We start from the raw sequence: 112,749 nt of genomic DNA on the forward strand, positions 1-112,749 counted from the left end.
CCGGCGTGATGCTCGCCTTCACCGACTCGCGGAACGGCCACTGGCTGCGGCTGACCGACGGGCGGTTGATCCCGAAGGAACAGAACGTCGTGGCCCGGCGGCGGATTCGGTTCCCGCAGCGGATCAGCGTGCCGGAGAGCTACTGACCGGCCTGGCCGACGGTGGCTGATCCTGACGGACCAGAACGCCGTGGCCAGGCCGGATTCGCGCTAACGAGCTCGGGAACTGCTGACCAGCTTGGCCAGCTGCCGCAGGCGGACGTCCGGCAGGTACGCCCGGCTCAGGGCCAGGCCGATGCGCGGCAGGTCTGCCTCGTCGCGGAAAGCCAAGTACAGCGGGACGTGCCGCGGCTGGAACTTCGCCTTGAACGCGTGCAGGGAACGGAATCCGTAGTACGGCTCCATCACGCGGCCCAGCGACTCCAGGACCCGGTCCACCGAACGCGCCGGCGTGCCGGAGTCACTGCGGGCCAGCGGGGCGCCCGACAGCGACACGAACCGGGCGCCCTCCTCGCGGAACGCCAGGCACGCCGACGCGATCAGGAACTCCATCACCGGGCGGAAACCGTGTGCGCTGCGGCGCATGACGTCCAGCGTCCAGCCGCCGACCTTGCCCGCCCCCGTGTACACCGGCAGCCACGACGTCACGCCGTGGACCGTGCCCTCCGCGTCGACCGCCAGGCCGACCCGGGTGGCCGGGTCCATCGCCTCGTCGACGCCGCCGAGGGTGAAGCCCATCTCCGGCATGGCCTTGCCGGACATCCACTCCTCCGACAGCGCCCGGACCTGCGCGAGGATCGGCTCGGGCTGGTCGGCCAGGCGCACGAGCCGGAACTCGATGTCCTGCTTGGCCGCCTTGTTCAGCGCCGACCGGACGTCCTGCCACGCCTTGCCGCGGAACTCGAGGCCTTCGAGGTCGAGCACGTTGTCCTCGGCGACCTGGACGTGCTGCCAGCCCAGCTCGCGCGTCGCCGCGACGGTGGCTTCCGTCGCCGAGAACACGCACGGCACCAGGCCGGAGTTCTCGCACATCGCGGCGAACTCGGTGACCGTGGCCGCTTCCGTGCCGTCCGGGGCGATCGGGTCGCCGAGGGCGACCGCGACGCCCGCGTGCCGGCGGTAGGCGAGGTACGAGCGGCCGTCCTCACGGACGAAGTAGGTGTTGCGCGGCCAGGTCGTCATCCACGACAGCGTGCTGCCGCCGTGGCGGCCGAGCAGGGTGCGGGCCAGGGCCGGCCCCGGGCCCTGCGCGTGGCGCCGCAGCCGGCGGCGCGACGGCACGCGGAAGGCGTGCCGGGCGGCGATCAGCACGCCCAGCTCGACCGTCCACAAGAGATTGTCCACGAAGAACAGCGGCAGGCCGGCGACGTCGTAGTCGCCGCCGAAGATGTCGGCCACGCCCAGCGCCGTCGCGACGGCCAGGCCCTGCAGCGTCACGAACGCCGAGAGCGCGACGGCCCAGCGCCACGCGACGCGGCCGCCCTTGCGCAGCCCGTTGATCATCGGCACCACCAGCAGGACCAGGATGCCGAGCTCCGGCGCCGTCAGGGAAACGCCGTCGTCGGAACCGAACGGGCCGTCGCCGGGCACCAGGAACATGACGATCTCGGCGATGGTGAGCAGCAGCAGGCCGGCCACGGCCAGCACCCGCCACTCCCGCAGGTTCGGCGCCGCCTGCCCGGCCGCCCGCCGCGCGCCCACCAGGCGCTTGCCGAGCGGAAGGGCCAGCAGCAGCGCGAAGAAGTGCACGAGGTCGGCCAGCGTGCCGACGTAGACGATCGCGACCCCGGCATACACGCACAACCCGGCCCGCAGGCGCAGCGCCCACGGCGGCCGCAGCGTTGCGCTGGCGACCGCCACCGCGGCGAGCGCGCCGCCGGAGAACCCGACGTCGAGGCTGCCTGCGACCCGCTCGGCCCACAGCCAGCCGGAGTTGCGGCACAGCGCGAGGAACTGGGTCGCGACGAGCACCGAGACGAACTGGCCGCCGATGGTCACGGCCATCGCGCGCCGCGTTCCCAGCTTCCACTCGGCGAAGCCGGCGAAGAGCGCGAAGCTGCCGACCATCGGGACGTAATACCAAGGGATGACGGCGAAGAACGGCCCGGTGAACATGGTCCACCACCGGCCCGCCTCCAGCGATGGCAGCCCGTAGGCGACGAACGGGTAGGCCGCGCGGTCTTCGGCCGCGTTCCACAGCGCCCCGGTCGCGACGGCCAGCGCCAGCATGGCGAGTGTGACACTGCTGGTGAACGGCAGCCGCCGTGCGAGCACGGCAACCGTGCCTCGGATGCGTCCCCCTCCGGCGGGCCTGCCCGCCGCCACTGCTTGAGTCATGGGAACGAGTCTGGCGAGTTCCGGGCGCGCTGGACATCAGGCAAGGGGTCGAGATTTCCCCTAGGGGTATCCTTCTTTCGGCTGAGGGTTCACCCCTCCCAAGGACGACTTTCCGGCGAATTCCAGACGACGTTCAGCGGCAGACCGCTTGGCGGACCGCGTCCGTGTCGGCCAGGTCAGGCAGCACTGTGTGCGCGCCCGCCGCCTTCAGTTCCTCGGCGGAGAAGTGCCCGGTGGCCACGGCGACGGAGACCGCGCCGTTGTCCACCGCGGCCTTGACGTCATTAGGGGTGTCGCCGATGACGACCACCGCGTCGGCGCCGAACTCGGTGCCGTGCTTGGCCGCCGCCAGGCCGACCGCGTGCGGGACCAGGTCCGGGCGGTGCACCGACAGCGTGCCGTAGCCGCCGATCTCCAGGTCGAGGTGCTCGTCCAGGCCGAACGGGACGAGCTTGTGCCGCGAGATCTCCGGCAGGTTGCCGGTGACGAGCGTCTGGACGACGTCGCCGCCCTCGGCGAACGCGGCCAGCGCCTCGGCCGCGCCCGGCAGTGCGCGAGCCGTCTCCGCGAAGGTGTGCCGGTGGCGTTCCGACTCCGCCACCAGTGCCTTGAACAGCGCCTGGACCGTCTCCTCCGCGGCCTCGAAGCCGTTCGCGGTGAGCAGGTCGGTTGTCGTCGCGCGTTCCGTGCGGCCCCCGAAGACCGGGTGCACGCGCAGGGGCGCGCCGGTCGCGGCGGTGAACGCCGTCCCGTACCAGGCCGCGCCCAGTTCGGAGAAGTCCACGAGCGTGTGGTCGATGTCCCAGAGCACCAGCCGCTTCCTCGTCACGGGTCCGAGGCTACCGTGGCCATTATTCAACGCGCGTTGACTTTTCGGTGGCGTGGTCGTACCTTGAGCCGTAATTCAACAAGTGACGAATAAGTGGAGGCAGTGATGACCCGTCCCGCAGGGGCCCTCGCCCTGGTCGCCGCCCTGGCCGGCGCCCTGGTGGCGGTGGTGCTCGGATTCCTCACCTTCGGCGCGCAGGCCACCGTTGCGCCGGACGGCGTCCCGGTCGCCGTCGCCGCGCCGCCGGAGATCGCGCAGCGCATCGCCGCCCACGGCGGCGGCCAGCTCGCCTGGACCGTGGCGACCCCGGCCGAAGCGCGGCAGCTGCTGGAAGACAAGAAGGTCTACGGCGTGCTCGAGCTCGCGCCGGGACCGGCCGCGACGGTGGTGACGTCGGGGGCGGTCAACCCGGCGGGCACCCAGGTCGCGCAGCAGGCGCTGACCGGCGCGGCGACCGCACTGGCCGGCCCGCCGAAGCAGGAGGTCCTGCACCCGGCGGGGCTCGCGGGCCGCGTCGCCCCGCTGGCCGCGAGTGCGCTAGCCTGGATCGGCGCGCTCGTCGCGAGCCTTGCCCTGACCCAGCTCGCGAAGCGGACGCACCGCACGATCGGCGCCGGCGCCCGGTTCCTGCAGGTCGTCGGCGCCGGCGTGCTGATCACGGCGGTCGTGGCCGGGTTCTTCGCGCTGTGGGACTCGTCGCTGCCGCTGACCGCGGACGTCCTCGGCTTCGTCTTCCTCGCCGCGACGGCGTTCGCGGCACTGCAGGCCGGGCTGCTGCGCCTGCTGGGCCTGCGTGCGATGGCCGTTCTCGCGCCGCTGTACCTGGTCGCGCCCGCGGTGGCCGGGCAGGTGCCGGAGCTGCTGAACCCGGCCTACCGCGCGCTGCTGTGGTCGTGGACGCCGTTCCGGTTCTCGACCGAAGGCCTGCGCAGCCTGCTGCAGGGCGTGCCCGGCGCACCCGACGTGACGACCGCGCTGTGGGTGCTCGGCGCGCTGCTGGCCGCCGGTCTGCTGGTGACGCTGTGGCCGGCCCGGTCAGCCCGCCAGGAGGCTGAAGCGCACCTTGCGGACGGGGTTGTCGAGGTTGGTGTCCACTAGGCAGATCGACTGCCAGGTGCCCAGCGCGAGGACGCCGCCGAGCACCGGGACCGTCGCGTAGGGCGGCACCAGCGCCGGGAGCACGTGGTCACGGCCGTGACCCGGGCTCCCGTGCCGGTGCCGCCAGCGGCCGTCGCGGGGGAGCAGCTCGTCGAGCGCGGTCAGCAGGTCCTCGTCGCTGCCGGCGCCGGTCTCCAGGATGGCCAGCCCGGCCGTGGCGTGCGGGACCCAGACATGCAGCAGCCCGTCGGTGGCGTCGGCGTCGCGCAGGAAGGCTTCGGCTTCGTGGGTGAGGTCGTGGACGACGGCTTCGGAGCCGGTGCGGACCTCGATCTCGGTGGAGTACATGGCGCCCAGCCTAGGGAGCCACCGGCTCCTTCGCGGGTTCGCCGGTGGTGGTGAACGCGAACGCGGTCAGCGCCGCGAGGAGCACCGCGCCGGCGAGGTAGGGGACCACGGGGGCGATCTCGTACAGACCGGTCCCCAGCAGCGGCCCGGCCATGAACGCCAGCGCGCTGCTCGACCCCATGAGCCCGGCGACGGCGCTTTGTTCCTCGCGGGTGGCGAGCAGCGTCGGCGCGGACATGAACCCCGGCGTCGCGAACCCCATGCCCGCGCCGAGCACGCCCACCCCGGCGCCGAGCAGGACGCCGTCGGCACCGGCGGCCACCACGAGCATCCCGCCGGTCATGACGACCGCGCCCACCCGGACCAGCCGCATCGGCGGCCAGTTCAGCCGCGGCACGGCGGCCACCTGGACGAGGATGATCATTCCGGCGCCGGCCAGCATGACCAGGCTGGTGACGCGGCCGGTGTCCTGGCCGCTCAGGTGCAGCCGGTCCTGCACCAGGAAGCCGATGGTCATCAGGACGATCGCCAGCGCGAGGTACAGGCCGAAGCCGAGGGTCAGGAACGGCCACAGGCGCCTGTCGAACGGGCTGACCTTCACCGTCGCCGTCCGGATCTCGCGCTTCGGCGGCTTCGGCAGCGCGAACGTGATCACGACCGCGATCCCGGCGAGGACCACCGGGGCCGCGTAGACCGGGACGAGCAGGTTCCCGGTGAGGCTCAGCAGCCCGCCGAGCGCGGGGCCGGCGGCGAGCGCGAGGCCCTGCGCCGCGCCGAACACCGCCATGCCCCGCACCCGCTCGGCCGGGCCGTCGGTGACGTCGGCGATGTAGGACTGGGCGGTCACCGGGGTCGCCGCCCAGGCGAGGCCGAACAGCACGCCGCGGGTGAGCAGCACCGCTGTGAACAGCACCGGCACGGCGAGTGCCTGCGCCAGGCCGAGCTGGGCGACGAAGGCGAACGCGAGCAGGCTCGCCGTGGCGCCGAACAGCGAGACCAGCAGCACCGGCCGGTGCCCCCAGCGCGCGGTCCGGCGCCCCCAGAACGGGCTCGCCAGCACGACACCCGCACCACCGACGGCCCAGACGGAACCCAGCGCGAACTCGCTGAAGCCGAACTCGCGGGCCAGCGGCGGCAGGATCGGGTTGAGCAGCTGCTGACCCGCCATCAGGCCGAACACGGCCAGGCAGACCAGAAGGACCGGTCGTTTCACAACGCACCCCCCAGGTGACTTTTCGAACGTGTTCCGAAAGTAGCACCGGGTGGCTGCGGCTGTCGACCGGGCATGATGAGGGCGTGTCACGCATCGGGCGGCCGCCCTCGACGTCCCGCGAGCAGATCCTCGAAGCCGCGCGGGCGATCCTCGACCGGGACGGCCATGAAAAGCTGACAATCCGCCGGCTCGCCGCGGAGCTGGGCGTCGGCGCGACGACGCTGTACCACCACGTGCGCGACAAGGACGACCTGCTGATCCAGCTGCTCGAGCACCACGCCGAGCGGCTGCCGCGGCCCGCGCTGCCGGACGATCCGCGGGAGCGCATCCTCGCCGCGGCGACCCTGATGCACGACGCGCTCGCCGGCCGGCCCGAGATCGCGGAGGTGCTCACGGCCGACGACTTCCTCGGCGAGTCGGCGCTGTGGATGGTCGACGCGATCGTCGGGGGCGCGCTGGGCTGCGGGTGCGCGCCCGAGCGGGCCGTCGAGCTGTACCGGCACGTCTGGTACTACACGATCGGCGAAATCCTGGTCCGGGCGCGGGCCGGGCGGCGGGCGGCCCAGGACCGGCCCCGCTACCGCGACCAGGTGTTCGCCGGGCTCGACGCGGCCCGCTTCCCGAACCTCGCCGCCGTCGGCGACCGCTGGCCGGAACTGAGCGCGCGCGACACCTACCGGGCGGGGCTGCGCGCCTTCGTCGACGGGTTGCTGGCTCAGGAATCCAGGTAACGCAGCACCGCGAGCACCCGGCGGTTGTCCCCGTCGGACGGTGACAGGCCGAGCTTGCCGAAGATCGACGTCACGTACTTCTCCACCGAGCCGGGGGAGAGGAACAGCTTCGTCGCGATCGCGGAGTTCGACCGGCCTTCCGCCATCAGGCCGAGCACCTCGCGTTCGCGTGGGGTGAGGCCGCCGAGCGCGTCTGTCCGGCGCGTCGCCGAGAACAGCTGGCTGACGACCTCGGGGTCGAGGACCGTCTCGCCGTCGGAAACCCGGCGCAGCGCGTCGAGGAAGTCCGAAACCTCGGCGACGCGGTCTTTGAGCAGGTACCCGACGCCGCCCGCGCGGTCGGCCAGGAGCTGGGCCGCGTACTTGGTCTCGACGTACTGGGAGAACAGCAGGATCGCGCAGCCCGGGAGCTCGCGGCGCAGCGCGATCGCCGCCCGCAGGCCCTCGTCGGTGTGCGTCGGCGGCATCCGGATGTCCACAATGGACACGTCGGGGGTGTGGTCTTCGACGGCGGCGCGCAGGGCGTCGGCGTCCTTCACCGCGGCGACGACGTCGTGGCCGCGGAAGGTCAGCAGCTCGGCGAGCCCCTGGCGCAGGATGGTGGAGTCCTCCGCGATGACGATCCGCATGCCGCGACCTTAGCGGGGCAGCGGCACCCGCGCGGACACTTCGGTCGGACCGCCCGGCGGGCTGGTGACGGTCAGCTCGCCGTCGACCGTCCGCAGCCGCTCGGCGACGCCGGCCAGCCCGCCGCCCGGCACGATCCGGGCGCCGCCGGGGCCGTTGTCGCGCACCCGCAGCCGCAGGACGTCCTGGGTCTCGGTGACTTCGACCAGCGTCGTCCCGCCGTGCTTGGCGGCGTTCGTGAGCAGCTCGGCGGCGCTGAAGTAGACGATGGTCTCCAGCGACGGCGGCGGGCGGCGCGGCAGGTGGACCATGACATGGGCGTCGATCCCGGACGTCGCGACCAGCGTGGCGAGTGCGACGTCGAGGCCCGCGTCCAGCGCGGCCGGGTGGATGCCGCGGGCGAGGTCGCGCAGCTCGGTCAGCGCCTGCTTGGCGTTGGTGTGCGCCGCGGTGACGAGGTCCTTGACCTGCGGGAGGTCGACGTCGGCCAGCTCGTCCTTGGCCAGGCCGAGCTTCATCGCCAGCGCGACGAGCTGGGCCTGCGCGCCGTCGTGGAGGTCGCGTTCGATGCGCCGCAGCCGCAGGGCGGCGTCCTCGACCGCCGTCGCGCGGCTCGCCTCCAGGTCGCGGACGCGTTCGGACAGCTCGCGTTCGCCGAGCAACCCGACGACGAGCAGCCTGTCGAGCGCGACGAAGGCGTGCGTCACCCACGGCAGCGCGAGCAGCACCAGCAGCCCGGACGCCGACCAGGCGAGCGCGCCTGCCCAGGTGTCGGCGCGGATGTCGAAGGCGGGCAGCTGCCGTTCACCGAGCGGGTACCACAGGAAGGAGTAAGGGGTGGCGGCGAAGCTGAAGACGGTCGCGGCGAAGACGGTGAAGAGCCCGGCGAGGGTCAGCGGCAGCCGCAGCAGCAGGTAGCCGACGGCGCGCCAGCCCGCGGGATCGCCGACGCGGGCTTTCACCCAGCTCCACAGCCCAGGTTTGAGCTCGGGACGGCGCGGGGCGGGGACGCTGACGCCGAGCAGCGCTCTCGCGAGCTTGCGGTGGGCGGTGCCGAGGCCGCGGACGTAGAAGATCGCGCCGGCGAGGACGAGGAAGCCGAGCAGGACGGGGGTGAGCCAGAGGCCGAGCGCGAGGAGGACGAGGAACGTGAGGAGCGAGAAGACGGTGAGCGGGGCGGCGAGCCACAGCCAGAGGTATTCGGCCCGGAAGTCCCGCGAGGCGAGCGGGCCGAAGACCCGGCGCAGCGGGTGGGGTGGGTCGATGCTGGTCACGGAACCCAGTGTCGTCCGGGGCGGGGGCGTTGCCCATGGGGTTTTCCCCCAGCTTCGTTACGGAACTCCGCAGGGTGCCGCCGCGGGGGCGCCCCCCCCGTTTTCCACACTACCGGCAGGCACCGACAATTCCGGTGCCTGCCGGTGGTGTGCGGCGCCGGTTTCCCCGCACCCGGCGGGGAAACCGGCTCAGGGCGTGTCCGGGTCGTCCTCCCGGGCCCGCTGCGCCGCCTCCCGCATCTCGATGACGTCGGTGAGCCAGTCGCCCGTCTCCCGGGCGATGTCGCGGATCGCGCCCGTGATGATGCTCGCTATGTTGCCGACGTGCGTCGCCGCTGATTCGGTGATCACCTGCAGGGTGTCCTTCTCTCGTTCGAACTGGCCCACCATGTCACCCTCACGCTGCTCGGAGCTGCCGGTCGGGTTCCACGGTAGCCGGGGACCGCGGGGTGGGCAGGGCCAGCTTCACGATCTTCTTCGCCACCGACCAGAGCTGCCTGCGCAGCGGTCCCGTGTGGTACGGCAGCCCGTACTTCTCGCAGATCTCGCGCACCTCGCCGGCGATCTGCGGGTACCGGCGCGCCGGGATGTCCGGGAACAGGTGGTGCTCGATCTGGTGGGACAGGTTGCCGCTCAGGATGTGGAAGAGCGGGCCGCCCGTGATGTTCGCCGAACCCAGGATCTGGCGCAGGTACCACTGGCCGCGCGATTCCGACGCGGTTTCCTCTTCGGTGAAACTTTCGACGTCCGCCGGGAAGTGGCCGCAGAAGATGATCGCGAACGCCCACAGGTTGCGGGTCAGGTTCGCCGTCGCGTTGCCGACGAACGTCAGCGGGGCCAGCGGGCCGGTCAGGAGCGGGAACAGGACGTAGTCCTTGCCGATCTGCCGCGACGCCTTCCGCACGATCTTCCGCAGGATCGGCACGTTGTCGGCCCAGGACCGCGAGCCCTTGACGACGTTTTCGACCTCGAGGTCGTGCAGCATCACGCCCCACTGGAAGAAGATCGCCAGCAGCGTCGCGTACACCGGGTTGCCGAGGTAGTACGGGTGCCACTTCTGGGCGGTGTCCATCCGCAGGATCCCGTAGCCGACGTCGCGGTCCTTGTCGACGATGTTCGTGTACGTGTGGTGGATGTAGTTGTGCGAGTGCCGCCAGTTCTCCGCCGGCGCCACCGTGTCCCACTCGAACCGCTGCGAGCTCAGCGCCGGGTCGCGCGTCCAGTCGTACTGGCCGTGCATGACGTTGTGGCCGATCTCCATGTTGTCGAGGATCTTGGCCAGCGACAGCGCGCCGACGCCGGCCAGCCACGCCGGCGGGAAGAACCCGGCGAACAGCAGTGCCCGCCCGGCGACCTCCAGGCCGCGCTGCGTCCGGATGATCCGGTGGATGTAGTCGACGTCCTCCTGGCCCAGGTCGTCGACGATCCGCTGCCGCAGCGCGTCGAGCTCGCGGCCGAACTCCTCGACCTGTTCCGGGGTCAGGCGGTCCTGCAGACCGGTCATGACAGTTCTCCCTAAGCGTCGATCTCGACGTCCCCGACCGGGACGGAGATGCAGAGCTGGATTTCTTCGTCTTCTTCGCCGGAAACCTCGCCGGTGCGCGCGTTGCGGACGCGCCCGGCGGTCTTCAGCTGGGTGCAGGAGAAGCAGATGCCCATCCGGCAGCCGTGTTCCGGGGCCAGCCCGGCTTCCTCCGCCTGCTCCAGCAACGGCTTCCCCGAGTTGGCGCACTCGCGGCCGCTGCGGCGGAACCGCACCCGGCCTTCCGCGTCCGCCGTGTCGAAGGTCAACGCCGGCGGCGTGAACTCTTCGGTGTGCACACGTTCACCCAACTCCGCGCGCACGGCGTCCATGAGCGGCTTCGGGCCGCAGACGAACGTCTCCGCGTCGCGGAACCGCGGCTCGACGTGCTCGGCCGAGAAGAACCCGGTCAGGTCGCCGCCCTTCGAGTGGGTGTAGGCCTGCACGACCCGCAGCCCGGGGTGCCGGGCGGCGAGCTCGGCCAGTTCGGTGCGGTACAGCGCGTCGGCCGGGCCGTTCGAGTAGTGCAGGAACACGATCTCGCCGGGGTGGCCCTCGTCGACCAGGGTGCGCGCCATCGCGAGCACCGGCGTGACACCGCTGCCGCCGCTGATCAGCAGCACGCGGTCCGGCCGGGTGGCGGGCAGCGTGAACCCGCCGTCCGGAGTGGACAGATTGACGACCGAGCCGACGCCGATCGAACGGTTCAGGTGCCCGGAGACCAGGCCCTGCTCCTTGACGGTGAACTCCAGTTCGCCGTCGTACTGCGAACCGCACGGCGAATAGCAGCGCGTGCGGCGGACGCCGTCGATCTCCACCTGCAGCCGGACGTACTGGCCGGCGGTGAAACCCGGCCACGCGCGGCTCGGCCGCACGGTGAGGGTGACGCTGTCCGGCGTCTGCTTGCGCACCGCCGTGACCAGCCCGCGGATCTCGCGGCGGACCAGCATCGGGTCGACGAGCTCCAGGTACCGGTCCATCCCGTGCGGCGTCAGCAGCGCCTCGGCCAGCGAGGCGAGGCCGCGCACCCGCCGGGGGATGAGCGCCGTCATCGGGTCCTCCTCGATTACAGTGAACGACTGTACACTCAACAGTGCACTGCAGGAGTGGACGCCCTGTCAACGCGAGACCCCGAGGATGTGACGTGAGCAACGCGGTGGACAGCCGTACGCTGGACCCTGTGTCCGAACCCCTGACGCCGGTGAGCCGCCAAGAACGCAAAATGCGCACCCGCCAGGCGCTGCTGGACACCGCACTGGAGCTGCTGGCCGACCGCCCGTTCGCCACGCTTTCCCTGCGCGAGGTCGCGAAAGGCGCCGGCCTCGTCCCGACGGCCTTCTACCGGCACTTCGCCTCGATGGAGGACCTCGGCGTCGCGCTCGTCGAGGAGGCGACGCGCACGCTGCGCGGGATGATCCGCTCCGCCCGCACGGATCCGGCCACCTACCAGGGGATGATCAGCGCGTCGGTGACGACGCTGCACCGGTTCGTCCGGGCGAACGAGGACCATTTCCGGTTCCTGACCCGCGAGCGGTACGCCGGCGGATCGCTCGCCCAGGCGATCGCCGCCGAACTGCGGCTGTTCTCCGGCGACCTCGCGATCGACCTCGCCCGGTTCCCGACGCTGCGCGAGTGGAGCACCGAAGACCTGCACATGCTGGCCGACTTGATCGTTTCCGCAATGCTGACGACCATTGTCGAACTGCTGGAAGCCCGCCCGGGTGACGACGCGAAAATCACCGGAACGGCGGAAAAACGGCTGCGTCTGGTCCTGCTCGGCGTCCCGCACTGGAAATCGAGCTGAACGGTTCCGCCCGGCACCCCTATTTCCCGGCACACCCGGCGAGACTTGCGACTCACGTCACTGGGGACTGTCGGTCCGACGTGGTACAACCCTCGGATCGTGCCTCGCCGATGAGGAGGTCGTGTGACGGACAGCGAACAGAGTCAGCAGCTCACCGTGGGTGTGGTGGCCGAATCACGCCCCGGGGAGCGGCGGGTGGCCATGGTGCCCAAGCTCGTCGGGCGGCTCGCGCAGCGCGGGCTGCGCGTGGTCGTCGAGCCGGGCGCCGGATCCGGTGCGCACCTGAGTGACGACGCGTACACCCAAGCCGGCGCCGAACTCGGCGACGCGTGGGGCGCCCCGATCGTCGTGAAGGTCAACCCGCCGTCGCCGGAGGAAGTCGCGAAACTGAGCCGGGGCGCCGTGCTCGTCGGTTTCCTCGATCCGCGCGGCAACCCGGAAGGGCTCGCGAAGCTCGAAGAAGCGGGGTTGCGCGCCTTCGCGATGGAGGCGGTCCCGCGCATTTCCCGGGCGCAGGCGATGGACGCGCTGTCGTCACAGGCCAGCATCGGCGGCTACCGCGCGGTGCTGCTCGCGGCGCAGAAGCTCCCGCGGTTCTTCCCGATGCTCACCACCGCGGCCGGCACCGTCCCGCCGGCCAAGGTGCTCGTGCTCGGCGCCGGCGTCGCCGGCCTGCAGGCGCTCGCCACGGCGAAGCGGCTCGGCGCCCAGACCACCGGCTACGACGTGCGGCCCGAGGTCGGCGAGCAGGTCAAGTCGCTGGGCGCGCAGTTCCTCGACCTCGGCATCGAGGCGGTCGGCGAAGGCGGGTACGCCCGCGAGCTGACGGTCGAAGAGCGCGAGGAACAGCAGCGGCGGCTCACCGAAGCCATCACGAAGTTCGACGTCGTGATCACCACCGCGCTCGTCCCGGGCCGCAAGGCGCCGACGCTGGTCACCGCGGACGCCGTCAAGGGCATGCCCGCCGGGTCGGTCGTCGTCGACCTCGCCGGCGAGACCGGCGGCAACTGCGAGCTGACCAAGCCGGGGGAGGACGTCGTCGAGCACGACGTCACGATCTCGTCCCCGCTCAACCTGCCCGCCGAAATGCCCTCGCACGCCAGCGAGCTCTACGCCCGCAACGTCACCGAGCTCTTGGAGCTGCTGGTGACGAAGGAGGGCGAGCTGAAGCTGGACTTCGAGGACGAGATCGTCGCCGGTGCCTGCGTGGCCGGGCGCGAAGGGAGCGCGTCGTGAGTCCTCTGGTGCAGAACCTGGCGGTGCTGGTGCTGGCCGGGTTCGTCGGCTTCGCCGTCATCTCGAAGGTGCCCAACACCCTGCACACGCCGCTGATGTCGGGCACCAACGCCATCCACGGCATCGTGCTGCTGGGCGGCCTGGTCGTGCTCGGCCTCGGCGTCGACGGCGTGTTCAACAAGATCCTGCTGGTGATCGCGATCGCCTTCGGCACGATCAACGTCGTCGGCGGCTTCCTCGTCACCGATCGGATGCTGTCGATGTTCAAGGCCAAGAAGCCGGTGCCCGGTGAGGAGGACGAGAAGTGACGGACTTCATCGCGATCCTCTACATCATCGCGTTCGCCCTCTTCATCTACGGCCTGATGGGCCTCACCGGCCCGCGCACCGCCGTCCGCGGCAACTGGATCGCCGCGGTCGGCATGGGCATCGCCGTCGTCGCGACCCTGCTCACCCCCGGGATGGGCAACTGGGTGCTCATCGCCCTCGGCGTCGGGATCGGCGTGGTCGTCGGCGTGCCGTCGGCGCGCAAGGTCAAGATGACCGCGATGCCGCAGATGGTGGCCCTGTTCAACGGCGTCGGCGGTGGCGCGGTCGCGCTGATCGCGTGGGTCGAGTTCAACTCCACCGACGGCTACGCGCACGAACCGGCGTACATCGCGATCGCGTCGCTGTTCGCGGCGATCATCGGATCGATCTCCTTCTGGGGCTCGAACGTCGCCTTCGGCAAGCTGCAGGAGCTGATCAGCGGGCGCCCGATCACGCTGGGCAAGCTCCAGCAGCCGGTCAACGCGCTGCTCCTGCTGATCGCGGTGGCCTGCGCGGTGGCGATCATCGCCGGCGGCGACTCGTGGCTGCTGATCGTCGGGCTGCTCGTCGCGTCCGGCATCCTCGGCCTCACCGTCGTGCTGCCGATCGGCGGCGCGGACATGCCGGTGGTCATCTCGCTGCTCAACGCCTTCACCGGCCTCTCGGCCGCGGCGATGGGCCTGGCGCTGGACAACACGGCGCTGATCGTGGCCGGCATGATCGTCGGCGCGTCCGGTTCGATCCTGACCAACCTGATGGCCAAGGCGATGAACCGGTCCATCCCGGCGATCGTCGCGGGCGGCTTCGGCGGCGGTCCGGCGGTCGCGGCCGGCGACGGGACGAAGGAAGCCCGGCCGGTGCGGTCGACGAGCGCGGCCGACACCGCGATCCAGATGGCGTACGCGAGCAAGGTCGTGGTCGTGCCGGGGTACGGCATGGCCGTGGCGCAGGCCCAGCACACCGTCCGCGAGATGGCGAAGCTGCTGGAGAAGAAGGGCATCACGGTCGCCTACGCGATCCACCCGGTGGCCGGCCGGATGCCGGGGCACATGAACGTGCTGCTCGCCGAGGCCGACGTGCCGTACGAGCAGCTCAAGGAGATGGACGAGATCAACTCCGAGTTCGCCCAGACCGACGTCGCGCTGGTGATCGGCGCGAACGACGTCACGAACCCGGCCGCGCAGACCGACCCGAGCTCGCCGATCTACGGGATGCCGATCCTCAAGGTCAACGAGAGCCGGTCCGTGATCGTCTTGAAACGCGGGATGAGCTCCGGGTTCGCCGGCATCGACAACGACCTGTTCTACGATCCGAAGACCAGCATGCTCTTCGGGGACGCCAAGTCGTCGGTGGGCGAGATCGTGGAGGAACTCAAGGCGCTATGACGACCGGGTCGGATGTTCGTGCGGCGTTCACGGATCCGGCCGAGAATCTCGCGTTCGACGAAGCGCTCCTCCGGGTTGCGCCCGAGTCACCGGTGCTGTGGCTCTGGCGCAACCCGGTCTGCGTCGTGGTCGGGCGCGGGCAGCGGATCGCGCGCGAAGTGCGTGTCGCGGAATGCGAGCGCGACGGCGTCCCGGTGCTGCGGCGGGCCAGCGGCGGCGGCACGGTGTTCCACGACCCCGGCAACCTGAACGTCACCCTGGTCCTGCCCGGCCCGGCCGACCGGCCACTGGAAGCACTCGGCCAGGTGATGAGCGCCGCCGTCGACCAGCTCGGGCTGGTGCCGCGGATCGGCGACCGCGGGCTGTTCGTCGGTGAGGCGAAGCTGTGCGGGTTCGCCGTGTTCCGCACGAAGACCGGCCTGCTCGCGCACTCGACGCTGCTGGTCGAGACGTCGGCCGGGCTCGTCGGCCGCTACCTGACCGGCGCGCCGCCGGACCCGCGGCCGCTCGACTCGCACCGCAGCCCGGTGGCGTCGCTGGCCGAGCACGGCCTGCGGCCCGGGTTCCCGGCGGTCGAGGCGGCCGTGCGCGCGGCGGCGTCACAGCTGCTCGGGACGTTCGTGCCCCGCCCGCCGTCGGCGGCCGAGCTGGCGCGGCAGCGGGCGTTGCTGCACACCCGCTACCACTACCCGTCCTGGCACGCCGACGGCGCCCAGCGCGCGGCCTGAGCCGTCTACTGTGGACTTACTCGGCCGCCGAGAACGTGACGGTCGGCACCTTGCGGGCGGCCGCGCGGGTGATGGGCTTCGGCTCCGCGGCCTTCTTGGTGCGCGCGGGCTCGGCCTTCGCGCGGGCCGGCTTGACCGGGGTGGTGGCCTGCACCTTCACCGGGGCAGTCTTCGCTGGGGCGGGCTTCGCGGGCGTGGCCGTTCTGGCGGCCTGCTTCGGCGGGGTCTTCTCGGCGCCGGGGACGATCCGCGGCCGGTTCTTGCGGCCGCCGGTGCGGCGACCGGCGTCGGCGTACCGCTGCAGGAACCCGCGCAACGCCTCGGCGTTGGCGGAGGAGAGGTCGATGTCGTAGTCGATGCCGTCCAGGCCGAAGCCGACGGTCTCCGCCGCGGGCTCGCCGGTCAGATCATCCAGCACCTGCACAGCCGTGTTCCTGGCCACGACAAACCTCCCGTGCTCGAACGTGTGGGTTCGCGCGCACCGGGTCCGACGGCACCCGGTGCCGCCGAAAACTTGCAGCTTCCTGACGGAGGATAGCCGCTGGCTTGCGTGATCCCGCGTAGTGGTGTGACCTGAAGCCATGTCTGGACAGACTTTTGACGTAGTGGTGATCGGCGCGGGTCCGGTCGGGGAGGTGGCCGCCGAACGGGCGGCCCGCGGAGGCCTGAAGGTCGCCCTCGTCGAGCACGAACGCTTCGGCGGCGAGTGCTCCTACTGGGCCTGCATCCCGAGCAAGGCCTTGCTGCGGCCGGGAAATCTCCTCGCCGCCGCCAAGCGGGTGCCCGGCGTGCCGGTCGGCGACCGGGTCGACCCGGCGGCGGTGTTCGCGCGCCGTGACTGGTTCACCGGCAAGGGTGACGACTCGGGACAGGTCGACTGGGCCCGCGGCGCGGGCATCGAGCCGATCCGCGGGCACGGGGAGATCACCGGTGAGCGGGAGGTGACCGTCGGCGGCGACCGCGTGCTGACCGCCCGGCACGCGGTGATCGTCTGCACCGGCAGCGTCCCGAGCACGCCGCCGATCCCCGGGCTCGACACGATCCGGCCGTGGGGCTCGCGGGAAGCGACGTCGGCGTCGTCGGTGCCCGGGCGCCTCGGCGTCCTCGGCGGCGGCGTGGTCGGCGTCGAGATGGCGCAGGCGTTCGCGTCGCTCGGCTCGGAGGTCCACCTGGTGATCAGCGGCCCGCGTCCGCTGCCGCGCAACGCGTCGTTCGCGGGCGACCTCGTGCTGGCGGGCTTGCGCGAAGCCGGCGTCCAGGTGCACACGGATTCGGGTGTTTCCGCGGTCGCCGCCGGCGACTCGGGGACGACGTTGACGCTGAAGGACGGCTCGACGCTGGTCGTCGACGAGTTCCTGGTGGCGACCGGCCGCCGTCCCGCGACCGCCGGGCTCGAGCGCTTCGGCATCGAGCCCGGGCAGCCGCTGGAGACCGACGACACCGGCCGCGTGTCCGCAGTGGACGGTGGCTGGCTGTTCGCGGCCGGCGACGTCACCGGCCGGGCGCCGCTCACCCACCAGGGCAAGTACGGCGCCCGCGCGGCGGGCGACACGGTGGCGGCGCTGGCCGCGGGGACTTTCTCGGAGGCTTCGCCGTGGAGCCGTTTCACCGCGACGGCCGACCACCACGCGGTGCCGCAGGTGGTGTTCACCGACCCGGAGGTGGCGGCGGTCGGCTTGGCGGACGCGCGGCCGGGCTCGGCGGACCGCGTCGTCGACATCGACATCGCGGTGGCGGGTTCGTCGCTGCACGCGGACGGCTACACGGGCAAGGCCCGGATGGTCGTCGACACGGAACGGAACGTGCTCCTGGGCGTGACGTTCGTCGGCCAGGACGTCTCGGAGCTGCTGCATTCGGCGACGATCGCGATCGTGGGTGAGGTGCCGCTGGACCGGCTGTGGCACGCGGTGCCGTCGTTCCCGACGATCAGCGAGGTGTGGCTGCGGCTGCTGGAGGCGTACGGGCTCTGAGGGTCACTGGGCGGGCAGGTCGAGGGCGGCCTTGGCGGCCCTGACCAGGCCGGGATCGTCCGGAGTGGACGGTCCCGGCGCCCAGACGGCCTGCACGAGCCGCACGGAGGAGCCGTCGAGCTTGCTGGCGTAGGCGGCGTTTTCGAAGCGCGGGGCGGTGGCGCCCCACTGGCCGGTCTCGGCGGCGAGGTCGAGGATCCCGCCCCCACCGGGCGTGTCGGCAACGGCCTTGAAGGCGGCGGCCTGGCCGGCATCGGGGAAGTCGACGATCCCGACGGTGACGGCACCGGCCCGGCCGTCGACGGTGGCGGCGTAGCTGGCGCGCTTCACGCCGGAGCAGCTGGTCTGCTGCAGGCTGGTCTGGGCATCCCCGAAGGCGTGCGAAGCACACCGCTGATCAGCGGCGGCGGCGCGAAGGGCGAACTGAAGGCTGCGCACAGGGGCAGTGGAGGGCGGCGTTTTCGAGACGCTGACCGGCGGCGGAGCCGGGGCGGCGGCGGTGCCGTCACCGGTGGTGGCGACGGCAATGGCGGCCACGACGAGGGCGACGAGCGCGCAGATGGCGCCGAGCGGAAGCCAGCGAAGGGTGCGAGACCCGGTGGCGGTGGCGGGTTCGGGGCGCGGGGAGTTCGCCGAGGGCAGGGGGAGTTGCGGGGGGCGTGGCTCGGGGTTTTCGGCTGCGGTGGGGTGGGGGGTGGGTTTGCGGGGGTGCGGGCTCGGTGAGCCGGCTTGGGTGGGGCGTGGCGGTGCGGCGGGTTGCGGAGCGGCCGGCTCGGCTTCGGTGGGGCGTGGCGGTGCGCTGGGTTGCGGAGCGGCCGGCTCGGCTTCGGTGGGGCGTGGCGGTGCGCTGGGTTGCGGAGCGGCCGGCTCGGCTTCGGTGGGGCGCGCTGGCTTGGGTGCGCCGGGTTGCGGTGCTGTGGGGTTGGGTGCCGGCGCGGCCTCGGCGGGGAGGTCGGGCGCGCCAGAGCCGGGGCCGGCTTGCTCGGCTGTGCCGGAGCGGGGTGCCGGGTGCTCGGGGGCTTGCTCGGCCTCGGTCGAGGGAGCGGCAGCCTCGGCCGGGTTGCTGCCGGGCGAGGGAAGGCGGTGGTTTTCGGCGCGCTCGGTCTCGGCGGCGGGGGAATCAGCGGGTTCCGGGAGCTCAGTGCCAGGGAACACCGGCCGCGCTGGGGAGTCGGCGGGGCGCTCCGGTTCCGGGTCGGCAGGCGACGAGAGCACCTCGGCGGGTGGGGAAGCGGTCGCCGAAAGCTCCGGCTCCACCGCGGGTTCCGGCGCTGCGGGTTCCGGCGCTGCGGGCGTCGGCTTGGCTTCGGCCGGAGTCTCGGTCCGCCAATCGGCCGGGCCGGAAACCGCCTTGGTCGGAACCGCAGCCGCGGCCGGATCTACAGCCGGAGCCGGAGCCGCAGCCGCGGCCGAATCTGCAGCCGCAGCCGCAGCCGCGGCCGGATCCGCAGCCGGATCTGCAGCCGCAGCCGGAGCCGCAGCCGGAACCGCAGCTGCCGCACCTCTCACCTCGGCACTTCCTGTGCCGCCCGTCTCCGCGCCATCGTCCCAAAGGGACTCCGGTGGCGTGTCGTCCGTCAAGCGGCTGAAGCCCTCGCCCAGCAGCACCTCGTCCGAGAACTCCGGGGCCGATGGTGCCAACCCGCGGATCAACGCCCGGACCTGGTCCACCGAGCGCGCTCGGTGGGCCGTGGCCAAGGACACCGTTGCCGCCAGCATCGTCGTCGGAGTCGGGTGGAGGACCCTCACCGGGCCTGCCAGGTCCGCTGCCGGCTGGTCCACCGTCTCCACGTACGGGCCCACCGCGATGATCGTTCCCACCGGCGCCGTGCCCGGGACCAGGGTGGCGATTCGCCTTTCGCAGGCCTGGGAAACGTCCAGTGCCTCCGTGGCCGGGTTGACCGAATCGTCGTCCGCGACCAGGGGCCAGCCGTCCGCCTTCCAGGGGCCGCCCAGGGGGGCCTCGAGCCGCAACGCCGGGTCCGGGAGGTCCACGCCGATCACGATGATCACTCCGTGGGGGAGGAGGACCACCGCCTCGATCGGGCGGTCCGCCACCCCGCCGACGCCCACCAGGGCTATCCCGCCGATCACGGTGCTGCCGCGGCCCAGGGACGCCAGTGCCGCCCGGATGTCGTCCGCCACCCGGGACTGCTGCCGCTCCAGGCGCACCAGTCGCACCGCTGTCCTCCCTGCTCGCCGTTCCGGGTCAACACGCTAGCGCGCGCGGCGCAATGATCCGCGCGACACGGGCGCGCCGCGGCCGCTTGCCCTCCGAAAGTGTGCGTCGGGTGACTTGTGGTGTTCATGTGGCCAAACGGCACGGTTGGGGTGCAGAATGTGCTACAACGCATCGGAGGCGGCATTCGGGAGCCGCGCTGAGGCCGCGCTGCAGCTCGGAGTAGGGCGTAGGGGAAGACGTCCCTCGTCGAGCAAGCGGAGGTAGCAGTGAGCACCCGTGGCAGCACCCGAGGTGTGGTGTACGTCCACTCGTCGCCGTCTGCGGTGTGTCCGCACGTCGAGTGGGCCATTTCGGGCACCCTGGGTGCCCGCGTTGACCTGAAGTGGACGGCGCAGCCGGCCAGTCCGGGTCAGCTTCGCGCCGAGTGCGGCTGGCGCGCGCCCGCGGGCACCGGCGCCAAACTGGCGGCCGCGCTCAAGGCGTGGCCGATGCTCCGGTTCGAAGTCACCGAAGAGCCCAGCGCGGGCGTCGACGGCGAACGGTTCTGCTTCGCGCCCGGCCTCGGCCTGTGGCACGGCCGGACCAGCGCCAACGGCGACATCGTGGTGGGCGAGGACCAGCTGCGCGCGCTCGTCACCATGACCCGCGGCGGCGAATCCCTCGCGCACAAGCTGGACGAGCTCCTGGCCGCGAGCTGGGACGAGGCGCTCGAGCCGTTCCGCCACGCCGGCGACGGCGCGCCGGTGACCTGGCTGCACCAGGTCGGCTGAGCCCCGGGACGGGGGCCGGTACGCTTTCCGCGTGACCACCCCCGCCCCCAGCTCTCGCCAGCGCTGGCTGGTGCCCGTCGTGGTCGTGGTGTTGTCCGTGACCGTCGGCGGTGGCCTGCTCGCGCGCGAAATCTACCGGCGGCCCGACCAGCCCGTCGACGACGCCTCCGTCGCGGTGCCGTCGCCGTCGCCGTCGAGCAGCGGCGAGCCCGGTGCGGCCGACGACGTCCGGATGACCGACGACGCCCGAGCCCACCCGCAGGCCGACGCCGTGCGCAAGGTGCTGAAGAAGTACTTCGCGGCCATCAACAGCAAGCAGTACCAGCAGTGGACGGACGTGGTCACCGACGACCGGGCCGCGGGCCAGCCACAGGCCGACTGGCTGAAGGGCGTTCGCACCACAAAGGACAGCGACGCCCTCGTCTACCGGATCGAGCGTTCGCCCGCGTCCTCGCTGCGGGTCCTGGTCGGGTTCACCAGCAGGCAGGCCGTGGAGAACGCCCCGCTGTTCTTCCGCGAGCCGTGCATCAAGTGGCGGCTCGTCATGCCGATGGTGATCGAGGACAAGACCCTGAAGATCGCCGCCGTCGACGGCGGGCCACCGCCCGAGCACGAGAAGTGCTGAACGACGAGAAAGGGGCCCGGCCGAAGCCGGGCCCCTTCTTCGTGTCCGAGCGGGCTCAGGCCGCCGGGGTGAACAGCAGCGCGGTGTTGTGGCCGCCGAACCCGAACGAGTTGCTGATCGCCGCGGTCAGCTCGACCTTGCGCGGCTCGCCCGCGACGACGTCCAGCTGCACCCGCGGGTCGAGGTCGGTCAGGTTCCGGGTGGCCGGCACCAGGCCGTGGTAGAGCGCCAGGATCGTGATGATCCCCTCGACCGCGCCGGCGCCGCCGACGAGGTGGCCGAGCGAGCCCTTCGGCGCCGTCACGACCACGTGCTCGCCGATCGCGTTGCGGATCGCCGCCGCCTCGCCGATGTCACCGACCACAGTGGACGTCGCGTGCGCGTTCACGTGCCCGACGTCGGCCGGGGTCACGCCGGCCATCTTCATCGCCGCGCGCATCGCGGCGATCTGGCCGACGCCCTCGGGGTGGTTGCCCGTGATGTGGTAGGCGTCCGAGGTGATGCCGTGCCCGGCGAGCGTCGCGTAGACGCGCGCCCCGCGGGCCTTCGCCAGGTCCGCGCGCTCCAGGATGACCACGCCGGCGCCCTCGCCGAGGACGAAGCCGTCGCGGCTGGCGTCGAACGGCCGCGACGCGCTCGCCGGGTCGTCGTTGCGCGTGGAGACCGTGCGGGCCTGGGCGAACCCGGCCAGCGTGATCGGGTGGATGCACGCTTCGGCGCCCCCCGCGATCACGACGTCGGCGCGCCCGGAGCGGATCATCTCCACCCCGCTGGCGATGCCCTCGGCACCCGAGGCACAGGCCGAGGCCGGGGAGTGCACCCCGGCCCGCGCCTTGAGGTCGATGCCCACGTGCGCGGCCGGGCCGTTCGGCATCAGCATCGGCACGGTCAGCGGCGACACCTTGCGGAGACCCTGCTGGTGCAACAGGTCGTTCTGGGTGAGCAGGGTGACCGGGCCGCCGATACCGGTGCCGATCGACACGCCGAGGCGGTCGGGGTCGACGTCGGTGTGCTCGTCGGTCGGCTCGCTGTACCCGGCGTCGGCCCACGCCTGCCGGGCGGCGATCAGCGCGACCTGCTCGCAGCGGTCCATCCGGCGGGCCTGGACCCGGGGCAGGACATCGGTCGGCTCGACGGCCAGCTGACCGCCGATCTTGACCGGCAGCTGCAGCTCCTCGACCCAGTCGGCCTCGATCGCGCGAACCCCGCTCGCCCCGGCCAGCAGACCGTCCCAGGTGGACGTGACGTCCCCGCCGAGCGGTGTGGTGGCGCCGAGACCGGTGATCACGACGTCGATGTTGCTCATGGGAGTCTCCTCAAGGAGGGAAGAGGACTTACTTCGAGTTGGCGGACACGTAGTTCACCGCGTCGCCCACGGTCTTGAGGTTGGCGAGCTCGTCGTCCGGGATCTTGACGCCGAACTTGTCCTCGGCCTGCACGGCGATCTCGACCATCGACAGCGAGTCGATGTCCAGGTCGTCCACGAACGACTTCTCGGCGGTGACGTCGTCCTGAGCCACACCAGCGACCTCTTCGACGATCTCGGCGAGGCCGGCGAGGATCTCAGCGTTGTCAGCCATGGGGTAGTTCCCTTCTCGGTCTATCTGGGGGTCTGTTTGTCCCTCGGGCGAGTGCCCGCGGGGAGCGTAACGGTGATCAGGGGCAGACGAACGCCTGCCCGGCGTAGGACAGGCCCGCGCCGAACCCGACCGCCAGCACCAGGTCGCCGGGCTTCGCCGTCCCGGCCTTGCGCATGTGGTCCAGCGCGAGGGGGATGGACGCCGACGAGGTGTTGCCGGAGTACTTGATGTCGTCGGCGACGACCATGTCGTCACGGGCGCCGTTGGCCCGCAGCTTCTTCGCGATCGCCTCGACGATGCGCAGGTTCGCCTGGTGCGGGATCAGCACGTCCACATCGGACGGCTTGAGCCCGGCGACCTCGAGCGCCTGCATCGCGATCGGCGCGATCTTCGTGGTCGCCCACCGGAAGACCGACTGGCCCTCCTGGTAGATGTACTTCTCCTCGCGCATGTAGATCAGGTCGACCAGGTCGCCCGCGCTGCCCCAGGACACCGGGCCGATCTGCGGCTCGTCGGACGCGCCGACGACCGCGGCGCCGGCGCCGTCGGCGAAGATGATCGCGTTGGCCCGGTCGACCGGGTCGACCGAGTCGGTGAGCTTCTCCGCGCCGATGACCAGCACCTTCTTGGCCGAGCCCGCCCGGATCAGGTCCGAGGCGACACCCAGGCCGTAGCAGAAGCCGGCGCACGCGGCGTTGAGGTCGAAGGCGCCGGGGCTGGGGATGCCGATCCGGGCCGCCACCTGCGCGGCGGCGTTCGGGATGAGCGTCGGCATCGTGCAGTTCGGCAGGATGACGGTGTCCACTTCGGACGGCTCGACCCCGGCGTCTTCGAGGGCGGCCTTGCCGGCGGCGACGGCGAAGTCGGTGAGCAGCTCGTCCTTCTCGGCGAACCGCCGCTCGACGATCCCGACGCGCGACTGGATCCACTCGTCGGTGGTGTCCATGATCTTCGAGAGGTCGTCGTTGGTGACGATCTTCTCCGGCTGCGCGCTGCCGATGCCCAGTACGCGGCTGCCGCGGGAGCCGGGGTTGAGGCTCAGGGCGGGTCGGTCGGTCACGAGGCGTCCTCCTGGCGCAGGGCCGCCAGCTCGGCCGGCGTCTTCAGCGCGGTGGTAGTGGTGACGACGCCCTTGAGCTGCCGCTTGACCAGGCCGGTCAGGGTGCCCGCGGGCGCGAGTTCGATCGTGCGGGTGACGCCGAGGCCGACCAGGCCGTCCATCGTCAGGTCCCAGCGGACCGGCCGGGTGACCTGGGAGACCAGCCGCGCCAGGTACTCGGCCCCGCTGGTGACGACGGTGCCGTCCGCATTGGACAGCAGCGGGCGGGTGGGGTCGGCCGGGGTCAGGTCGGCGGCGTGGGCGCGCATCGCCTCCTCGGCGGGCGCCATGTAGTGCGTGTGGAACGCGCCGGCGACCTTGAGGGCGCGGATCTTCGTGCCTTCGAGGGGTTCGGCGACGATCTTCGCGATCGTGTCGGCGGCACCGGAGGCGACGATCTGCCCGGCGCCGTTGCGGTTCGCCGCGGTCAGGCCCTGCCCTTCGAGCCACGCGACGACCTGCTCGGGGTCGCCGAGCATGACCGCGGCCATCGACGTCGGTTCCAGCGCGCACGCCTTCGCCATCTCGGCGCCGCGGACGGCGGCGAGCGCGACGGCGTCTTCGGGCTTGAGCACCCCGGCGATCGCGGCGGCCGCGAGCTCGCCGACGGAGTGGCCGGCGACCGGCGCGTCCGCGGGCACCGGCGCGGTGGCCTGGAGGTGCTCGAAGGTGAGCAGCGACAGCGCGACGATCAGCGGCTGCGCGATCGCGGTGTCCTGGATCTCGTCGGCGTCCGCCTCGGTACCGAGGAAGAGCAGGTCGAGCCCCGCGCGGTCGGACCACTGCGCGACGCGCTCGCGCGCGCCGTCGAGGTCGAGCCAGGGCGTGAACATGCCGGGGGCCTGGGACCCCTGGCCGGGAGCGAGGACTGCTGCTGTCACCCTTCAAGACAACACGGGAGAGGGTGTTTCCCGGGATGCCGACGTTCACAGTGTCTGTGCGGCGTCTTTGTCGGAACCCTCCAAAGAAGCGTGGGAGAAGCTCGCGCGTAACCCGGATGCCTTGTCGGGTTCAATCACCTTTCGCTGTTAAGTCCATCACGTGACGCCCGTCTCGGGAAGGGGTCACCAGAGGCCGCGAGCGCGAGCCAGGCGGCCCACGGTCAGGGCGATCCGCAGCACCAGGGCGTCGCGCGGGTCGGTGGCCTGGCAGCCGGTGAGGTCGGCCGCCTTCCGGAGGCGGTAGCGGACCGTGTTCGGGTGGACGAACAGCGTCTTCGCGCACGTCTCCAGCACGCCGCCGCTCTCCAGGTACGCCTCGACCGTGCGCTGCAGGGTCGGGCCGGCCTCCTCCAGCGGGCGGGCGATCGTGTCCACCAGCAGGCGCTCGGCCTCCGCGTCGCCCGACAGCGCGCGCTCGGGCAGCAGGTCGCCCGAGCGCACCGGGCGGGGCGCGCCCGGCCAGCCGACCACCGCGCGCAGGCCCGACAACGCCTCCGTCGCGCTGTGGTGGGCTTCGGCCAGTGTCGGCACCGTCGGGCCGGCGACCACCGGGCCCTCGGCGAACGCCACCGACATGCGGGTCAGGGCCTCCCGCTCCTTCACCCCGCCCTCGGTGGGCCCGCCGACCACGACGACCAGCCGGGAACCCTGCACCGACAGCAGCACCGGGCGGCCGACGCGGGCCGCGCGGCTGCGGACCTCGAACACCACCGTCGGCGGGTCCTCCGACGGCGGGTTGCCGACCAGCACCGTGGCGGCCGCGGAGGGGTCCCAGCCCAGCGCCGTGGCCCGCGAGAGCACCGACTCCTCGGCGTCGCCGCGGACGATGCCGTCGACGACCAGTGCCTCCAGCCGGGCGTCCCAGGCGCCGCGCGCCTCCGCCGCGGCGGCGTACGAATTCGCCGCCGCGAAGGCGATTTCGCGCCCGTATCGGAGGATTCCCTCGATCAGGGCGGCCCGTTCCGCTTCGTTCGCCGCGAACTCGGGCAGCTGCTCCTCGAAGACCTCGATGGCCAGCCGCACCATGCCGACCGCCTGGCGCAGGCTGATCCACCGCGACAGCTCGGCCGGCGCGTCGCGGAACGCCTCGGTCGTGAGCTTCAGCGCCTCCTTGGAATCCCGCAGCCAGTCGACGAAGCCGGCCGCGCCGGCCTGGGTGATCAGCAGGACGCTCGCGCGCTGGTCGGCGGGCAGCCGGGCGAACCAGGGCAGCCGCCGCTCCATCACCGCGATGCTCGCGCTCGCCAGGCTGCCGGACGCGTGCTCGAGCCGCCGGAGCGTCTTCGCGGACAGTCCGTGGTGCTTCGGCACCCGGCGCGGGGCGGTGGTTCCATCCATGGCGCCCGCGATCCTACGTGCCCGCAACTTTGGTAGCCCCGCGCGGCAACGCGCGAGGGTAGGCGGAGCGTGTACGCACTGCCTAGGATCGGGCCACACGAGAACGGGGGAACCGGAATGACCGGTTTAGAGATCGACGGGATCTCCAAACGCTACGGCGACGTGGTCGCCCTTCGGGAAATGACGTTCGACGTCCGGCCGGGGGAACTGTTCGGTTTCGTCGGCAGCAACGGCGCCGGCAAGACCACGACCATGCGGATCGCGCTCGGCGTGCTGTCCGCCGACGCCGGCGAAGTCCGCTACGACGGCGCGCCGGTGACGCACGAAACCCGCCGCCACATCGGCTACATGCCCGAAGAACGCGGCCTCTACCCGAAGATGAAGGTGGCCGAGCAGCTGACGTACCTCGCCCGGCTGCACGGGATGTCGACGGCGGACGCGCGGTCGTCGACCGGCAAGTGGACCGAACGGCTGGGCGTCGCCGGCCGCCGCGACGACGAGGTCCAGAAGCTCAGCCTCGGCAACCAGCAGCGCGTCCAGCTGGCCGCCGCGCTGGTGCACGAGCCGCGGATCCTGGTGCTCGACGAGCCGTTCTCCGGCCTCGACCCGGTCGCGGTCGACGTGATGAGCCAGGTGCTCAAGGAGAAGGCCGCCGAGGGCGTGCCGGTCGTGTTCTCCAGCCACCAGCTCGATCTGGTCGAACGGCTCTGCGACCGCGTCGGGATCGTCCGGAGTGGACAGATGGTGGCCGTCGGCACGGTCGGCGAGCTGCGCGTCGGCGGCACGACGCGGCTGCGGGTCGACGTCCCCGAGGCCGCCGACGGGTGGGCCGACGGCCTGCCCGGGGTCAAGGTGCTCGGCCGGACGGGCGCGGTGACCGAGCTCGAACTGGGCGAGGACGCCGACGACCAGGCCGTGCTCAAGGCGGCGCTGGCCACCGGGCCGGTCCGCGAGTTCGCCCGCGAGCAGCCGTCGCTGACCGAGCTGTTCCGTTCCGTCGTCACCACCGAGGAGGTGTCCGCATGAGTTTCCTAAGTCAACCCTTCCACTGTGTTGATCTTGGTGGTGGTGTGGTGGATGGCAGGGTCGTAGCAGGTTCTGTCGCGCCAGCAGGCCCAGATGACGCGCAGCCAGGCGCGGGCCAGGATCCGCACCGCGTGGGGGTGGCGTTTGCCTCGGGAACGCGCGTTGTTGTAGATCGTGGCGGCCCAGTTGCTGTCGTGCCGGCTGTTGTCGGCGAAGGTCATCAGGGCTTGCCGGGCTCGGCGGTTGACCGCGTGCCGGAAGTTGACCTGGCGGTGTTTCCCGGATTCCTTGGTGACCGGTGCCGCACCGGTCTCGGCGGCCAGTTGCGCGCAGCCGTTGGCGCGTTCGAGCATGGGGCCGATCTCACCGATGACTTGACCGAGGTTGACGGAGCCGATCCGGGGCAGTCCGGCGATCAGTTCGGCCCAGGGATGCGTCTTGACTGCCTCGGCGATGGCGGCATCCAGTTCGCGGATGGTGACACGCAGGGACCGCACCAGCTGCACTTGGACACCGACCAGCCGGGTGATCACAGTCCGGCCCAGCCGGGAGGCCGCCGCGGGGGCGGTGCGCAGCCGCTCGATCAGCGCACTGCCGGGTCGTTTGCCGGAGTAGCCGTGGCGTTTGCAGAACGCTTCCAGCCGGCCGGCGGTCAAGCGGGCCGCGTCCGCGGGCGTGGGGTAGCGGTCCAGGAAGGCCAGGGCGATGTCACTGTCCAGGCTTGCGAACACGGCTTTCCCGCCGGGCCAGTGCTCATCCAGCAGCGCAGCGAGCTGGTTGACCGCCGCGACGCGCGCTTCGACGTGGTCGGCGCGTTGCCGGGTCAGCGCTTGCAGCTCCAGTGTCTCGGGCAGCGTGGGTGTCAAGGTCCGCAGCTGGTGGCCGTCGGTGCGCAGGTAGTCCGCGAGTTTGAACGAGTCGCCGGGGTCGCTTTTGGCCCGGGCTGCGCCCCAGCGGGGCCGGACGGCGTTGAAGGCGTTGGGGTGTATGGGAATCACGGGGTGCCCAGCAGCCAGCAGCCGGTCCACGACCAGTCCCCGGGTGGTCTCGATCGCTACCGGCAGCCCGGCCGGATCGCCGTGGCGGCGCAGCCTGGCCAGGGTGCCGGCAATTCCGGTTTCGGCGTGGGCCAGCGCCCATCGGTCGGTCCTCGTCCCGGCCTGGTCGATCACGGTCACATCGTGCGAGCCGCTGGCCCAGTCCCATCCCGCGAACACGCGCGCGGTGCTCCTTCTCTGACGGTGAAGGACCCGCTCGGTGGTGAGGACGCTGTCCGGAAGCTCATTAATCGGCCCTCGGCCAGGTCGGGGCATGTTCCTAAGGCCGGTAAAGCGGCCTCGGCCCGGCGGGGCTGGCAGTACTCATGCTGGCCGTCAAGCGGCACGCACGCTAGGCCATGCACCCACCGGGACCGAGTGGTCACAACCCTATCGGTTCGGGCTGCAGAAGGGATGGTGGCCTAATGAGCACCCCGGACGTCCGGATGAGCCCGGCGGCGGCGGTCGGCCTGGTCGCCTCCCGCGAGATCAGCACCCGCGTCAAGTCGAAGGCCTACCGGATCAGCACCGCGGTCACGCTGTTGCTGATCGTGGCCGGCATCCTGGTGATCAAGCTGGTCACCGGCAGTGGCGGCGCCGACTCGACCGTCGGCTACACCCCGGCGACCGCCGGGTTGTCGGCGCCGCTGAAGTCGGGTGGCCAGGCGATCGGCGTGACCATCGACGCCACCGCGGTCGCCGACGAGGCCGCTGGGCGCGCCAAGCTGGCCGACGGCTCGCTCGACGCGCTGCTCACCGGCGACGGCAAGAGCGTGCACGTCCAGGTGAAGAAGGACCTCGACGGCAAGCTGAAGGACGTCCTGCAGGTGCTGGCCCAGCAGGTGGCGGTGACCCAGCAGGTCGCCGCGCTGGGCGGTGACCCCGCCCGGTTCGAGGCCGCGGTCGCCTCGGCGAAGTTCGTCGAGGACCCGCCCCTGGAGCAGCCGTACGACTACAACGGCCAGCAGCTCGTGCTGGGCATCATCGCCGGCATCCTCATCTACATGTCCTTGCTGATGAACGGCCAGATCGTCGCGCAGGGCGTCGTCGAGGAGAAGACCTCGCGGGTGGTCGAGCTGCTGCTGTCGACGATCAAGCCGTGGCAGCTGATGGCGGGCAAGGTGCTCGGCATCGGGGCGGTCGGGCTGATCCAGATGGTCGTGATCGGCGTCGGCGGGCTGGTGGCCGGGCTGGCCATGGACGTGCTGACGATCTCCGTCTCGGCCGCCGTGGGCACGGTCGTCTGGCTGATCGTCTGGTACCTGCTCGGGTTCTTGATGTACTCGATCGTGTTCGCCGCGCTCGGGGCGCTGGTCTCGCGGCAGGAAGACGTCGGCGGCGTGACGACGCCGGCGCTGATGTTCGTGATCGCCGGGTACGTGATCGGCATTTCCGTGCTGCCGTCGGATCCGGGCAACACGTTCGTCGAAGTGCTTTCGGTGATTCCGGTGTTCTCGCCGACGCTGATGCCGATGCGGCTGGCGATGGGCGGAGTGCCCGTTTGGGAAGCCGTGGTGTCGGTGGGGCTGGTGGTGCTGTTGATTCCGGGGCTGATCTGGTTCGCCGCGCGGATCTACCGGAACGCCGTGATGCGCACCGGCGCGAAAGTGAAACTCCGCGACGCCCTGCGCGCGGCCTGACGCTGATCCGGCAGTGCTTGTCTGCCGAAATTGCTCGAGGCCGCCCGGCGCTTGCGGTTTACGCTGCGCCGGACGGCCTCGTCTCCCCGGTCCCCACCGGTAGAACCAGTATGGCCACGGGTGATCTTCGCGCGCCAGTCGTCTCACTCGATCGTGGGGCGCACGAGTTGCCGCCCCTGGGTACTTGATCGACGATCCGGTGCAAAATCCGTGGAGGGAGTCGGTATGGGCGAGCAACTGAAGGACGGGCTCGGGCAGGCGTGGGCCATGGTGGCCACGTTCGTCCCGAAACTCGTGGGATTCCTGATCATCCTGCTGATCGGCTGGCTGATCGCGAAAGCCGTCTCGAAAGGGCTGGCGCTCGTGCTCGGGAAAGCCGGTTTCGGGAAACTGGTCGAACGGACCGGGCTGAGCGGAAAGGTCGGCCAGCAGAAGATCGACGCGACCGGGATCCTCGTCAAATTGGTCTACTACTTCATTCTGCTCATCGCGCTGCAGCTGGCGTTCGGCGTGTTCGGGCCGACCAACCCGGTGAGCCAGCTGCTCAACGACATCATCGCGTTCCTGCCGCGGATCGTGGTGGCGCTGGTGCTCGTCGTGGTGGCCGCGGCGATCGCGAAGGTGGTGCGGGACGTCGTCGCGTCGGCGTTGTCCGGCCGCGGGGCGGCGCGCCCGCTGTCGATGGCGGCCTACTGGCTGATCATGGCGTTCGGCATCATCGCGGCGCTCGGCCAGGTGAACATCGCGACGGCGATCACCGGCCCGGTGCTGATCGCGGTGCTGGCGACGATCGGCGGCGTGATCGTCGTCGGCTTCGGCGGTGGCCTGATCAAGCCGGCCCAGGACCGCTGGCGCGGCTGGCTGGCGAACATGGAGCACCAGCTGGAGACGCCGGCCCAGCGCACGGGCGAGATGGGCACCGGCCCGGCGGCCCCGCGCGCGATGGCCGGCGCGGACAGCACCCCGACGCCGCCGGTCGGCACCCCGCGCCCGCAGGCCTGACCGGTGCGCCGGACGTCATGAAAGAGTCGTTCATGACGTCCGGCGCACTGAAAGAGTCGTTCCTGGCATCGGGCCCGGCGGTCGGGGAAGCCGCCGGGCCCGCGCCGTTACGCTCACCGCGTGGGGGTCGTCGCGGCGCTGTGGCGCTATCCGGTGAAGTCGATGGCCGGCGAGCGGCTGGCCTCGGCCGAAGTCGGCGAGCGCGGCTTCGACGGCGACCGCCTGTACGCCGTCCGGGATCCCGACGGCAAGTTCGGCAGCGGCAAGAACACCCGCCGCTTCCGGCGGATGCCCGGCCTGAACACCTTCGCCGCGCGCTACGACGGTGACGTCCCGGTGGTGACCCTGCCGGACGGCCGCACGGCCCGGGGCGACGCCGACATCGCGGCTGCGCTCGGCCGCCCCGGCGTCGCACTGACGAAGGAGGCCGACGTCCCGCACCACGACGAGGCCGCCGTCCACCTGGTGACGACGTCGTCGCTGGCCTGGCTGGCCGAACGGGCACCCGGCGCCGAGATCGACGCGCGGCGGCTGCGGCCCAACATCCTGCTCGACACCGGCCCGGCGCCGGAGCTCACCGAAGACGCCTGGGTGGGGGAGCGCGTCCGGATCGGCGCGGTCGAGCTGGAGGTCCTGCGCAAGGCCGTCCGCTGCGTGATGGTCGACCTGCCCTGGGACGGCCTGCCCGCCGCGCCGGGTCTGCTGAAGAAGATCACCGGCATGACCCTCGGCGTGCACGCGCGGGTCGTCCGCGGCGGTGTGCTCCACCTCGGTGACGTCCGAACCGTGGGATGTTCCGCCCCTCACACTCCCTAGGGAATGCGTCCGACGGCGAGCATGTTGGAGCGGGAGGACGAAAGGGGCGTGACGTGGACTTCCTGCTGCACCACGGGATCACCGTGCTCGGCCAGTGGATTTCGATCGCGGAGCTCGCCGGGCAGGTGTTCGCGCTCGCGGTCGTGTTCCTCGCGCAGCGTCGCACCCTGTGGACGTGGCCCGTGCAGGTCGGGGCCACCGTGCTGCTGTTCGCCGTCTACGTCTCCGCGCACCTCGGCGGGCTCGCCGCGCGGCAGGTCGCCATCCTCGCCATCTCCGTCTACGGCTGGTGGGCCTGGACGCGCCGCCAGGACCCGGTGTTCGGCGTCGTCGTCCGCAAGGGCAGGCTCGCCGAACGGCTGGCCATGATCGGCGCCTTCGTCGTCGGCACCACGGTGATGGCGCTGGTCCTCGACGCGCTGAACGCGTCCTGGGCGCCCTGGCCGGACGCCGCCATCTTCGTCGGCACCCTCGTCGCCTTCGGGGCGCAGGGGCTCGGGCTGGTCGAGTTCTGGCTGGTCTGGCTGGCCGTCGACGCGATCGGCGTCCCGCTGCAGATCTCGTCCGGGCTCTACTTCTCCGCCGCGATCTACATCGTGTTCGCCGGGCTCGTCGTGCACGGCTGGTGGAGCTGGAACCGCTCGGCCCAGCGGGTCGCCGCCCGGCCCGGGGTCACGGCAGCATCCAGCTGAGCGCCGCGGTGCTCTGACCCCACACGATCAGGCACATCACCAGCAGCAGCCCGATGCTCCACGGCAGGACCTTCCGCAGCAGCTTCCCCTCCTCGCCGGGCAGGTTCGCCGCCACGCAGGCGATGGTGAGGTTCTGCGGCGAGACCATCTTGCCGAGGACGCCGCCGGAGCTGTTCGCCGCGGCCAGCAGGTCCGCGGGCAGGCCGGTCTGGTGCGCCGCCGTCACCTGCAGGGCGCCGAACAGCGCGTTGGCCGAGGTGTCGGACCCCGAGACGGCGACGCCGAACCAGCCCAGCACCGGGGAGAGGAACGCCAGCCCGGCGCCCGCGGCGGCGATGAACGTGCCGATCGTGGTCGTCTGGCCGGACAGGTTCATCACGTACGCCAGCGCGAGCACGCCGGTGACGGTGAGGATCGCGAACCGCAGCTCCTTGACCGTCGCCAGCCACTCGCTCGCGGCGCCGCTCGCCTTCACCGCCAGGATCGCCGCGGTGATGACGCCGGCCAGCAGCACCAGCGTGCCGCCGGTGTTGAGGAACGGCAGCGAGAACGTGTTGCCGGAGACCGGTTTCCCGTTCGGCGCGGCGACGTTCAGGCCGGGCCAGTGGAACTTCCAGGTCGCCTTGTCCAGCAGCCGCTTGACCGGCGGCAGCACGGCGATCGAGAAGATCACGATGATGAGCAGGTACGGCAGGTACGCCTTGACGACGTCGTTGCGAGAGTCCTCCGGCGGCGCTTCGGCCGTCGCCGTCCCGCCGGTGCCGATCCGGACGGCTTCGGGCACCGGGCGGCGGGTGTGGGGGAGCGCCACGAGCGCGGCCGCGCCGGCCAGCGCGGCGCCGATGTCGGCCAGCTGCGGTGAGACGTAGTTCGAGGCGAGGAACTGCACGAGCCCGAACGCGACACCGCAGACGAGCGCGGGCAGCCAGGTGTCGCGCAGGCCGCGCTTGCCGTCGACGATGATCACCAGCAGCAGCGGCACGACGAGCGCGAGCAACGGCGTCTGGCGCCCGACGATCGAGGAGACCTCCTGCAGCGGCAGGCCGGTCACCTGGGCCAGCGTGACGACCGGGGTGCCCATGGCGCCGAACGCAACCGGCGCGGTGTTGGCGACCAGCGCGACGACGGCCGCCTTGACCGGGTGGAACCCGACGGCCACCAGCATCACGGCACTGATCGCGACCGGCGCGCCGAACCCGGCCAGCGCCTCCATGAGCGCGCCGAAGCAGAACGCGATGATCAGGGCCTGGATGCGCGGGTCGTCGGAGATCCGGCCGAACGAGCGGCGCAGGACGTCGAAGTGCCCGGTCCGCACGGTGAGCCGGTAGATCCACAGCGCGTTGACGACGATCCACATGATCGGCCACAGCCCGAACGCGGCGCCCTGCAGCGCCCCGGAGACGGCCTGCACGACCGGCATCCCGTAGGCGGCGATCCCGACGACGAGCGCGACGAGCAGCCCGAGGAGGGCGGCGTGGTGCGCCCGCATCCGGACGACGCCCAGCAGGACGAGGACGGTGGCGAGCGGCAGCACCGCGACGAGCGCGGACAGCCCCAGCGAGCCCAGCGGAGTCAGATCCTGGACGAACACGGGCGACCTCCGTTTTCCACGATGCGAAAACGGCCTTTCGGCGGGTGCCCGAGATCTTCGTCACAAACCAGGCGGTCCGTCAAGAACTTGAGACCAGTTGGCCCAATGTGTCAGGACTTGACCGGCCGGGACAGCACGGCGAGCGCGGTCTCGGCGATCGCGCGGATCCCGGTCGGCTCCACGCCGCCCTTGCCCAGCGCTTCGAGGCCGCGCAGGACCGCGAGCACGAGCGGCGATGGCCGGTACGTGGTCGCCGAGCCGCCGGTGGGCCGTGTCGTCGGGGCCGTCGAGCTGATGCCGCACGCCGTCGGTCGACTCGGTGCAGTAGTGGTCGTAAACGCGCAGGTAGAGCGCGTGTTTGTCGCCGAAGGCGCCGTAGCGGCTGCCCTTGCCGAGGTCGGTCGCGGCGGCGATGTCGTCGACCTTCGTGCCGGCGTAACCGTGCTCCCAGAAGTGGTCCCTGGCCGCGCGCAGGACCGCTTTCTCACCGGCATCGGGCTCGCCATCGCGAAGCGGTTCGCGGCCGAAGGCGCGCACGTGTTCATCACCGGCCGCCGCAAGGAGGTCCTCGACGACGCCGTCGCCGAGATCGGCGGCAGCGTGACGGCGGTCCGGGCGGACTCGGCGAACCTGGCCGACCTCGACGAGCTCTACCGCGCGGTGGCCGAGCGCGGCCGCGGGCTGGACGTCGTCGTGGCCAACTCTGGCGGCGGGAGCTTCGCGCCGTTCGGCGAGATCACCGAGGAGCAGTTCGACACCACGTTCGCCACGAACGTCAAGGCCGCTCTTCGGTCCACCGGCTGCCGGTAGGCCGTGCGAGGTTCGACTGTGCCCCAGCCGGCAGGCTCGCCGGCGCCTGGTTGTGCACAACCAGGCCGGGGTGTGGACAAGCGGGCCGCCGGCGCGCCCGATCCCCGATTTCTGTCAGGCCGCCTCGATACGCTGGAAGCGGGGGCAGCCCCCAGGGAGGGCGGGCCGCGCCGGGGGCCCGGTGGACGAGGACGGGCAGCAGGACCTGGTCGACGGCCTGGTGGCACAGGTCCCGCTGGGCCGCCTCGGCGACCCTCGGAAATCGCCGCCGCGGCGCTGTTCCCGGCCACCGGCGAGTCGAGCTTCGTCAACGGCGTCGAGTTCTTCGTCGACGGCGGCCAGGCGCAGGTCTAACGCAGGGTCGCGTGAGAGGGCTTCAGGTCGGCGAGGGTGCGGACGCCCAGCAGCTGCATCGTGCGGACCATCTCGGTGCGCAGGATGTCGACGCAGCGCTGGACGCCGCGCTCGCCGCCGGCCATCAGGCCGTACAGGAACGCGCGGCCGATCAGCACGGCGTCGGCGCCGCGGGCGATCGCCGCCACGATGTCGCCGCCGGACAGGATGCCGGTGTCGATCCAGACCTCCGCGCCGCCCTGGATCTCGTCGAGCACCGCCGGGAGCAGCTCCAAGGGTGTCGGGGCGCGGTCGAGCTGGCGGCCGCCGTGGTTGGACAGCAGCACCGCGTCGGCGCCGTGCTTGACGACGTCGCGCGCGTCCTCGACGTTCTGCACGCCCTTGACCACGAGCTTGCCGGGCCAGGTGCGGCGGACCCAGTCGAGGTCGTCGTAGTTCAGCGTCGGGTCGAACAGCTTGTTGAGCAGCTCGGCGACGGTGCCGTCGAAGTGGTTGAGCGACGCGAACGTCAGCGGCTCGGTGGTGAGCAGGTTGAACCACCACGCGGGGTGCAGCGCGCCGTCGAGGAACGTCTTGAGGGTCAGCGCCGGCGGGATGGTCAGGCCGTTGCGGACGTCGCGCAGCCGCGCGCCGCCGACCGGGGTGTCCACGGTCAGCATCAGCGTGTCGTAGCCCGCCGCCCACGCGCGATTCATCAGATCTTCGCCGGCGCCGTGGTCGCGCCAGACGTACAGCTGGAACCACTTGCGCGCGTCCGGCGCCGCCGCGGCGAGGTCCTCGATCGACGTCGTCGCCATCGTGGACAGGCCCATCGGGATGCCGTTGCGCTGGGCGACGCGGCCGACGGCGGCCTCGCCCTCGTGGTTCATCATCCGGGTGAAACCGGTGGGGGCGAAGGCGAACGGCAGTGCCGACGTCTTGCCGAGGATCTCGCGCGAGGTGTCCACATCGGACACTCCGCGTAGCACGTTCGGGTGGAATTCGATGCGGCGGTAGGCCTGCCGGGCGCGGCGGAGGCTGTCTTCGAGCTCGGCCGCGCCGTCGGTGTAGTCGAACGCCGCCCGCGGGGTGCGCTTGCGCGCGATCATCCGCAGGTCGGCGATGGTGTGGGCGTTCGCCAGCCGCCGGTCCGTCGGGTTCAGCACGATCGGCTTCGGCCGCAGGATCTGCTGCAGCTCGCTCGGCTTCGGCAACCGGCGCTTCGTCACGTCACCACTCCCTACATGCACGGGACCCGGCAGACATCGGATGTCTGCCGGGTCCCGAACCTAGCACCAGGTCACGCGTTCCCGGAATCCGACGTCTGCGGCCCGGCGGCCGCGATGTCGTCGAGCCGGTACTTCGTGGCCGCTTCGAGCACCTTCGCCTGGTCGACCTCGCCGCGCTTGGCGAGGATCGACAGCGCCCCGACCGTGATCGACTCGGCGTCGACCAGGAACTTCCGCCGCGCCGCCGGCCGGGTGTCGGAGAAGCCGAAGCCGTCCGTGCCCAGCGTCAGCATGTCGGTCGGGACGTACGGGCGGATCAGGTCCGGCACCGCGCGCATCCAGTCCGACACCGCCACGACCGGCCCGTTGGCGCCCTTGAGCGCCTCGGTGACGTACGGCACGCGCGGCTCGCTGCCCGGGTAGAGCAGGTTGTCGTGGTCGATCTCGACGGCTTCGCGCCGCAGCTCCGTCCACGACGTGGCCGACCACACCGCGGCCCGCACGCCCCACTCCTCGGCCAGCTTCTGCTGCGCCTTGAGCGCGTCCGGCATCGTGACGCCCGAGACCAGGATCTGCACCTCGGGCCCTTCGCCCTCGGGGGCGTCGGCGTACTTGTACAGACCCTTCAGCAGGCCGTCGACGTCGAGGTTCTCCGGCTCGGCGGGCTGCTGGTACGGCTCGTTGTAGATCGTCATGTAGTAGAAGACGTTCTCGCCGTTGCCGTCCGGGCCGGTCTCGCCGTACATCCGGCGCAGGCCGTCCTTGATGATGTGCGCGATCTCGAACGACCACGCCGGGTCGTAGGCGACCGCGGCCGGGTTGGTCGCCGCCAGCAGCAGCGAGTGCCCGTCCGCGTGCTGCAGGCCCTCACCCGTCAGGGTGGTCCGGCCGGCGGTGGCGCCGAGGACGAACCCGCGGGCCATCTGGTCGGCGGCGGCGTACAGGCCGTCACCGGTCCGCTGGAACCCGAACATCGAGTAGAAGATGTAGATCGGGATCATCGGCTCGCCGTGCGTCGCGTACGACGTGCCGACGGCGGTGAACGACGCCGTCGAGCCGGCCTCGTTGATGCCCTCGTGCAGCAGCTGGCCCTTCTCGGACTCCTTGTAGGCCAGCATCAGGCTCGCGTCGACCGACGTGTACGTCTGGCCGTGCGGGTTGTAGATCTTCGCCGTCGGGAACATCGAGTCGAGGCCGAAGGTGCGGGCCTCGTCCGGGATGATCGGGACGACGCGCTTGCCGATCTCGGAGTCCTTCGCCAGCTCGCGGACCAGCCGGACGAACGCCATCGTGGTGGCGACCTCCTGCTTGCCGGAGCCCTTCCGGATGCCCTCGTAGACCTTGTCGCCGGGCAGGACCAGCGCCTTGGCGGCCTTCGGACGGCGTTCCGGCAGGAAGCCGCCCAGCGCCTTGCGGCGGCCGATCATGTACTCGATCTCGGGCGAGTTCGCGCCCGGGTGGTAGTACGGCGGCAGCTTCGGGTCGCGCTCGAGCTCTTCGTCGCTGATCGGGATCCGCTGCGAGTCGCGGAACAGCTTCAGGTCGTCGAGGGTGAGCTTCTTCATCTGGTGCGTGGCGTTGCGGCCCTCGAACGCCGGGCCCAGGCCGTAGCCCTTGATCGTGTGGGCCAGGATCACCGTCGGCTGGCCGTGGTGCTCCAGCGCCGCCTTGTACGCCGCGTACACCTTGCGGTAGTCGTGGCCGCCGCGCTTGAGGTTCCAGATGTCGGCGTCGGAGAGGTCCTTGACCAGGTCCTTCGTCCGCGGGTCGCGGCCGAAGAAGTGCTCGCGGACGAAGGCGCCGTCGTTGGCCTTGTACGTCTGGTAGTCACCGTCCGGGGTGACGTTCATCAGGTTGACCAGCGCGCCGTCGCGGTCGGCGTGCAGCAGCGAGTCCCACTCGCGGCCCCAGATCACCTTGATGACGTTCCAGCCGGCGCCGCGGAAGTACGACTCCAGCTCCTGGATGATCTTGCCGTTGCCGCGCACCGGGCCGTCGAGCCGCTGCAGGTTGCAGTTGATCACGAAGGTCAGGTTGTCGAGGCCCTCGCCGGCGGCCACGTGGATGAGGCCCCGCGACTCGGCCTCGTCCATCTCGCCGTCGCCGAGGAACGCCCAGACGTGCTGGTCGTCGGTGTTCTTGATGCCGCGGTCGCGCAGGTAGCGGTTGAACCGGGCCTGGTAGATGGCGTTCATCGGGCCGAGGCCCATCGACACCGTCGGGTTCTCCCAGAACTCCGGCATCAGCCGCGGGTGCGGGTACGACGGCAGGCCGCCGCCCTCACCCGCGTGGCTGAACTCCTGGCGGAAACCGTCGAGCTGCGACTCGGACAGGCGTCCCTCGAGGAACGCGCGGGCGTAGATGCCGGGGGAGGCGTGGCCCTGGATGTAGATCTGGTCGCCGCCGCCGGAGTGGTCCTTGCCGCGGAAGAAGTGGTTGAAGCCCACCTCGTAGAGCGCGGCCGAGGAGGCGTAGGTCGAGATGTGGCCGCCGACGCCCACGCCGGGACGCTGCGCGCGGTGCACCATGATCGCCGCGTTCCAGCGGATCCAGGCGCGGTAGCGGCGCTCGATGTCCTCGTCGCCGGGGAACCACGGCTCGTTCTCGGTGGGGATGGTGTTGACGTAGTCCGTCGAGGTCAGGGCCGGGACGCCGACGTTCCGCTCCCGGGCCCGCTCGAGGATGCGCAGCATCAGGTACCGGGCTCGCTGCTGCCCGCCCCTTGCCAGGGCCTCGTCGAAGGAGTCCAGCCACTCGGCGGTCTCCTCCGGGTCGATGTCGGGCAGGTGCGCCGCCAGTCCGTCACGGATGACGCGTACGCGTGCCGGGGTCTCCTTGCCGGAGGCGCCGTCGTTCTGCGGGGCCAAGGGGTCTCCTTGCGAAAGGTTGTAGCCGGTGGTGCTCGTACGCGGGGGTGTACGACTCTCCATCGTCGTCTTCCGTCCCGGCTTCCGCACCGCTACTTGGCGGTAACATAGGCCGACCCGGTCGAGTCACTCCCAGCGCGCGGTGTATCGCGCGCGCGTTTTCTTCCTCCCCACCCTAGGGGACGACCCCCGGCGGGGTGGCAGACCGGGGGTCCGAGGCACCCGAAACGCCGTCGCGGAGGGCCGGTCGCGGGCCGTATCCTGCGACACGAGTTGTCACAGATCCGGTGTGGACGGTTGCGCGCGGAGCCTCACCAGTGTTCGCTATCGGCAACCGGGTAGCCGAGTGTGGCGAAGCCGTACCCTCCACGGGTGCTGCGAAGCCACGCTCCGTCGTAGTTGGAGGAGTGAAAGCAGTGGTCGCCGCGGGAGACGCTGATCAGAGCAGCGTCGCCGAGAGGCTCGGCATCAAGCCCGAGATGGTGGTCCAGGAGATCGGCTGGGACGAGGACGTCGACGACGACGTCCGCGCGGCGATCGAGGAGCAGATCGGCGGGGACATCCTCGACGAGGACGCCGACGAGGTCATCGACGTGGTGCTGCTCTGGTGGCGCGAGGACGACGGCGACCTGGGCGACGTGCTCATCGACGCCAGGGGCCCCCTGGAGGAGACGGGCGTGATCTGGGTGCTCACCCCCAAGACGGGACAGCCCGGGCACGTCGAGCCGAGCGAAATCGCCGAAGCGGTACCCGCCGTCGGCCTGGCCCAGACCGCCAACATCAGTGTCGGCCCGAACTGGATCGGCACCCGCCTGGTGTCGCCGAAGTCGAAGTCGAAGCAGCGCTGAGCCGGTCCCGCCGGACGGACACGATAGGGTTGTCCTCGTAGGCACGTGTCCGTTCGGGAGAGGAAACGCTGGTATGACCGTCGAGGTCGGTTCTGAGGCCCCTGACTTCACGCTCAACGACTACAACAAGCAGCCGGTCCAGCTGTCGTCGTTCCGGGGTGACAAGCCGGTACTGCTGGTCTTCTACCCCTTCGCGTTCAGCGGCATCTGCACGGGCGAGCTGTGCCAGCTCCGCGACGAGTTCGCGGACTACGACAACAGGGGCGTCCAGGTCCTGGGCGTCTCGGTCGACACGCCGTTCTCGCTCAAGGCGTGGGCCGAGAAGGAGGGCTACCAGTTCCCGCTGCTGTCCGACTTCTGGCCGCACGGCGAGGTGGCCCGCGCGTACGGCGTCTTCAATGAGGACGCCGGCCTGGCGGTCCGCGGCACGTTCCTGATCGACACCGACGGTGTGGTCCGGTTCGCCGAGGTCAACGCGCCGGGCGAGGCTCGCGACCAGCAGGGCTGGAAGAAGGCCGTGGCCGAACTGACGGCCTGAGTTTTCCGGCGGCGGCTCGTTTCCGGGCTGCCGCCGACCGGGCGCATAGCTCAGCGGAAGAGCACTCGGCTTACACCCGAGCGGTCGCAGGTTCGAACCCTGCTGCGCCCACCGAAGCAGGTGAAAGCTCCCCATTGTTGGCGAGTTGCGCGGTTTGCCCCTTCTTCGTGTGATACACACCTTCGGTGTCTGTGAACTTGAAGCGTGCTGTGAAGAACCTGGTCGCCGGGGCGGGAGTCGCCGCCGTGCTGACCCTCTCGCTGGGCGGCGTGGCGGGCGCGAAGGAGGCCGGCGACTACTACGGCCCGTTCGCCACCGAAGGGGAGTGCGAAAGCGCCAGGGTGCTGTTCAACTACGCCGACCCCTGCTACTGGTCGCTCCAGGGCGGCGGCACTTGGTGGTTCTACGGCGGTTTCTAGACACCGCCGGATTCACGGAGGCCTCCGCGCAAAATCGCTGGCCGCTCCGACGTCGTGTCGTTAGCCTCCGCCGGGTGATCTACGAAGATCCGCGCGCCTACCTGCTCGGGCTCGAGGGCATGGCGTTGCTGCGGGCGTTCACCGGACAGTTCGGCCGGGACTTCGGGGAAGCCCGGATCGCGGAGATCCGCCGGCTGCTCGCCGACGAGACGTTGGCGAATGCGGCTGTCGAAGTCGACCAGGTCGACACGGTCGACGGCTATCGGTTGTGGTCGGCGACCTACGACCAGCCCAACTCCGCCTTCGACCTCGACGAGCCCGTGGTCACGGGCATTGTGGACGCGCTGCCCGTGGGCGTTGCCCTCGATGCCGCGTGCGGGACAGGTCGCTACGCCGAGTTGCTCGCCGAGCGCGGCCATCGGGTCATCGGGGTGGACGGCTCGCCCGAGATGCTCGCCCGGGCGCGCACCCGGGTGCCGCCGGGCCAGTTCCTGCTGGGCGACCTGCACCGGCTTCCGGTCGCCGACGCCGGGGTCGATCTGGTCGTGTGCGGCCTGGCGCTGACCCACGTCCCGGCGCTCGAGCCGGTGCTGGCCGAGTTCGCCAGGGTGCTGCGTCCCGGCGGGCACCTGGTGATCGCCGACATGCACCCCGAACGGGTGGCCCAGGGCGCGATCCCGCCCGTGCGCGGCGCTGACGGCCGGCCCGGACGGCTGACGAGCTACTGCCACCCGCTCGGGCACTACCTGCGTGCCGCGCTTGCGGCAGGACTGCAGGTGCGGCGCTGCGAGGAACCGCCCGTCCCGGTCACCGAACGGCCCGACCGGACCGGCGCGTTGGCGCCGTGGGACCTGTGGCCGTGGGCTCTGGCCGACCTGGTGCCCGAAGCGGCACGAGCCGTCAGCGAGGGTGCGCCCGCGCTGGTCATCTGGCACTTCCAACGGCAGTGACCACAGGCGCCTCGGAGCGGCGCATCGTCGTCACCAGCAGGGCCAGGCCCGCGAACAGTACGGCCGCGATGACGCCCGTCACGTTCAGCGCCGTCGTGAACGCCGCCTTTGCCTGCTCGGCCAGCTCCGGGCGGGTGACGTCGACGGCCAGGGTCGTGCCCGCCGGGAAGGCGCCGTGGTACACCGCTGCCGCCGTCAGGCCGATCAGGGCCATGCCCAGCGAGCCGCCCAGGTAGTTGCCCGTGTCCGCCATCGAGGCCGCCGAGCCCGCGCGCTCCGGCGGGACCGAACCCACCACCAGGCCGATGCCCAGCGCGAACAGCGGGCCCGTGCCCAGCGCCAGGACCGTGATGCCCGCCACCACCGGCACCACGCCGTCCGTGGACGCGAGCAGGAGACTGCCCGCCGCCGAGACCGCCAGGCCGCCCGCGATCGCTTTCGCCGGTGTCGTGAACCGGGTGAGCGCCGGTGCCGTCATCGTGCCCGCCGCCACGCCGAGGCCCATCGGGGCGAACAGCAGGGCCGCGGCGAGCGGGGAGTGGCCGAGGACGCTCTGCAGGTACTGCGTCACCAGCAGGCCGACGCCGGCCATCGCGACGCCGGCGAACACCAGCGCCACCAGCACCGCGGTGAACGGGCCGCTCCGGAACAGCCGCAGGTCCAGCAGCGGTGACGGCGTCGTCAGCTGACGGCGGGCGAAGACGATGCCCAGCAGCGTCCCGGCGGCGATCGCCGCGACCGGCAGGACCAGCGAACCGGCCGCCAGCTGCTTGAGGCCGAACACGATCAGCAGCACCGCACCCAGCGAGAGCCCGACCCCGGGCAGGTCCAGCCGGCCGGACGCCGGGGCGCGGAACTCCGGCAGCAGGACCGGGCCCGCGACGAGCAGCACGGCGACGGCCGGGACGGCGACCAGGAACACCGAGCCCCACGAGAAGTGCTGGAGCAGGAAGCCGGCGAACACCGGGCCGGCCGCGCCGCCGGCGAACTGGCAGGTGGCCCAGATCGCGATGGCCTTCCCGCGCTGCTTCTCGTCGCGGAACATGTTCGTGATCAGGGCGAGCGTCGACGGCATCAGCGTCGCCCCGGCCACGCCGAGCGCCCCGCGGACGACGATGAGCATCACCGGCCCGGTCGAGCACGCCGCGACGATCGACAGCAGCCCGAAGGCCCCGCCACCGGCGAGCAGCAGCCGCCGTCGCCCGATCCGGTCGCCGAGCGTGCCCATGGTGATGACAAACCCGGCGACGACGAAGCCGTAGCTGTCGGTGATCCACAGCTGCTCGGTGCTGCTCGCGCCGAGATCCGCGCTCAGCTGCGGCAGCGCGAGGAACAACGACGTCATGTCCATCGCGACGAGCAGAGTGGGCAGCACGAGCACCGCCAGGCCCAGCCACTCCCGCCGTCCGGCCGGCTTCTCCATGTTCGGCTCCTTCTCCGTGGTCCGTTTGCCAGGAGGTCGGAGCCGCCGCGGGAGACCGGACACGGCCGGCGAAGAATTTTCCGGGGAGTTCCCGGCTGTCCCGGCGAGCTCGCCGGGACAGCCGGAAACCGGTCAGCCGCAGTGCCAGCGCACCACCGCCTTCGCGGGATCAGGGGAGTACACCGTCGCGGTGCCGAACACGTCGCCGCTCTCGGTCACTTCCCCTGGCGAGGTGTCATTCCCGGGCAGGGTGACGGTCTGGGCCGGGCCGCCGCCGGGCGGGAGGAACAGCGTCGACCCGTCGGGCGCCTGTCCCACGATCGCTCCCGCGGAGTTCATCGCCGACACGTTCTTCAAGTCCGGCAGCGCGCGGTCGACTGAGCCGTCGTGGTTCCAGAGGAACGCCCCGGCGCGGCTCACATATCCGGCGATCCGCTGCGTCGTGATCGCGGTGGGCACCACGTCACCGGAGGGAACCGGCGACGCCAGGCGGATCGCGGCGCCGCCCTTCGGCAGCACCTGGCCGGCGAAGGTGCCGGTGGACCAGTCGATGACCGCCGCCGCGACCGTGCCGTTGTCGTCGATGCCGCCCTGGACCTGCCAGCCCGGCGCCGGGAGGAGCACCTCGACGGTGCCCGGCGCGTCGGCGGGCCACACGACCGTGGTGCTCACCCCGGTGGCCGCGGTGGCGCCGACGGCGCCGAGGATGTCGCCACGCGCGTTGATCGCCAGCGCCTGGGTGTTCGTGTACCCCGGCGGGTCGGGCAGCCGTTCGAAGTGGCCGCCGGTGTACCGGACGGCGTGGTTGAGCGGGAACTCCCCGAACTCGGTGGACGAGCCGACGGCGACGCCGGCCGCGTTCACGTCGGCCAGCTCGGTGTCGAGCCCGAACGCCGAGCCGAGCAGCTGCGGGCCGTCGGCGCGCCAGATCACGCCGACGCGCTTCCCACCGGGCGACGCCGGTTGCAGCGTGCCGGCGACCGCCCCGGCGCCGTCGCCCGAGCCGAGACCGTAGACCCGGTAGCCGCCGGGTGCCGGCAGCGTGGTGGGCGCCCACTGGCACCCGCTCGCCGCTTCGGCAGCCGGTGCCCCGGCCAGGATCCCCCCTGTCAGCACCGCCGCGACGACGGCCGCGGTGTACTTTCCCCGTGTTCTCAAGTGTCCTCCTCGGACCTTGGATCAGCATCTGACCGAACACCGGGGACTCTATCGGCGACCACCGACAAAAACGGGATTCCTGTTGCGCGGCAAAGGATTCGGGAGAAATCCGGTTGCCGGGAGAGCTACCGTCGAGGGCATGAGGATCATCCTGCTGGGCGCCACCGGGCTCGTCGGACGGGCCGTTGCCGCCGCCCTCGAACCCCGCCACGAGATCGTGCCCGTCTCGCGGACGTCGCCGGTCGAAGCGGACCTGAACGACCCCGGTTCGCTCGACGCTCTGTTCGAGACGGCCCCGGACGCCGTCGTGTGCTGCGCCGCCAACGTCCCGCTGCGCCCGCTCGCCGAGCTGACCGACGAACAGGTCCTCGACGACCTGCGCGCCAAGCTGCTCGGCCAGGTCGCGCTCGCCCGGCGCGCGGCGGAGCGGCTGCCCGCCGCGGGCTCGATCACGCTCACCGGCGGGACGTTCACCGAGCCGATCCCGGGCAGCGGGCTCGGCGCGCTCGTCAACACCGGCCTCGCAGGGTTCGTCTCCTCGGCCGCCGCCGAACTGCCGCGCGGGCCGCGGATCAACGTCGTGAGCCCGGGCTGGATCGCCGAAACCCTCGAAGCGATGGGGGAGGACGGCGGCCGCGGGACGCCGGTGGCGGTCGTCGCCGAGGCCTACCGCGCCCTCGTGGAAGGCGACGCGAACGGCCGGACCGTCGTCCCCCGCTGACCGGACCTCATGCCGAAGCCGGGGCCGCGTGCCAGGCGTGCTCGGCGAACGCCTCGTCGAGCGGGGCGCGGGTGAGCCGGTTCGCGAACGTCGACAGCGTGTACGTCCCGATGCCCAGCACCACCTCCAGGGCGTTGCGTTCCGTGTAGCCGGCGCCGGTGAACGCCGCCAGCTCGTCCGCCGGGACCTCGCCCCGGGTGTCCATGACCGAGTGGACGAAGACGCGCAGCGCCTCCAGCCGCGGCTCCGGGAGCGGGGCTTCCGCCCGCAGTGCCGCCACCAGCTCCGGCGACGCGGACAGGCGGGTCAGCGTGGCCGTGTGCATCGCCACGCAGAGGTGGCACTCGTTGCGCGCGGCCACCGTCATGATCAGCACTTCGCGTTCCAGCGCGGTCAGCGTGGTGGTCTCGAAGATCGCGCTGAGCTTGAGGAAGCCGTTCAGCAGTTCGGGCGAGGTCGCCAGCCGGGCGACGGCGGACGGGACGCGGCCGAACTTCTTCGCGGTGGCCGTCATCGCCGGGCGGGCGGCGGCCGGGGCGGACTCGGGGGTGTGATCGGCGAACAAGGTCCCTCCAGGGGTACGATCGACAACGTGGTTGTCGAAACAGTAAACCTGGTTGTCGAGTTTGGCAAGTGCTCATGAGCGACACCCCGGGGTACGAGCTGCCGTTCCTGCTCTTCGGCGGCTTCCGCACGCTCATCGACCGCCTGCACGCCGAGCTCGCGCTCCGCGGCCACCCCGACGTGCGGCCGTCGTACGGCTTCGCGATGCAGGCCGTCGGCGTCCAGGGGGCGACGGCGTCGGAGATCGGCCGCCGCCTCGGCGTGTCCAAGCAGGCGGCGGGCAAGACGGTCGAACGCCTCGAGGCGCTCGGCTACGTCGAGCGCGCCGACGACCCCGCCGACGCGCGCCGCAAGATCGTGCGGCTCACCGCGCACGGCGTCGACGTGCTCCGGAAGTCGGCGGAGATCTTCGACGAGCTGCGCGCGGACTGGGTGCGCACGGTCGGCGCGGAGCGGATCGCCGCGCTGGAGAACGACCTGCGCGCGGTCGTCGGCCCGGCGGCGTACCGGCTCGACGCGGCCGGGTGGCTTTCGGGCTAGAAGCCGGCCCTCAGGTTTCGCTTTCGAGGCCTTCGCCCTGGCGTGGGACCAGCTGCAGCAGCTGCCGCAGCTCCTCCTCCAGGTCCGGGAATTCAAAGCGGTACCCGAACTCCGTCAACCGAGCCGCGGCCTCGTGGATCGACAGCCGGGCGCGGATGGCACTTTGGATCAGTTCGGACATGGTCAGCGGGGTCCACACGTCGAGCGCTTCACCGAGAGAAGACATGTCTTCGCAGAGCAAAGCCACGTCCTGCTCGGTGAGTTCCGCGGGGTCCGGCACCGAGCAGCCCAGTTCGCGAAGACAGGAAACGATTTCCCGTGGCTCCAGGTCATACTCGTCGGCGTGCCGGAGGACTGCGGGAAGAGGCACGTCGTGCTGCCCTGATGCGACTGGCGCGGGCAGGTTCGGTGGAATCAGGTGTGCGGCGACATCGTCGACTTCCTTGGGGCACTCGACGACGAACCCGAACTTCGCCAGCCGTTGCGCAACCTCTTCGGAGGGGTAATCGGTTCGCGTCACAACCATGGCGAATTCCCGCAAGTCCATCGTTCCGGAATGAGTGCCCACGTTGATTGCCCGCAGGATCTTCCGGTCTGCCGAGTCGAGGTCCGGAATGAGATACGCGGCCTCGCAGACTTCAAATCCCATGGCTTCGAGTCGGGTCGCCGCCTCTTGCGCAGTCAGATCCACGTTCAGCAGGGATTCCAGTAATGCTCGTGGCTCGATGCGGTCAGGCAATGTCCGTGCGGACGGCATCAAGGCATCGTCTACCGCAGTCAGCTGCTCAGGCAGGGGCTTGTCGGTGTGGATGCCGAAACGCGCCAACTCCCGGACGAGATCCTCCGGTTGACATGCCGACTTCAGTACTACTCTGCAGATTTCGCTCGCCCTCGGTCGCTGCCCGCATTCTTTCACTTCCTCCATCGCGTTACGCAGCGCTGGGGTGAGGGCGTCGAGGTCGGCCATGGTCACGTCGAAGTCCGGAACGTCCAACCCCAGCCGACGCAGCCGCTGCGCCGCGTCCGCCGGTTCCAATCCGGTCGCTCGGGCGGCCAGCAGCAGATACAGGGCGGACACGGGTTCTCCGTAGGACAGGCAGGGATCGTCGTCGAACGGCGACTCGCGATAGTTGCCGATCAGGCGGACGTCCGTGCCGTCGGCACGGCCCGGCGGCACGACACTCGGACTGTCGAGGCCAAGCTCGGTGAGCCGCTGGGCCACCTGGACCATCGACAGGTCCAGTCGAGCGCTCGCAATGACCAGCCGAGCGTGCAGATCAGTTCGATCAACTCCACGTCGGCTGAGTCGATGTGAGCAGGCGGCGGCAGGATCGCGCACTCGGCCACCGAGTAGCCCAGCTGGGCCAGTCGCTGCATAGCCCGCACCGGGCTGATGCCGAGCCGGAAGGCCGCGCGCCACACCGAAGGCGGAAAGGCTTCCACGCGGTGCGCGCCATCGGGCTGGGTGAAGCGCACCAGTTCGATCAGAGAGTTGTCCGAGGGCAGCGCCGGAGTCAACGGCCGGCCGGTGTTGCCGTCGGCGAGTTCCGCGTTCAGTGCGAGCAACCGCCACAGCAGGAGGTGCGGTGGCGCCTCTGGGACAGCCCCGTACCTCCACGCGTCGCGTGTCACCATGTCATCGCGGGCCAGCTCCGGGTCCAGCTCGATGATCCCCGCGACGTCCGCGGTGGTGTCGTACGGGCCGACCTGCGTCGGCAGGCCTTCGACGATTGCCGCTCCGGCGACGATATCGGCGATTCCCGGACTTTTCTTCGCGATATCCAGCGTCCATCGGTAATCGAGAAGGGAATCGGGTCGCCGGAGCTTTGCGGTGGCCTCGTTCAGCAGCACCTCGGCCTCTTCCGATACGTCCTGGAGCACCGACATCCGGTCGACGCTGAGCCGGGGCGAGTAGCGACCGGTCAGATTGATCACCGCGCCACGAGGATCGCCGTGACCCCCCTGTGCGGTGAGCACTCCGCGCTGGTTTTCGCAGCGCACGTAGATGCCGTCGACGAGCAGGGCACCGCCTTGCTCACACCACACGATCTGGCCGTTCTCGGACTCGACGCCGTGTTGGAGCCGTCCGTACGCTTCGATGCTGTTCTCCCGCGCGGGGTGCCGGCGGCGGGGTTTGAACTTGAACGGCTGCCAGCGCTCGACCTCCTCTTCGCCGTACTCCGCCGTGGTTTCGAATTCGGCGATGCCCAGCAGTTCGCGCAAAGTCGCGACGCAGGACGGTGCGTCGGCCCCACCCCGCAGGTGGAGCTTGATCTCGGTGCCCGCCTCGCGGCCGTCGTCGTCGGCGCCGGTGAGCGTCTCGACGCGGAAAAGGTGGCCGGGTCCGGCGATGACCACCCGCACCAGCGGCCGGGGCCGACCGCCTGGATTCATTCGGCGGGTGGTGACCTCGATCCGGTCGGCGAGCATGAAGTAACTCATCACCCCGATGCCGAACCGGCTGTTGGGATAGATGTGGATGCCCTCTCTCGCCCAGCGCGCGCGTTTCACAGCGAATTCGCGCTGGTCCGCGAACCGGAGCCCCGCCTGCGAGAACACCTCGCGCAGTTCGGCGTCGCCCATCCCGACCCCGTTGTCCCGGCAGCTCAGGAAGTACCGGCCGTCCTCTTCCCATTGCCGGAACTCGATCTTCCCCGGCCACGACCAGTCCCGCGGGCCACCGTTCAGCACGACGAGGTAGCGGCGCCACGCATTGCTGTACCGGCAGGCGTCAAGCGCGTTCTGGTACAGCTCGCGGATGGCCAGCGACCGGTCGCGGTAGAGCTGCTCGCCCATCAGCAACTCACGCACACGGGTCTCGTCGAGGCGGAACTTCGTGGTCGGGACCACGAACTCCGGCCGCCTGTCCCGCTCCGCCGGCCGGACATCTTCGTCCGACGCCCGTTCCGGCAACGCGAGCAGCGGCGCCACCGCCGTTTCGCGCGCGGCGGCCTCGCGAGCGGCCCGGAGCACCTCGGACATCCGCGCCACGTGCTCGGTGAGCACCTCGTAGACAGCTTCGTGCCGGCATTCGGCGTTCAGCCGCAGCGCCGTGGAGGTGCGCATCCAGCTGCTCTCGCGCAGGGTCCGACGGAGGTCCGCCAGTTCCACCTGGTGGTCGATGCCCAGGTGCTCGACGAGCGTGCTCGACAACGAGCCCGGCTCGATGGCCATGGTGTGGGCGAGGCCCAGCACGAGTGCCACGAGCCGGATCCGGAGCCGCTGACCGCCGGGCCACTCTTCCGCGTGACCCGCGTTCAAGCGCCATTCCTTGAGCTTGCCGGGGGACAGGCGGAACACCGGCAGGAGCTCCGTCAGGTGGGGTTGGAGCGCCGCGGCCTGCGGTGATTCCGGCCCCGGTGACTGTTGCCCGCCCGCCGGGGCCCGCCCGGACGCGCTCTGGTCGAGCCACCGATGGAACAGCCACCAGCCGATCGCCCGCCGGTCCGGATCGTTCTCGGCCAGGATGTGCCGGGCTCGCTCGACCAGGCGCTGTTGCTGGCTTTCGCTCAGAAAGAACTCGAACTCGGCCTCGGCTTCACGGCCGGGGTCGCGTTCGAGCCGGGTCGGGTCGACATGCGGACACGCTTCCGCGGCGGTCTGCGCCCACCGGGTGTGGTAGAGCAACGGCGCGACCGTGAGCACCGGCGAGGTAGCCGACGAGCTCATCTGCCCGCCGCACCGTGCGTTCCGGCAGCCCCTCGTCGAGCCACGGATCGTCCGCCAGCTCCGCCTCTACCGCCCTGCGGCGCTCTCCCTCCAGTTGCCGGAGGGTGACCAGGGCCTGTTCACGCAGCTCCGCCGCCTCCTCGGAGTCCGGCCAGATCTTCGCCGTGCGAAGGACCTCCTCCCACCGCGAGCCCTCGTCGGTCCGGGCCGGACGTCGCCCGTCGCCCTCCTGCGCCTCGGCCCGCCAGGCCAGCCAACGGCCTTCCGCGACGTCCTTCGTGAGCTCCGGATCCGCCGGGGCGATCAGCGGCCGGTGTTCGGCCGCCGCTCTCTGCAAGATTCCCACCAGGGCCTTCAGACCGTCTTCGGAGGGTCGGTGCTCGCCGCGCAGCCAGTCGCCGATACTGCGGTCGCTGATCGGATGGGGCCGCGGGGATCCGGCATTGACGAAGTCCTCGGACCGCTCGGCGATCTCCTTGTTGTTGAGACCGGAAAGATCCTTGAGCGCGCGGAGCTGCTTCGCGAGCTTGCTGTCCTTCGCCATGCGCTGCCTCCGGTCGGGCCACACGTCGGTCGGTACCGAGTCGGTACTTCGGTTCGTGAGCGTTGACCAGGGTAAAGCCGCCTTCGCCCTGCTGGAGAGGCGATCGGTTTCCGGCCGCCCCGGTCGAATTGCCGGGTGGCCGGGACACCTCGGTCATCCAGATGGATCGAGCGGGAGACGAAGATGGTTACTGCGATCTTGGCGGCACTGGGCGCGATCGTCCTTCTACTGCAGGCGGCCACCAAGCTGCCGGCCGCCGTGGCCCTGTTCGTGCGGGCGCTGATTCCCGTCGTCCGGGCCCTGCGCGCCCTCCGCGACGAGTGGCGCCGCAGCGACCGGCGTGACCGCTGATGACCGGCGGGCTAGAAGCCGCAGCCCGGGTCCGGGGCGTCCTCCGACAGCGGGCTGCCCGCCGGGAGCACGTACAGGACCTCGAGCACCAGCGGTGTCGATCCCAGGTTGCGGCCGATGTGCACCAGGTTCGGCTGCTCGGTGAACGCGCGCCCGGCGCCGTAGATGCCGTCGATGCTGCAGTCGGCCATGTTGTGCGTGAGCGTTCCGGACTTCACGTACGCGTACAGCGTGCCGTCGTGGAAGTGCCAGCCCGTGTAGCCGCCGGGCTGGACGGTGATCTCCCGGAGCGTGTAATCGGTGTGCCCGATGGTCTTCTGGGCCAGGATCGTGCCGGTGACGCCGCTGCCGGGCGTCGCGGAGGCGGTGGCGGGCAGCAGGACCGCGGCGAGCGTGGCGGCGGCGAGAACGGCGATCGGCTTGCGCATCGGCCCAAGCTACCGCGTCCGGGCGTGCCCTCGAGGGCAGAGTTCCGGGTAGCGTGCGCCCATGGACGCGGACGTTTTCGGGCAGGTCCTCGGCGCGGTGCGGGAGTTCGTGCGCAAGGAGGTCGTGCCCCGCGAAGCGGAAATCGACGAACGCGACGCAATCCCCGCGGAAATCCGGGAAAAGGCCGCCGAGCTGGGCCTGTTCGGCTGGGCGCTGCCGGAGGAGTACGGCGGGCTGGGGCTCGGCATGGCCGAAGACGTCCGGCTGGCGATCGAGCTCGGCTGGACGACACCCGCCTTCCGGTCGCTGTTCGGCACCAACAACGGCATCGCCGGCCAGGCGATCGTGCACCACGGGACGCCGGAGCAGCGCACCCGCTGGCTGCCGCGGCTGGCCGCGGGCCAGGCGATCGCGTCGTTCGCGCTGACCGAGGCCGAGGCGGGCTCGGACCCGGGCGGGCTGACCAGCCGCGCGGTCCGCGACGGCGACCGGTTCCGGCTTTCGGGCACCAAGCGGTTCATCACCAACGCGCCGCTCGCCGACGTCTTCGTCGCCTTCGCGCGCACCGACCCGGAAAGCACCGGCAGCCGCGGCATTTCCGCGTTCCTGGTGCCCGCGGGCGCGCCCGGCGTCACCGTCGGCCCGCACGACACGAAGATGGGCCAGGCGGGCGCGTGGACGTCGGAAGTGGTCTTCGACGACGTCGCACTGCCCGCCGACGCGCTGGTCGGCGAAGAGGGCAAGGGGTTCGGCATCGCGATGGCGTCGCTGGCCCGCGGCCGCCTGCACATCGCGGCGCTGTGCGTCGGCCTCGCCGAGCGCGCGCTCGCCGAAGCCGTCGAGTACGCGCGGACCGCGCGCCAGGGCGGCCGGGTGATCGGCGAGTACCAGCTGGTGCAGGCGTTGCTCGCGGAATCCCACGCCGAGCTCGCGGCCGGCCGCGCGATGGTCGGCGAAGCCGCGGCGAAGTACGACTCGGGCGAGGACCGCAAGCTCGGACCGTCGTCGGCGAAGCTGTTCTGCACCGAGATGCTCGGCCGGGTCGCCGACCGGGCGGTGCAGGTGCACGGCGGCACGGGGTACGTCCGGGGCGTGACGGTCGAGCGGATCTACCGCGACGCGCGGCTGTTCCGGATTTACGAAGGGACCAGCGAAATCCAGAAGCTCGTCATCGCGCGGGAATTGCTCAAGGGTTGAACCGCCATCCGCGGGAACCGGATATTTCTTCCGGGCTCCGTACTCGCGGAATCCTCCGGTCGGTGGAGGCGCGCGCGATGCGCGGCCGATTGAATCGGTGGTGCCTCGAAACCGTCTCCCCGGAGGTCGACCATGACTGCAGCTGTCCTTTCCCAGGCCGAGGAAAGCGCCCTTCTTCCGCTGGAATTGCGCAATTCGTCGGACTCGGCTTTCTTCGGCGCCTTCGCCCACAAGGTCGAGGCCGCCTACCTGGCGTGGGCGCAGGACCGGTTCGGTCCCGGTGTCATCACGTCCCGCGCCGACGGTGCCGTCCTCGGCGAGCGCGTCGCCGACCGGGCGTCGGTCACCGAACTGCTGGCCGTCCGCGCGGAAAACCTGGACTGAGGCTCACCGCAGTTTTTCGACCTCCCGCACGAGCAGGTCGATCTCGTCCTCGGTGTTGTAGTAGTGCACCGACGCCCGGACCATGTCCGGCAGGGCGCGCGCGGTGAAGTCGAACTGGGCGGAGGTGCGCGTCGACAGCGACGTGTTGATGCGCGCCTCCGCCAGCCGCGCCTTGACCTCCGCCGCCGGCGTGCCCGCCAGGCTGAACGTGACCAGGCCGCACCGGCGCGCGCCGACGTCGTGGACGCGCGCCCCGGCTTCGCTCAGGCGGCCCCGGAGGGTCGCCGCCAGCGAGGCGACGCGTTCTTCGATGGCCGGCAAACCCCAGCCGAGGGCGTAGTCGACGGCCGCGCCGAGGCCGCACACCGCGGCGAAGTCGCGTTCCCACACCTCGAAGCGCTTGGCCGTCGGGTCGACGACGTACTCCGTCGGCGATTCCCAGCTCGCCGAGTGCAGGTCGAGCATGGCCGGCTCCAACCGCTCGCGCAGCCGCGGGTGCACGTACAGGAACCCGGTGCCGCGCGGGCCGCGCAGGTACTTGCGGCCGGTCCCCGACAGCGCGTCGCACTGCAGGCGCGTGACGTCCAGGTCGAGCTGGCCCGCCGACTGGCACGCGTCCAGCAGGAACGGGATGCCGGCCGCCGCGGCGACCGCGCCGATCTCCTCGGCCGGGTTCACCAGGCCGCCCTGGGTGGGCACGTGGCTGACGGCGATCAGCTTGACGTCGCCGTCGACGCGCCGCCGCAGCTCCTCGACGTCCAGCTGCCCGGACTCGTCGTCGCCGATCACCTCGACGACCGCGCCGGTGCGCCGGGCGACCTGCAGGAACGCGATCGCGTTGCTGGCGTACTCGGCGCGGGAGGTCAGGATCCGGTCGCCGCGGCCGAACGGCAGCGCGTAGAACACCGCCTGCCAGGAGCGGGTCGCGTTGTCGGTGAGCGCGATGTCGTCGCTGTCGGCGCCGACCAGCCGCGCGACCGACGCGTACACCGCGTCCAGCCGTCCGGCGGCCTCGGCGGCCAGTTCGTAGCCGCCGACCCGCGCTTCGCGGCGCAGGTAGTCGACGACGGTATCGGTCACGACGGCCGGGGGAAGCGCCGAGCCCGCGTTGTTGAAGTGGACCACTTCGGCACAGCCCGGGGTTTCGCGGCGCGCGCGTTCGACGTCGAAGCTCATACCAACTGAATACAGTAGATACCTATTGTATGCAATACTGCCCGGCATGGCCCGCACCCCGCTGCGCAGCGACCTCCTCGAGCAGATCACCGCCCGCGTGCTCGACGGGCGGCTGCCGGCCGGTGTCCGCGTCAACGAGGTGCACCTGGCCCGCGAGCTGGGCGTCAGCCGGACGCCGCTGCGGGAGGCGCTGATCGGGCTCGCCGATCGCGGCCTGCTGGTCTCCGCGCCCGGCCGGGGTTTCCTCGTGCCGCCGTTCGACCCGGACGAGGCGCGCCGGCTCTACCCGCTGGTGGCGGAGCTCGAAGCCCTCGCCCTGCGCTGGACGTCGCCGCTGGAGCTGGCCGGGCTGCCGGACGCGCTCGACGCCGTCGCCGACGAGATGGCGGCGGCCGACGGCGTCGATCTGTCCGCTTTGGACGATCGGTGGCACGCGCTGCTGCTGTCCCGCTGCCCGAACCCGCACCTGCTGCGGCTGATCGAGCAGACGAAGCCGCTGCTCAAGCGCTACGAATCGGCGTACTTCGCCCGGCACGAGCACGCCGGGGAGAGCATCGGCGAGCACCGCCGCATCGCCGCGGCCCTGCGCGACGGCGACCTGGCCACCGCGTCCTCGGTGCTCGTCGCCAACTGGGTCAAGGCCTTGGCGTACCCGGGGAAGGACGGAAGATGATCATCGCGCACCTGAGCGACCTGCACCTCGACGGCGGTTCACGCGCCGAAGAGCGCGTCGCCGCTGTCATGGCTTACCTCGGCGGGCTGGCGCGGCCGGTCGACGCGGTCGTCGTCACCGGCGACATCGCCGACCACGGCGCGGTCGAGGAGTACGCGCGCGCCGCCGAGCTGCTGAAGCATCCGGCGCCGGTGCTGATGTGCCCGGGCAACCACGACGTCCGGGCCGCGTTCCGGACGGGGTTGCTCGACCTGCCTGCCTCCGACGACCCGATCGACTTCGCCCACGAGGTCGGCGGCGTGCTGTTCGCGCTGTGCGACTCGACGATCCCGGGCCGCGGCGCGGGCTTCCTGGCCGACGAGACCCTCTCGTGGCTGGACGGCGTGCTGTCCGGCGGCGACGGCCCGGCGCTGGTCGCGTTCCACCACCCGCCGGTCGAGGTCGGCGTCCCGCTGGTGGACGCGATCCGCCAGTCCGGCGAAGAGCGGCTGGCCGAGGTGCTGGGCCGCCACCCGCGGGTGAAGGCGCTGCTGGCCGGGCACGTGCACACGGGCGCCTCGACGACGTTCGCCGGCGTCCCGCTGCGGATCGCGCCCGGGGTGGTGTCGGGCTCGCTGCTGCCGGTCGAGCCGGGCGCGGACCGCGGCTGGGCCGACGGCGGCCCGCTGGAGTACGACCGCCCGCCGGCCCTGCTGCTGCACGTCCTCCACGACGACGGCCGGGTGACCAGCCACCACCGCACGGTCCCGCTCTGACCGAAGGGGCACTTTCACGTGAAAGTGCCCCTTGCCCCTTCGGGCCTCAGCCGCTGAACACCGGCAGCGTGATGCGGGACGGGCGGGCCGCGTCGTGGAACACCTCGAAGCGGTTCGGTTTTCTGGCCACCGCCGACGTCACCGGCTCGTCCGTGCCGTGGTTGCGGGCGAACCGCGGGAACGCCCCGCCCGCCACCTGGACCCGCAGGCGGTGGCCGCGGCGGAAGCGGTACGCCGTCGGGTCGAGCGTCACCTCCGCCGTCACCACGTCGTCCGCGCCGGCGGACGGGAAGCCCGGGCGCAGGCGGAGGATCCCGTCGGTCACGTTGCGCGAAACGCCGCCCGCGTCGACGTCGCAGAGCCGGACGTAGACGTCGGCGTGGCCCAGCTCGGTCCGCAAGTGCACGGTCGCCGTCACCTCGCCGATGACGTCGACGTCCGACGGCAGCGGCTCGCCGGTGAACACCAGCACGTCCGGCCGGGCCTCGACCTCCTGGTTGTCGCGCTGCTTCCACTCGCCCGTCAGCAGCGGGCCGCCGACCGCGGGCGTCGGGTCGGCCGGGTCGTAGGTGAACGTCGTCGGCAACGCCGGTTCGCCGAACTCCTCGCCGAGCCCGCCGATCGGCCGCAGGTGCGCGTCGGTCGCCTGCGACGGCGGCGGCCAGGACTCGAAGTCCAGCCACGTCCCGGCGCCCTGGAGGAACAGCCGGACCGGCGAGCGCTGCAGGGACGTCCGGTCGCCGTGCAGGTGCGCGCGCAGGAAGCCGAGCTGGTCGCGGATCATCGGGCCCATGCTCGCGGGCTCGCCGTGCGCCCACGGCCCGATCGTGATCCGCGGCGCCTTGCCCGCCTCGGCGAGGATCCGGAAATCGCGCAGCTGGGAGCCGATGAACAGGTCGTACCAGCCGGTGACCATCGACACCGGGACGTCGAGCTTCGCGACTTCGGCGCTGTGGTCGGACATGGCCCAGTAGTCGTCTTCGGGCGCGAAGTGCCCGGTGACGTCCTGGAGGAACTGCACCGGCTTCCCGATCGCGGCGACGTCGGCGCCGCTCAGTGGCAGCGAAGACATCGCGCGACGGGTCTTCCGCGTCTGCAGCGGGTTCGGCAGCGCGGCGAAGCGCTCTTCCTGGCGGCCGATCATCGCCGACCACGACACCATGTTGTCCGCCGCGAGCACGCCGCCCGGGTAGAACGTCGAGACGAACTCCGACGCCGTCACGCCGAGGCACATCGCGGCGAGCGGCGGGTCGAGGTACGGCCCGACCGCCCACTGCGTGTGCCCGAGGTAGCTGGCACCGGCCATGCCGATGCTGCCGTCGCACCACGGCTGGGCGCGCAGCCACTCGGCGGTCGCGATCCCGTCCTCGCGTTCGAGGTGGAAGGGCCGGAACTCGCCGCCGGAGCCGAACGAGCCGCGGGTGCTCTGGATGACCGTCTGCAGGCCGTGGCGGGCGAAGGTGTCGCCGAAGAGCTTCGAAAGCAGGCCCTTCCGCCCGTACGGCGTCCGGATCAGCACGACCGGCGCCGACGTCGTCCCGGCCGGCGCGTACCGGTCGGCGAGCAGCGTGACGCCGTCGGGCATCGGCACGGCGAGGTCACGCGTCACGACCGGCTTGGGTCCTTCGGCGCGGGGCAGTCCGAGCAACTTGTCGACAAATCGGTCCAGCACGGCGCCCCGCCTTCCGAAGTGGAGTAGATCCTTCCGGATCCGACCGTACCTCAGTTCGCGCGCGCGAGCGTTTCCGGACGCAGCAGCCTCGCCAGCTCCTCGGCCGGGATCAGGCCCTTCTCGACGACGAGCTCGGCGACCCCGCGGCCGGTGGCCAGTGCCTCCTTCGCGATCTCCGTCGCGGCCGCGTAGCCGATGCTCGGGTTCAGCGCGGTCACCAGGCCGATCGAGTTCTCGACGTAGGCGCGCATGACGTCGACGTTCGCGGTGATCCCGGCGACGCATTTGGTCGCCAGCGTCCGGCAGGCCGCGCCCAGGTGCGTGATGCTCTCCGACAGCGAGTGCAGGATGATCGGCTCGAAGGCGTTGAGCTGGAGCTGGCCCGCCTCGGCGGCCATCGTCACGGTGACGTCGTTGCCGATGACCTCGAACGCGACCTGGTTGACCACCTCGGGGATCACCGGGTTGATCTTGCCGGGCATGATCGACGAGCCGGCCTGCACCGGCGGCAGGTTGATCTCGTTCAGCCCGGCGCGCGGGCCCGAGGACAGCAGCCGCAGGTCGTTGCAGCTCTTCGACAGCTTGACCGCGATCCGCTTGAGGACACCCGAAAGGTGCACGAACGCGCCGCAGTCCTGCGTTGCCTCGACGAGGTCCGCCGCGGTGACGACCGGCAGCCCGGTGATCTCGCGCAGGTGGCGGCACGCGGCTTCGGCGTAGCCCGGCGCGGCGTTGAGGCCGGTGCCGATCGCGGTCGCGCCGAGGTTGATCTCGTGCAGCAGCGCGACGGCTTCGTTGAGCCGCTGCCGGTCCTCGCCGAGCATCACCGCGTAGGTGCCGAACTCCTGGCCGAGCGTCATCGGCACGGCGTCCTGCAGCTGCGTGCGGCCCATCTTCAGCACGTCGTGGAACTCGACGGCCTTGGCCGCGAACGCCTTCTCCAGCACGACCATCGACTCGGACAGCTCGCGCACGGCGATGATCGTCGCGACGTTGACCGCGGTCGGGTAGGCGTCGTTCGTCGACTGCCCGAGGTTGACGTGCTCGTTGGGGTGCAGGACGTGGTAGTCGCCCTTGGCGTGCCCGAGCAGCTCCAGGGCCCGGTTCGCGATGACCTCGTTGGCGTTCATGTTGGTCGAGGTCCCGGCGCCGCCCTGGATGACGTCGACGACGAACTCGCCGTGTAGCGCGCCTTCGCGGATCTCCCGGCAGGCCGCGCAGATGGCGTCCGCGATGCGGGGTTCGAGCAGGCCCAGCTCGGCGTTGGCGCGGGCCGCGGCCTCCTTGACCGCGGCCAGCGCCTCGACCAGGTGCGGGTAGGCGGCGATCGTGGTGCCGGTGATGGGGAAGTTCTCGCGGGCGCGGGCGGTGTGCACGCCCCAGTACGCGTCGGCGGGGACGTCCTTGTCGCCCAGCAGGTCGTGTTCGCGGCGGGTGGTCATCGCAGGCTCCCCACAGGCAGGTTTCCGGTGAAACGCAGGTTGTCCGGGCCGGGCGGGACGTCGACCCCGCACAGCTTCAGCAGCGCGGCCAGCACCGGATAGCGCGCCCGGTCGCCGCCGTCGGCGATCTTGACGGCGATCGCCGTGCCGTCCGGCAGCGCGGCGACCTGGACGGCCTCGAAGCCGTCCTTGGCGATCAGTCCCGGTACCGCGCGCATGACGGCGGTGACGTCCCGGCGGCTGCCGCCGACCAGCTCCGGGTGACGGCGGATCCCGGCGGCGACCAGGCCTTCCGGGGTGTCCGGCGCGGCCGTGGCGAGCTTCGACACGGCCGTCGCGAGCCCGCGCAGCGTCGTCGCGAAGAGCGGCGCGCCGCAGCCGTCGACGGCCACCCGGGCGATGGGCCGGCCGGTCAGGTCCTCGACGGTGGCCGCGATCGCGCGCTGCAGCGGGTGGGCCGGGTCGAGGTAGCCCTCGACCGGCCAGCCGTTCAGCGCGCAGGTCGCGAGCATCGCCGCGTGCTTGCCGGAGCAGTTGTGCGCCAGCCGCGAAGGCGTCCGGCCTTCGCCGATCCACCGGTCGCGCTCGACCGGGTCGAACGGGAAGTCCGCCGGGTTGCCGAGCAGGTCGGGGGAGCGTCCGCCGAGGACGTCGAGCGCCGCGTCGAGGTGCATCGGCTCGCCCGAGTGGCTGGCCGCGGCGATCGCGAACCCGGCGGGGGACAGCCGCAGGCCGAGCCGCGCCATCGCGGTGGCCTGCAGCGGCTTCGCCGTCGACCGCGGGTACATCACGGCGTCGACGTCCCCGGCGGCCAACCGCGTCGAGCCGTCCGGGGCGAGCACCACGGCCGAACCGTGGTGGACGCCCTCGACCAGGCCGTCGCGGATCAGCTCGACGAGGGGCTCGTGGCTCACATGCCCTCCTCGTCGAACGCCCGCATGTCGATCCGCTTGCGGACGCCGAACCAGCCGACGACCAGGGCGACGATGATCGCGGGCAGTGCGAGCAGGGTGATCCGGCCGGTCTCGTCGAAGCCCATCAGCACGACGACGGCGGCGAGGAACACCAGCGTCGCGATCTCGGTGTACGGCGAGAACGGCAGCCGGAACGACGGCCGCTCGATGCCCTCGCGCTTCGTCTTGCGCACGTACAGCAGGTGGCAGAGCACGATGATGGCCCAGGTGGCGAGGATGCCGATCGCGGCGAAGTTCAGCACGATGTCGAAGGCCTCCTTCGGCACCAGGTAGTTGAGGCCGACGCCGACCACGCAGACGGCCGCGGTGAGCAGGATCCCGCCGTAGGGCACGTGGTTGCGGTTCATCACGCCGGTGAACTTCGGCGCCGAGCCCGCCATCGCCATCGACCGCAGGATCCGGCCGGTCGAGTACAGGCCGGAGTTCAGGCTGGACAGCGCCGCGGTGAGCACGACCAGGTTCATCACGCTGTCCGCCGCGGGCACGCCCAGGTGCGAGAGCACGGTGACGAACGGGCTCTGGTCCTTCGTGTAGGAGCTCCACGGCAGCAGCATCGCCAGCAGCACGACCGAGCCGACGTAGAAGACCAGGATGCGCCACATGATGGAGTTGATCGCCTTCGGCATGATCTTCTCCGGGTTCTCGGTCTCGCCCGCGGCGACGCCGACCAGCTCGACCGAGGCGTAGGCGAACACCACGCCCTGCACGATCAGCACCATCGGCAGCAGCCCGGACGGGAAGATCCCGCCGTGGTCGGCGATCAGCTGCGGGCCGCCCGCGACGCCGTCGATCGGCGTCTGCGTCACCAGCAGGAAGATGCCGATGACCATGAACAGCACCAGCGCGGCGACCTTGATGATGGCGAACCAGAACTCCATCTCGCCGAACAGCTTCACCGACACCATGTTCAGCGTCAGCACGACGGCGAGCGCGATCAGCGCGAGCACCCACTGCGGGATCGGCGAGAAGAACGACCAGAAGTGCGCGTAGAGCGCGATCGCCGTGATGTCGGCGATGCCGGTGGTCGACCAGTTGAGGAAGTGCATCCAGCCGGCGACGTACGCGCCCTTCTCGCCCATGAACTCGCGGGCGTAGGAGACGAAGGCGCCGCTGGAGGGCCGGTGGAGGATCAGCTCGCCGAGCGCGCGGACGACGAAGAAGGCGAAGAGCCCGCAGACGGCGTAGACGATCGCCAGCGCCGGGCCGGCCTGGGCGAGCCGTCCGCCCGCGCCGAGGAACAGGCCGGTGCCGATCGCGCCGCCGATGGCGATCATGTTGACGTGCCGGGACTTGAGGGCCTTGTGGTAGCCGGCGTCGCCCGCGTCCGCGGTGTCGCCGGTCGTGGCCGGGATGGTCTGTTCGGTCACTGGTCCCCGTTCACGATGCTGTTGAGGGTGGCTTCGACGTGCTCCAGGTGCGCGGTCATGGCCGCGATGGCGGCGCTCTCGACGCGGCTGGAGATCGCCGCGACGATCGCCTGGTGCTCGAGGTTCGACTGGCGGCGCCGGTCGCCGAGCTGGTTCAGGAAGGCGGACTGGCGGGCGAGCGCGTCCCGGATCTCCTCGATCACCTTCCCGAACACGGGGTTGCCCGAGGCCTGGGCGATGGTGATGTGGAAGAGCGAGTCGAGCGCGACCCACGCGGTGTTGTCGGTCTCGGTGTCCATCCGTTCGAGCAGGTGGGCGAGCAGGTCGAGGTCGTCCTGGCTCCGCCGCACGGCCGCGTACCCGGCGACCGGGATCTCGACGTGCCGCCGCACCTCGATGAGGTCGCGGGCCGAGTAGGGCCCGAAGGTGGGGTTGTCGGCCGGGCCGGTCGCGGTGACGAAGGTGCCCTTGCCGGTCTTCGACTCGGTCATGCCGAGCGCCTGCAGACCGCGGAGGGCTTCCCGGATCACCGATCTGCTGACCTCGAACTCCCTGCTCAGGGCGGCTTCCGAGGGGAGCTTGTCGCCGACGGCGTGCTCGCCGCGTTCGATCGCGGAGCGCAGGTGGGCCAGCACGGCCTCCATGGCACTCACTCTGCGAGGACCACCTTGTCCGGCTGTCTGGCTGTCAGACAGGTTCATGGCGGGAATGCTCGGTCCCGGACCCCCGGGTGTCAACGCGGGAAGCCGCGGGTGTGGCCCAGCTCACCGCTGCGACCCCGGTCCGCTGTCATGAACGACTCGTTCAGTGCGCCGGATGTCATGAAAGAGTCGTTCATGACATCCCGACCCGTCGGCCGTCCGCGTGACCGTCCGGGCGCGGCGCGTGTCGTGATCGTTTCCGCCCGAAGTGGGGCGCGTCGCACCGCCCGGCGCGGGCTCCTGAGGCGCACAATCGAGCCGGAGCGAGTGCGGGATAGGCTGGGGGACCCGGGCGCGCCCGTCCCATCCACCTAGGGGAGGTTTTCGCTGGTGTCGAACGATTCTTTCGTCCACCTGCACGTCCACACCGAGTACTCGATGCTCGACGGTGCGGCGAAGATCGGTCCCCTCTTCGCGGAGGCGGCGCGCCTCGGCATGCCCGCGGTCGGCATGACCGACCACGGCAACATGTACGGTGGGGACGAGTTCTACCAGCAGTCCAAGAAGCACGGCCTCAAACCGATCATCGGCATCGAGGCCTACATCGCGCCGGAGAGCCGGTTCCACAAGAAGCCCGTCTTCTGGGGCCAGTCCAACCAGCGCGGCTCGGACGAGTTCGGTGAGGGCGGCGACGTCTCCGGTGGCGGTGCGTACACGCACATGACCATGCTCGCCGCGAACGCGACCGGTCTGCGGAACCTCTTCAAGCTGTCCTCGCTGGCCAGCATGCAGGGCTACTACCGCAAGCCCCGGATGGACCGCGAGCTCATCGCGGAGAACAGCACCGGCATCATCGCCACCACCGGCTGCCCGTCCGGCGAGGTGCAGACCCGGCTGCGGCTGGGCCAGAAGGAGGCGGCGATCCAGGCCGCGTCCGACTACAAGGACATCTTCGGCGCGGACAACTTCTTCCTCGAGCTGATGGACCACGGCCTGCCGATCGAGCGGTCGGTCCGCGAAGGCCTCCTGGAGGTCGGCCGCCTGCTCGACCTCAAGCCGATCGCGACCAACGACTCGCACTACGTCGTCAAGGAGCAGGCCGACACGCACAGCGCGCTGCTGGCCGTCCAGTCGGGCAAGACGCTCAACGACCCGAACCGGTTCAAGTTCGACGGCAACGGCTACTACCTCAAGTCCGCCGCCGACATGCGCGAGTACTGGGACAAGGAGGTCCCCGGCGCGGCCGACAACACGCTGCTGATCGCCGAGCGCGTCGAGTCCTACGAAGACGTCTACTCGCACAAGGACCGGCTGCCGTTCTTCGAGGTCCCGGAGGGTTACGACCAGGGCGGCTGGCTGCGCGAAGAGGTCCAGCGCGGCCTCAAGTGGCGCTTCCCGGACGGCGTGCCGGACGAGTACTACAACCAGCGCATCGAGATCGAGCTCGACGTCATCATCGGCAAGGGCTTCCCGGCCTACTTCCTCATCGTCGCCGACCTCATCAGCTACGCCCGCAAGGTCGGCATCCGGGTCGGCCCCGGCCGTGGTTCGGCCGCCGGTTCGCTGGTCGCGTACGTGCTCGGTATCACCAACCTGGACCCGATCCCGCAGAAGCTGCTGTTCGAGCGGTTCCTGAACCCCGAGCGCGTCTCGATGCCCGACATCGACATCGACTTCGACGACCGCCGGCGCGGCGAGATGATCCGGTACGCGACCGAGAAGTACGGCGCGGACAAGGTCGCCCAGGTCATCACCTTCGGCACCATTAAGACGAAGGCGGCGATCAAGGACAGCGCGCGCGTCCACTTCGGCCAGCCGGGGTACGCGATCGCGGACAAGATCTCCAAGGCGCTGCCGCCGCCGATCATGGCGAAGGACATCCCGCTCTCGGGCATCGTCGACTCGAAGCACGAGCGCTACGGCGAGGCCGCCGAGGTCCGCGCGCTCGTCGAGACCGACGACGAGTGCAAGACGATCTTCGAGACCGCCCGCGGCCTCGAGGGCCTGATCCGCAACGCCGGCGTCCACGCCTGCGCGGTCATCATGTCCTGCGACCCGCTGACCGACGCGATCCCGCTGTGGCAGCGCGACGACGGCTCGATCATCACCGGCTGGGACTACCCGTCGTGCGAGGCCATCGGCCTGCTCAAGATGGACTTCCTCGGCCTGCGCAACCTCACCGTCATCGGTGACGCGATCGACAACATCAAGGCCAACCGCGGGGTCGACGTCGACCTCGACACCCTGGGCGTCGACGACCCCGAGACGTACAAGCTGCTGGCCCGCGGCGACACGCTCGGCGTGTTCCAGCTGGACGGCGGCCCCATGCGCGACCTGCTGCGGCGCATGGAGCCCACGGTGTTCGACGACATCGTCGCGGTCGGCGCGCTGTACCGCCCCGGCCCGATGGGCATGAACGCGCACAACGACTACGCCGACCGCAAGAACAACCGGCAGAAGGTCAAGCCGATCCACCCGGAGCTCGACGAGCCCCTGAAGGAGATCCTGGCCGACACCTACGGCCTGATCGTGTACCAAGAGCAGATCATGCACATCGGCCAGAAGGTGGCCGGGTACACGATGGGCCGCGCGGACGTGCTCCGCCGCGCGATGGGCAAGAAGAAGAAGGAAGTCCTCGACAAGGAGTACGAGGGCTTCGAAGAGGGCATGCGGTCCAGCGAGCTGGTCCCGGGCGGGTTCTCCAAAGAGGCGATCAAGGCACTCTGGGACACGATCCTCCCGTTCGCCGGGTACGCGTTCAACAAGAGCCACGCGGCCGCGTACGGCCTGATCTCGTACTGGACCGCCTACCTCAAGGCCAACTTCACCGCCGAGTACATGGCGGCCCTGCTCACCTCGGTGGGTGACAACAAGGACAAGTCGGCCGTCTACCTGTCCGAGTGCCGCCGGCTCGGCATCAAGGTGCTGCCGCCGGACGTCAACGAATCGGCCCTGCGCTTCGCGGCCGTCGGGGACGACATCCGCTTCGGTTTGGGTGCCGTCCGCAACGTCGGCGCGAACGTCGTCGAGTCGATCATCAAGACCCGCGAGGAGAAGGGCAAGTACGCGTCCTTCACCGACTTCCTCGACAAGTCCGAGCTCGTGGCCTGCAACAAGCGCGTGATCGAGTCGCTGATCAAGGCGGGCGGGTTCGACTCGCTCGGCCACACGCGGCTGTCGATGATCCAGGTCCACGAGGACGCGGTCGAAGCGGTCGTCCCGCTCAAGCGCCAGGAGGCGATGGGCCAGTTCGACCTGTTCGGCTTCGGCGGCGACGAGGGGGAGCCGGCACCGTCGTCGTCCCCGCTCGCCCACCTGAAGTTCGGCGACGAGGAGTACCCGCGCAAGCAGCTGCTCGCCTACGAGCGCGAGATGCTCGGCCTGTACGTCTCGGCGCACCCGCTGGACGGCGCCGAGCGGATCCTGCGCAAGCACGCGCCCAAGCCGATCGCCTCGATCCTGGCCGACCCGCCGAAGGAAGGCGAGCTGGTGATCTCCGGGCTGATCACCTCGCTGGAGCGGCGGGTCAACAAGAAGGGCGAGCCCTGGGCGATCTGCACGGTCGAGGACATGGACGCCTCGCTCGAGGTGCTCTTCTTCCCCAAGTCGTACGCGCTGTTCGCGGGTGAGCTGATCGAGGACAACGCGGTCCTGGTCAAGGGCCGGGTCAACTGGCGCGAGGACAAGATGTCCGTCTTCGGCGGCGGCCTGGCCACCCTGGACCTGTCCGAGGTCGGCACGGGCAACGGCGACGACGAGCCACCACTGGTGCTGCTCGCGGCGGCGGAGAAGATCGACCAGTCGGTGGTCAGCGAACTGCGGTCCACGCTGCTGGCGCACAAGGGGGAGACCCCGGTGCACCTGAAGCTGGTGGGCAAGAACCAGACGGTCTTCGCGCTCTACGACTACCCGGTCAAGGTCAGCTCGATGCTGATCGGCGAGCTGAAGGGCATCCGGGGGATCACGGCTTCGACGTAGAGCGCGGATCCCGCCTTTTCGTGTTTTGCTGGACACGATGACGTACGAACCGGATCCCCGCCGCTGGAAAGCGCTTGCCGTCTCGCTCACGGCCGGGTTCATGGGCCTGCTCGACGTCAGCATCGTCAACGTCGCCCTGCCCTCGATGCAGGCCGGCCTGCACGCGAGCAGCGGCGGGATCCGCTGGGTCGTCTCCGGCTACGCGCTGGCGTTCGGGCTGGTCCTCGTCACCGGCGGCCGGCTCGGGGACGCGTTCGGCCGCCGGACCATGTTCCTCGGCGCCCTCGCCGCCTTCGTCCTCACGAGCGCGCTGGCCGGCGCGGCCCCGAACGAGACGACGCTGGTGCTCGCCCGGCTCGCCCAGGGCGTGGCGGCCGGCATGCTCACGCCGCAGAACACCGGCCTGATCCAGGACCTCTTCCGCGGCGCCGAGCGCGGCCGCGCGTTCGGCATGTTCGGCGCGGTGGTCGGCATTTCGACGGCGGTCGGCCCCATCCTCGGCGGCGCCATCATCGCGGTCTTCGGCGCCGAGGACGGCTGGCGCTGGGTGTTCTACGTCAACGTCCCGATCGGCGTCCTCGCGTTCGCCCTCGCGCTGCGGCTGCTGCCGCGCAGCGAGAAGAAGCAGCTCAAGATCTCCTCGGAGATCGACTTCGTCGGCATCGTGCTGCTCGCCGTCGCCGTCCTCGGCGTGCTGCTCCCGGTCGTCGACGCCGACTCCGGCGGCCTCACCCGGCTGTGGTGGCTGTTCCCGGTCGCGGTCGTCTTCGGGGTCGTGTTCGTGCGCTGGGAGCGCTCGGTGGTCCGGCGCGGCCGGTCGCCGCTGCTCGACACGCGGCTGTTCACCGGCACGCCCGGCTACGCCACCGGCGCGGCGGTCGGGGCGCTCTACTTCTGCGGGTTCGCCGGGATCTGGCTGGTCTTCGCGATGTACTTCCAGCAGGGCCTCGGCTACTCGCCCCTGCAGTCCGGTCTGTCGGTGACGCCGTTCGCGCTCGGCTCGGCGGTGTCCGCGGCCGTCGCCGGCCGGCTCGTGCCGCGGTTCGGACGGCGGCTCACCGTCACCGGGCTGGGCATGGTCGCCGCCGGCCTGCTGGCCGTCGCGCTGCTGGCCGAGGTCGTCCCGCCCGCGGCGTCCGGCTGGGCGTTCGCGCTGCCGCTGGTGTTCGCGGGCGTCGGCGGCGGCATGGTGATCTCGCCGAACACGACGTTGACGCTCGAGTGCGTGCCGGTCCGGATGGCCGGCGTCGCGGGCGGCGCTTTGCAGACCGGCCAGCGGATCGGCACGGCGGTCGGCACCGTGGTGCTCGCGTCGGTGTTCGGTGCGGTCCTCGGCCGCGGCTACCCGGTCGCGCTCTCCGTCGCGCTCGGCTGTGCGGCTCTGCTGACCTGTGGCGCGCTCGCCCTGGCGGTCGCCGAGCTCCGCGCGCGCCGGCAGCGGGCGTCCGCGGAGGAGCGGGAAGCGCGGATGGCCGAGACGTCGGCCGCGGACGTCCACCGGAGCTGAGAGACTACTTTCCGCAGATTTGCGATGCTCCATCCGAGTGACGAGCACGGACAGACACTGGCGCTACGGAGAGCAACCGGGTAGATCTTATGGAGCCTTCACTGCGCGGCTTCGGCTACCGACAGTGGCAATCAGTCGGCCACCCGGGGATGGGGTGACCGGCTTGAGCGATCGAGGCGTCCGGAGTACGAGGGAATGGACACACTCGGTCACCTTCCGTCCAGTGGGTGTCGGCGTCCGCGGGGGACCGTCCGGCACTCGCGGAAGGGCTGCCCATCGGTGTCCGCCGGCGCGTGACGGCGGCGGGCGGGCCCGGGGGAGGGGGAACCGGGCCCGCCCGTCTTCTTCGTGTCGTGCTTCCACCCGGCTCGTGATCATGTTGGGATGACCGCGTCCCACAGGCATGAGCGCGGGGAGCCCTGATGACCGAGCAGCCGTCGCGGATCCGGGTCTGGCACCGGCCGATGCGTGCGCGTGACCGCGCCGAGCGCCACCGCGTCGCCACGCCGCTGGAACTGCTGTTCGACCTGTGTTTCGTCGTCGCCGTCGGCCAGGCCGCGGCCGCACTGCACCACGCGCTGGCCGAGGGGCACCCGGCACACGGCGTGACGTCGTTCGCGATGGTGTTCTTCGCGATCTGGTGGGGCTGGCTGAACTTCAGCTGGTTCGCCTCGGCGTTCGACACCGACGACGTCCCGTACCGGCTGGCCACGCTCGTGCAGATCGCCGGCGGGCTGACCATCGCGGCCGGGGTGTCGAGCGCGTTCGACGGCGACTTCCGCGTGATCGTGGTGGGGTACGTCCTGATGCGGTTGTCGCTGGTCGGGCAGTGGCTGCGGGCGGCGCGTTCGGCGCCGGAGGCCCGGCCCGCGGCCCTGCGGTTCGCGGCCGGGATCGCCGCCTGCCAGGTGCTGTGGATCCTCCGGCTGTTCCTGCCGGAGTCCGTGGGGGCCGTGACGTTCGTGGCCGTCGTGCTCTGCGAACTCGCGGTGCCGGTCGTCGCCGAGCGCAGCGCCCGGACGACGTGGCACCCGCACCACATCGCCGAGCGGTACGGCCTGTTCACGCTGATCGTGCTCGGCGAGACGATTCTGAGCGCGACGAACGCGATCAAGGAGGGCACGGCCGAACCCGGGCACCTGGGCGCGCTGATCTCGCTGGCCGCGGCCGCGCTCGTCCTGGTGTTCTCGATGTGGTGGCTGTACTTCGACCGGCCGGGCCACGCGCGGCTCGACCGCCGTCCGGGCATGTTCACGGCGATGAGCTGGGGCTACGGCCACTACCTGATCTTCGCCTCGGCGGCGGCCGTCGGCGCGGGGCTCGAGGTGGCGGTCGGGTACGACACGGGGACGCTGCACCTCGGCGGGGTGGCGGCGGCGCTGCCGACCACGATCCCGGTCGCGGTCTTCCTGCTGAGCGTGTGGCTGCTGCACATCGGCCCGACGAACGAGTGCCGCCCGATCGCCATCGGCTTCCCGGTGACGGCGGTGCTCGTCCTGGCGGCGTCGTTCACCCCGGCGCCCATCCACGTGGCCGCCGGGCTGGCGGCCGCTCTGGTCGTGCTAACGGTCGTCGCGACCCACGGCTCGCCGCGGCCGGCCTGAGCGCCTATCGGTGCAGGTCAGGGGCCTGGCGCGAAAAAAGGGACCCCCCTGTGCAAGGGGGTTTCGGGGGCATGTAAAGTTCTCCAAGTCGCCAGGGAAACCGAGCGGCCGCCGGGAACACGAACCAAGCTCCCACGATCGTGGTAGAGTGGGTGGTCCCGAACCAGGGTGGTATCCCTGGAACAAAGCTTGAAACAAAAGCCGAAGACCAAGGCGCTTCGCGGCGCGGCGGTCCGAAGTGTGTTGCTTGAGAACTCAACAGTGTGCTAGTGAACTAAGCCAGTAGAGCTTATATGAAACCCCCTCGTCGGGGTTTCCTTTGAGAGCATTACATTTGCCTCGATTGAATTCGAAGACATTGTTGGAGAGTTTGATCCTGGCTCAGGACGAACGCTGGCGGCGTGCTTAACACATGCAAGTCGAACGCTGAACCCACTTCGGTGGGGGATGAGTGGCGAACGGGTGAGTAACACGTGGGTAATCTGCCCTGCACTCTGGGATAAGCCTTGGAAACGAGGTCTAATACCGGATATCACCACATCAGGCATCTGAAGTGGTTGAAAGTTCTGGCGGTGCAGGATGAACCCGCGGCCTATCAGCTTGTTGGTGGGGTAGTGGCCTACCAAGGCGACGACGGGTAGCCGGCCTGAGAGGGTGACCGGCCACACTGGGACTGAGACACGGCCCAGACTCCTACGGGAGGCAGCAGTGGGGAATATTGCACAATGGGCGCAAGCCTGATGCAGCGACGCCGCGTGAGGGATGACGGCCTTCGGGTTGTAAACCTCTTTCGCCAGGGACGAAGCGCAAGTGACGGTACCTGGATAAGAAGCACCGGCTAACTACGTGCCAGCAGCCGCGGTAATACGTAGGGTGCGAGCGTTGTCCGGATTTATTGGGCGTAAAGAGCTCGTAGGCGGTTTGTCGCGTCGGCCGTGAAATCTCCACGCTTAACGTGGAGCGTGCGGTCGATACGGGCAGACTTGAGTTCGGTAGGGGAGACTGGAATTCCTGGTGTAGCGGTGAAATGCGCAGATATCAGGAGGAACACCGGTGGCGAAGGCGGGTCTCTGGGCCGATACTGACGCTGAGGAGCGAAAGCGTGGGGAGCGAACAGGATTAGATACCCTGGTAGTCCACGCTGTAAACGTTGGGCGCTAGGTGTGGGCGACATCCACGTTGTCCGTGCCGTAGCTAACGCATTAAGCGCCCCGCCTGGGGAGTACGGCCGCAAGGCTAAAACTCAAAGGAATTGACGGGGGCCCGCACAAGCGGCGGAGCATGTGGATTAATTCGATGCAACGCGAAGAACCTTACCTGGGCTTGACATGCGCCAGACATCCCCAGAGATGGGGCTTCCCTTGTGGTTGGTGTACAGGTGGTGCATGGCTGTCGTCAGCTCGTGTCGTGAGATGTTGGGTTAAGTCCCGCAACGAGCGCAACCCTTATCCTACGTTGCCAGCGCGTTATGGCGGGGACTCGTGGGAGACTGCCGGGGTCAACTCGGAGGAAGGTGGGGATGACGTCAAGTCATCATGCCCCTTATGTCCAGGGCTTCACACATGCTACAATGGCTGGTACAGAGGGCTGCGATACCGCGAGGTGGAGCGAATCCCTTAAAGCCGGTCTCAGTTCGGATCGCAGTCTGCAACTCGACTGCGTGAAGTCGGAGTCGCTAGTAATCGCAGATCAGCAACGCTGCGGTGAATACGTTCCCGGGCCTTGTACACACCGCCCGTCACGTCATGAAAGTCGGTAACACCCGAAGCCCATGGCCCAACCCTTCGGGGAGGGAGTGGTCGAAGGTGGGACTGGCGATTGGGACGAAGTCGTAACAAGGTAGCCGTACCGGAAGGTGCGGCTGGATCACCTCCTTTCTAAGGAGCACAACACATCCCGATCACCTCGGTGACCGGGAGTGGCCATCACTTAGGAACCGACTGTGTTCCTGCGATGGTTGCTCAAGGAATTGTGGAACTACTGGTTATGGCTCACCGCGGTTGTGACACCGCCGGCTAGTACTGCGGAGCTTGCTTCGCGTGGAACTCCGGTCGTGGAGCTGGGTGGTGGGTTGTTCACTGTGCACACTGTTGGGTCCTGAGGCAACACGCCTCAGGGCTTCGCGGCCCTGGAAACGGTGTTTGTTTCTGGTGTGGTGTTTGAGAACTGTAGAGTGGATGCGAGCATCTTTGTGGTCAAGTTGTTAAGGGCACATGGTGGATGTCTTGGCTTCAGGAGCCGATGAAGGACGTGGGAGGCTGCGATATGCCTCGGGGAGCTGTCAACCGAGCTGTGATCCGAGGATTTCCGAATGGGGAAACCCAGCACCAGTGATGTGGTGTTACCCGCACCTGAATATATAGGGTGTGTGGAGGGAACGCGGGGAAGTGAAACATCTCAGTACCCGCAGGAAGAGAAAACAACCGTGATTCCGTGAGTAGTGGCGAGCGAAAGCGGAAGAGGCTAAACCTTGCACATGTCAAGCTGTCAGGCGTTGTGTGCGTGGTGTTGTGGGACCCACCTTGAAGAGACTGACATTTCTTCGGGTTGTTGTGCTGGTTAGTGGAACCGCTTGGGATGGCGGGCCGGAGTGGGTGAGAGCCCCGTACGCGAAAACCAGTTGCAAGGATCTTGGTGGTGTTCCCGAGTAGCAGCGAGCTCGTGGAATTTGCTGTGAATCTGCCGGGACCACCCGGTAAGCCTAAATACTTCCTGAAGACCGATAGCGGACGAGTACCGTGAGGGAAAGATGAAAAGTACCCCGGGAGGGGAGTGAAAGAGTACCTGAAACCGTGTGCCTACAAGCCGTCAGAGCCTTTGGGTGATGGCGTGCCTTTTGAAGAATGAGCCTGCGAGTTAGTGCTGCGTGGCGAGGTTAACCCGTGTGGGGTAGCCGTAGCGAAAGCGAGTCTGAATAGGGCGATTGAGTCGCGTGGTCTAGACCCGAAGCGGAGTGATCTACCCATGGCCAGGGTGAAGCGACGGTAAGACGTCGTGGAGGCCCGAACCCACTTAGGTTGAAAACTGAGGGGATGAGCTGTGGGTAGGGGTGAAAGGCCAATCAAACTCCGTGATAGCTGGTTCTCCCCGAAATGCATTTAGGTGCAGCGTCACGTGTTTCTTGCCGGGGGTAGAGCTACTGGATGGTCTAGGGGCCTTACCGGGTTACCGAAATCAACCAAACTCCGAATACCGGTTAGTGAGAGCGTGGCAGTGAGACGGCGGGGGATAAGCTTCGTCGTCGAGAGGGAAACAGCCCAGAACACCAGCTAAGGCCCCTAAGTGTGTGCTCAGTGGGAAAGGATGTGGGATTGCCCAGACAACCAGGAGGTTGGCTTAGAAGCAGCCACCCTTGAAAGAGTGCGTAATAGCTCACTGGTCAAGTGGTCCTGCGCCGACAATGTAGCGGGGCTTAAGCACACCGCCGAAGCTGTGTCATTCATACATATACATCGGCTTCCGTCTTCGGATGGTTGTCTAGTGGTGTGGATGGGTAGGGGAGCGTCCTGCATCCAGGGAAGCGGCGGCGGAAGCCAGTCGTGGAGGGTGTGGGAGTGAGAATGCAGGCATGAGTAGCGAATGCAGAGTGAGAAACTCTGCCGCCGGATGACCAAGGGTTCCTGGGCCAGGCTAATCCGCCCAGGGTAAGTCGGGACCTAAGGCGAGGCCGACAGGCGTAGTCGATGGACAACGGGTTGATATTCCCGTACCCGAGCATGTGCGCCCATGACGAGGCGTTTGATACTAACCACCCAAAGCACATCCGCGAAGCCTTCGGGCCTAGTGGGTGTTGTGGAGCGTGGGACCTGATTTCGTAGTAGTCAAGCGATGGGGTGACGCAGGAAGGTAGCTCCGCCAGGCGATGGTTGTCCTGGTATAAGCGTGTAGGCCGGAACATAGGCAAATCCGTGTTCCATGAGGCTGAGACGTGATGTGTAGCCGTTTGAGGCGAAGTAGAGTGATCCTATGCTGCCGAGAAAAGCCTCTAGTGAGTGCATGCACGGCCCGTACCCCAAACCAACACAGGTGGTCAGGTAGAGAATACCAAGGCGATCGGGTGAACTGTGGTTAAGGAACTCGGCAAAATGCCCCCGTAACTTCGGGAGAAGGGGGGCCAAACATCCTGAAGCTTTTTACAGGCTAGGGGTGGGTGGCCGCAGAGACCAGCGGAAAGCGACTGTTTACTAAAAACACAGGTCCATGCGAAGTCGCAAGACGATGTATATGGACTGACGCCTGCCCGGTGCTGGAACGTTAAGAGGACCGGTTAGCCTTTCGGGGCGAAGCTGAGAATTTAAGCGCCAGTAAACGGCGGTGGTAACTATAACCATCCTAAGGTAGCGAAATTCCTTGTCGGGTAAGTTCCGACCTGCACGAATGGCGTAACGACTTTCCGGCTGTCTCAACCACAGGCCCGGCGAAATTGCACTACGAGTAAAGATGCTCGTTACGCGCGGCAGGACGGAAAGACCCCGGGACCTTTACTATAGTTTGGTATTGGTTTTCGGTTCGGCTTGTGTAGGATAGGTGGGAGACTGTGAAGCGGCAACGCTAGTTGTTGTGGAGTCGTTGTTGAAATACCACTCTGGTCGAATTGGGAATCTGAACCTCGGACCATGATCTGGTTCAGGGACAGTGCCTGATGGGTAGTTTAACTGGGGCGGTTGCCTCCTAAAGAGTAACGGAGGCGCCCAAAGGTTCCCTCAGCCTGGTTGGCAATCAGGTGTTGAGTGCAAGTGCACAAGGGAGCTTGACTGTGAGACAGACATGTCGAGCAGGGACGAAAGTCGGGACTAGTGATCCGGCACCTCCTGGTGGAAGGGGTGTCGCTCAACGGATAAAAGGTACCCCGGGGATAACAGGCTGATCTTGCCCAAGAGTCCATATCGACGGCATGGTTTGGCACCTCGATGTCGGCTCGTCGCATCCTGGGGCCGGAGTAGGTCCCAAGGGTTGGGCTGTTCGCCCATTAAAGCGGCACGCGAGCTGGGTTTAGAACGTCGTGAGACAGTTCGGTCCCTATCCGCCGCGCGCGTAGGATACTTGAGGAAGGCTGTCCCTAGTACGAGAGGACCGGGACGGACGAACCTCTGGTGTGCCAGTTGTTCTGCCAAGGGCATGGCTGGTTGGCCACGTTCGGAAGGGATAACCGCTGAAGGCATCTAAGCGGGAAGCCTGTTCCAAGATGAGGTATCCCACCCCATGTGGGTTAAGGCCCCCAACAGACCATTGGGTTGATAGGCCAGAAATGGAAGCACAGTAATGTGTTGTCGAGTTGACTGGTACTAATAGGCCGAGGACTTGCCTACGAAGATGTTACGCATCCACTCTACAGCTCTGAGACACCATGCGTGTTTCGTAGTGTTTCGGTGGTTATAGCGTCAGGGAAACGCCCGGTCCCATTCCGAACCCGGAAGCTAAGCCTGACAGCGCCGATGGTACTGCAACCGAAGGGTTGTGGGAGAGTAGGACACCGCCGAACTTAATTTGAAGGAAGGGCCCCGGTCGAGACGGAAACGTCTCCCGGGGCCTTTCTCCATTTCCCGCCCGGCCGCGTGTCGACCCCCCAATCACACGTGTCGACCCGGCAATCACGCGTGTCGACCCTCCAGACACGCCGGCCGCTCGGCCAGGTACCCGGAACTCGCGTGCGCAGCGAGGCATCTCGCGTGACTGGGAGGGCATCTCGCGTGATCAGCGGGGCATCACACGAGTTCCGGCCTCGATCACGCGGGATCCGCCTTCAATCACGCGAGATCCGGCCCGAGACACGCGAGATCCGGCCCGAGACACGCGAGTTCCGGCTCGGCTCACGCGAGTCACGGGCATCGGGCGAGCGGGCGAGCGCGGCCGGCGGTGTGAGGCCTTCCCCGTCACGCGTGATGCCCCGCCAGTCACGCGTGATGCCCTGAACCGCACGGGCGCGGCCCCACAGGGCAAGAGAAAGGGGGTCAGGAGCGGAGCTCCTGACCCCCGAAAAGGCCCCAAGGGAAGACAGCTACTCGATGGCCGACCCGGCCTGCCAGTCCGTCCAGGACTTGGACCAGTCGCCGTACAGGTCCCACACCGGCAGCTGCGGGCCGCCCGAGTTGGTGACCTCCACGACGTCGCCCAGGCCCATGTTCTGGAAGAACCACTGGGCGTTCGCGTCGTTCAGGTTGATGCACCCGTGCGACACGTTCGAACTGCCCTGCTGGCTGACGCTGTTCGGGTTCTCGTGGACGAACTCGCCGTCGTTCGAAATGCGCTCCGACCACTTCTCGTTGGACCGGTACGCCTTCGGGTCCGGCGGGCAGACTCCGTACGTGCAGGAATCCATCGTGTAGTTCGCCTGCTTGTCCGAAATCACGTGCGCGCCCAGGTGGGTCGGGGTCGCGTCCTTGCCCATCGAAATCGGCATCGACTTGACCATGGCGCCGTTGTGGAAGATCTGCATCTGCTCGCTGTTCCCGTCCGCCTTCGCGATCCAGGAATCGTGCACCTTGTACGTTTCCGTGCGGTCCTCCGCGCCGAACACCCCGCCGCCGAAATCGACGCCGTAGATCTTCGCCGTCACCTTCAGGGTCGTGCCGGCCTGCCAGTACTCCTTCGGGCGGTAGTGGACGTTCGAGTCGTCGATCCAGTACCAGCCGCCCTCCTGCTTCGGGGTGGACTCGACCGTCAGGGCCTTCTCGACCGCCGCCTTGTTCTTCACGGCGATCTTGCCGAAGCTGAACACGATCGGCTGGCCGACGCCGACGCCCGTGCTCGCCACCGCGGACGGTGCCGGGATCAGGTTGGCGTTCGCCTGCTTCTTCGGCGACAGCGTCGTGATCTGGTTGTCCTGCTCGACCGGCTTCCCGTTGGCGCCCTGGGCGTGCGCGACGATCTTGTACGTCGCCCCGTAGCCGAGGGGCTCGGTGGACGTCCAGCTCGACCCGTCGGCCGCCAGCTTGCCGGCGACCGTCTTCCCCTTGGCCGGGTTGGTCACCGTGACGTCGAGGAGTTTCCCGTTGGCCGCCTTGACGACGATCGGCGTTGCCGGGTTCACCGCCGAGCCGCCCGCGGGATCGAACGTCACCGCGACCGGGGTGTCGGACGCCGAGGCCGGCCCCGACGACAGTGCCCCGCCGGCGGGCGAACCGCCGTCGTCACCGGACGAACAGGCGGAAAGCAGCAGTGCCCCGGCAAGGATTCCGGCCACCGAAAGTAAAATCTTCTTGGGGAGCATATTGTCTCTTTTTGGGAATCGGGATCGGCGGGCATTCGTCATCAAAACTACGCGATAGCGATGACGTTCTTGCCGGCGGATGGGTGCATCGGCGTGACGTGGATCACGTGATGACGAGGCCCGGTGCGCCGTACAGTCCGGGCCCGTTCACGGAAAGCGCGCCGAGGTACTCGCGCGCCGCCGTGTACGCCTCTTCCGCCAGTGCTTCCGTGTGCCCGAAATCCAGGGGGTTCACGCGTACCGGAGCGGGCCCCGGCAGGTACAGCACCGGGACCGACGCGGCCGCCACCGGCGCTTCCAGTACCGCCTGGTTCCGCATGCTGATCATCGCGGTGAACATCATCACCTCGGCGAACGTCCGCGGCGCGTCCGGCAGCTTCCCGGGGAACGCGCAGTCGAGCACCACCAGGGACTTCGCCCCCATGGCGAGGGCCTGCCGCATCGGCACGTTCGCGACGAGCCCGCCGTCGTACAGCAGCTTCCCGTCGTGCTCCACCGGCGGGAAGATGCCGGGGATCGCGCAGCTCGCCAGCAGCGGCTCCAGCAGGCGCCCGGAGCGGATCAGCAGCGGCTCGGCCGTGTCGACCTGCGTCGTGACGACGCCGAGCGGCAGCGCCAGGTCCTCGAAGCGGGTGTCGGCACCCAGGTGGTCGGCGATGATGCCGGCGAGGCCGGTGTTGGGGAACAGGTGCGTCTTGCTCTGCGTCAGCGTCCGGACGCGGCTCAGCACGCCGCCCGGGAACGCCTCGGCGCGCGTCATGTGCGCCCAGATGTCGTGCAGCCGCGCGAGCGCGTCGGTGCCGGAGCGGGCGAGCACGGCGGCGTTGAGCGAACCGACCGACGTGCCGGTCACGACGTCCGGGGTGAGCCCGGCCTCGGTCAGGGCGCGCAGCATGCCGACCTGCATGGCGCCGAGACTGCCGCCCCCGCCGAGGACGAACCCGACCGGCCGGGGAAGATCCGCGAGACTCATACCGCCGAATGTAGTACTCAGGGCACGCGTTCGGTCTCCCGCTCGGGCGTGGCGAGCGCCTTGCGCTTCTTCAGCCGCAGCAGGAAGAACACGGCGACCCCGGCGAGCACGGCCACCACGATCAGGCCGCCCGTGTTCAGGGCGCCCTCGATGCGTTTGGCGGCTTCGCCCAGCGCCGCGCCGATGCTGATGTGGACCAGTGACCAGCAGAACGCGCCCGCCGCGGCGGCGGGCAGGAACTTGCGGAAGGGCAGTCCGGACGTGCCCGCGGCCGCCGGCGTCAGGGTGCGGATCACCGGCAGGAAGCGGGCGAAGAACACCGCCCAGGCACCGCGGCGTTCGAGGACGCCGGTGGCCTTGTCCCAGGCTTCCAGGCCGTACTTGCGGATCAGCTTCGTGTCACGCAGCCGCGGCCCGAAGCGGCGGCCGATGACGTAGCCGAGCGCGTCGCCCGCCGTGGCGCACAGGGTGACGACCAGCCACAGGACCAGGAACCGCGGGACGGTGTTCGCCGTGGTCGCGGCCACGAGCAGGCCGGATTCGCCGGGGGCGATGAAGCCCAGCCCGATCGTGCACTCGGCGAACACCAGGCCGCCGGTCGCGGCGACGAGCCCCGGTTCCGGGAGTCCTTGCAGCCAGTTGAGGAGGTCCGAAACCAGGGCCATGTCACCCACTTTACTGATCCTTTAAGGATGGTGGGGTGACATGGATCACCTTGCGAGGAGCGACGCGGCTTCCTGGGCCGCGGGCCCTTCGGCTGCGAGGTGCTGCAGGTTCTCGGGCAGAACCTCGCCGCGGTGGGCCTTGGTCTGGGCGTAGAGGCGCCCGGCGCGGTACGACGAACGCACCAGCGGCCCGGCCATCACACCCGCGAAGCCCATCGCCTCCGCAGCCTGAGAGTGCTCGACGAACTCCTCCGGCTTGACCCAGCGGTCCACCGGGTGGTGCCGCGGAGACGGACGCAGGTACTGCGTGATCGTCAGGATCTCGCACCCGGCGTCCACCAGGTCCTGCATCGCCGGCGCCACCTCGTCCGGGGTTTCGCCCATCCCGAGGATCAGATTGGACTTCGTCACCAGACCGGCCTCACGCGCGGCCGTGATGACTTCCAGCGATCGAGCGTAGCGGAATCCCGGGCGAATGCGCTTGAAAATCCGCGGAACTGTTTCCACGTTGTGCGCAAGCACCTCAGGCCGCGACCCGAAAACCTCCGCCAGCTGCGCAGGATCCGCATTGAAATCCGGAATCAGCAATTCGACGCCCGTACCGGGGTTCAACGCGTGGATCTGCCGCACGGTTTCCGCGTACAGCCACGCGCCACCATCGGGAAGGTCATCCCGCGCAACACCGGTCACCGTCGAATAGCGCAGCCCCATGGCCTGCGCGGACTCCGCGACCTTCCGCGGCTCCGACGTGTCCAACGCCGCCGGCTTCCCCGTGTCGATCTGGCAGAAGTCACACCGGCGCGTGCACTGGTCCCCACCGATCAGGAACGTGGCCTCACGGTCTTCCCAGCACTCGTAGATGTTGGGACAACCAGCCTCTTCACAGACCGTGTGCAGACCCTCGCGACGAACCAGACCCTTGAGCTCGGTGAACTCCGGCCCCATCCGCACCCGCGTCTTGATCCACGACGGCTTCTTCTCGATCGGCGTCTCACTGTTGCGAACCTCGAGACGCAGCAGCTTCCGGCCTTCAGGCGCAGCACTCACGTCTTCAACCGTACGCCCGTCCGGGCTAAGCGGGATCCGGGGTGACGCCGGTCAGCTTCGCGGTGACGTCCCACAGCCCGGCCCCCAGCGACGCGCTGCGCGCGGCGGACAGGGGGCGCCCCTTGACCGGGTTGCCGCGCACGCCGCCGAGGCTGCCCGGGACGATGTAGTCGCCGCCTTCGACGCCGTCCGCCGTCGCCGCGTAGAGCTGGGGGAGCGCGCCCTTGCGGACGTTCTGCGCGAACAGTGTCTCGCCGATCTTGTGGCCGCCGGCAATGACCGAGCGGACGACCGGGTTGGTGTACGAGCGCGCCATGCCGCTGCCGAGGCCGGTCGCGGTGTACCCGGGGTGGGCGGCGACGCTGATCACGTCTTCGCCGGCCGCGCGCAGCCGCCGGTCGAGCTCGAGGGCGAACACCTGGTTCGCCAGCTTCGACTGCCCGTACGCGGTCGCCGGGTTGTAGCGGCGGTGCTCGGCGTTGGGGTCTTCGAGGTCGATCCGCGCGCCGGTGGCGGCGAGGCTCGACAGCGCGACGACGCGGGCGTTGCGGCCGCCGCGCAGGGCGGGCAGCAGCAGCCAGGTCAGCGCCGCGTGCCCGAGGTGGTTGGTGCCGAACTGCAGCTCGAACCCGTCGGCCGTGCGGCCGCGGGCGGTCGCCATCACGCCGGCGTTGTTGACGAGCACGTCGAGGGTGTCGCCGGTGCGTTCCCGCACCGCCGCGGCGGCCGCGCGCACCGACGCGAGCTCGCTCAGGTCCAGTGGGACGAGCTCGGGTTCGGCGCCCGCGGCGGCCGCTTTCACGGTCTCGAGTGCCTTGGCGCCGCGTTCGGCGGAGCGGCAGGCGAGGAGCACGCGGGCCCCCTTGCCCGCGAGCACCTGTGACGTGCGCAGGCCGAGCCCGGAGTTCGCTCCGGTGACCAGGACGGTCCGGCCGCTCTGGTCGGGGATGTCCGCTTCGGTCCAGCGCTGTGTCATGCGCTTACTTAACTCTGTTTACGCACTCGGCGCGAGCAACCGGCGCAGGTGTCCCATGACCGGACGGCGGCGGGTGGCCTCCGAGCGGTTCGCACGCAGGAGCGCTTCGAACGCGCGACCCACCTTGACGATCTCTTCGGCCGGTTCGCGCGGGTCGGCCAGCCCGGCCGTGACGGCGAGCATCCGCAGCTCGCCCTCGTGCATCCGGCGCAGCGTCGCGTGGCGCTCGTAGGCGCCGTCGAGGACCGCGCGCAGGTCGGTGTGCTCGGCGACGGCGGCGCGCCAGGCGCGGGTGACGGCGTCGACGTGGTCGCCGAGGCCGTCGGCGTCGTCCGGGTCGGCGACCTCGGAGCGCAGGCGGCCGCTCAGCGTGCGCGTCCACTGGTACTGCAGGGCGGTGAGGACGTTTTCTTCGGTGCCGAAGTGCTCTTCGGCACCGGGCACCTCCTCGAGCGGCAGCGGCTCGCCCGGGTTCCGGGCGGCCAGGCGGACGGTCGCTTCGAGGATTTCCTGACGTCGGTAGAAGTCGGTCCAGCTCATCGTGTGGCTCCCCTTCCGTGGCCCGGGTCATACCGCGGGTCTGCGGCATACTCCCGGTACGGACCTGACGCGCCGAACATACCATGAGTATGGAGAGCTGCTCCGGGCGTAAAGTTGTGAAGGTGGCGACAATGAGGTCCAGACGACTCGACTACTCCGAGTCGACCCGGTCCGCGCTGGTCGACAGCGCGGTCGAACTGTTCACCAAGCGGGGGTACGCGGGAACCTCGCTCGACGAAATCGCCAAACGCGCCCGGGTGACCAAGGGCGCGCTGTACCACCACTTCAGCGGTAAGCAGGCGCTGTTCGAAGCGGCGTTCGAGCAGGTGGAGAGCCTCGTCTACGACCGGCTCGACAAGATCATGACCGGCGGCGGCACGCCGTGGGAGCGCGCGCTCGCCGCGCTCAACGCGTTCTTCCGCGCCTGCCTCGACCCCGCCTACCAGCGGATCGCCATCCACGAGGCGCCGGTCGTGATGGGCTGGGAGCGCTGGCGCGAGGCCGAGGAGCGGTGCAGCTTCGGGCTCGTGCGGTCCGGCCTGCAGGCGCTGATCGACGCGGGCGAGGTCGAGCCGGTGCCGGTCGAGGTCACTGCGCGGCTGCTGTTCGGCGCGCTGTCGAGCGCGGCGACCGAAATCGCCGGTTCGCCCGATCCGAGGAAGGTCGGCGCGGAGATCGAGGACGTGATCGTCCGCATGCTGGTACGGCTGCGGCGCACGGAGCCCGACGTCTCTATAGGCTGATCTCGTGGACTTGAGGATCTTCACCGAGCCCCAGCAGGGGGCCAGCTACGACGATTTGCTGCGCGTCGCCAAGGCGACCGAAGCCGCCGGGTACGACGCGTTCTTCCGCAGCGACCACTACCTGAAGATGGGCTCGGCCGACGGCCTGCCCGGCCCGACCGACGCGTGGATCACCCTCGCCGGTCTGGCCCGCGAGACCAGCCGGATCCGGCTGGGCACGCTCGTCACCGCGGCGACGTTCCGGCACCCGGGACCGCTGGCCATTTCGGTGGCGCAGGTCGACCAGATGTCCGGCGGCCGCGTGGAGTTCGGCCTCGGCGCGGGCTGGTACGACGCCGAGCACGAGGCGTACGGCCTGACGCTGCCGCCGCTGAAGGAGCGCTTCGACCGCTACGCCGAGCAGCTCGAGATCATCACCGGGCTGTGGAAGACGCCGGCGGGTTCGACGTACTCGTTCGACGGCCAGTACTACAAGCTGTCCGAGTCGCCGGCGTTGCCGAAGCCGGCCCAGTCCCCGGCCCCGCCGGTGATCATCGGCGGCGGCGGCAAGAAGCGCACCCCGGCGCTGGCGGCGCGGTTCGCGGACGAGTTCAACCTGCCGTTCACCGACACCGAGACGGCGGCGGCGCAGTTCGCCCGCGTCGAGGCCGCGGCGGCGGAGATCGGGCGCGACCCGAAGGAGATCCTGCGGTCGGTGGCACTGGTGATCGGGGTCGGCCGGTCCGACGCGGAGGTCGCTCAGCGGGCTTCGGTGATCGGGCGGGACGTCGACGAGCTGAAGGCCAACGGGCTGGCCGGGTCGCCGGCGGAGGTCGTCGACCGGATCGGGCAGTGGCGGGAGAAGACCGGGATCACGCGGGTCTACCTGCAGCTGCTGGACCTTTCGGACCTGGACCAGCTCGAGCTGGTGGCCGCCGAGGTGGCGCCGCAGCTGGACTAGCGCCCCAATGTGGCGTTCGGTGCGTCCAACGCACCGAACGCCACATTGGGTGCGTTGGACGCAACCAACGCCACATTGGGGCGCTTGGTCAGTTCTGGAGGGCGAACGTGACGCCCGCCGCCTTGGGGGTCTCCGGGCGGGGCAGCCAGCGGTCCTCGCTGACCGGGAGTTCGCCTTCGAGGGCCGCCAGGACCGCGTCGCGGGCCAGGGGCAGCGCCGCCTCCACCGTCACCTCGCGCTGGAGCTCGTACGACAGGGACGTCACGCCCGCGTCGCGGATTCCGCAGGGCACGATGTTGTCGAACGCCGAGAGGTCCGCGTTGCAGTTGAGCTCGAAGCCGTGCATCGTCACGCCGCGCTGGACGCGGATGCCGATGGCCGCGATCTTGCGCTCGATTCCGCGCTCGTCCGCCGGGATCCAGACGCCGCTGCGGCCCTCGACGCGGCCGCTCGTCACGCCGAGCTGGTCGCACACGTGGATCAGCGCCTCCTCCAGGCGCCGCACGTAGTGGACCACGTCGATCGGGTCGGCGAGCTTCACGATCGGGTAGCCGACAAGCTGGCCCGGGCCGTGCCAGGTGATCTTGCCGCCGCGGTCGACGTCGATCACCGGGGTTCCGTCCGTCGGCCGGTCGGCCGGCTCGGTGCGCTTGCCCGCCGTGTACACCGACGGGTGCTGCAGCAGGAGCATCGTGTCCGGGGCGGTGCCGTCCGCCCGGGCCGTCAGGAAACCGCGCTGGAGCTCCCAGGCCTCGGTGTAGTCGATCGTGCCGATCTCGCGGACGTCGACGGGCTCGGTGCTGGCGCGGCAGGTGCGGGAAGAACTCACCCGTCGAGGCTACGCCCGTCACCCGGCGGAAGCAGCCGCAAGGCGCACGCTGAGAGCAGCCCGACACCGGTCACCGCCAGCACTGCGCCGATCGTGTCCGTGACCCAGTGCACGCCGAGCACGACACGGCAGGCCGCCGACAGCACCACCGCCACCGCGACCGCCGCCGCCACGCGGCGAAGCAGCCGCGGCCACAGCCACGCGCACAGCAGCAACAGGACGAACCCCGTGCTCGCCACCGACACCACGTGCCCGCTCGGGTAACTCAGGTCCGGGTAGTCGCGCGGCCGCTCGCGCAGGAAAACCGGCTTGGCCAGCAGGCTCGTCAGCCGGCACAGCACGAGCACGACGGCGAGCCGGACGCACAACCCCCGACGATCCCGGTGCCGCAGCGCCAGGGCCAGCAGCGCCATGCCGAGCACGTACGGCAGCACCGGGCCGAGGATGTCGCTGCCGATCTCCGCCACCTGCCCGAGCGGCTGCGTGTAGACGCCGTGCAGGGCGTTCGCCACCTGGGCGTCGAGGGTCATCGGCTGCCGCGCGACGCCGAGCCCGAGCGCGACGAACGCCGCCGCCAGCGCGAAGCCGACGACGAGCCAGCGCTTGAGCGGGACCGTCATGCCGCCGCGAGCGCGCTGTCCACGGTCGGGTGACGGAACGCGTAGCCGGACCGCTCCAGCACGGCCGGGACCGCGCGCTGCCCGAACAGCGCCATCTCCTCGCCGGCCTGGCCGAGCACGGCCTTGAGCGCGACCCCGGGCACCCACCACGGCGCGGGCCGGTGCAGCGCGCGGCCGACCGCGCGGGTGAACTCGGCGTTCGTCACCGGCGCCGGGCCGGTCAGGTTCACCGGCCCCGAGACGTCGTCGTGGGTCAGGACGTGGACGATCGCGCCCACCTCGTCCTCCAGGGCGATCCACGGCATGTACTGGCGGCCGTCGCCGAGCCGGCCGCCCAGGCACAGGGCGAACAGCGGGCGCAGCGTGCCGTACAGCCCGCCCTTCCTCGACAGGACCAGCCCGGTCCGGATCTTCACGACCCGCGCGTCCCCGGCACCCGCCGTCGCCGCTTCCCACCCTTCGCACAGCGAAGCGAGGAAGCCGCCGCCACGCGGCGCGGACTCGTCCACAGTGGACGCACCGGTGTTCCCGTAGTACCCGACGGCGGAGGCGTTGACGAGCACGCCGACGCCGTGTTCGGCCACGGCTTCGGCGAGCACCTCGGTCGGCTCGACCCGGCTGTCGACGAGCTGCTGCTTGCGCATCGCGCTCCACCGGCCGGGGAACAGCGGCCGGCCACCGAGGTTGACGACCGCGTCCACGCCCTCGAAGGCGCCGTTCGCGATGGTGCCCGACGGTGGGTCCCAGCGGAATTCGCCGCCCGCGCGGGCTTCCCGCCGCACCAGGCGACGGACCTCGTGGCCCTCGCGCCGCAGGCGTTCGCCCAGCGCCGACCCGATCAAGCCGCTCGCTCCGGCGATCAGTACTCGCATGCTTCGATCGTGGCCCATCAGGGTTCGAGGCGCACGCCCAGGTCCCGCGCGAAAGCGGGCAGATCGGAGAGGATCGCCACACCGAACGCGGCGAGCGGAACGTCCGGGAAGCCCGTGCCGGTGTAGCACATGGCGAGGGTCGCGCCGCCGATGGACAGGCCGAACGCCCGGTTGCCCGGCAGGACGCCGCCCTTGAACAGCACCGGTTCGCCCTCGTACCGCGCGCCGGAGCCCAGCTTCCGGCGCGCGAGCCCGGCGGCGGCGGTGTCGGCGGTGGCGAGGTGGCGGTGGAAGGCGAACAGCTCCGCGGCGGTGCCCCGGGCCGTCCCCCGCGTCCACGCCCGTTCCGCTTGCTCGGAGATCGGCTCGCCCCGCACCCGGTCGAGGACTTCCCGCCGGAACGCGGGGTCCCCGGTGAAGCGCTCGGTGAGATCCGTTTCGCCGGGGAAGTACGAGCGCAGGGTTTCGCCGCAGAACCAGCGCAGATCCGCGCCGGGCCAGCCGCCGCCCGCCGCCGCGACACGCAGGGCGTCGTCGCCGAGCCGGGCCCGCAGGTAGTCCGGCGCCGCGTTGTCGCTCTCGGAGATCATCGCCGTGGCGATCGCGTCGAGCGGCACGGTCCGCCCGGGATCGTGGGCGACGCCGAACTCGTCGCAGCCGACACCGAGCGCGGTCAGGGCCCGCCGGTGTGCGCCGGCGCCGCGCGGGCCGTCGCCTTCGAAGGGGTGGAACGCGTCCCAGTCGCCGACCCGGACCGGTTCCGCCGGGTCGAGCCCGCCCTCGGCGACGGCCGTCGTGTAGGCGAGCAGGTGGACGACCTTGACCGTCGAGGCCAGCACGCGCGGCACGTCCGCGTGGTGCGCCAGGTGGTGCCGTCCGTCGTCCGCGACGATCGAGACGTCGTCAGGGTGCTCCGCGAACCAGGTCATCGCGCCTCCTCCGGATACGGCGAAGGCCGCCACGGTATCCCGTGGCGGCCTTCGCCGGGGGTGCCTCAGAGGCCGAGTTCGCCCTCGAAGTTGCCCTCTTCCAGACGCTGCTTGATCGTCGTGAGGAAGCGGCCCGCGTCGGCCCCGTCCACCAGGCGGTGGTCGTAGGTCAGCGGCAGGTACGCCATCGAGCGGATCGCGATGGTGTCGTTGCCGTCGGCGTCCGCGATGACCACCGGGCGCTTGACGACCGCGCCGGTACCGAGGATGCCCGACTGCGGCTGCACGATGATCGGCGTGTCGAACAGCGCGCCGACGCTGCCGATGTTCGTGATCGAGAACGTGCCGCCCGACAGCTCGTCCGGCTTGATCTGGCCCGACCGCGCGCGGCCCGCCAGGTCGGCGATCCGGTGCGCGAGCCCGGCCAGGCTCAGCTCGCCGGCGTCGTGGATCACGACCGAGAGCAGCCCGCGCTCGGTGTCCACCGCGATGCCCAGGTGCACGGCGCCGTGGTAGGTGATCTCCTTCGTGTCCTCGTTGTAGGACGCGTTGACGTTCGGGTGCTGCTTGAGCGCCTCGACCGTGGCCTTCGCGAAGAACGGCAGGAACGTCAGGTTGACGCCCTCGCGCTCCTTGAAAGCCGCCTTCGCGCGCTGGCGCAGCTTGGCGATCTTCGTGACGTCGACTTCCTGGACCTGCGTGAGCTGCGCGGCGATCTGCAGCGACTCGCGGGTCTTGGTGGCCGTGATCTGGCGGATCCGGCTGGCCTTCTGGACCGTGCCGCGCAGCGCGGCGAGCTCCGGCGACACCGGGGCCGCGGGCCGCGCGGCCGGCGCCGACGGGGCAGCGGCCGGAGCGGCGGCGGGCGCGGGCGCCTGCTGCTTCTGCTTCTCCTCGGCCGCGGCCAGGACGTCCTGCTTGCGGATCCGGCCGCCGACGCCGCTGCCGGTCAGCGACGCGAGGTCGATGCCGTGCTCGGCCGCGAGCTTGCGGACCAGCGGCGTGACGTACGGGCCGTCCGCCGAGCCGTCCTTCGCCGCGGCGGCCGGGGCCGCCTGCGTGGCGGCCGCCGCCGGGGCGGCCTGCGGCTTCGGTTCCGGCTTGGGCTCGGGCTTGGTCTCCTGGACCGGCTCGGGCTTCGGCTCCGGCTTGGGTTCCGGCTTCGGCTCGGGCTTGGGCTCCGGCTTGGCCTCGGCCTTCGGCGCCGCGTTCGCGTCACCGATCACGGCCAGGACCCCGCCGACCTCGACGGTCTCGTCCTCGCCCGCGCGGATCTCCAGCACCGTGCCGGCCACCGGCGACGGCACCTCGGTGTCGACCTTGTCGGTGGAGATTTCGAGCAGCGGCTCGTCGACCTCGACCGAGTCGCCGACCGCCTTGAGCCAGCGCGTGACGGTGCCTTCGGTGACGCTCTCGCCCAGCTCGGGCAGCTTCACCTCGGTGCCTTCGCCGCCCGACGCCGGCGCGGTGTCCGGCTTGCTCGGGGCCTCGTCGGCGGCCTGCGGCTCCGGCTGCGAAGGCTCCGGCTCGGACTTCTGCTCTTCCTGCGCCGGGGCGGCCGAGGACTCCGGCACGCCGCCGGTGCCGTCGTCGATGACGGCGAGCTCGCCGCCGACCTCGACGGTCTCGTCCTCCTGGGCGCTGATCTTCACGACCGTGCCCGCCACCGGGGAGGGCACCTCGGTGTCGACCTTGTCGGTCGAGATCTCGAGCAACGGCTCGTCGACCTCGACGGTGTCGCCCTCCTGCTTAAGCCACCGGGTGACGGTGCCTTCGGTGACGCTCTCCCCGAGCTCCGGCAATGTGACGGAGTAGGCCATCGTTCGCTGACTCCTCTTCCAAGTTCTGCGTGGTCTGGATTCTGCTGGTGGGACGTCAGCTGTGCACGTGCAGCGGCTTCCCCGCGAGGGCGAGGAACGCTTCACCGAGGGCCTCGGTCTGGGTGGGGTGCGCGTGGATGAGCGGCGCGACGTCCTCGGGGAAGGCCTCCCAGCTGTAGATCAGCTGCGCTTCGCCGATCAGCTCGCCGACGCGGTCGCCGACCATGTGGACACCGACGACCGGGCCGTCCGGGGCCTTGATCAGCTTGACCCCGCCCGAGGTCTTGAGGATCTGGCTCTTGCCGTTGCCGCCCAGGTCGTAGGTGAACGTCGTGACGTCCGAGCCGTACTTGTCCTTGGCCTGCGACTCGGTCAGCCCGACCGACGCGACCTCCGGGTGCGAGTAGGTGACCCGCGGGATGCCGCTCTCGTCGATCACGCGCGGGTTCAGCCCGGCGATCTCCTCGGCGACGAAGATGCCCTGCTGGAAGCCGCGGTGCGCGAGCTGCAGGCCCGGGACGATGTCGCCGACGGCGAAGACGTTCGGCAGGTTCGTGCGCAGCCGCTCGTCGGTGAGGACGAAGCCGCGCTCGATCTTGACGCCGGCCTCCTCGTAGCCGTGGCCCGCCGAGTTCGGCCCGCGGCCGACGGCGACCAGCAGCAGGTCGGCCTCGATGGTCTCGCCGGACTCCAGCGAGACGCTCACGCCGTTGTCGTCCTGCTTCGCGCCGGTGAACTTCACGCCGGTCTTGAAGGCGATCTTGCGGCGGCGGAACGCGCGCTCGAGCTGCTTGGACGCGAACTCGTCCTCGTTCGGGACCAGCCGCGGCAGGGCCTCGACGATGGTGACGTCGACGCCGAAGGAGGCCCAGACGCTGGCGAACTCGACGCCGATGACGCCGCCGCCGAGCACCACGACCTTCTTGGGGACGTAGTCGAGGGCCAGTGCCTGCTCGCTGGCGATGATGCGGCCGCCGAGCTCCAGGCCGGGCAGCGTGCGCGAGTACGAGCCGGTGGCGAGGATGACGTTCTTGCCGGTGTAGCGGGTGCCGTCCACCTCGACGGTCGTGCCGCCGACGAACGTGCCGCTGCCCTCGACGAGGTTCACCTTGTGCGCCTTGGCCAGGCCCTGCAGGCCCTTGTACAGGCGGGCGATGATCCCGTCCTTGTACTTGTTGACCCCGGCGATGTCGATGCCCTCGAAGGCGGCCTTGACGCCGACCGCTTCGGCTTCACGGGTCTCGTCGGCGACCTCGGCGGCGTGCAGCAGGGCCTTGGTCGGGATGCAGCCCCGGTGGAGGCACGTCCCGCCCAGCTTGTCCTTCTCGATCAGCGTGACGGAAAGGCCCAGCTCGGCCGCGCGGAACGCCGCGGCGTAGCCGCCCGATCCGCCTCCCAGGATCACGAGGTCGGCGGAGGTGTCGGTCACTTCATTAACTCCTCGGCAAGCAGTGGGGTGATGCTCTGTCGTCGCCCGCGCGCCGGTATAACCGCGCGCGCGACACCGCCATCTTGTCACTACGCCGGACGGGGCTGCGAGCTAGCCGGGTGTGCGACGCCGACCACACGCGGAGTCCGGGATAATGAGTGGGGTAAGTCTCGGGAGGAGAGGTGGTCGAGGTGGGGCTCTTCGACTCGCTGCGCAGGCGGGCCAAGGGTGGACAGCGGGCCGGTACGCTGCGGAAAGCCAGCTCCGAGGACACCCGCCACCTCGACGAGTGGGCGGCCACGAGGCGGGGTGTCGAAGCGTTCGTGGAACCGAAGACCAACGTCACGGAGACCACTGTGGTGTTGATCGCCCATGACGGAGAGTGGACGCGCCGGCGCATCGCCAGCCTGGAGGCCGCGCAGCAGTTCGGCCACCGCCGCTCGATCCCGGTGTACGAGGTCGCGCGCGTCGGGTACCCGAAGCGGATGCGCGAGTACACCGAGCGGAAGAAGCGCGGGCAGGTCTAGAGCTCGAGCCGGCCGACCACCTCGCCGTGGTGGGTCTGGCCGGTGGGCCGGAAGCCCAGCTTGAGGTAGAACCGTTCCGGGCCGTCGTCGCCCGGGAGCCACAGCACCGTCGCGACCTTTTCGCCGCGTCTTTTCGCCTCGTCGAGCACGGCTTCGACGGCGAACCGGCCGTAGCCGCGGCCCTGCACGCAGGCGCCGACGTTGAGCCGCCAGATCCCGCAGCGGAAGAAGTCGAGCTCGGCTTCCGGGTTGAAGCAGCCCATCACGAACGCGACGGGTTCGCCGTCGGCGGCGATCACCCGCGGCCAGGCGATCTCCGGCTGGGTGTAGGCCTCGGCGAGCGAGACGGCGACGGGGGCGACGAACTTCTTCTGGTGCGGCTGGACAGCCAGCTGGCACGCGGCGGCGACGTTGTCCGGGGTGATCTTCTCCACGGTGAGGATGGTCACCGGGCCCAACTTACGTGGCCTGGGCGAGCAGGGTGGCGTGCCGGCCCAACACCGCCCGGAAGGACGCGTGGACCGTGGTGCCCAGGACGGGGTCGACCTCGACGACGTGGCCTGCCGAAAGCAGCAGGACCGCGGGTTCGCTGAGGATGACCACGCCGTTCTCGCTGCGCAGGTCGGCCGTGCCGAGCAGGCGTGGGAAGACCACGTCGGCGGGGAGGCCGTCGCAGGTGCGGAGGAAGTCTCGGAGGTCTTCCGGCAGCTCGACGCCCAGGCGGAGCTCGGCCGAGCGGATCGCCGCGTCGGATGCCGGCGGAGGCGCCGCCGGACCACCACGCAAACGCAGGATCGAGGCGATCAGCTCCGGCCAGCCGCCCAGGTCGAGGGGGTATCGCTCGTGCAACGCCGCGATCAGCGCGCCCGCGCACGTCGGCGCCCAGTCGCGCAGGCCGAGCGGGTCCGCGCCCGCCACCAGTGCCGGGGCCAGCGCCCGGGTGGCCGCCGGCGCCGCCACGTCCGGATGCGGCCCGGCGAGGGACGCCCACCGCTCCAGGTCGCCGTCGGCGAGGGCCGTGCGGACGCGGTCGGGCCGTGATGGCGCCATCTGCCGCACCACTTCCGCCACCGGGCCCGGCGGGAGCACACCCTCCAGATCGGAGACCGGCCGACGCAACGCCGTGGCGTGCGTGCGTTCCTCGACGTCCAGGTCGAGCGGCGGCAGGCCCGCCGCCCAGTCCGGACGCGCGCCGCGGGCCTCGAAGAGCATTGCCCACGCGCGGGCCCGGACCGGGTCCGCGGCCAGTGCGGTCACCGGCCGCTCGGTCCGGGCCTGCCACTGCGTGACCAGCCGGTCGGCTTCGTCGAGGGCGCCGGAGACCGCGAGCAGCAAGGCCGCGTAGCCCACCTGGTCGTCGACGCGTGCTTCGGGCGCCGTCAGGACGTCGCGGACCGCCGCTTCGAGGTAGTCCTGCACCCCACGGACCCTAGCCGAGCGCCTGCTTCGCGCCCGGGTGCAGCGGGACCGGGTCGGTCTGCGTCGCCAGCTGCTTCGAAATCTCCTTCGCCGCCGGGTGGACCTTCGCCAGCTCCGCCTGCTTGTCGAAGATCAGCTTCGTGATCGCGCACGCGTTGCCCGCGGGGAAGTCCTCGCGCACCAGCAGCAGGTTGGGCACCACGACCGTCGGCACGTCCGCGGGCTGCCCGTACGCCGCCTTCGGGATCACCGCCTGGTCGTAGACCGGGTTGACCTCCTTGAGCTTCGGCAGCTGCGGCGTGATGTCGAGGAACTTCACCTTGTCCTTCAACGCCGTCGTGATGTCGGTGATCTGCGCGGTCGGCAGGCCGCCGGACCAGACGAGCCCGTCCAGGGTGCCCGCCTTCATGCCGTCCGCCGTCTTGGCCAGGTCGAGCCGCTGGGCCTGGACGTCGGTGTCCGGCTTGAGGCCAGCCGCCTGGAGCAGGCGGTTCGCGATCACCTCGGTGCCCGACTTCGGCGAGCCCGTCGAGATCCGCTTGCCCTTCATGTCCGCGACGCTGTTGATGCCCGCGTCCGTGCGCACGAGCACCTGCGTCGAGTTCGGGTAGATCCGGGACAGGGCCTGGACTTTCTGCGGCTTGCCGTCGAAGGCGCCCTTGCCGTTCACCGCGTCCGCCGCGGTGTCGGCCAGCGAGAACGCGACGTCGTAGTTGCCGGCCACCAGCTGCTGGATGTTCTGCACCGACGCCCCGGTTTCCGAAGCCGTCGCACGGAGCTTCGTGGAATTGCTGATCAGCTGGGCGAGCCCGCCGCCCAGCACGTAGTAGACGCCGCCGCTGTTGCCGGTGGCGATCGTGATGCGGCCTTCGCCCGCTTCGCAGGACTGGGTCGCACCGCCCGGGGCGGCCTGGTCGGTCTGCTGCTTCCCGCCGCAGCCGGTGACGGCCAGAGCGAGCACCGCGGCTGCGGCGACTGCGCGTTTCATGCTGTCCTCCTCTTGATCACGGCGTGGGTTCCCAAGGCGGCGAGGCCGCACCCGGCACCGATCGCGATCGGCACCGGCTCCAGGTAGAGCAGGCACAGGGCGGCGGGCACGAACAGCAGCCGGACCGGGAGACCGACCGGTCCGAACAGCCAGCCGCCGGTGACCACCGCCAGCGCGGCGACGGCGAGCGCGGACACCGCCGCCACCCACAGCACGGTGAGCGCGTCGGACTCCAGCAGCAGCGCGGCGCCGTTGTCGGTCAGCACGAAGGCGATCGGCACCAGGAACGCCGGGAGGGTGTACTTCCAGCACTGCCACATGGTCCCGAGCACCGAACCGCCGGTGATCGCCGCCGAAGCCACCGCGGCGAGCGCGGTCGGCGGCGTGACCTCCGAGAGCACGGCGTAGTAGAAGATGAACATCGCGCGTTCGGCGTCGGCGACGCCGAGCGTCTCGAGCGCGGGGCCGATCACGACCCAGGCGATGATGAAGCTCGCGGTCACCGGCACGGCCAGCCCCAGCACGCCGACGGCGACCGCCGAGAGCAGCACGGTCAGGACGAGGATCAGCGTGCCGTTGTCGGTGAGCGCGCCGGCCAGTTCCACCAGCGCGTCGGCGAGTTCGAGGCCCAGCCCGGTCTTCGTGATGGTCGAGGTGATGACGCCGGCCGCCGCGCACACCGCGATCACCGGCAGCGCGCCCCGGACGCCGGCCGACAGCGCGTCGACCATGTCCTCGGCCCAGCCGCGCACGTCGTGGCGCCGGGCGATGAGGGCGAACAGCGCGGCGACGCCGGTGGCGTAGACGACCGCGGCGAACGGCGGGATGTCGAGGGCGAGGAAGACGACGATGATCGCCAGCGACAGGAAGTGGTACCCGCCGCGCAGCAACAGTTTCCAGGGATCGTCGTGCGGCACGTCGACGGCTTCGGCCTTGAAGCGCCGCGCGTCCGCCTCCATCGCGAACACGATGCCGAGGTAGTAGAGCAGCGTCGGGACGGTCGCCCAGATCAGCACCTTCAGGTACGACGTCTGCAGGTATTCGGCGATGATGAACGCCGCCGCGCCGAGCGTCGGCGGCGAGAGGATGGCCCCGATCCCGGCCGCGGCGAGCAGCCCGCCCGCGTTTTCCTTGGGGTAGCGGGCTTTCCTGAGGATCGGCCAGGTGATCGAGCCGAGGCTGACGGCGGTCGCGGTGCCGGAGCCCGACACCGTGCCGAGCAGGAAGCCCGACAGCACGGTGGTCCGGCCGGGCGCGGTCCGTGACTTCCGGAAGGCGGCGAAGGAGATGTCCACGAAGAACTGCCCGGCGCCGGAGGCGTTCAGCACCGCCCCGTAGAGGGTGAAGAGCACGATGTAGCTCGCCGCGACGTCCAATGGCGTGCCGTAGAACCCGCTGGCGTCGTTGAAGAGCGCGTTGACGATCTGGCTGAAGTCGATGCCCGCGTGGGCGATGCCCCAGTTCTGCGGGAGGAAGCCGCCGTAGTAGGCGTAGGCGAGGAAGAGCAGGCAGACGATCGGCAGCACCAGGCCCGTGGTGCGGCGGGTGGCTTCGAGGATCAGCACCAGCAGCAGCGCGCCGGCCACGATGTCGAGCGGGGACAGGGTGCCCTGGCGGTTCAGGAAGTCGTCGTAGCCGACGAGCACCGGGTAGAGACCGACGGCCAGCGCGGTGCCGGCGAGCGCCCAGTCCGTCCAGCCGGGATCGTCGCGGCCGCGCAGCCGCGGGCGGTAGCAGAGGAAGACCAGCGGGAGCGTCACGCCGAGGAAGAGGACCAGGTAGAACTGGTTGCCCTTGGCGAACGGGAAGAACACCTGCTTGAGCACGAGGACCGCGACGGCGAGGGCGACGAAGTAGACGACGCGGTCGGGGACCCCGGTCAGCTTCCGCGCCGGGCGTTCCTCGTCGTGCTCGGCGGCGATTTCGGCGGGGGAGTCGCGGTCCACCGGCTCGGTCGTCACCCGGTCACCGTACGGTGTCCCGGATCACACCGAAAGCGGCAATTCGATCACCGGCCCCATGCGCCCCAATGTGGCGTTCGGTGCGTCCAGCGCACCCAATGTGGCGTTCGGTGCGTTGGACGCAACCAACGCCACATTGGGGCGTTTGGGACTCAGCCGTTGGCGGCGATGTCCGCCAGGATCGCGGCGATCGAGCGGACCGGGACGCCGGTGCCGCCCTTGCCGGTGTAGCCCCACGGCGAACCCGTGTTGAACGACGGGCCCGCGATGTCGATGTGGACCCAGTCGAGGCCGTCGGCGACGAACTCGCGCAGGAAGATCCCCGCCGCGAGCATGCCGCCCCAGCGGTGGCCGGTCACGTTGGCCAGGTCGGCCAGGCGCGAGTCGAGGTCGGCGCGCAGTTCCTCCGGCAGCGGCATGGCCCAGCCGTTTTCGCCGGTGGCCTGCATGATCGTGGCGACGCGGTCGCGGAAGTCCTCCGAGCCCATCACGCCGGCGGTGCGGTTGCCGAGCGCGACGACCTGGGCGCCGGTCAGCGTCGAGGTCTCGATCAGGTAGTCCGGGTTCTCCTCGGCCGCGCGCACCATGGCGTCGACCAGGACCAGCCTGCCCTCGGCGTCGGTGTTGAGGACCTCGACCGTCTTGCCGCCGTACATCGTCAGCACGTCACCCGGGCGGTACGACGTCCCGGACGGCAGGTTCTCCGCCAGCGGGATGTGCGCGACGACTTCCAGGGGGTACTTCAGCTTGGCGGCCAGCACGACCGACGCGAGCACGCCGGCGGCGCCGGACATGTCCGAGGTCATGTGGTCCATGTTCGCGGCCGGCTTGAGCGAGATGCCGCCCGAGTCGAACGTGATGCCCTTGCCGACCAGCGCGACCTTCTTGGCGGCCTTGGCCGGCTTGTACGCCAGGCGCAGCAGCCGCGGCGGGCGCGACGAGCCGCCGCCGACGCCGAGGATGCCGCCGAAGCCCTTGCGCTTGAGGGCCTTCTCGTCGAGCACCTCGAACTCGAGGCCGTTGTCCTCGGCCAGCTTCTTCGCGCGGTCGGCGAAGGAAGCCGGGTAGAGGTCGTTCGGCGGGGTGTTGATCAGGTCGCGGGCGACGATGACGGCCTCGGCGATGCTGCCGGCCGCCTTGAGCGTCGCCTTGTGCTCGCGGGCGGTGCCACCGGCCGGGCTCGCGAAGTCGGCCTTCGCGAGCGGGGCGTCGCCCTTCTCCGAGCGGTAGGCGGTGAAGACGTAGGAGCCGAGGATCGTGCCCTCGACGGCGGCCTGCAGGTCGATCTCGGACAGCGTCACGAGCGCGCGGTCGGTGCCGGCCAGCGCGCGGCCGGCGGCGCCCGCGGCGCGGCGGACCTGCTCGGGGGTGACGCCGCCGTCCGCCTTGCCCAGGCCGACGGCGAGCACGACACCGGCCGGGAGCTTGCCCAGCGTCGGGACCTTGACGACCTCTTCCGCCTTGCCGCTCGCGCCGAGCGTGGCCAGCAGGCCGGCGAGCCTGCCGTCGAAGGCGGCGTCCACGGCGGCGGCACCGGGAGCGAGCACCGGACCGTCCTCGCCGGCCACGGTGCCGATGACGACAACATCGGCGCGCGTCTTGGCCAGTGCCTCCCCGGTGTTGTCGGACAGGGCGAGCTTGGGCACGGTCACTTCTGGCTCCTCGCGCGTTCTCGGTGGTACCGGGCACCGGCCCGGTCGGGATCGTGAGCCATGCTAATGACGACGAAATCGCGGGTGAACACAGGTACGGGAGGGCTGCGTGCGGCTGGGTGGCGGGCTGCTGGTGCTGCTGGCGGCCGGGGCGGCGGGTGCGGGCTGGTGGCTGCTCGCCGGGCTGGTGCTCGCGGCGGTGGCCGCCGGCGTGTCGGCGCGGGTGCCGGAACCGGGGGACGCGCTGGTGGAGCGGGTGGCCGTGGCGGTCGCGCGGCTGGCGGAGGTGACGATCTACGCCATGGCGTTCGGCGCCTACGTCGTGCCAGGGCACCGCGAGGCGGCGGCCGCGGCGTTCGTCGTCGTGGTGACCGGCGTGGGGTTCGCCGGGCTGAAGATCCCGACCTTCGTCGTACGCGCCGCCTGCGGGCTGCTGCTCGTCGCGGGGCTGGTGCTGGTCGGCGTGTGCGTGGCCGTGCCGCCGGTGGCGACGGCAGGCGGCGGCCCGCGGCCCCCGGACTTCGCGGGCGTGCTCTTCGTGGCCGTGCTGGCGCTGCCGTTCCTGCAGCCCGCCGGACGCGGCAAGGCCGGGCTGCGCGTCCTGCTGCTCGGCACGGTCGCCCTGCTGGCCGGCTTCGCCGCGCTCTACCAGCTCGGCGCGGTCCGGCTCGGGCTGTCGCTCACCTCGCTGCGCGACCTGCTGTCCGCCGCCGACGCCGACGCGCTGCAGCCGGTGCTCACGGTCGTCGCCGTGCTCGCGACGGTGCTGCCGGCGCTCGCCGCGGGCGTGGAGGTCCGCGAGCGAACCGGGTGGCCGGGGCTCGCGGGCAGCGCCGTCGCGGCGGTGGCCGCGTTCTTCCTGCCGGTGCTGCCCGTGCTCGTCGTCGCGGGACTGGCGGTCGTGTTCGAGCTGCTACTGGGCGTACGCGCGCGCAGGTACAGTGGGTCGCGTGAGTGATCGACGCTGGCGGCCGGGGGAGACCGTGGTCGAGCGGTTCCACCGCCCCGACGGCTCGATCGGCCAGGTCCACCCGCTGCGCGTCCTCGAAGACGACGGCCGCGTCCTGCGCGCCTGGCTGCCGGCCGGCACGCCGATCATCGGCAGCAGGCTCGCCGACGGCCGCCTGATGCGGGACGCCCCCCTGGAGGAGCGGTTCCGCATCCCGCGGGTGGCGGTGCCGGACTCCTGGCACGGCGCGTCGACGCTGCGCCGGATCCCCGAAGACGAGTGGTCGTCGGTCTGGTGGTTCTTCGACCTCGAAGGCCGCTTCAAGAACTGGTACGTCAACCTCGAGATCCCGCTGGGTCGCACGGCGGGCGCGGTCGACCGGATCGACGGCGTGCTCGACGTCGTCGTCGAGCGCGACGGCAGCTGGCGCTGGGACGACGAGGACGAGGCCGAGGCCGCGATCGAGGTCGGCCGCCTGACGCTCGAGCAGTTCGACCGGCTGCGCGCCGAAGGCGAGCGGATCGGCGCGCTGGCCGAACGCGGCACCTACCCGTTCGACGGCACGGACACCGACTTCCGCCCGGACGAGGGCTGGCCGGCGCCGGAGCTGCCGGCGGAGCTCAGCCCGCGGTCAGGAGAAGGATCAGCGCCAGCACGGCGTTGACGACCGCGAGGATGACGACCGACTTCGTCGGGAGCACCTTGGGGAACGCCTTGCCGTGGATCTTGCGCCACCACACGACGCCGAAGACGCCGCCGACCAGGCCGAGGAAGCCGCCGAACCCGCTGTCCAGCACAGCCCAGCCGACCATGCCGAGCAGGCCGACGCCGAAGGTCAGCAGCACCGCGGCGACGAAGGTCTTGACGTCGGCGCCGGTGGACTTGGGCCGGGGGACCGGCTCAGTGGAGTAGCTCACGCCGTCATCCTAGAGTCATCGGGGCGCGGGCGCGGGAGACCCGGAACAGTGGGACTTCCGACTAACGCGCCTCCAACCAAAGGGTATCGTCTAGCCATGACGACCACGACGCAGTTCGCCCATGTCCCGCACCCGAGTCCTGCGAGCGCGGACCGTGTCGCGGAGGTACTCACCGCTCCCGGGTTCGGGCTGCACTTCACCGACCACATGGTCACCGTCAAGTGGTCGAAGGACCGGGGCTGGCACGAAGCCCAGGTCGGCCCGTACGCCCCGTTCACCCTCGACCCGGCGACGTCGGTGCTGCACTACGGCCAGGCCATCTTCGAGGGTCTCAAGGCCTACCGCCAGCCGGACGGCTCGATCGCGTCGTTCCGCCCGGACGCCAACGCCGCGCGGTTCCGGCAGTCGGCCGAGCGGCTCGCCATGCCGCAGCTGCCCGAAGAGGTCTTCGTCGAGTCGCTGCGGGAGCTCATCGCCGTCGACGGCCGGTGGGTGCCCACCCGGCAGGGTGATTCGCTGTACCTGCGGCCGTTCATGATCTCGACGTCCACCGGGCTCGGCGTCAACAGCCCGGCCGCCGACTACGTGTACACGGTCATCGCGTCGCCGGCAGGCTCCTACTTCGCGGGCGGCGTGAAGCCGGTCAGCGTCTGGCTGTCCACCGAGTACGTCCGGGCGGCGCCCGGCGGCACCGGCGCGGCCAAGTGCGCCGGCAACTACGCGGCGTCGTTCGTGGCGCAGGCGCAGGCCGTCGAGAAGGGCTGCGACCAGGTCGTGTGGCTCGACGCGGTGGAGCGGCGCTGGGTCGAGGAGATGGGCGGGATGAACCTGTTCTTCGTCTTCGGCTCCGGCGAGAACGCCCGGGTGGTCACGCCCGAGCTGACCGGTTCGCTGCTGCCCGGCGTCACCCGCAAGTCGTTGCTGCAGCTGGCTTCGCGGCTCGGGTACAAGGTCGAAGAGCGCCGGATCTCCACCGACGAGTGGGAGAAGGCGGCGGCCTCGGGCGAGCTGACCGAGACGTTCGCCTGCGGCACCGCGGCGGTGATCACGCCGGTCGGGCACGTCAAGCACGGCGGCGGCGAGTTCACGATCGCCGACGGGCAGCCGGGTGCGCTGACGATGAAGCTGCGCGAAGAGCTGACCGGGATCCAGGAGGGCACCCGCCCCGACCCGGACCACTGGATGGTCAAGCTCGGTTGATCCCGACACCCTATGCGTATCTGCCTCATCGATGAGGCAGATACGCATAGGGTCGGCGAACCGCTTTTCGTGGTTCAGGAGGCGGGTGCGGCGATGAGCGGGCCGGAGACGCCGGCCTGCTCGTGGGTGGCCGTCTCGGCGAGGACGCGGGCGGCCATCATCAGCAGCGGCAGCGCGGTCACCGCGCCGGTGCCTTCGCCGAGCCGGACGTCCAGTTCCAGCAGCGGGCCCAGGTCGAGGTGCTCCAACGCCAGCGCGTGCGCCGGTTCGGCCGTCCGCTGGCCCGCGACCCACCAGCGGCGGGCGCCGGGGGCGAGGTCTTCGGCGACGAGCGCCGCGGCGCAGGCGACCAGGCCGTCGAGCACCACCGGTGTGCGGCGGGCCGCGGCCTGGGCGAGGAAGCCTGCCATCGCGGCGATGTCCGCGCCGGCCGTGGTGCGCAGCAGGTCGACCGGGTCGGCGAGCACCGCGCGGGCCCGGCGCAGGGCGTCGCGCACGGCGGCGGCCTTGCGCATCCAGGCGTCGTCGTCGATGCCGGAGCCGCGGCCGACGACGGCGACCGGCTCGCTGCCGGTCAGCGCCGCCACCAGCACCGATGCCGGTGTGCTGTTGCCGATCCCGAGGTCGCCGGGGATGAGCAGGTCGGCCCCGCCGTCGACCTCGGCGTCGGCGATCGCGATCCCGGCGCGGATCGCCTTCCGCACCTCGTCGGCGGTCAGGGCGTCCTCGACGTCGATGGAGCCGGAGCCGCGGCGGACCTTGAACTCGCCGATCGAGCGGGTCGCGGGGGCTTCGGTGTCGACGGCCAGGTCGACCACGCGCACGCTCGCGCCCGCGGCGGCGGCCAGGACGTTGATCGCGGCCCCGCCGGTGAGCATCGTGCCCAGCAGCTGCGCGGTGACCTCGGCGGGATAGGCGGAGACGCCCTTGACGGCGATGCCGTGGTCACCGGCGAAGACGACGACGCGCGGCCGGGTGAACGGCCGCGGCGGCGACTGCCCCTGGCAGGCGGCGATCCAGACGCCCAGCTCTTCGAGCCGCCCGAGCGAACCGGCGGGCTTGACGAGCTTGTCGTGCAGGGCGATCGCCGCGGAGCGGGCATGGTCGTCGGGCGGGGTGATCTCGGGGAACTCGATGTTTTCCGGCTCCACACCAGGCCCTTTCTCTCCCACGGCAACGCTGTGGCCAACCTACCGGGAAGGGCCGGGCGGCGGTCTCGCGGCTCGTCGCCCGCGAAACACAGGCGGCCGGGTCGCCGCCGTGCTGCTGCACGGCGCGGCCCGGCCGCTGGGTCCACCCCGAGCTGGTCGGTGCGGCGTCGGCCCGGACACGCGAGGACGGGGGGGCTGTGGCCGGGCCTGGCCGCGGACGACGTCGAGGTGGATGCCGGGCACCCGGATCGGCCGGGTGCCCGGCGCGATCCGCGTCCAGAGGCCTCGGGGCTTCCGGACCGGACCGCAGTCGAAGGCCTACGGGTAGGCCGAGTGCGAAGGCTTCATCGGAACGGACAGTCGCTGCCGCACGGACTTCTCCTTAGCTGTCGATGCGCCTGTCAGGCGCACGCGGGCGGGCCGCCGCCGTCGTCTCCTTCCGTGGGCGTCCCGGTCGGCCGGATGGTGACGTCCCGCCGCAGCTCGGCCGGGATCCGGCAGTCCGGCTGTGGCCGGAGTGCCTGCAGCGGGGCGCCCGGGGTGCCGGGCTCCGCCAGGGTGAGCACCGCCCGCAGCGTCCACACCGGGGTGGCGTGGTACTGCCAGGTGACGACCCGGGGGTGGAACACGTCCGTGCCCGGGAAGGTCGGCACGCGGTAGGCGCTGGCGCGGTGCTCGTCGCGGAGGATGATGACGTCCGCACAGGTCGGCCAGCGGTGCACGGCCGCGTAGATCTCCGGTGCCTCGCGGCCGCCGAACAGGTGCAGCACCCATTTGCGGCGCCGGAGCTCCTCGAGGAGTTCCTCGAGGCCCTGGCCGCTGGATCCGGAGTGCGGTGTGGGCGGGGACACACTTTCGAGGGTAACTTGCGTACTAGAGCACAGTCCAGTGCGTGTACTAGTACACCTGAGTGGTTCTGAACAGGCCTTTGTGGGACACCCCCCGGCGTGCTAGAACACTTGTGCGTGTTGTCCCTGTGAGGAGCCGCCTTGCCCACCCTCGACCGCCCTGAGCCGCCGTACCTGCAGATCGCGGGCCGGATCCGTGACGACATCCTGTCCGGCCGGCTGCAGGAGGGCGATGCGGTGCCATCCGCCCGCGAGATCGCGCGCACCTGGACCGTCGCCATGGCGACGGCCACCAAGGTGCTGGCCACGCTGCGTTCGCAGGGCCTCGTGCGGCCCGTGCGCGGCGTCGGCACGGTCGTCGACCGCGGCGGCCTGCACCGCACGGCCCGTGACCGGTCCGCCGCCTCGGCGCGGACCGGCCGGATCTACCCGCCGGGCCACTACGCGGTGATCCGCGCGGCCGGCCTCGAACCGGCGACCGAACGCGCCGCGGCCGCACTCGGCCTGGACGCGGGCGCCCCGGTGATCCGCCGCCGGCGTACCACCTACGGTCCCGACTCGCGGCCGCTGTCGACGTCGACGTCGTGGTTCGACGGCGCGCTGTCGGCCAAGGCGCCCGCGCTGCTGGTGGCGGAGCGGATCGTCGAAGGCACCGCGGCCCACGCGGCCGCCCGGCTGGGCACGAAGATCGCGACGACGCAGGAACGGCACGCGGCGGGCCGCGCGGGCGAGGAGGAGGCGGCCGAGCTGGGGCTGCCCGCCGGGTCGCCGGTGCTGCTGGGCCGGAGCACCTTCCTGGCGGCCGACGGGACGGTCGTCGAGTACGGTGAGTCCGCCGCCTTGCCCGACCACTGGGTTTTCTACGAGTACACGACTGAGGACGGCGAATGAAGCACATCCACGCGGGCAAGGTCCGTGACCTGTACGAACTCGACGGCGGGGACATCCTGCTGGTCGCGTCCGACCGCGTCTCGGTCTACGACGTCTCGCTGCCGACGCCGATCCCGGACAAGGGCAAGCTGCTCAACCAGCTGTCGGCCTGGTGGTTCGACCGGATGGCCGACGTCGTCCCGAACCACGTCGTGTCGACCACGGACGTGCCCGAGGAGTTCGCCGGCCGCGCGATGCGCTGCAAGCCGCTGAAGATGGTCCAGGTCGAGTGCATCGCCCGCGGCTACCTCGCCGGCCTGGGCCTGCGCGAGTACCAGCGCGACGGCAAGATCTCGGGCGTCGCGCTGCCGCCGGGCCTGGTCGAGGGCGACAAGCTGCCGGAGCCGATCTTCACGCCGACGACGAAGATCTCCGACACCGGCCACGACGAGTTCATGACCTTCGAGGAGGTCATGAACGAGATCGGCGAAGACACCGCGAAGCGGCTTCGCGAGCTGACGCTGGAGATCTACACGAAGGGCGCGGAGCACGCGGCCGCCCAGGGCGTCATCATCGCGGACACGAAGCTGGAGTTCGGCTTCGACGCCGACGGCACGCTGACCCTCGGCGACGAGGTCCTGACGTCGGACTCGTCGCGGTTCTGGCCGGCCGACGAGTGGGAGCCGGGCCGTGCGCAGCACGCGTTCGACAAGCAGTTCGTGCGCGACTGGTCGCGGACGACGGGCTGGGACCAGACCCCGCCCGGGCCGGAGATCCCCGCGGACATCGTCGAGCAGACGCGGCAGCGCTACACCGAGGTCTACGAGCGGATCACGGGGAAGACCTGGGTCCGTGGGTGAGTACGACCCGTACCGGCTGATCGACGACGTCGAAAGCCTGCTCGTCTCGCACGGGCTGTCGCCGGCGCGCGTGCCCGGCCGCGGCGGCGACCGGCTGGCGGGTGCCAGCCGGCTGCTGCGCGGGTTCGGCCTGGAGCCCCGGATGGCACCCGAGGACGCGTTCGACCTCGGGGTGCCGTTCCAGGGGCGGATCAACCAGGCTGAAACACTCAAAGACTAGGGGCTCTTGGTCAGGCCGGCGTCGCGCTCGACGACGTCACCGAGGACGTCGTCGATGGCGGTGAGCAGGTCTGCGTCGAGCTTCTGGCCGGCGGCCTTGACGTTCTCGTGCACCTGCTCGGGGCGCGAAGCCCCGATGATCGCCGAGGCGACGTTCGGGTTCTGCAGCACCCACGCGACGGCCAGCTGCGCGAGGCTCAGCCCGGCCTGCTCGGCGAGCGGTTCGAGCTGGGCGACGCGCTTGAGGACGTCCTCGTCGAGGAAGCGGGCGACCATGTCGGCGCCGCCCTTTTCGTCGGTGGCGCGCGAGCCTTCGGGGTAGGCCTGGCCGGGCTTGTACTTGCCGGTGAGCACGCCCTGCGCGATCGGCGACCAGACGATCTGGCTCAGGCCTTCGCGCTCGGAGGTGGGGATGACCTGCTCTTCGATGACGCGCCAGAGCATGTTGTACTGCGGCTGGTTCGACACGAGCGGGATGTGCAGCTCACGCGCGAGGGCGGCACCGCGGGAGATCTGCTCGGCGGTCCATTCGGAGACGCCGACGTAGAGGACCTTGCCCTGGCGCACGAGGTCGGCGAAGGCGACCATGGTCTCTTCGAGCGGGGTGTGCCGGTCGAAGCGGTGCGCCTGGTAGAGGTCGACGTAGTCGGTGCCGAGCCTGGTCAGCGAGGCGTGCGCCGACTCCATGATGTGCTTGCGGGACAGGCCGCGGTCGTTGGGCCCCTTGGGGCCGGTGGGCCAGAAGACCTTGGTGAAGATCTCGAGGCTTTCCCGCCGCTGCCCCTTCAGGCCGCGGCCGAGCACCGACTCGGCGGCGGTGTTGGCGTAGGCATCGGCCGTGTCGAAGGTCGTGATGCCGGCGTCGAGGGCGGCCTGGATGCAGGCACGGGCCTGGTCTTCCTCGACCTGGGAACCATGGGTGAGCCAGTTCCCGTACGAGATCTCACTGACGTTGAGGCCGCTACGGCCGAGACGACGAAACTCCATGGCCGCGAGCTTAGGCGGTAATCGTTTGCTTTGCTAACGACCTGGAGTGACTCCAGGCACGCCGGGGTCGCCGGATGTCATGAACGACTCTTTCATGACGTCCGGTGACATGAACGACTCTTTCATGACGTCCGGCCGGCGGTCGTGGACAGCAAGAAGCCGGGTGGAGGCTCGCTCCACCCGGCTTCTCGAAACCAGCTCAGTTGGGGATCGGGTCCCCCGGCTTCAGCCGCGGCTTCGGCATCCGCAGCCGGCGGATCTGGGACGCCCGCACGAACGCGTACCAGCCGATCGAGCGGCCGTTCACCGCTTCCTTCGGGAACTTCTCGCGGACCAGCTTCGCGATCTTCCGGCCGTTGACGAAGCCCTCGATCGCCATCACCAGCAGCATCGCCGTGCACAGCAGGGTGATGTACGACTGCACCTGGGGCAGCGGCACCAGCAGGGCCAGGAACACCACGATCGCCAGCGGCATGAACAGGCCGAGCAGGTTGCGGCGGCTGTCGACCAGGTCGCGGACGTACCGCTTGACCGGCCCCTTGTCGCGCGGCAGCAGGGCGCTGTCGTCGCCGCGCATCATCGCGTCGCGGCGGGCCTTGGCGGCCGCGCGGCGGTCTTCCTTGGTCTGGGGGTTCGCCTTGCGCAGTTCCTTGTTGCGCTTCATCGCCTCGCGCATGGTGGTGGGCGGCGGCGCCACCGGGCCGCGGCGCTTCGCCTCTGCCTCGCGGCGCTTCGGCGTAGCCTTGCCCTTACCGGGCGTGTACGCCTTGCCGGCGACGTCGACGGCTTCGGTCGTCTCCGGCTCGTCGGCGGCGGTGTCTGTGGTGCTTCGGCGCAGGAACCTCACCTCACCAGGGTATTGCAGGCGTCACGCCGCCGGTAAGCAGGGCGATCCATGTGCGACCATGGTGGGGGAACAGATCGGACGCCCCGGGTGTTGAACACGTCAGCACGAGGAGTATCCGCAGCGAGTTCGACTTTGATGAGGAGTGCCATGACGACCGCTGAGCACGCCGGCGCGACGCAGGCCGAGACCGCCGAGGAGACCCACGGCGTCACGTTGACCGACGCCGCGGCTTCCAAGGCGAAGGCCCTGCTCGAGCAGGAGGGCCGCGACGACATGCACCTGCGCATCGCCGTCCAGCCCGGTGGCTGTGCGGGCCTGCGTTACCAGCTGTTCTTCGACGAGCGCACGCTCGACGGCGACCTGTTCCGCGACTTCGACGGCCTCAAGGTCGCCGTCGACCGGATGAGCGCGCCGTACGTGTCGGAAGCCGTCATCGACTTCGTGGACACGATCGAGAAGCAGGGCTTCACGATCGACAACCCGAACGCCACCGGCTCCTGCGCCTGCGGCGACTCGTTCCACTGAGTGACAGCCACGAAGAAGGGCCCCGTCCACCCGGACGGGGCCCTTCTTCATGGCTGCGGGGCTACACGTAGACGTCGAGCTCGGCCACCAAGCCGTGGCAGGCGTCGTCGACCTGCCACGGTTCGGCCGTGACGGGCGCGGTCGGGAGGCTTTCGGCCTGGAGCGTCGCCGGGATGAGCGCGCAGTCGGCGATCAGCTCGGACAGGGTCTCGGGTTCGGTGACGGCGTTCACGATTCGTAACGCTATTGATCCGCTCTCGACTGGAGAAGGAGTACCAGCCGGTAGTGTCGGCTGGGCACGCGCGAACTACCCGGATGGGTCATGACCCGGGGGTAACTTCGCGCCTTTTGCCGTGAGGAAAGAGCACAAAGGAGCAGCCGGTGGCAGAAAAGGCCAGGATCGCGGTGTCCGGCAGTATCGCGACCGACCACCTCATGCACTTCCCGGGCAGGTTCGCCGAGCAGCTGGTCGCGGAGCAGCTGCACCGCGTCTCGCTGAGCTTCCTCGCCGACGACCTCGTCGTCCGCCGCGGTGGCATCGGCGCGAACATCGCCTTCGGCCTCGGGGTGCTCGGCGTCCAGCCGGTCCTCGTGGGCGCGGTCGGCGCCGACTTCGCCGACTACCGCTCCTGGCTGGAGCGGCACGGTGTCGACACCTCGGGCGTGCACGTGTCCGAGGTCGCGCACACCGCGCGGTTCGTCTGCACCACCGACGAGGACCTCTGCCAGATCGCGACGTTCTACGCCGGCGCGATGGCCGAGTCCCGCAACATCGAGCTGCAGCCGATCGCCGAGCGCGCCGGCGCGCTGAGCCTGGTGCTGATCAGCCCGGACGACCCCGAGGGCATGATCCGCCACGCCGAGGAGTGCCGGCAGCGCGGGTACGCCTTCGCCGTCGACCCGTCGCAGCAGCTGGCCCGGATGACCGGCGAGCAGGCGCGCGCGTTCGTCGCCGGCGCGAAGTACCTGTTCAGCAACGACTACGAGTGGGAGCTGCTGCTCCAGAAGACCGGCTGGACCGAGGCCGACGTCCTCGAGCAGGTCGGCCTGCGGATCACGACGCTGGGCGAGAAGGGCGTCGAGATCGTCGGCAAGGACGGCGTCGCCCTGCAGATCGGCGCGGTCCCCGAGCGCACCAAGGCCGACCCGACGGGCGTCGGCGACGGCTTCCGCGCGGGCTTCCTGGCCGGCCTCGACGGCGGCCTGGGCGTGGAGCGTGCGGCCCAGCTGGGTTCGCTGATCGCGGTGCTGGTGCTGGAGACGGTCGGCACGCAGGAGTGGACGTTCGACCGCGCGGAGGCCCTGGCCCGCATCGGCGAGGCCTTCGGCCCGGACGCCGCGGAGGAGATCTCGGCGGTCCTGCCCGCCGCCTGAGCCCTGATACGACGAAGGCCCCGCACCGAGCCGGTGCGGGGCCTTCGTCACACGAGCGTCAGAGCTTGACCGGGTACACCGGCTCCGGGATCTCCGGCTTGATGCGGTGCTCGACGAAGATGCCGTGCCACAGCATGAACACGATCAGCGCCCACAGCTGGCGGCTGCGGTCGAGCTGGCCCGCCTTGTGCTCCTCCAGCAGGGCCAGGATCGCCTTCTTGTCCAGCAGTTCCTCGGTCTTCGAGTCGCTGATGATCCCCTTCGCCCAGTCGTACATCTCGTTGCGCAGCCACAGCCGGATCGGCACCGGGAAGCCGAGCTTGCGGCGGTTGAGCACGTGCGCCGGGATGATCTTGGCCAGGGCCTGGCGCAGCGCGTACTTCGTCGTGCCGTGGGCGAGCTTCTGGTCCAGCGGGATCGACGCCGCGACCTTGAACACCTCGGCGTCCAGGAACGGCACCCGCAGCTCCAGCGAGTTGGCCATCGTCACCTTGTCGGCCTTGACCAGGATGTCGCCGCGCAGCCACGTGTAGAGGTCGACGTGCTGCATGCGGGCCACCGGGTCCCAGCCGCGCGAGACGTCGTACCAGGGCGCGGTGACGTCCTTGAAGCCGACGCCCTCCTGGTAGGTCTTCAGCACGTTCCGCAGCTGGTCGTCGCGGAAGTTGCGGGCGTTGCCGTAGTAGCGGTCCTCCAGCGGCAGCGCGCCGCGGCGGAGCAGGTCCTTGCCGCGGGTGCCCTCGGGGATCTTCGTCGAGACCTTGCCGATGATCTTGCGCATGCCGCCCGGGATCTTCTCGAACGGCGCCAGCGAGATCGGCTCGTTGTAGATCGTGTAGCCGCCGAACAGCTCGTCCGCGCCCTCGCCGGACAGCACCGCCTTGACGTGCTTGCGGGCCTCGCGGGCGATGAACCACAGGGGGACCAGCGCCGGGTCGGCGACCGGGTCGTCGAGGTACCAGACGATGAGCGGCAGCACCTCCATCATCTCGTCCGCCGACACCGTCCGGACCACGTGCTTGACGCCGATCGCGGCGGCCGACTCGGCGGCGACGTCGACCTCGGAGTAGCCCTCGCGCTCGAACCCGGTGGTGAACGCGATCAGGTTCGGGTTGTGCTCCTTGGCCAGCGTGGCGGTGGCCGTGGAGTCGATGCCGCCCGACAGGAAGGCACCCACCGTGACGTCCGGGTCGGAGATCATGTGCTTGCCGACCGAGTCGCGCATCACGTCGGCGATGCGCTGGTACAGCTCCTCGGCCTCGGCGGGCGAGTTGACCGGCTTCGCGCTGAACTGCGGGTGGAAGTAGCGCGTGAACTTCACCTCACCGCCGGGCACCACCTCGAACGACGTCCCGGACTCCACGCGCCGGATCGCCGTGTGCAGCGACTCGGGCTCGGGCACGTACTGCAGCACCAGGTAGTGCTGGAGGGCCTTGCGGTCCAGCTCCTGGGCGACGCCGAGGACGTCCGACAGCTCCAGCAGGCTCTTCTTCTCGCTGGAGAACGCCACGCCCTCGGGGCCGGCCGAGTAGAACAGCGGCTTGATCCCGAACGGGTCGCGCGCGCCGAAGACCCGCTTCTCCTGCGAGTCCCAGATCATGAAGGCGAACATGCCGCGCAGGCGCTTCACCCAGTCCGCGCCGAGGTAGTGGAAGCCGGCGACGATGGCCTCGCCGTCACCCTCGGTCTCGAACTTCGCGCCGTGCTGCTCGGCGAGCTCGGCCCGCAGCTCCAGGTAGTTGTAGATCTCGCCGTTGAAGTTCATCGTGTACCGGCCCGGCGCTTCGGGCGGGCCCCAGACCAGCGGCTGGTGCGCGTGCTCGACGTCGATGAAGGCGAGCCGGTTGAAGCCGTAGACGACCTCGGCGTCGGCCCAGGTGTCCTGCTCGTCGGGGCCGCGGTGGCGTTGGCAGCGCATGGCCGCGCCGACGGCGTCACGCGCGTTCGCCGCGCCGGTCTCGGTCGCGCAGATCAGTCCAAGCAGGCCGCACACGGGTACTCACACACCTTCAGGGTCTTCACCGGGCTGGGGGAAGGCCCCAGTATGCCGGGACGCTGGTGGCGAGTAACACGCACGTCGATGGTTACCCCTTGGTCAGCAGGATGGGCCAACTCGGCTAGAGTCCGGCTGTCACAAAGATCTGTCGTAGGAGGCTCTGGGTGAAAGGGCGAGGCGCAGTGGGACAACCCGAGCGCACCCTGGGGAAGCGGACCGTGCGCGTCGCCGCGCTGGCCGTGCTGGTCGCGCTGACCGCGACGGGCTGCTCCGGCGACGAGATCCTGCGGTTCGGCTGGCCGGTCGGCGTCACGCAGCAGGCCACCGAGATGCGGAACCTGTGGACCTGGACCGTGGTCGCGGCGCTGGTCGTCGGTGTCATCGTGTGGGCCCTGATCTTCTGGACCGCGACGTTCCACCGCAAGAAGAAGACCGCCGACGGCGAGCCGGAGGAGCTGCCGCGGCAGTTCCAGTACAACATCCCGCTCGAGCTGTTCACGGTCGTCGTCCCGACGATCATGGTCTGCGTGCTGTTCTTCTTCACCGCGACGACGGAGTCGAAGGTCCTGGACAAGATCCCGAACCCGGACGTCAAGGTCCAGGTCGTGGCCTTCCAGTGGAACTGGGAGTTCAAGTACGAGGACGAGTCCGCGAAGAAGGCGGACGGCCAGCAGGTCAGCACCGTCGGCTCGTCCGGCGAGATCCCGCTGCTGGTGCTCCCGGTCGGCAAGACCATCCAGTACGACCTGGTCTCCACCGACGTCATCCACTCCTTCTGGGTCCCGGAGTTCCACTTCAAGCGGGACGTCATGCCGAACCCGGAGAAGAACAACCAGGACAGCTCCTTCCAGAACAAGATCGACCGCGAAGGCTCCTTCGTCGGCCGGTGCGCGGAGCTGTGCGGCACGTACCACTCGGTGATGAACTTCGAGGTCCGGGCGCTGTCGGCGGACAAGTACGACCAGTACATCGCGCTGCGCAAGCAGGTGAACCCCTCGACGGGCCAGACGTTCACCGCGGCCGAGGCGCTGGCGAAGATGAACTGCGGCGAGCTGTGCACCCCGCACGCGGTGACGACCCAGCCGTTCAACACCGACCGCACGGCACGGACCGCGTCCAACTGACGGCCAAGCCGCACAAGGAGTAGGAAAGACCCATGAAGGTCGAAGCCCGCATCTTCTTCATCGTGGCGATCTTCGCCGTGTTCATGGCCGGCGTGTACTGGGTGTGGACGGCACTGGCCGCGACCCACGGTGCCGAGCCGGTGGGCATCGTCGCGCTGTTTCTCACCGGTGGCCTGGCGTTCCTGGCCGGCAGCTACATGCAGTTCGTCGCGCGCCGCATCGAGCCGCGCCCGGAGGACCGCGAGGACGCCGAGATCAGCGACGGCGCGGGTGAGCTGGGCTTCTTCAGCCCGGGCAGCTACTGGCCGGTCAGCATGGCGGCCACCGCGGCGCTCGGTGCCGTGGCGCTGGCGTTCTTCCACATCTGGCTGCTGGTCATCGCCCTGGTCGCGCTGCTCATCACGATCGGCGGGCTGGTGTTCGAGTACCACACGGGCCCGTCGCACGACTGAGTTTTCACTCGCCGGACCGGCCGTCGCACTTCGGTGCGGCGGCCGTTTCGTTTGTCAGCCCCGGAAGGCCGTCCGGTACGACGACGGGCTCGTGCCCCGCAGGCGGCTGAACTGGTGCCGCAGCGCGGCCGCCGACGCGTACCCGCAGGCCGTGGCGATGTCCTCCACCGACCGGCCGCCCTCCTCCAGCAGCGCCTGGGCGCGGTCCAGCCGCCGCTCGGTCAGCCAGCGGTGCGGCGTGGTGCCCGTGGCCGCCGAGAAGCGCCGCAGGAACGTCCGCTCGCCCAGGCCGCTGCGGCGGGCCAGCTCCGCCACCGTGAACGGCTGGTCCAGCCGCCGCTCCACCCATTCCAGGGCTTCCGCGACCACGGCGTCGTCGCCCGCCGCCGTCGCCGGGACGGGCGCCTGGACGAACTGCGCCTGGCCGCCCGCGCGGTGCGGGGCCGCCACCATCCGCCGGGCCAGCGTCGTGGCCGCCGCGACCCCGCGCAGCCGGCGGACCAGGTGCAGGCACAGGTCGACCGCCGCGACCGTGCCCGCGCTGGTCAGGACGCCGCCGTCGTCGGCGTACAGCGCCTGCGGGTCCACCTGGGCCGCCGGGAAGCGAGCGCGGAACTCCGCCTCGTAGACCCAGTGGACCGTGCAGCGGCGGCCGTCGAGCAGGCCCGCGTAGCCGAGGGAGAACACGCCCGCGCAGAACCCGGCGACCCAGGCCCCGCGCCCGGCCGCGTCGCGCAGGACGTCCAGCACCGGCTCCGGCGGCGGGGCGGTCCGGGGCGCGCACGTCGGCACGATCAGCAGGTCGGCCGCCGCCGCGAAGTCCAGGTCACGCAGGCCGGCCAGGCCGAACCCGGACCAGCTCTCGACCGCGGCCCCGGCCGGCGAGCAGACGCCGAAGTCCCAGCCCTCGATGCCGTCGGCGCTGCGGTCGGTGCCGAACACCTCGCACGCGACGCCCAGCTCGAAGGGCGAAACGCGGTCGGCGAGCACGACGGCGACCCGGTTGACGTCCATGCCGGCCAGTGTGTCACAAGTTTTGCGGCCATTGTCATCTCTGACACTGGTTGATCTCCGGCCGCGGGACGAACCTGGTCGCATGACGAACTCCGAAACCCGCCCGCTGCTCCAGTGGTCCGCGGCGATGGCGATGTCCGGCACGATCGGTGCCGTCGTCCTCGAGAGCGGCGCGGCCGCCCCGGCCGTGGCCTTCGCCCGCTGCCTCGTCGGCGGTGCCCTGCTCGTGCTCTGGTGCCTCGCCCGCGGCTGGCTGCCGGCCTGGCGGCCGTCCCGCCGCGACCTCGGCCTGGCCGTGCTGGGCGGGCTGTTCCTGGTCGGCAACTGGGTGCTGCTGTTCGCCTCGTACGCGCTGTCGTCGATCTCGGTCAGCACGGTCGTCTACCACACCCAGCCGCTGATCCTGGTCGGCCTGGCGGCGGCCTTCCTCGGCGAGAAGGTCGCGAAGAGTCACCTGGCCCGGGCCTCGATCGCGTTCGGGGGAGTGGCGTTGATCTCGCTGTCCGCCCACGGCGAGGACGGCAAACCGGTCCAGCTCGCCGGCATCGCCCTGGCGCTCGGCGCGGCGGTGTTGTACGCCGGAGCGTCCTTCGTCGCGAAGCAGCTGAAGCACATCCGCCCGCACCTGCTGGCCGCCGTGCAGACGACGGTGGGCGCGCTGGTGCTGGCGCCTGCGCTGCTGATCACGCCGCTGCCGTCGACGACGCCGGGGCTGCTCTGGCTGGTGCTGCTCGGGACCGTCCACACGGCACTGATGTACGTGCTGATGTACGCGAGCATCGGCAAGCTGCCGACCACGACGGTGGCGCTGCTGTCCTACCTGTACCCGGTGGTCGCGGTGCTGGTGGACATCGCCTGCTACGGCCACCGCCCGACCTGGCCGGAGGCGCTGGGCATGCTCGCGGTGCTGGCGGCCGCGCTGGCACCGCAGCGCAGCCGCAAACCGGCCGCCGCGCCGGAACCCCGCCGCCCCGCCCCGGAACCGGCCTGCCGGTCGTGACCAGACCCGCAACTCGCGTGATCCGGGACGTGACTCGCGTGATCAGGGACGTAACTGACGTGATTGAAGCCGGAACTCGCGAGTTCCGGCCCCAGTCACGCGAGTTCCGGCTTCAATCACGCGAGTTCCGGGTTCGGTCACGCGGGTCCCGGTCAGCTGAAGGCGATCCAGCGGTCCAGTAGCGCGGCCGCGGCGCCCGAGTCGATCGCCTCCGCGGCCCGGGTCAGGCCGGCCCGCAGATCGTCCTCCAGGGACTCCGAGAAGCCCGTGAAGGCCGTGAGGGCCGCCGCCGCGTTGATCAGGACCGCGTCGCGGACCGGGCCCGGCTTGCCGCCCACCAGCTCGCGGATCACCTCCGCGTTCGCCGCCGCGTCGCCGCCGCGCAGGTCCGCCGCCGTCGCGCGGGCGATGCCCACGTCGGCCGGGTCGAAGCTGCGCTCGGTCACCGTGCCGTCCGAGATCACCCAGACGGTGGATGTCGTCGTGGTGGTGATCTCGTCGAGGCCGTCGTCGCCGCGGACGACCAGGGCGCGGGTGCCGCGGCGGGCGAACGTCTCCGCCAGCACCCGCGTCTTGTCGGCGTACGCGCAGCCGACCAGCGCCGCGCCCGGCTGGGCCGGGTTGGTCAGCGGGCCGAGCAGGTTGAACGTCGTCGGGATGCCGAGCTCGCTGCGCACCGGGCCGGCGTGCCGCAGCGCCGGGTGGAACGCCGACGCCAGGAAGAACCCGACGCCGACCTCGGCGAGGCTGCGCTGGACGTCTTCCGGCGGCAGGCTGATCGTGACGCCGAGCGCCTCGAGGACGTCCGCCGCGCCGGACTTCGACGACGCGCTGCGGTTGCCGTGCTTGGCCACCGGCGCCCCGGCGGCCGCCGTGACGATCGTCGCCATCGTCGAGATGTTCACCGAGTTCGAGCCGTCGCCGCCGGTGCCGACGATGTCGACGGCCGGGCGGTCCAGCTCGACGCGTTTGGCGTGCGCCAGCATCGTCGCCGCCATGCCGGCGATCTCCTCGGGCGTCTCGCCCTTGGCGCGCAGCGCGACCGCGAACCCGGCGATCCGGGCGGGGCTCGCCGCGCCGCTCATGATCTGGTCCATCGCCCACGCCGTGTCCTCCGCGGAGAGGTCGGCGCCCGCGACGAGCTGCTTGAGCAGGGGTGGCCAGGTGCGGGGGACCGGGGTGGTCACCGGGCTCAGCCGTTCGCGACGGGGACCCGCCGCGCGCGCAGCACGTCGGCGACGGTCTCCGCGGCGGTCAGCGGGTCCAGCGGGTGCACCAGCACGGCGTCGGCCTGCGACCAGGTGGCCAGCCAGCGGTCGTCCTTGCGCCGCACGGACACCACGATCGGGGGGCAGTCGGTGATCTCGCTCTTGAGCTGGCGGCAGAGGCCGATGCCGCCGGTCGGCTGCGCCTCGCCGTCGAGGATCGCCAGGTCGACGTTCCCCGCGTCCACCTCGGACAGCACGTCGGCGATGCCGGCCGCCTCGACGTAGTCCACGCGCGCCAGGTCGGCGGCGGGCCGCCGGCCGACCGCGTTCACGATCGCTTCGCGCACCTCCGCCTTGTGGCTGAACACCAGGACCCGCATCGACCGCTCGCCCATGTTGGACACGCCTCCGTCTCGCCGTGTACGTCTCCGCCGATCGTATCGGCAGAGACCGACATCACGCGGTCGGCTCCGGCTGTTGCGCGTCCCAGCCGAGCGCGTCGCCGCCCAATCGTTGCGCGAGACCCGCCATCCGGGACCGTTCCTGGGCGCAGTGCA

The 112,749-nt window shown here is 70.5% G+C and carries 106 protein-coding genes, 1 tRNA gene, 3 rRNA genes and 1 pseudogene (2 of these 111 cut by a window edge); 49 read left to right on the forward strand and 62 right to left on the reverse strand.

What is annotated here, in order from left to right; genetic code table 11:
• Positions 1-146 carry the end of a hypothetical protein gene (locus BLW76_RS13845; protein WP_091307003.1) on the forward strand. It extends 529 nt beyond the left edge of the window, so the window shows 146 of its 675 coding nt (coding positions 530-675); its start codon lies off the left edge, out of view; it ends in the stop codon at positions 144-146.
• A 63-nt stretch (positions 147-209) separates the two neighbouring features.
• On the opposite strand, the gene BLW76_RS13850 is transcribed toward BLW76_RS13845, so the two are convergent.
• Both BLW76_RS13850 and BLW76_RS13855 read right to left on the reverse strand, forming a co-directional pair.
• Positions 210-2,273 (reverse strand): bifunctional lysylphosphatidylglycerol flippase/synthetase MprF, encoded by a 2,064-nt coding sequence (locus BLW76_RS13850; RefSeq protein WP_091307004.1) that lies wholly within the window; start codon positions 2,271-2,273, stop codon positions 210-212.
• Between the two features lie 196 nt (positions 2,274-2,469).
• On the reverse strand, positions 2,470-3,165 hold the full coding sequence (locus BLW76_RS13855) for an HAD family hydrolase (RefSeq protein WP_091307007.1): 696 nt from the start codon (positions 3,163-3,165) through the stop codon (positions 2,470-2,472).
• Between the two features lie 105 nt (positions 3,166-3,270).
• On the opposite strand from BLW76_RS13855, the gene BLW76_RS13860 reads away from it, so the two are divergent.
• Entirely contained in the window at positions 3,271-4,263 is a 993-nt protein-coding gene (locus BLW76_RS13860; protein WP_167384600.1) for a YhgE/Pip domain-containing protein, read from the forward strand.
• Here the strand turns inward: BLW76_RS13860 and BLW76_RS13865 are convergent.
• Together BLW76_RS13865 and BLW76_RS13870 are read right to left on the reverse strand one after the other, a co-directional pair.
• Positions 4,201-4,611 (reverse strand): secondary thiamine-phosphate synthase enzyme YjbQ, encoded by a 411-nt coding sequence (locus tag BLW76_RS13865; protein ID WP_014466759.1) that lies wholly within the window; start codon positions 4,609-4,611, stop codon positions 4,201-4,203. The genes BLW76_RS13860 and BLW76_RS13865 overlap by 63 nt on opposite strands.
• 10 nt (positions 4,612-4,621) lie before the next feature.
• Positions 4,622-5,824, reverse strand: coding sequence for an MFS transporter (locus BLW76_RS13870; protein ID WP_143060621.1), 1,203 nt, complete (start codon positions 5,822-5,824; stop codon positions 4,622-4,624).
• A gap of 83 nt (positions 5,825-5,907) precedes the next feature.
• Here BLW76_RS13870 and BLW76_RS13875 point away from each other — a divergent pair, with 83 nt between their 5' ends.
• Positions 5,908-6,555 carry a TetR/AcrR family transcriptional regulator gene (locus BLW76_RS13875; RefSeq protein ID WP_208613289.1) on the forward strand — a complete coding sequence of 216 codons (648 nt, stop codon included), beginning with the start codon at positions 5,908-5,910 and terminating at the stop codon, positions 6,553-6,555.
• On the opposite strand, the gene BLW76_RS13880 is transcribed toward BLW76_RS13875, so the two are convergent.
• The 5 genes from BLW76_RS13880 to BLW76_RS13900 form a co-directional block, all read right to left on the reverse strand.
• On the reverse strand, positions 6,540-7,184 hold the full coding sequence (locus BLW76_RS13880; protein ID WP_091307015.1) for a response regulator transcription factor: 645 nt from the start codon (positions 7,182-7,184) through the stop codon (positions 6,540-6,542). The genes BLW76_RS13875 and BLW76_RS13880 overlap by 16 nt on opposite strands.
• 9 nt (positions 7,185-7,193) lie before the next feature.
• Positions 7,194-8,456 carry a sensor histidine kinase gene (locus tag BLW76_RS13885; protein ID WP_244170162.1) on the reverse strand — a complete coding sequence of 421 codons (1,263 nt, stop codon included), beginning with the start codon at positions 8,454-8,456 and terminating at the stop codon, positions 7,194-7,196.
• Positions 8,457-8,645: 189 nt separating this feature from the next.
• Positions 8,646-8,846 (reverse strand): hypothetical protein, encoded by a 201-nt coding sequence (locus tag BLW76_RS13890; RefSeq protein ID WP_091307018.1) that lies wholly within the window; start codon positions 8,844-8,846, stop codon positions 8,646-8,648.
• Between the two features lie 7 nt (positions 8,847-8,853).
• Complete coding sequence (locus BLW76_RS13895) at positions 8,854-9,960, reverse strand: fatty acid desaturase family protein (RefSeq protein WP_091307021.1); 1,107 nt, start codon at positions 9,958-9,960, stop codon at positions 8,854-8,856.
• Positions 9,961-9,971: 11 nt separating this feature from the next.
• Positions 9,972-11,030: a ferredoxin reductase gene (locus BLW76_RS13900; RefSeq protein ID WP_091307024.1), complete on the reverse strand. Its 1,059-nt coding sequence runs from the start codon at positions 11,028-11,030 to the stop codon at positions 9,972-9,974.
• A gap of 92 nt (positions 11,031-11,122) precedes the next feature.
• Here BLW76_RS13900 and BLW76_RS13905 point away from each other — a divergent pair, with 92 nt between their 5' ends.
• From BLW76_RS13905 to BLW76_RS13925, 5 genes are all read left to right on the forward strand, one after another.
• Positions 11,123-11,782, forward strand: coding sequence for a TetR family transcriptional regulator (locus BLW76_RS13905; protein ID WP_091307027.1), 660 nt, complete (start codon positions 11,123-11,125; stop codon positions 11,780-11,782).
• Between the two features lie 123 nt (positions 11,783-11,905).
• Positions 11,906-13,018, forward strand: coding sequence for a Re/Si-specific NAD(P)(+) transhydrogenase subunit alpha (locus BLW76_RS13910; protein WP_091307029.1), 1,113 nt, complete (start codon positions 11,906-11,908; stop codon positions 13,016-13,018).
• A gap of 5 nt (positions 13,019-13,023) precedes the next feature.
• Complete coding sequence (locus BLW76_RS13915) at positions 13,024-13,326, forward strand: NAD(P) transhydrogenase subunit alpha part 2 (RefSeq protein WP_091319377.1); 303 nt, start codon at positions 13,024-13,026, stop codon at positions 13,324-13,326.
• Entirely contained in the window at positions 13,323-14,711 is a 1,389-nt protein-coding gene (locus BLW76_RS13920; protein ID WP_091307030.1) for an NAD(P)(+) transhydrogenase (Re/Si-specific) subunit beta, read from the forward strand. The genes BLW76_RS13915 and BLW76_RS13920 overlap by 4 nt, the downstream gene beginning before the upstream one ends.
• On the forward strand, positions 14,708-15,439 hold the full coding sequence (locus BLW76_RS13925) for a lipoate--protein ligase family protein (RefSeq protein ID WP_091307031.1): 732 nt from the start codon (positions 14,708-14,710) through the stop codon (positions 15,437-15,439). Before BLW76_RS13920 ends, BLW76_RS13925 begins: the two co-directional genes overlap by 4 nt.
• A gap of 16 nt (positions 15,440-15,455) precedes the next feature.
• On the opposite strand, the gene BLW76_RS13930 is transcribed toward BLW76_RS13925, so the two are convergent.
• Positions 15,456-15,881 carry an Lsr2 dimerization domain-containing protein gene (locus tag BLW76_RS13930; protein WP_244170163.1) on the reverse strand — a complete coding sequence of 142 codons (426 nt, stop codon included), beginning with the start codon at positions 15,879-15,881 and terminating at the stop codon, positions 15,456-15,458.
• A gap of 139 nt (positions 15,882-16,020) precedes the next feature.
• Here BLW76_RS13930 and BLW76_RS13935 point away from each other — a divergent pair, with 139 nt between their 5' ends.
• Positions 16,021-17,409 (forward strand): dihydrolipoyl dehydrogenase family protein, encoded by a 1,389-nt coding sequence (locus BLW76_RS13935; RefSeq protein ID WP_167384601.1) that lies wholly within the window; start codon positions 16,021-16,023, stop codon positions 17,407-17,409.
• Positions 17,410-17,412: 3 nt separating this feature from the next.
• Here BLW76_RS13935 and BLW76_RS13940 read toward each other — a convergent pair whose 3' ends face one another.
• The gene (locus BLW76_RS13940) at positions 17,413-19,590 is read right to left on the reverse strand and encodes a hypothetical protein (protein WP_143060622.1); all 2,178 of its coding nucleotides are present in this window, start codon (positions 19,588-19,590) and stop codon (positions 17,413-17,415) included.
• A gap of 267 nt (positions 19,591-19,857) precedes the next feature.
• Here BLW76_RS13940 and BLW76_RS13950 point away from each other — a divergent pair, with 267 nt between their 5' ends.
• Positions 19,858-20,361, forward strand: coding sequence for a DUF3145 domain-containing protein (locus BLW76_RS13950; RefSeq protein WP_091307039.1), 504 nt, complete (start codon positions 19,858-19,860; stop codon positions 20,359-20,361).
• 31 nt (positions 20,362-20,392) lie between these two features.
• Positions 20,393-20,986 carry a hypothetical protein gene (locus BLW76_RS13955; protein ID WP_091307040.1) on the forward strand — a complete coding sequence of 198 codons (594 nt, stop codon included), beginning with the start codon at positions 20,393-20,395 and terminating at the stop codon, positions 20,984-20,986.
• A gap of 55 nt (positions 20,987-21,041) precedes the next feature.
• Here the strand turns inward: BLW76_RS13955 and BLW76_RS13960 are convergent, their stop codons facing one another.
• The 5 genes from BLW76_RS13960 to BLW76_RS13980 form a co-directional block, all read right to left on the reverse strand.
• Complete coding sequence (locus BLW76_RS13960; protein ID WP_091307043.1) at positions 21,042-22,292, reverse strand: beta-ketoacyl-[acyl-carrier-protein] synthase family protein; 1,251 nt, start codon at positions 22,290-22,292, stop codon at positions 21,042-21,044.
• A 28-nt stretch (positions 22,293-22,320) separates the two neighbouring features.
• A complete protein-coding gene (locus tag BLW76_RS13965) occupies positions 22,321-22,566 on the reverse strand; it encodes an acyl carrier protein (protein ID WP_004559006.1) in 246 nt (81 codons plus the stop codon).
• Between the two features lie 76 nt (positions 22,567-22,642).
• Positions 22,643-23,626, reverse strand: coding sequence for a beta-ketoacyl-ACP synthase III (locus BLW76_RS13970; protein ID WP_091307046.1), 984 nt, complete (start codon positions 23,624-23,626; stop codon positions 22,643-22,645).
• Positions 23,623-24,546, reverse strand: a complete 924-nt coding sequence (locus BLW76_RS13975; protein ID WP_091307049.1) for an ACP S-malonyltransferase — start codon at positions 24,544-24,546, stop codon at positions 23,623-23,625. The genes BLW76_RS13970 and BLW76_RS13975 overlap by 4 nt, the downstream gene beginning before the upstream one ends.
• Before the next feature lie 183 nt (positions 24,547-24,729).
• Positions 24,730-25,944 (reverse strand): PucR family transcriptional regulator, encoded by a 1,215-nt coding sequence (locus BLW76_RS13980; RefSeq protein ID WP_091307052.1) that lies wholly within the window; start codon positions 25,942-25,944, stop codon positions 24,730-24,732.
• A 117-nt stretch (positions 25,945-26,061) separates the two neighbouring features.
• Between BLW76_RS13980 and BLW76_RS13985 the strand changes: the two genes are divergently transcribed.
• Positions 26,062-26,970 (forward strand): ABC transporter ATP-binding protein, encoded by a 909-nt coding sequence (locus BLW76_RS13985; protein WP_091307055.1) that lies wholly within the window; start codon positions 26,062-26,064, stop codon positions 26,968-26,970.
• A 5-nt stretch (positions 26,971-26,975) separates the two neighbouring features.
• Here BLW76_RS13985 and BLW76_RS13990 read toward each other — a convergent pair whose 3' ends face one another.
• Positions 26,976-28,187 (reverse strand): IS110 family RNA-guided transposase, encoded by a 1,212-nt coding sequence (locus BLW76_RS13990; RefSeq protein ID WP_091307059.1) that lies wholly within the window; start codon positions 28,185-28,187, stop codon positions 26,976-26,978.
• A 245-nt stretch (positions 28,188-28,432) separates the two neighbouring features.
• Here BLW76_RS13990 and BLW76_RS13995 point away from each other — a divergent pair, with 245 nt between their 5' ends.
• The 4 genes from BLW76_RS13995 to BLW76_RS14010 all read left to right on the forward strand — a co-directional run bounded on the left by BLW76_RS13995 (position 28,433) and on the right by BLW76_RS14010 (position 32,157).
• A complete protein-coding gene (locus tag BLW76_RS13995) occupies positions 28,433-29,647 on the forward strand; it encodes an ABC transporter permease (RefSeq protein ID WP_244170164.1) in 1,215 nt (404 codons plus the stop codon).
• A 225-nt stretch (positions 29,648-29,872) separates the two neighbouring features.
• On the forward strand, positions 29,873-30,649 hold the full coding sequence (locus BLW76_RS14000) for a mechanosensitive ion channel family protein (RefSeq protein WP_091307062.1): 777 nt from the start codon (positions 29,873-29,875) through the stop codon (positions 30,647-30,649).
• A gap of 120 nt (positions 30,650-30,769) precedes the next feature.
• Complete coding sequence (locus BLW76_RS14005) at positions 30,770-31,465, forward strand: MOSC domain-containing protein (protein WP_091307065.1); 696 nt, start codon at positions 30,770-30,772, stop codon at positions 31,463-31,465.
• A gap of 53 nt (positions 31,466-31,518) precedes the next feature.
• The gene (locus tag BLW76_RS14010) at positions 31,519-32,157 is read left to right on the forward strand and encodes a nicotinamide mononucleotide transporter family protein (protein WP_086852227.1); all 639 of its coding nucleotides are present in this window, start codon (positions 31,519-31,521) and stop codon (positions 32,155-32,157) included.
• Here BLW76_RS14010 and BLW76_RS14015 read toward each other — a convergent pair.
• Entirely contained in the window at positions 32,138-33,748 is a 1,611-nt protein-coding gene (locus tag BLW76_RS14015; protein WP_091307068.1) for an L-lactate permease, read from the reverse strand. The genes BLW76_RS14010 and BLW76_RS14015 overlap by 20 nt on opposite strands.
• A 396-nt stretch (positions 33,749-34,144) precedes the next feature.
• A pseudogene (locus BLW76_RS49585) lies at positions 34,145-34,285 on the reverse strand (TetR family transcriptional regulator); the annotation flags it as partial.
• Here BLW76_RS49585 and BLW76_RS49590 point away from each other — a divergent pair.
• Positions 34,286-34,558: an SDR family oxidoreductase gene (locus BLW76_RS49590; protein WP_244170165.1), complete on the forward strand. Its 273-nt coding sequence runs from the start codon at positions 34,286-34,288 to the stop codon at positions 34,556-34,558.
• Positions 34,559-34,908: 350 nt separating this feature from the next.
• Here BLW76_RS49590 and BLW76_RS14025 read toward each other — a convergent pair whose 3' ends face one another.
• Both BLW76_RS14025 and aceE read right to left on the reverse strand, forming a co-directional pair.
• Positions 34,909-36,120 carry an alpha-hydroxy acid oxidase gene (locus BLW76_RS14025; RefSeq protein WP_091307071.1) on the reverse strand — a complete coding sequence of 404 codons (1,212 nt, stop codon included), beginning with the start codon at positions 36,118-36,120 and terminating at the stop codon, positions 34,909-34,911.
• Positions 36,121-36,191: 71 nt separating this feature from the next.
• Entirely contained in the window at positions 36,192-38,987 is a 2,796-nt protein-coding gene (gene aceE / locus BLW76_RS14030) for a pyruvate dehydrogenase (acetyl-transferring), homodimeric type (RefSeq protein WP_091307073.1), read from the reverse strand.
• 416 nt (positions 38,988-39,403) lie between these two features.
• Here aceE and BLW76_RS14035 point away from each other — a divergent pair, with 416 nt between their 5' ends.
• From BLW76_RS14035 to BLW76_RS14055, 5 genes are all read left to right on the forward strand, one after another.
• Positions 39,404-39,835 (forward strand): DUF3052 domain-containing protein, encoded by a 432-nt coding sequence (locus BLW76_RS14035; protein WP_091307077.1) that lies wholly within the window; start codon positions 39,404-39,406, stop codon positions 39,833-39,835.
• A gap of 73 nt (positions 39,836-39,908) precedes the next feature.
• Entirely contained in the window at positions 39,909-40,373 is a 465-nt protein-coding gene (locus BLW76_RS14040; protein WP_091307079.1) for a peroxiredoxin, read from the forward strand.
• A 39-nt stretch (positions 40,374-40,412) separates the two neighbouring features.
• Positions 40,413-40,484: transfer RNA gene (locus tag BLW76_RS14045), tRNA-Val, on the forward strand.
• Between the two features lie 74 nt (positions 40,485-40,558).
• Positions 40,559-40,792 (forward strand): hypothetical protein, encoded by a 234-nt coding sequence (locus BLW76_RS14050; RefSeq protein ID WP_143060623.1) that lies wholly within the window; start codon positions 40,559-40,561, stop codon positions 40,790-40,792.
• A 74-nt stretch (positions 40,793-40,866) separates the two neighbouring features.
• Complete coding sequence (locus BLW76_RS14055) at positions 40,867-41,742, forward strand: class I SAM-dependent methyltransferase (protein WP_091307084.1); 876 nt, start codon at positions 40,867-40,869, stop codon at positions 41,740-41,742.
• Here BLW76_RS14055 and BLW76_RS14060 read toward each other — a convergent pair.
• Positions 41,717-43,165 carry an MFS transporter gene (locus tag BLW76_RS14060; RefSeq protein ID WP_091307086.1) on the reverse strand — a complete coding sequence of 483 codons (1,449 nt, stop codon included), beginning with the start codon at positions 43,163-43,165 and terminating at the stop codon, positions 41,717-41,719. The two genes, BLW76_RS14055 and BLW76_RS14060, sit on opposite strands and share 26 nt — an antisense overlap.
• Before the next feature lie 132 nt (positions 43,166-43,297).
• Positions 43,298-44,323, reverse strand: coding sequence for a hypothetical protein (locus tag BLW76_RS14065; RefSeq protein WP_091307088.1), 1,026 nt, complete (start codon positions 44,321-44,323; stop codon positions 43,298-43,300).
• On the opposite strand from BLW76_RS14065, the gene BLW76_RS14070 reads away from it, so the two are divergent.
• Positions 44,301-45,044 (forward strand): short chain dehydrogenase, encoded by a 744-nt coding sequence (locus tag BLW76_RS14070; protein WP_279627682.1) that lies wholly within the window; start codon positions 44,301-44,303, stop codon positions 45,042-45,044. The two genes, BLW76_RS14065 and BLW76_RS14070, sit on opposite strands and share 23 nt — an antisense overlap.
• Positions 45,045-45,051: 7 nt before the next feature.
• Here BLW76_RS14070 and BLW76_RS14075 read toward each other — a convergent pair whose 3' ends face one another.
• Complete coding sequence (locus tag BLW76_RS14075) at positions 45,052-45,558, reverse strand: carboxymuconolactone decarboxylase family protein (protein ID WP_167384973.1); 507 nt, start codon at positions 45,556-45,558, stop codon at positions 45,052-45,054.
• 125 nt (positions 45,559-45,683) lie between these two features.
• Between BLW76_RS14075 and BLW76_RS14080 the strand changes: the two genes are divergently transcribed.
• Positions 45,684-46,148 (forward strand): MarR family winged helix-turn-helix transcriptional regulator, encoded by a 465-nt coding sequence (locus BLW76_RS14080; protein WP_091319380.1) that lies wholly within the window; start codon positions 45,684-45,686, stop codon positions 46,146-46,148.
• 10 nt (positions 46,149-46,158) lie between these two features.
• Here the strand turns inward: BLW76_RS14080 and BLW76_RS14085 are convergent, their stop codons facing one another.
• From BLW76_RS14085 to BLW76_RS14095, 3 genes are read right to left on the reverse strand one after another with little or no spacing between them, the layout of a single operon-like run.
• Entirely contained in the window at positions 46,159-47,379 is a 1,221-nt protein-coding gene (locus BLW76_RS14085; protein WP_091307094.1) for a wHTH domain-containing protein, read from the reverse strand.
• Complete coding sequence (locus BLW76_RS14090; protein WP_143060624.1) at positions 47,286-49,775, reverse strand: HD domain-containing protein; 2,490 nt, start codon at positions 49,773-49,775, stop codon at positions 47,286-47,288. Before BLW76_RS14090 ends, BLW76_RS14085 begins: the two co-directional genes overlap by 94 nt.
• Positions 49,687-50,361, reverse strand: coding sequence for a hypothetical protein (locus tag BLW76_RS14095; RefSeq protein WP_143060625.1), 675 nt, complete (start codon positions 50,359-50,361; stop codon positions 49,687-49,689). The genes BLW76_RS14090 and BLW76_RS14095 overlap by 89 nt, the downstream gene beginning before the upstream one ends.
• A gap of 183 nt (positions 50,362-50,544) precedes the next feature.
• Between BLW76_RS14095 and BLW76_RS48495 the strand changes: the two genes are divergently transcribed.
• Positions 50,545-50,712: a hypothetical protein gene (locus tag BLW76_RS48495; RefSeq protein ID WP_167384602.1), complete on the forward strand. Its 168-nt coding sequence runs from the start codon at positions 50,545-50,547 to the stop codon at positions 50,710-50,712.
• Between the two features lie 11 nt (positions 50,713-50,723).
• Here the strand turns inward: BLW76_RS48495 and BLW76_RS14100 are convergent, their stop codons facing one another.
• A complete protein-coding gene (locus tag BLW76_RS14100) occupies positions 50,724-51,140 on the reverse strand; it encodes a cupin domain-containing protein (protein WP_091307101.1) in 417 nt (138 codons plus the stop codon).
• 61 nt (positions 51,141-51,201) lie between these two features.
• Between BLW76_RS14100 and BLW76_RS14105 the strand changes: the two genes are divergently transcribed.
• Positions 51,202-52,338: an acyl-CoA dehydrogenase family protein gene (locus BLW76_RS14105; RefSeq protein ID WP_091307103.1), complete on the forward strand. Its 1,137-nt coding sequence runs from the start codon at positions 51,202-51,204 to the stop codon at positions 52,336-52,338.
• 132 nt (positions 52,339-52,470) lie between these two features.
• Positions 52,471-52,722, forward strand: a complete 252-nt coding sequence (locus BLW76_RS14110) for a hypothetical protein (RefSeq protein WP_143060626.1) — start codon at positions 52,471-52,473, stop codon at positions 52,720-52,722.
• A gap of 3 nt (positions 52,723-52,725) precedes the next feature.
• Here BLW76_RS14110 and BLW76_RS14115 read toward each other — a convergent pair whose 3' ends face one another.
• Positions 52,726-53,898 carry an aminotransferase class V-fold PLP-dependent enzyme gene (locus tag BLW76_RS14115; protein ID WP_091307108.1) on the reverse strand — a complete coding sequence of 391 codons (1,173 nt, stop codon included), beginning with the start codon at positions 53,896-53,898 and terminating at the stop codon, positions 52,726-52,728.
• A 46-nt stretch (positions 53,899-53,944) separates the two neighbouring features.
• Between BLW76_RS14115 and BLW76_RS14120 the strand changes: the two genes are divergently transcribed.
• Both BLW76_RS14120 and BLW76_RS14125 read left to right on the forward strand, forming a co-directional pair.
• Positions 53,945-54,571, forward strand: coding sequence for a GntR family transcriptional regulator (locus BLW76_RS14120; RefSeq protein ID WP_091307112.1), 627 nt, complete (start codon positions 53,945-53,947; stop codon positions 54,569-54,571).
• Positions 54,568-55,326 carry a metallophosphoesterase gene (locus tag BLW76_RS14125; RefSeq protein ID WP_091307114.1) on the forward strand — a complete coding sequence of 253 codons (759 nt, stop codon included), beginning with the start codon at positions 54,568-54,570 and terminating at the stop codon, positions 55,324-55,326. Before BLW76_RS14120 ends, BLW76_RS14125 begins: the two co-directional genes overlap by 4 nt.
• A gap of 46 nt (positions 55,327-55,372) precedes the next feature.
• On the opposite strand, the gene BLW76_RS14130 is transcribed toward BLW76_RS14125, so the two are convergent.
• From BLW76_RS14130 to BLW76_RS14150, 5 genes are read right to left on the reverse strand one after another with little or no spacing between them, the layout of a single operon-like run.
• Positions 55,373-56,998: a CocE/NonD family hydrolase gene (locus tag BLW76_RS14130; protein ID WP_091307116.1), complete on the reverse strand. Its 1,626-nt coding sequence runs from the start codon at positions 56,996-56,998 to the stop codon at positions 55,373-55,375.
• Positions 56,999-57,048: 50 nt separating this feature from the next.
• The gene (gene aspA / locus BLW76_RS14135; RefSeq protein ID WP_091307118.1) at positions 57,049-58,440 is read right to left on the reverse strand and encodes an aspartate ammonia-lyase; all 1,392 of its coding nucleotides are present in this window, start codon (positions 58,438-58,440) and stop codon (positions 57,049-57,051) included.
• Positions 58,437-59,354 (reverse strand): asparaginase, encoded by a 918-nt coding sequence (locus BLW76_RS14140; RefSeq protein WP_091307121.1) that lies wholly within the window; start codon positions 59,352-59,354, stop codon positions 58,437-58,439. The genes aspA and BLW76_RS14140 overlap by 4 nt, the downstream gene beginning before the upstream one ends.
• Positions 59,351-60,781, reverse strand: coding sequence for an amino acid permease (locus BLW76_RS14145; RefSeq protein WP_091307124.1), 1,431 nt, complete (start codon positions 60,779-60,781; stop codon positions 59,351-59,353). The genes BLW76_RS14140 and BLW76_RS14145 overlap by 4 nt, the downstream gene beginning before the upstream one ends.
• A complete protein-coding gene (locus BLW76_RS14150; protein ID WP_091307126.1) occupies positions 60,778-61,425 on the reverse strand; it encodes a FadR/GntR family transcriptional regulator in 648 nt (215 codons plus the stop codon). The genes BLW76_RS14145 and BLW76_RS14150 overlap by 4 nt, the downstream gene beginning before the upstream one ends.
• A 387-nt stretch (positions 61,426-61,812) precedes the next feature.
• Between BLW76_RS14150 and dnaE the strand changes: the two genes are divergently transcribed.
• The 6 genes from dnaE (at position 61,813) to rrf (ending at position 73,993) form a co-directional block, all read left to right on the forward strand.
• On the forward strand, positions 61,813-65,400 hold the full coding sequence (gene dnaE / locus BLW76_RS14155; RefSeq protein WP_091307128.1) for a DNA polymerase III subunit alpha: 3,588 nt from the start codon (positions 61,813-61,815) through the stop codon (positions 65,398-65,400).
• 37 nt (positions 65,401-65,437) lie between these two features.
• On the forward strand, positions 65,438-66,907 hold the full coding sequence (locus BLW76_RS14160; protein WP_091319382.1) for an MFS transporter: 1,470 nt from the start codon (positions 65,438-65,440) through the stop codon (positions 66,905-66,907).
• Positions 66,908-67,329: 422 nt separating this feature from the next.
• The gene (locus BLW76_RS14165; RefSeq protein ID WP_091307131.1) at positions 67,330-68,511 is read left to right on the forward strand and encodes a low temperature requirement protein A; all 1,182 of its coding nucleotides are present in this window, start codon (positions 67,330-67,332) and stop codon (positions 68,509-68,511) included.
• A gap of 358 nt (positions 68,512-68,869) precedes the next feature.
• A 16S ribosomal RNA gene (locus BLW76_RS14170) occupies positions 68,870-70,388 on the forward strand.
• A 316-nt stretch (positions 70,389-70,704) separates the two neighbouring features.
• Positions 70,705-73,820, forward strand: a 23S ribosomal RNA gene (locus BLW76_RS14175).
• 56 nt (positions 73,821-73,876) lie between these two features.
• Positions 73,877-73,993, forward strand: a 5S ribosomal RNA gene (gene rrf / locus BLW76_RS14180).
• The 16S, 23S and 5S rRNA genes sit together here, the layout of an rRNA operon.
• A gap of 516 nt (positions 73,994-74,509) precedes the next feature.
• On the opposite strand, the gene BLW76_RS14185 is transcribed toward rrf, so the two are convergent.
• The 6 genes from BLW76_RS14185 to BLW76_RS14210 all read right to left on the reverse strand — a co-directional run bounded on the left by BLW76_RS14185 (position 74,510) and on the right by BLW76_RS14210 (position 79,922).
• Positions 74,510-75,721: a L,D-transpeptidase gene (locus BLW76_RS14185; RefSeq protein WP_208613290.1), complete on the reverse strand. Its 1,212-nt coding sequence runs from the start codon at positions 75,719-75,721 to the stop codon at positions 74,510-74,512.
• A 103-nt stretch (positions 75,722-75,824) separates the two neighbouring features.
• Positions 75,825-76,694, reverse strand: a complete 870-nt coding sequence (locus BLW76_RS14190) for a patatin-like phospholipase family protein (protein ID WP_091307133.1) — start codon at positions 76,692-76,694, stop codon at positions 75,825-75,827.
• Between the two features lie 17 nt (positions 76,695-76,711).
• Positions 76,712-77,359 carry a DedA family protein gene (locus BLW76_RS14195; RefSeq protein WP_091319386.1) on the reverse strand — a complete coding sequence of 216 codons (648 nt, stop codon included), beginning with the start codon at positions 77,357-77,359 and terminating at the stop codon, positions 76,712-76,714.
• Positions 77,360-77,404: 45 nt separating this feature from the next.
• On the reverse strand, positions 77,405-78,406 hold the full coding sequence (gene lipA / locus BLW76_RS14200; protein WP_091307136.1) for a lipoyl synthase: 1,002 nt from the start codon (positions 78,404-78,406) through the stop codon (positions 77,405-77,407).
• Between the two features lie 25 nt (positions 78,407-78,431).
• Complete coding sequence (locus BLW76_RS14205; RefSeq protein ID WP_091307138.1) at positions 78,432-79,382, reverse strand: oxidoreductase; 951 nt, start codon at positions 79,380-79,382, stop codon at positions 78,432-78,434.
• 18 nt (positions 79,383-79,400) lie between these two features.
• A complete protein-coding gene (locus BLW76_RS14210) occupies positions 79,401-79,922 on the reverse strand; it encodes a hypothetical protein (RefSeq protein WP_091307140.1) in 522 nt (173 codons plus the stop codon).
• A 131-nt stretch (positions 79,923-80,053) separates the two neighbouring features.
• Here BLW76_RS14210 and BLW76_RS14215 point away from each other — a divergent pair, with 131 nt between their 5' ends.
• Together BLW76_RS14215 and BLW76_RS14220 are read left to right on the forward strand one after the other, a co-directional pair.
• A complete protein-coding gene (locus tag BLW76_RS14215; RefSeq protein ID WP_091307143.1) occupies positions 80,054-80,665 on the forward strand; it encodes a TetR/AcrR family transcriptional regulator in 612 nt (203 codons plus the stop codon).
• Between the two features lie 4 nt (positions 80,666-80,669).
• Positions 80,670-81,605, forward strand: a complete 936-nt coding sequence (locus BLW76_RS14220) for an LLM class F420-dependent oxidoreductase (RefSeq protein ID WP_091307145.1) — start codon at positions 80,670-80,672, stop codon at positions 81,603-81,605.
• 88 nt (positions 81,606-81,693) lie between these two features.
• Here the strand turns inward: BLW76_RS14220 and lipB are convergent, their stop codons facing one another.
• The 6 genes from lipB to lpdA all read right to left on the reverse strand — a co-directional run bounded on the left by lipB (position 81,694) and on the right by lpdA (position 88,104).
• Positions 81,694-82,434 carry a lipoyl(octanoyl) transferase LipB gene (gene lipB / locus BLW76_RS14225; protein ID WP_091307148.1) on the reverse strand — a complete coding sequence of 247 codons (741 nt, stop codon included), beginning with the start codon at positions 82,432-82,434 and terminating at the stop codon, positions 81,694-81,696.
• Positions 82,431-83,054, reverse strand: coding sequence for a phosphatase PAP2 family protein (locus BLW76_RS14230; protein WP_091307150.1), 624 nt, complete (start codon positions 83,052-83,054; stop codon positions 82,431-82,433). Before BLW76_RS14230 ends, lipB begins: the two co-directional genes overlap by 4 nt.
• Positions 83,051-83,926: a TIGR01777 family oxidoreductase gene (locus tag BLW76_RS14235; protein WP_091307152.1), complete on the reverse strand. Its 876-nt coding sequence runs from the start codon at positions 83,924-83,926 to the stop codon at positions 83,051-83,053. Before BLW76_RS14235 ends, BLW76_RS14230 begins: the two co-directional genes overlap by 4 nt.
• Before the next feature lie 17 nt (positions 83,927-83,943).
• Entirely contained in the window at positions 83,944-84,855 is a 912-nt protein-coding gene (locus tag BLW76_RS14240) for a serine hydrolase (RefSeq protein WP_091307154.1), read from the reverse strand.
• A 65-nt stretch (positions 84,856-84,920) separates the two neighbouring features.
• Positions 84,921-86,675 (reverse strand): 2-oxoglutarate dehydrogenase, E2 component, dihydrolipoamide succinyltransferase, encoded by a 1,755-nt coding sequence (gene sucB, locus BLW76_RS14245; protein ID WP_091307157.1) that lies wholly within the window; start codon positions 86,673-86,675, stop codon positions 84,921-84,923.
• 55 nt (positions 86,676-86,730) lie between these two features.
• Positions 86,731-88,104, reverse strand: a complete 1,374-nt coding sequence (gene lpdA, locus BLW76_RS14250) for a dihydrolipoyl dehydrogenase (RefSeq protein ID WP_091307158.1) — start codon at positions 88,102-88,104, stop codon at positions 86,731-86,733.
• A gap of 182 nt (positions 88,105-88,286) precedes the next feature.
• On the opposite strand from lpdA, the gene BLW76_RS14255 reads away from it, so the two are divergent.
• Positions 88,287-88,631 (forward strand): oxidoreductase, encoded by a 345-nt coding sequence (locus BLW76_RS14255; protein WP_091307161.1) that lies wholly within the window; start codon positions 88,287-88,289, stop codon positions 88,629-88,631.
• Here the strand turns inward: BLW76_RS14255 and BLW76_RS14260 are convergent.
• The 5 genes from BLW76_RS14260 to BLW76_RS14280 form a co-directional block, all read right to left on the reverse strand.
• Positions 88,628-89,080 (reverse strand): GNAT family N-acetyltransferase, encoded by a 453-nt coding sequence (locus BLW76_RS14260; protein WP_091319388.1) that lies wholly within the window; start codon positions 89,078-89,080, stop codon positions 88,628-88,630. The genes BLW76_RS14255 and BLW76_RS14260 overlap by 4 nt on opposite strands.
• 10 nt (positions 89,081-89,090) lie before the next feature.
• Entirely contained in the window at positions 89,091-90,050 is a 960-nt protein-coding gene (locus tag BLW76_RS14265; RefSeq protein WP_091307163.1) for an SMI1/KNR4 family protein, read from the reverse strand.
• Between the two features lie 10 nt (positions 90,051-90,060).
• Entirely contained in the window at positions 90,061-91,038 is a 978-nt protein-coding gene (locus tag BLW76_RS14270) for a TAXI family TRAP transporter solute-binding subunit (protein ID WP_091307166.1), read from the reverse strand.
• Entirely contained in the window at positions 91,035-92,999 is a 1,965-nt protein-coding gene (locus tag BLW76_RS14275) for a TRAP transporter permease (protein WP_091307167.1), read from the reverse strand. The genes BLW76_RS14270 and BLW76_RS14275 overlap by 4 nt, the downstream gene beginning before the upstream one ends.
• A gap of 152 nt (positions 93,000-93,151) precedes the next feature.
• Entirely contained in the window at positions 93,152-94,651 is a 1,500-nt protein-coding gene (locus BLW76_RS14280; protein WP_091307170.1) for a leucyl aminopeptidase, read from the reverse strand.
• Positions 94,652-94,760: 109 nt separating this feature from the next.
• Between BLW76_RS14280 and BLW76_RS14285 the strand changes: the two genes are divergently transcribed.
• Both BLW76_RS14285 and BLW76_RS14290 read left to right on the forward strand, forming a co-directional pair.
• On the forward strand, positions 94,761-95,609 hold the full coding sequence (locus BLW76_RS14285) for a hypothetical protein (protein ID WP_091307172.1): 849 nt from the start codon (positions 94,761-94,763) through the stop codon (positions 95,607-95,609).
• The gene (locus BLW76_RS14290) at positions 95,602-96,264 is read left to right on the forward strand and encodes a ribonuclease FAU-1 family protein (protein WP_208613291.1); all 663 of its coding nucleotides are present in this window, start codon (positions 95,602-95,604) and stop codon (positions 96,262-96,264) included. Before BLW76_RS14285 ends, BLW76_RS14290 begins: the two co-directional genes overlap by 8 nt.
• Here the strand turns inward: BLW76_RS14290 and BLW76_RS14295 are convergent.
• Positions 96,221-96,517 (reverse strand): hypothetical protein, encoded by a 297-nt coding sequence (locus BLW76_RS14295; protein WP_091307176.1) that lies wholly within the window; start codon positions 96,515-96,517, stop codon positions 96,221-96,223. The genes BLW76_RS14290 and BLW76_RS14295 overlap by 44 nt on opposite strands.
• A 96-nt stretch (positions 96,518-96,613) precedes the next feature.
• Here BLW76_RS14295 and BLW76_RS14300 point away from each other — a divergent pair, with 96 nt between their 5' ends.
• Positions 96,614-97,717, forward strand: coding sequence for a branched-chain amino acid aminotransferase (locus BLW76_RS14300; protein ID WP_091307178.1), 1,104 nt, complete (start codon positions 96,614-96,616; stop codon positions 97,715-97,717).
• A 74-nt stretch (positions 97,718-97,791) separates the two neighbouring features.
• On the opposite strand, the gene cobT is transcribed toward BLW76_RS14300, so the two are convergent.
• Positions 97,792-98,868, reverse strand: coding sequence for a nicotinate-nucleotide--dimethylbenzimidazole phosphoribosyltransferase (gene cobT / locus BLW76_RS14305; RefSeq protein ID WP_091307180.1), 1,077 nt, complete (start codon positions 98,866-98,868; stop codon positions 97,792-97,794).
• 401 nt (positions 98,869-99,269) lie between these two features.
• Positions 99,270-99,719 (reverse strand): hypothetical protein, encoded by a 450-nt coding sequence (locus tag BLW76_RS14315; protein WP_091307182.1) that lies wholly within the window; start codon positions 99,717-99,719, stop codon positions 99,270-99,272.
• A 138-nt stretch (positions 99,720-99,857) separates the two neighbouring features.
• Between BLW76_RS14315 and BLW76_RS14320 the strand changes: the two genes are divergently transcribed.
• The 3 genes from BLW76_RS14320 to BLW76_RS14330 are packed head-to-tail and all read left to right on the forward strand — an operon-like array spanning position 99,858 to position 101,666.
• Complete coding sequence (locus BLW76_RS14320) at positions 99,858-100,607, forward strand: GntR family transcriptional regulator (RefSeq protein WP_091307184.1); 750 nt, start codon at positions 99,858-99,860, stop codon at positions 100,605-100,607.
• Complete coding sequence (locus BLW76_RS14325; RefSeq protein ID WP_091307187.1) at positions 100,604-101,446, forward strand: phosphoribosylaminoimidazolesuccinocarboxamide synthase; 843 nt, start codon at positions 100,604-100,606, stop codon at positions 101,444-101,446. The genes BLW76_RS14320 and BLW76_RS14325 overlap by 4 nt, the downstream gene beginning before the upstream one ends.
• Complete coding sequence (locus BLW76_RS14330) at positions 101,439-101,666, forward strand: hypothetical protein (RefSeq protein ID WP_091307189.1); 228 nt, start codon at positions 101,439-101,441, stop codon at positions 101,664-101,666. Before BLW76_RS14325 ends, BLW76_RS14330 begins: the two co-directional genes overlap by 8 nt.
• On the opposite strand, the gene BLW76_RS14335 is transcribed toward BLW76_RS14330, so the two are convergent.
• Together BLW76_RS14335 and BLW76_RS14340 are read right to left on the reverse strand one after the other, a co-directional pair.
• Positions 101,663-102,652, reverse strand: coding sequence for an aldo/keto reductase family protein (locus BLW76_RS14335; protein ID WP_091307191.1), 990 nt, complete (start codon positions 102,650-102,652; stop codon positions 101,663-101,665). The genes BLW76_RS14330 and BLW76_RS14335 overlap by 4 nt on opposite strands.
• Positions 102,653-102,851: 199 nt before the next feature.
• Positions 102,852-103,499 (reverse strand): DUF3043 domain-containing protein, encoded by a 648-nt coding sequence (locus BLW76_RS14340; protein WP_091307193.1) that lies wholly within the window; start codon positions 103,497-103,499, stop codon positions 102,852-102,854.
• A gap of 147 nt (positions 103,500-103,646) precedes the next feature.
• On the opposite strand from BLW76_RS14340, the gene BLW76_RS14345 reads away from it, so the two are divergent.
• Positions 103,647-104,024, forward strand: coding sequence for a HesB/IscA family protein (locus tag BLW76_RS14345; RefSeq protein ID WP_004562664.1), 378 nt, complete (start codon positions 103,647-103,649; stop codon positions 104,022-104,024).
• 61 nt (positions 104,025-104,085) lie between these two features.
• Here BLW76_RS14345 and BLW76_RS48500 read toward each other — a convergent pair whose 3' ends face one another.
• Positions 104,086-104,256: a hypothetical protein gene (locus BLW76_RS48500; protein WP_167384603.1), complete on the reverse strand. Its 171-nt coding sequence runs from the start codon at positions 104,254-104,256 to the stop codon at positions 104,086-104,088.
• 149 nt (positions 104,257-104,405) lie between these two features.
• On the opposite strand from BLW76_RS48500, the gene BLW76_RS14350 reads away from it, so the two are divergent.
• Entirely contained in the window at positions 104,406-105,398 is a 993-nt protein-coding gene (locus BLW76_RS14350) for a carbohydrate kinase family protein (protein WP_091307195.1), read from the forward strand.
• Positions 105,399-105,456: 58 nt separating this feature from the next.
• Here BLW76_RS14350 and asnB read toward each other — a convergent pair whose 3' ends face one another.
• Complete coding sequence (gene asnB, locus BLW76_RS14355; RefSeq protein ID WP_091307197.1) at positions 105,457-107,391, reverse strand: asparagine synthase (glutamine-hydrolyzing); 1,935 nt, start codon at positions 107,389-107,391, stop codon at positions 105,457-105,459.
• Between the two features lie 185 nt (positions 107,392-107,576).
• Here asnB and ctaC point away from each other — a divergent pair, with 185 nt between their 5' ends.
• Positions 107,577-108,518 carry an aa3-type cytochrome oxidase subunit II gene (gene ctaC, locus BLW76_RS14360; protein ID WP_167384604.1) on the forward strand — a complete coding sequence of 314 codons (942 nt, stop codon included), beginning with the start codon at positions 107,577-107,579 and terminating at the stop codon, positions 108,516-108,518.
• 32 nt (positions 108,519-108,550) lie between these two features.
• On the forward strand, positions 108,551-108,970 hold the full coding sequence (locus tag BLW76_RS14365) for a cytochrome c oxidase subunit 4 (RefSeq protein ID WP_091307203.1): 420 nt from the start codon (positions 108,551-108,553) through the stop codon (positions 108,968-108,970).
• A 54-nt stretch (positions 108,971-109,024) separates the two neighbouring features.
• Here BLW76_RS14365 and BLW76_RS14370 read toward each other — a convergent pair whose 3' ends face one another.
• A complete protein-coding gene (locus BLW76_RS14370) occupies positions 109,025-109,984 on the reverse strand; it encodes a GlxA family transcriptional regulator (protein ID WP_091307204.1) in 960 nt (319 codons plus the stop codon).
• An 82-nt stretch (positions 109,985-110,066) separates the two neighbouring features.
• Between BLW76_RS14370 and BLW76_RS14375 the strand changes: the two genes are divergently transcribed.
• Positions 110,067-110,984 carry a DMT family transporter gene (locus tag BLW76_RS14375; protein WP_091307207.1) on the forward strand — a complete coding sequence of 306 codons (918 nt, stop codon included), beginning with the start codon at positions 110,067-110,069 and terminating at the stop codon, positions 110,982-110,984.
• Positions 110,985-111,136: 152 nt separating this feature from the next.
• Here the strand turns inward: BLW76_RS14375 and trpD are convergent, their stop codons facing one another.
• The 3 genes from trpD to BLW76_RS14390 all read right to left on the reverse strand — a co-directional run.
• Entirely contained in the window at positions 111,137-112,171 is a 1,035-nt protein-coding gene (trpD, locus tag BLW76_RS14380; protein WP_091307209.1) for an anthranilate phosphoribosyltransferase, read from the reverse strand.
• Between the two features lie 5 nt (positions 112,172-112,176).
• Positions 112,177-112,587: a response regulator gene (locus BLW76_RS14385; protein WP_091307212.1), complete on the reverse strand. Its 411-nt coding sequence runs from the start codon at positions 112,585-112,587 to the stop codon at positions 112,177-112,179.
• Positions 112,588-112,648: 61 nt separating this feature from the next.
• Positions 112,649-112,749, reverse strand: the final stretch of a protein-coding gene (locus BLW76_RS14390; RefSeq protein ID WP_091307215.1) for a hypothetical protein. 313 nt of this gene lie beyond the right edge of the window; only the last 101 of its 414 coding nucleotides appear in the window; its start codon lies beyond the right edge, outside the window; it ends in the stop codon at positions 112,649-112,651.

Source organism: Amycolatopsis tolypomycina (assembly GCF_900105945.1).
Taxonomy (GTDB): Bacteria; Actinomycetota; Actinomycetes; order Mycobacteriales; family Pseudonocardiaceae; genus Amycolatopsis; species Amycolatopsis tolypomycina.

Bases quoted from the DNA above. Each gene is read 5' to 3' on its own strand.
- BLW76_RS13860 (WP_167384600.1), top strand. From the start codon at position 3,271: ATGACCCGTCCCGCAGGGGCCCTCGCCCTGGTCGCCGCCCTGGCCGGC.
- BLW76_RS13865 (WP_014466759.1), bottom strand. From the start codon at position 4,611: ATGTACTCCACCGAGATCGAGGTCCGCACCGGCTCCGAAGCCGTCGTC.
- BLW76_RS13880 (WP_091307015.1), bottom strand. From the start codon at position 7,184: ATGCGGATCGTCATCGCGGAGGACTCCACCATCCTGCGCCAGGGGCTC.
- BLW76_RS13890 (WP_091307018.1), bottom strand. From the start codon at position 8,846: ATGGTGGGCCAGTTCGAACGAGAGAAGGACACCCTGCAGGTGATCACC.
- BLW76_RS13895 (WP_091307021.1), bottom strand. From the start codon at position 9,960: ATGACCGGTCTGCAGGACCGCCTGACCCCGGAACAGGTCGAGGAGTTC.
- BLW76_RS13900 (WP_091307024.1), bottom strand. From the start codon at position 11,030: ATGACGGCGCTCATCCCCCGGCGGGTGCGCGGCCTCGCCTCGCTGGCC.
- BLW76_RS13925 (WP_091307031.1), top strand. From the start codon at position 14,708: ATGACGACCGGGTCGGATGTTCGTGCGGCGTTCACGGATCCGGCCGAG.
- BLW76_RS13935 (WP_167384601.1), top strand. From the start codon at position 16,021: ATGTCTGGACAGACTTTTGACGTAGTGGTGATCGGCGCGGGTCCGGTC.
- BLW76_RS13960 (WP_091307043.1), bottom strand. From the start codon at position 22,292: ATGAGCAACATCGACGTCGTGATCACCGGTCTCGGCGCCACCACACCG.
- BLW76_RS13965 (WP_004559006.1), bottom strand. From the start codon at position 22,566: ATGGCTGACAACGCTGAGATCCTCGCCGGCCTCGCCGAGATCGTCGAA.
- BLW76_RS13980 (WP_091307052.1), bottom strand. From the start codon at position 25,944: ATGGATGGAACCACCGCCCCGCGCCGGGTGCCGAAGCACCACGGACTG.
- BLW76_RS13985 (WP_091307055.1), top strand. From the start codon at position 26,062: ATGACCGGTTTAGAGATCGACGGGATCTCCAAACGCTACGGCGACGTG.
- BLW76_RS13995 (WP_244170164.1), top strand. From the start codon at position 28,433: ATGAGCACCCCGGACGTCCGGATGAGCCCGGCGGCGGCGGTCGGCCTG.
- BLW76_RS14000 (WP_091307062.1), top strand. From the start codon at position 29,873: ATGGGCGAGCAACTGAAGGACGGGCTCGGGCAGGCGTGGGCCATGGTG.
- BLW76_RS14040 (WP_091307079.1), top strand. From the start codon at position 39,909: ATGACCGTCGAGGTCGGTTCTGAGGCCCCTGACTTCACGCTCAACGAC.
- BLW76_RS14060 (WP_091307086.1), bottom strand. From the start codon at position 43,165: ATGGAGAAGCCGGCCGGACGGCGGGAGTGGCTGGGCCTGGCGGTGCTC.
- BLW76_RS14075 (WP_167384973.1), bottom strand. From the start codon at position 45,558: ATGACGGCCACCGCGAAGAAGTTCGGCCGCGTCCCGTCCGCCGTCGCC.
- BLW76_RS14080 (WP_091319380.1), top strand. From the start codon at position 45,684: ATGAGCGACACCCCGGGGTACGAGCTGCCGTTCCTGCTCTTCGGCGGC.
- BLW76_RS14085 (WP_091307094.1), bottom strand. From the start codon at position 47,379: ATGGTCCAGGTGGCCCAGCGGCTCACCGAGCTTGGCCTCGACAGTCCG.
- BLW76_RS14095 (WP_143060625.1), bottom strand. From the start codon at position 50,361: ATGGCGAAGGACAGCAAGCTCGCGAAGCAGCTCCGCGCGCTCAAGGAT.
- BLW76_RS48495 (WP_167384602.1), top strand. From the start codon at position 50,545: ATGGTTACTGCGATCTTGGCGGCACTGGGCGCGATCGTCCTTCTACTG.
- BLW76_RS14100 (WP_091307101.1), bottom strand. From the start codon at position 51,140: ATGCGCAAGCCGATCGCCGTTCTCGCCGCCGCCACGCTCGCCGCGGTC.
- BLW76_RS14105 (WP_091307103.1), top strand. From the start codon at position 51,202: ATGGACGCGGACGTTTTCGGGCAGGTCCTCGGCGCGGTGCGGGAGTTC.
- BLW76_RS14110 (WP_143060626.1), top strand. From the start codon at position 52,471: ATGACTGCAGCTGTCCTTTCCCAGGCCGAGGAAAGCGCCCTTCTTCCG.
- BLW76_RS14115 (WP_091307108.1), bottom strand. From the start codon at position 53,898: ATGAGCTTCGACGTCGAACGCGCGCGCCGCGAAACCCCGGGCTGTGCC.
- BLW76_RS14120 (WP_091307112.1), top strand. From the start codon at position 53,945: ATGGCCCGCACCCCGCTGCGCAGCGACCTCCTCGAGCAGATCACCGCC.
- BLW76_RS14125 (WP_091307114.1), top strand. From the start codon at position 54,568: ATGATCATCGCGCACCTGAGCGACCTGCACCTCGACGGCGGTTCACGC.
- aspA (WP_091307118.1), bottom strand. From the start codon at position 58,440: ATGACCACCCGCCGCGAACACGACCTGCTGGGCGACAAGGACGTCCCC.
- BLW76_RS14150 (WP_091307126.1), bottom strand. From the start codon at position 61,425: ATGGAGGCCGTGCTGGCCCACCTGCGCTCCGCGATCGAACGCGGCGAG.
- BLW76_RS14160 (WP_091319382.1), top strand. From the start codon at position 65,438: ATGACGTACGAACCGGATCCCCGCCGCTGGAAAGCGCTTGCCGTCTCG.
- BLW76_RS14165 (WP_091307131.1), top strand. From the start codon at position 67,330: ATGACCGAGCAGCCGTCGCGGATCCGGGTCTGGCACCGGCCGATGCGT.
- BLW76_RS14185 (WP_208613290.1), bottom strand. From the start codon at position 75,721: ATGCTCCCCAAGAAGATTTTACTTTCGGTGGCCGGAATCCTTGCCGGG.
- BLW76_RS14190 (WP_091307133.1), bottom strand. From the start codon at position 76,694: ATGAGTCTCGCGGATCTTCCCCGGCCGGTCGGGTTCGTCCTCGGCGGG.
- BLW76_RS14195 (WP_091319386.1), bottom strand. From the start codon at position 77,359: ATGGCCCTGGTTTCGGACCTCCTCAACTGGCTGCAAGGACTCCCGGAA.
- BLW76_RS14205 (WP_091307138.1), bottom strand. From the start codon at position 79,382: ATGACACAGCGCTGGACCGAAGCGGACATCCCCGACCAGAGCGGCCGG.
- BLW76_RS14210 (WP_091307140.1), bottom strand. From the start codon at position 79,922: ATGAGCTGGACCGACTTCTACCGACGTCAGGAAATCCTCGAAGCGACC.
- BLW76_RS14215 (WP_091307143.1), top strand. From the start codon at position 80,054: ATGAGGTCCAGACGACTCGACTACTCCGAGTCGACCCGGTCCGCGCTG.
- BLW76_RS14230 (WP_091307150.1), bottom strand. From the start codon at position 83,054: ATGACGGTCCCGCTCAAGCGCTGGCTCGTCGTCGGCTTCGCGCTGGCG.
- BLW76_RS14235 (WP_091307152.1), bottom strand. From the start codon at position 83,926: ATGCGAGTACTGATCGCCGGAGCGAGCGGCTTGATCGGGTCGGCGCTG.
- BLW76_RS14240 (WP_091307154.1), bottom strand. From the start codon at position 84,855: ATGACCTGGTTCGCGGAGCACCCTGACGACGTCTCGATCGTCGCGGAC.
- sucB (WP_091307157.1), bottom strand. From the start codon at position 86,675: ATGGCCTACTCCGTCACATTGCCGGAGCTCGGGGAGAGCGTCACCGAA.
- BLW76_RS14270 (WP_091307166.1), bottom strand. From the start codon at position 91,038: ATGAAACGCGCAGTCGCCGCAGCCGCGGTGCTCGCTCTGGCCGTCACC.
- BLW76_RS14300 (WP_091307178.1), top strand. From the start codon at position 96,614: ATGACGACCACGACGCAGTTCGCCCATGTCCCGCACCCGAGTCCTGCG.
- BLW76_RS14325 (WP_091307187.1), top strand. From the start codon at position 100,604: ATGAAGCACATCCACGCGGGCAAGGTCCGTGACCTGTACGAACTCGAC.
- BLW76_RS14335 (WP_091307191.1), bottom strand. From the start codon at position 102,652: ATGGAGTTTCGTCGTCTCGGCCGTAGCGGCCTCAACGTCAGTGAGATC.
- BLW76_RS14345 (WP_004562664.1), top strand. From the start codon at position 103,647: ATGACGACCGCTGAGCACGCCGGCGCGACGCAGGCCGAGACCGCCGAG.
- BLW76_RS14365 (WP_091307203.1), top strand. From the start codon at position 108,551: ATGAAGGTCGAAGCCCGCATCTTCTTCATCGTGGCGATCTTCGCCGTG.
- BLW76_RS14370 (WP_091307204.1), bottom strand. From the start codon at position 109,984: ATGGACGTCAACCGGGTCGCCGTCGTGCTCGCCGACCGCGTTTCGCCC.
- BLW76_RS14375 (WP_091307207.1), top strand. From the start codon at position 110,067: ATGACGAACTCCGAAACCCGCCCGCTGCTCCAGTGGTCCGCGGCGATG.
- BLW76_RS14385 (WP_091307212.1), bottom strand. From the start codon at position 112,587: ATGGGCGAGCGGTCGATGCGGGTCCTGGTGTTCAGCCACAAGGCGGAG.